Origin of the sequence: Streptomyces qaidamensis (genome assembly GCF_001611795.1) — a bacterium.
Classification (GTDB): Bacteria; Actinomycetota; Actinomycetes; order Streptomycetales; family Streptomycetaceae; genus Streptomyces; species Streptomyces qaidamensis.
This window is the reverse complement of record NZ_CP015098.1, coordinates 5,012,404-5,125,741: the sequence shown is the minus strand read 5'-3', so window position 1 is coordinate 5,125,741 and position 113,338 is coordinate 5,012,404. Positions and strand designations below refer to the sequence as shown.

The following is a 113,338-nucleotide window of genomic DNA, read 5'->3' as shown; positions in this document are numbered from 1 at the left end:
CAGGGTGGTGGTCATCGGGCGTCCCCTTCGGTGCCGTCGGTCCCGTGGGCGAGTACCCCGAGGAGGTCCTCGGCGAGTTCCGGCTTCAGCAGGCCGTGCGCCAGGGCCCGGTCGGCGGTCGCGCGGGCCATCGCCAGGTAGCCGGCGACGGTCTGCGGGGCGTGCCGGCGCAGCTCGTCGACGTGCGCGGCGACCGTGCCCGCGTCCCCGCGCGCGACCGGGCCGGTCAGGGCCGCGTCGCCGGAGCGCAGGGCGTTGTCCAGGGCCGCGCCGAGCAGCGGGCCGAGCATCCGGTCGGGGGCCGAGACGCCGGCGGCGCTCAGCAGCTCCATGGACTGGGCGACCAGCGTGACCAGGTGGTTGGCGCCCAGGGCGAGGGCCGCGTGGTAGAGCGGCCGGTTCTCCTCGGCGATCCACTCCGGCTCGCCGCCCATCTCGATGACCAGGGCCTCGGCGGCCAGGCGCAGCTCCTCGGGCGCGGTGACGCCGAAGGAGCAGCCGGCCAGGCGCTGGACGTCCACGGGGGTGCCCGTGAAGGTCATCGCGGGGTGCAGGGCGAGCGGCAGGGCGCCCGCGCGCAGGGCGGGGTCGAGGACCCGCGTGCCGTAGCGCCCGGAGGTGTGGACGAGGAGCTGGCCCGGCCGGACGGACCCGGTGTCGGCGAGGCCGGTGACCAGGCCGGGCAGGGCGTCGTCGGGAACGGTCAGCAGCACCAGGTCGGACCGCTGGAGGACCTCGGCGGGCGGCATCACCGGCACGTCGGGCAGCAGTTGCCCGGCACGGCGCCGGGAGGCCTCCGAGACGGCGGAGACGGCGACCGGGCGGTGCCCGGCGAGCTGCAGGGACGCCGCCAGCGCGGGACCCACGCGGCCGGCGCCGACGACGCCGACGGTGAGCCGCGCGGGGCGGTCCTTGGGGTCTGGCTGTGGGGTTGTGTTCACTCGACGGCGGCCTTCCCGTTCCAGTCCGCTCCGGGTACCGGACGATTTCTCGTCATGTTAACGCGATCGGTTCGGGGGGCGTTCGGTCGTCCACAGGCTGTGCATGCCCGTGCGTCGTCCCCCCGAAGGGCGTTCGGAAATGCGGATGCCCTGCCGCACGCGCGCGAGGGAGGATCCGGGGCATGACGGAGACAGCGCAGCGGGACGGACAGGTGGCGGACGAGGATCGGGGCGCGGGGCTGCGGGAGCGGCGGCTGGCCGCCCATCGCTCGGCCCGGCGCGTGTTCGCGCGCTTCGGCTTCCACCGGACCCTGCGGGAGCGCCTGGCGGTGCTGTCGGAAGCGGAGGGCGTCCACGACCTGGACCAACTGTCCGACGTGTACGGCGACGGCGTCGTCGAGGCCCTGGAGACGAAGGTCGCCGGGCTGCTCGGCACCGAGGCCGCCGCGTTCTTCCCGACGGGCACCATGGCCCAGCAGGTGGCCCTGCGCTGCTGGGCGGGCCGCACCGGGGACCCGGCCGTCGCCCTGCACGCGCTCAGCCATCCCGAGGTGCACGAGCGGAACGCGTTCAGCGAGCTCGGGGGCCTGCGCCCGCTGCGGCTGACGAGCGAGCCGCGGCTTCCCACCGCGGCCGAGGTACGCGACTTCGAGGAGCCCTTCGGGGCGCTGATGCTGGAACTTCCCCTCAGGGACGCCGGTTTCGTGCTGCCCACCTGGGAGGAGCTCACCGAGGTCGTCGAGGCCGCCCGGGACCGGGACGCGGTGGTGCACTTCGACGGGGCCCGCCTGTGGGAGTCCACCGTCCACTTCGGCCGGCCCCTGGAGGAGATCGCGGGCCTGGCCGACAGCGTCTACGTGTCGTTCTACAAGTCCCTCGAAGCGTTCGGCGGCGCGGCGCTCGCGGGCCCCAGGGAGCTCGTCGAGGAGGCGAAGGCCTGGCGGCACCGGTACGGCGGGATGGTCTTCCAGCAGTTCCCGACGGTGCTGTCGGTGCTGGTCGGGCTGGACCGGGAGCTGCCCCGGCTGCCGGAGTACGTACTCCACGCGCGCGTGGTGGCCGCCGCCCTGCGCGAGGGGTTCGCGGCGGCCGGGGTGCCGTGGGCGCGCGTGCACCCGGAGGTGCCGCACACCCACGACTTCCAGGTGTGGCTGCCCTACGAGCCGGACGTCCTCGGGGAGGCGGCGGTGCGGACGGCCGGGGAGACGGGGGTCATGCTGTTCGGCAACGCCTGGGACCGGGGCGGGCCCGGGCTGTCGCTGACGGAGGTGCATGTGCGGGCCGCCGGGACGGAGTGGACCGCCGAGGACGTGAAGGCGGCGGTGGCGGAGTTCGTGGCCCGGCTGCCGGAGCAGGTCAGGTAGGGCGCCGCCGCAACCGGCCCAGGACGTCGCGGAGCCCGTGGCGGACCGGGCGGGAGCGCCGTTCCCGCACGACCCGCCGGTCGCGCGTGCCCGGCGCGGGCGGGACGGGCTCGCCCAGGGAGCGGGCGCGGTAGGCGTCGAGGAGGTGCTGCTGCGTGCTGTTCATGGTGAATCGCCTCTGCGGGACGGGGTGATGGAGGTCCGAAGGCTCCGCGGCTGCCCCGGTGGTCCCACGGTGCGCCCGCGCCGCGCGTGGCGTCGCGTCGATTGACGAGGCCCGTCAATCGGCGGGGGCGTTGTCAGTGGCCGGGTGCACCATGAGGGCATGAGCGTGCACATCGACATCGCGGGGCTGCGGCCGGAGGGGGTCGCCGTCGTGCCCTCGCCCCTGGCCGAGCTCGGCCAGGGGCTGCACGCGCTGTCCGAACCGGCCCACCACCCGGGCCTGCAGGGCTGGGTGACGGGCGTGACGGCCCGGCTCGACCCGCATCTGGCCGACCGCATGTGCGAGGCGGACTTCCTGTGGCGGACGACGTTCTCGGACCTGTTCCTGCCCTGGGCGGGCCTGCCGGACCGGCGCACGCTCCCGGGCGCGACCCTCGCCGAGGAACTGGACCAGCTCGACAAGCTGTCCGACGAGCAGTTCGTGGACGCCGCAATGGAGTTCACCTGTGGCACCTGCTACGGCGAAACCGGGCCGACGACGCTGTCCGACCCGGAGACGCGCCGCCGGGCGCTGGAGCTGGCCGCCGCGCGCGGACCGCGGCAACTGCGCTTCGGGGAGCGGCTGCTGGCCGACCCGCCCCGGATCCGGGCCTGGCTGCGGCAGTTCCTCCGGGACTGCGACGAGGCGTTCTTCGCGGAGGCCTGGGCCCGGCTGCGCCACCAGCTCGCCGCGGACGCCCGGCACAAGACGGACCTGCTGCGGCGCAAGGGCCTGGCCGAGGCGCTGGCCGCGGTGTCCCCGGCGATCACGCTCGACGAGGAGGCCGCCCGGATCACGGTCGACAAGCTGGGCGACGGCCGTACGGCCACGGGCGACGGCGGCCTGCTGCTCGTCCCGACCAGCCTCGGCTGGCCGCATCTGATGGTCCTGCACCGGCACGGCTGGCAGCCGGTGCTGCACTACCCGGTCGGCTCCCCGGAGCTCGCCGCGCCGCAGACGCTCGAACAGCTGGCCATGCGGATGACCGCGCTGTCCCACCCGGTCCGGATGCGCATGTGCCGCCATCTGGCCCGCAGCGCGCACACCACCAGCGAGCTGGCGCAGGTGCACGGCATGACGGCCCCGGAGATATCCCGGCACCTGGCCGTGCTGAAGAAGGCGGGCCTGATCACCACCCGCCGCCGCGGCCGCTACGTCCTGCACCAGCTGGACGTGACGGTGGTGGCCCGGCTCGGCAGCGAGTTCCTGGAGGGGATCCTCAGGTAGCGGGCTCGCGCGTGCGGGTCAGCCGTGCCCGCCGGCCCGCACCAGCCCCGTCTCGTAGGCCAGCACCACGACCTGCACCCGGTCCCGGAGCCCCAGCTTGGTCAGGATGCGGCCCACGTGCGTCTTCACCGTCGCCTCCGACAGCACCAGCCGCGCCGCGATCTCGCCGTTGGACAGCCCCTGCGCGACCAGCACCATGACCTCGCGCTCCCGCTCGGTGAGCCGCTCCAGTTCCTTGTGCTGGGGCTGCTTGGTGCCGGGCAGCATCGGGGCGAAGCGGTCCAGGAGGCGCCGGGTGGTGGAGGGCGCCACGACCGCGTCACCGCTGTGCACGGCCCTGATCGCGGCCAGGAGCTCCGCCGGGGGCACGTCCTTGAGCATGAAGCCGGAGGCGCCCGCCTTCAGCCCGGAGAAGGCGTACTCGTCGAGGTCGAAGGTCGTCAGGATGAGCACCTTCGGCGGGTCGGTGTCCGCGCAGATCCGGCGGGTCGTCTCCACCCCGTCGAGCTTCGGCATGCGGACGTCCATCAGCACCACGTCGACCTCGGCCGTCCGCAGTTCCTGGAGGGCCTCGACGCCGTCGCCCGCCTCCGCCACGACCTCCATGTCCGGCTGGGCGGCGAGCACCATCCGGAACCCGGTGCGCAGCAGCACCTGGTCGTCGACGAGCATCACGCGGATCGTCATCGGGCCTCTTCCCTCTGGGGTCGTTACAGGTGTCAGTCAGGGGCGTGCGCCGGCGTCAGTGCGCGGGTTTGAGCGGCAGCAGGGCACTGATGCGGAATCCTCCGCCCGGGCGCGGGCCTGCGTCCAGGGTGCCGCCGACCATACCGACCCGCTCGCGCATGCCGATCAGACCGTGGCCCTGGCCGTCGAACCCGCCCTCCTCGTACAGCTCGTGCGGGGCGCCCTTGCCGTCGTCCTCGACGAGCAGGCCGAGGCCGTCGTCGAAGTAGACCAGGCGGACGCTCGCGCCCGCGTTGGGTCCGCCGTGCTTGCGGGTGTTGGTGAGCGCCTCCTGCACGATGCGGTAGGCGGTGAGCTCGACGCCGCTGGGCAGCGGGCGGGGCGTGCCCTCGACCTTGAAGTCGACGGGCAGTCCGGAGGTGCGGCACTGCTCGACGAGGTCCTCGATCTGCTGCACGTCGGGCTGCGGCACGTACTCGCCGGCCTCCTGGTGCTCGCCGGTGCGCAGCACGCCGAGCAGGCGGCGCATCTCGGCGAGGGCCTGGCGGCCGGTGGAGGAGATGGTCTCCAGGGCCTTCTTCGCCTGGTCGGGCGCGGCGTCGAGGACGTAGGCGGCGCCGTCGGCCTGGACCACCATCACCGAGACGTTGTGCGCGACGACGTCGTGCAACTCGCGGGCGATCCGGGCCCGTTCGGCGGCGACGGCGACCTTGGACTGCGCCTCGCGCTCCTTCTCCAGGCGGGCGGCCCGCTCCTCCAGCTGCGCGAAGTAGGCGCGGCGGGTGCGGATGGAGTCGCCGAGCACCCAGGCGAGGGCGAAGGGGACGGTCTGGAGGACCGCCAGGGCGATGTCGCCCGCGACACCCGTCTGCTCGTTCGACCAGCGCAGCTGCGCCAGGGGGGCCGCGCACAGGCCGGCGACCAGTGCGAAGCGGGAGGCCCAGCGGGCACCTTCCGCCGCGACCGTGTAGACGATCACCAGCATGGCGAAGTCGGCGGGCAGGATCGCGACGTCGGTGACCAGCTGCGCCACGCCCACCGCGGCCGCCAGCAGCAGCATCTTCTCCGGCATCCGGCGGCGCAGCGCGACCACGAGGCTCAGCAGCAGCGTGATCGGGAGGACCGCGGCCCATGGGCCGATCCGCTCGCCCGCCGCCCCGCCCAGCACCGAAATCCCGAGGAGGACCACGGCCCAGAAGCCGTCGACCCACATCGGGTGCCTGCGGAGGAAATCATAGAGGCGCTGCACGTAACCCAGCGTAGGGAAGCGCGATAGGTGCAGGGGTCAACCGGAGGACCGATCCGCATCGGGCGCACGTACTCCGCAAGGTGGAGTTGCGTTCGTTGTGTCCGCATAGCCTGGCCCGGTGACGGCACGGACGAGGGAAGAGTGGAGTGAGTGGCGCGGGTGGCGTGCGGCGGCGCAGGACGCTCTCTACGCGCCGGGGGGCTTCTACCGGCGCGCGGAGGGACCGGCCGGGCATTTCCGGACGTCCGTGCACACGTCGCCGCTGTTCGCCGGGGCTGTGGCACGGCTGCTGTGCCGGGTCGACGAGGCGCTGGGGCGGCCCGCCGCCCTGGACTTCGTCGACATGGCGGCCGGACGGGGCGAGCTGACGGGCGGCGTGCTCGCCGCGCTGCCCGCGGGCGTGGCGGCCCGCACGCGCGCGTACGCCGTCGACATCGCCGAGCGGCCGGCCGGGCTCGATCACCGGATCGAGTGGCTGGCCGAGCCCCCACGGGGGACGACCGGGCTGCTCTTCGCCAACGAGTGGCTGGACAACGTGCCCCTGGAGGTCGCGGAGGTGGACGCCTCGGGCGTCGCGCGGCTGGTGCTGGTCCGCCGGGACGGGAGCGAGCGGCTCGGGGAGCCGGTGGACGGGGAGCAGGCACGGTGGCTCCGGCGGTGGTGGCCGCTGCCCGGCGAGGAGGGACTGCGAGCCGAGATCGGTCTGCCCCGGGACGAGGCGTGGGCCGCGGCGGTCGCGACGCTCGGGCGGGGGCTCGCCGTCGCCGTGGACTACGCGCACACGGCGGACACCCGGCCCCCGTTCGGGACGCTGACCGGCTTCCGCGAGGGCCGCGAGACGACACCGGTCCCGGACGGCTCCTGCGACATCACCGCGCACGTCGCCCTGGACGCGTGCACGCTGCCCGGCGGTCGCGTCCTCCCCCAGCGCGAGGCGCTGCGCACCCTGGGCGTGACCGGCGCGCGGCCCCCGCTCACGCTGGCCTCCACCGACCCCGCCGCCTACGTACGCGCCCTCGCGAGCGCCGGTGAGGCCGCCGAGCTCACCGCGGAGGCCGGGCTGGGCGACTTCGGCTGGCTGGTCCAGCCGGTCGGGATCCCGGACCCGTTCCGGGGATGAGCCCCCGCTTGTCGGAGTCCCCTGCTTGTCGGAGTCCCCTGCTTGTCGGAGTCCGTTGCTTGTCGGAGTCCGTTGCTTGTCGGAGTCCGTTGCTTGTCGGAGTTCCTTACTTGTCGATGTCCCCGACCACGAAGAACATCGACCCCAGGATCGCCACCATGTCCGCGACCAGCGTCCCCGGCAGCAGCTCCGTCAGCGCCTGGATGTTGTTGTACGACGCCGAGCGCAGCTTCAGCCGGTACGGGGTCTTCTCGCCCTTGCTGACGAGGTAGTAGCCGTTGATGCCGAGGGGGTTCTCGGTCCACGCGTACGTGTGGCCCTCGGGTGCCTTCAGGACCTTCGGGAGCCGCTGGTTGACCGGGCCGGGCGGCAGCTCGGCGAGCCGGTCGAGGCAGGCGTCGGCCAGATCCAGCGCGTTGTGCGTCTGCTCCAGGAGGCACTCGAAGCGGGCGAGGCAGTCGCCCTCCTGCCGGGTGACCACCTTCAGCGTGTCCTGGAGGTCGCCGTAGGCGAGGTACGGCTCGTCGCGGCGCAGGTCGAAGTCGACGCCCGAGCCGCGGCCGATCGGCCCGCTGACCCCGTAGGCGTGCACGGCCTCCGGGGTGAGGACACCGACGTTCCTCGTGCGGCCGCGGAAGATCTCGTTGCCGAGCACCAGGTCGTCGAAGCGGTCCATGCGGGAGCGCACGTCGGCGACGGCGGTGCGCGCGCGGGTGGTCCACCCGGCCGGCAGGTCCTCCTTGAGGCCGCCCACCCGGTTGAACATGTAGTGCATGCGCCCGCCGGAGATCTCCTCCATGACGTGCTGGAGTTCCTCGCGCTCCCGGAAGGCGTAGAAGATCGGGGTGATCCCGCCGAGCTCCAGCGGGTACGAGCCGAGGAACATCAGGTGGTTGAGCACCCGGTTCAGCTCGGCGAGCAGCGTGCGCAGCCACACCGCGCGCTCGGGGACCTCCATGCCGAGCATGCGCTCCACGGCGAGGACCACGCCCAGCTCGTTGGAGAACGCCGACAGCCAGTCGTGGCGGTTGGCGAGCATGATGATCTGGCGGTAGTCGCGCGCCTCGAACAGCTTCTCCGCGCCGCGGTGCATGTAGCCGATCACCGGCTCCGCGTGCCTGATGCGCTCGCCGTCCAGGACGAGCTTCAGCCGCAGCACGCCGTGGGTGGACGGGTGTTGCGGCCCGATGTTGAGCACCATGTCGGTGCTCTCCGCGGCGCCGCCGATTCCGACCATGGTCTCCGTCGTAGGAGTCATGGACACAGTCTCTCCTACGTACGCTGGGCCCATGGATACGGGGAGTGCGCAGGACACGGGACCGGACGCGTCGCAGGGCACGGTCGAGGCGGCCGGGGGCGAGCCGGTGTGGATCGCGCTGCCGCCCGGCCTGCTGAAGATGCGCCGGCTGCTGCTGGTGGTGTGGCTCGGGCTGATCACCCTGGCCGCCGGGCTGGTGCCGGGGCTGCTGGCCGGGCCCGCCTGGTCCGCCTTCGCACTGCCGCCGCTGGCGCTGCTGGTCTGGGGCTGGGTGATGACCGAGCGCAACTGGCGTTCCTGGCGGTACGCCGAGCGGGCCGACGACCTGCTGATCAGCCGGGGCGTGCTGTGGCGCGAGGAGACGGTGGTGCCGTACGGGCGGATGCAGCTGGTCGAGGTCACCTCCGGGCCCGTCGAGCGGCACTTCGGGCTGGCCAGTGTGCAGCTGCACACGGCCGCGGCGGCGACCGACGCGACCATCCCCGGCCTGGACCCGGCCGAGGCGGAGCGGCTGCGCGACCGGCTCACCGAGCTGGGCGAAGCCCGGTCGGCGGGGCTGTGACGGCGCCCGGGGCCGCCGAGGCCTCCGAGGCCGCCCCAGAGGTGACCGAGCGGCGGCTGCACCCCGTCACCCCGCTGCGTCGCGCCTGGGCACCGGTCGCCGTGCTGATCGGCTGGGCCGTGCACGACCCGGACGGGGCGCAGCGCCATCTGACCCGGCTGACGACGACCACCCTGCTGATCGGCCTGGCGGTGCTCGTCCCGGCCGCAGCCCTCTACGGCTTCTGCTCCTGGTGGTTCACGCACTTCGCGGTGACCGAGACCGAACTGCGCATCCGCACCGGGCTGGTCTTCCGGCGCACCGCGCACATCCGGCTGGAGCGGATCCAGGCCATCGACGTCACCCAGCCGCTGCTGGCCCGGGTCGCGGGCGTCGCCAAGCTGAAACTCGACGTCATAGGCACCGACAAGAAGGACGAACTGGCCTTCCTCGGCGCGGACGAGGCGCGGACGCTGCGGGCCGAACTGCTCGCCCGGGCGGCCGGTTTCGCACCCGAGACCGCGCACGAGGTCGGTGAGGCCCCGTCCCGGCGGCTGTTGCGGGTGCCGCCCGGCGTTCTCGCCCTGTCGCTGGTGCTGACGGGAGCGACCTGGCTGTCGCTGGCCGCGGCGCTCGTCGTCCCGCCGGTGCTGTGGCTGGTCACCCACAGCCTGTGGACGGTCCTCGCGGTCGCCCTGCCGCTGCTGGGCGCGGCGGGCGCGAGCAGCGTCGGGCGGTTCGTCGCCGAGTACGACTGGACGCTGGGCGAGTCGCCCGACGGGCTGCGTATCGACCACGGGCTGCTGGACCGGTCGCACGAGACGGTGCCGCCGGGACGCGTCCAGACCGTGCGGATCGTGGAACCGCTGCTGTGGCGGCGGCGCGGCTGGGTCCGCGTCGAACTGGATGTCGCGGGCTCGTCCAACTCCGTGCTGGTGCCGGTCGCCCCGCGCGAGATCGCCGAGGACGTCGTCGCGCGCGTGCTGCCCGGGGTGAGCGTGCCGGGACCCGCGGACCTTTCACCGGCGCCGCGCAGCGCCCGCTGGTGCGTGCCGCTGTGGTGGCGCGGGTACGGACTCGCCGTCACGGACGCGGTGTTCGCGTCCCGGTCCGGGCTGCTGCGGCGGAGCCTGGCGCTGGTGCCGCACGCCAAGGTGCAGAGCGTGCGGATGACACAGGGGCCGTGGGAACGGGCCCGGGGCCTCGCCGACGTGTGTGTGGACACGGGCGCGAACAAGACGGTGCGGGCCCGGCTGCGGGACGCGGCCGAGGGGCGCGAGCTGCTGGCGGCACAGGCGGAACGGTCCCGCACGGGGCGCCGGGACGCGCGGCCGGACCGCTGGATGGCGTGACCGTGCACAGGCGCAGGGCCCCTCGGCCGTAGCCGAGGGGCCCTGCGTCGGATGAAGCGTCAGGACACCGCGCTGCGCAGCCCCTGTACGTCGATCTGCTCCGTCTCGTCGTGCGCCGTCAGGTCGATGACCTGGCCGATGCCGCGAGACTCCTCGTCGGCCGGCTTGTAGCGGGCCTCCGTCTCGGCCTTGTGCAGGGCGAGCGCCTCCTGGCCGACGACATCGGCGAGGTCCTCGTTCTGTACGGCTTCCAGGGCCGCCCGCGAGGTGCCCGCCTTCGTGCCGAAGAAGTCGAACCCGCCCCCGGCCTGCGGACGCCGCACCGGCGACTGCGGCGGGACGGCCACGGCGGTCGGCACGGTGTAGTGGCCGGAGCGCCGGCCCGTGGGCTGCTCGGCCCGCGCGGGCTCCGGGAGCCGGCCGCTCTCGCCGGCCGGCACGGCGGCCCCGTCGCCGGGCAGGGACGTCCCGGCGGTCGGCGCGGACGTCTCGGCGGTCGTGCGCTCGTGCCCGTCGTCCGCCTCGGACTGCCCCTGCGCCTCGTCCTCCGGCGCCTGCTCCCGCTGCTCCGCCTGCTCCTGCTCCGCCTGCTCCTGCTTCGGCTCCTGCGCGGGCTCCGCGTCCTCGCCCTTCGGGACCCCGTCGCCGTCGCCGCCGCCGTCCGGGTCCGGGACCGGCGCCGTCTCGCCGTCGAAGCGGGCGAGTGCGACCGCGGCCCGCAGGAACAGCCGGGAACCCTCGGGCGAGAACACGGGGGGAACCGCGGGCTCCTCCTCCACGGCGAGAGCGGCGGACGGCCCGTCCGTGTCCGGCGCGGTGTCCGCCGTGGCCGACGCCCCCGCCGGCAACGCGGCCCGTACCGGAGCCGTCGCCTCTATCTCGAGCATCCGGCGGTCTTCGAGGACGCTCGCGCGTTCGGCCTCCGCAGTGGCGTACCGGCGCAGCAGCGCGGCGTGTTCGTTGCGCAGACCGGCCAGTTCCGTGCGCTTGGCGCGCAGCCGCTGCTCCAGCTTCGCCCGCAGTTCGCGCGACTCGTCCAGGTCGGCCTCCAGTTCGGCGACGCGTTCCTCGAAGCGCCACTCGTCGCTCGCACGCGCGCGCGTGAGGTCGGCGACGCGCTTGCCCGCCTGGGTGTCCCAACGGCGCAGCACGACCGCGCCGATGACCGCCGTCGCCGCGGCGGCCGCGGCCAGACCGCGGAGCACCATCGGCTCCGTGAACACCCAGGGCCCCAACGCGCAGACGAGGGAGACGCCTGCGATCGCCGACGGGGGCAGCATCCTGTGAAGGGGCGGGGAATGACGGTGACGTCCACGTGGCATGGCCAGAAACTTACCGCGCGTAGGCGAATCATGGTGACCCACCCCGCAAAAACAAAACCACACCGAAACGTTCACACGGCATCAGAACCCGGGAAGAACCGGAATCGGCCGCTCTCCCCATTCCCAAGATCATTTCAATGGCTCTGTCAGCCGCTCGCTCATCCACTCCAGCGCCGCCGGAATCTCACGCCGCCAGGTGTTGAAGTTGTGCCCGCCGCTTTCCAGGACGATCGACGAGATCCCCGTCCGCCCGGTGTCCTTCACCCGCTCTATGAACCTCAGCGTGTCCCGGTAGTTGGTCTCGCCCCGCCTGCTGCTGCTGACCAGCAGCGACGTGTCCGGAGCGGGCATGTGTGCGAGGTACCACCACAGATCGGCGCGATTGCGCAGCGCCTTGTCGCCCTGGAAGAGATCGCCCGTCGTGGCGTCGATCGGCGCCTTGTAGTAAGCGGACAAGCCCGCCCCGGCGGCGTACACATCGGGATGGTGCAGCGCGATCTTCAACGCGCAGTAGCCGCCCGTGGAGTTGCCGATGATGCCCAGACCGCCCGCCTTTTCGGCCACCCTGTAGTGCGAGCGCAACGCGTCGGGGAGGTCCTTCGCGAAGAACGACTCGGTCTGCGGACCACCCGGGATGTCGACGCACTCCGTGTCCCGGGGCGGCGTCACCGTGGGCCGCATCATCACGAGGATCATCGGCTTCGCCCGGCCGTCCCGGGCAAGTTCCAGAGCCGTACGCGGATAGTGGAGCTTCTCCACCAGCGCCGACGCCGTACCCGGATAGCCGGTCAGCACGACGGCCGTCGGGAACCTGTGGGTGCGGTACCGCGGCTGGAAGTACTCCGGCGGCAGATAGACGTACGCGGGCGTGGCGATCCGCGTCGTACGGCCCACGATGCCGACCTCCTGGACCCGGCCGCCGGCCCGGGGCAGCGCACCGCCCGCCCCCGGCACCCGGCGCGAGCCGACCACCTCCAGCGGACCGCCGCCCGGCGTGTGGTCGACGACCACACCCTGGTCCTTCTCCTGCCCGAACAGGTCCGCCCAGCTCGCGTAGAAGCCGAAGGCCTGGTTGGCGGCGAGGCCCACCGCGGCGAACAGCGCCAGCTGCGTGCCCAGCAGCAGGCCGATACGCCCACCCACGGCACGCCAACTGCGCCGGGCCAGCCGTGGCCACAGCCAGACCGTGCCGGCGAACAGCAGCACCGCGGACAGCACCGCCAGCACCAGCGTTTTGTTGCTCGTCAGACCCATGGGTTGGTTACCTGTCCGCACTCTCTGCCCGGCCCGCCCCGCACACACCTTCGCAAGGGCTTGTCCCGGACTTTCCTCGGCCTTTGACACGGCTTTGACGTGGGGAGTGAACCTCTCCCCACGAGACACCGTCCTAGAGGGCGCAATGTCGCCGGATGCCCGAATCGGCACCGGATCCAAGGTCTCTCGCAGAACTACGGGATGCGATGTCTGTCAGGACAGATGAGGAAATGTCGGGCGAGGTTCCGAGCCGCGGCAGCGGCACGGCCCGTCCGGGCCGGGTGAGCCGGATACTGCGCGGGCCACGCCCCGAAGCCGTCCCCGTCCTCGTCGGCAGAGCCTGCGCCCTGGTGGGCGTCCTGGACATCGCCGCGGGCGTCTTCCCCCGCTTCCGGCACAGCCGGATGCACGCCATCGCCGAGGTCCTGCCCGGCGCGCTCGGCCCGTTCGCGGCCGCCCTGGCCCTCAGCACCGGTGTGCTGTTGCTGCTGCTCGCGCACGGCCTCAAGCGCGGCAAACGCCGGGCGTGGCGGGCCGCCGTGGCGCTCCTGCCCGCCGGTGCCGTCGCGCAGTTCACCTACCGGCACTCACTCGTGGGGATGCTGATCTCCCTGGCCCTGCTGGCACCCCTGCTGCGCCACCGGGACCAGTTCAACGCCCTGCCCGACCCGCGCAGCCGCTGGCGGGCCCTCGCCAACTTCGTCCTCATGAGCGCCGGTTCGCTCCTGCTCGGGCTGCTCATCGTCAGCGTCCACGGCGAACGCATCGTCGGCGACCCCAGCCTCGCCGACCGCATCGCCCACGTCATCTACGGCCTGTTCGGCTTCGAGGGCCCGGTCGACTACCAGGGCAACACCTCCTGGACCGTCGCCTTCTCCCTCGGCGCCCTCGGCCTGCTCACCGCCGTCACCACGATCTACCTGGCCTTCCGCCCGGAACACCCCGCCGCACGGCTCACCGAGGAGGACGAGGCCCGGCTGCGCGCCCTGCTCGACAAGCACGGGCGCCGCGACTCCCTCGGCCACTTCGCCCTGCGCCGCGACAAGGCCGTCGTCTTCTCCCCCAGCGGCAAGGCCGCCGTGACCTACCGCGTGGTCTCCGGCGTGATGCTCGCCAGCGGCGACCCGATCGGCGACGTCGAGGCCTGGCCCGGCGCCATCGAACGGTTCATGGACGAGGCCAAGGCCCACTCCTGGACCCCCGCCGTCATGGGCTGCTCCGAGACCGGCGGCGAGGTGTGGACCCGCGAGACCGGGCTCGACGCCCTCGAACTGGGCGACGAGGCGGTGGTGGACGTCGCGGATTTCTCCCTCGCCGGCCGCGCGATGCGCAACGTGCGCCAGATGGTCAAGCGCATCGAGCGCGCCGGTTACGAAACCCGGGTACGACGTGTCCGTGACCTCGGCGAAGCCGAACTGGAGCGCATCCGGCAGGCCGCCGACGACTGGCGCGGCACCGACACCGAACGCGGCTTCTCCATGGCCCTGGGCCGCGTCGGCGACCCCGCCGACGGCGACTGCCTCATCGCCACCGCCCACAAGCAGGACGACCACCCGGGCCCCTACGGCGACCTGAAGGCGATCCTGCACTTCGTGCCCTGGGGCACCGACGGCGTCTCCCTGGACCTGATGCGCCGCGACCGCTCGGCCGACCCCGGAATGAACGAACTGCTCATCGTGGCCGCCCTCCAGGCCGCCCCCAGACTGGGCGTCGCACGCGTCTCCCTCAACTTCGCCATGTTCCGCGCCGCCCTCGCACGCGGCGAGAAGATCGGCGCCGGCCCGGTACTGCGCGCCTGGCGCGGACTGCTGGTCTTCCTCTCCCGCTGGTTCCAGATCGAGTCCCTGTACAAATTCAACGCCAAGTTCCAGCCGCGCTGGGAGCCGCGCTTCGTCGTCTACCGCGCCTCCGCCGACCTGCCCCGCATCGGATTCGCCGCGATGCAGGCCGAGGGCTTCGTCACGCTCGCCCTGCCCCTGCCGCGCTTCCTGCGCCGGCGACGCCCGGCCGCCCACCGCCCGTGCGCCCACGGCACCGCGGAACGGGGTGTCCGGGCGGCGTAGCACGGCATCCCCCACGCGGCCGTCGCCCGGGCCGCAACGCCTGACGACCCCCGCCGGGGCCTACGCTGAACATATGAGCAACCAGAGCGGACGCGGGCGCGTGGCGGGCCTACCGGAACGGGACCGCTGCGCGGTCATGGGAGTCGTGAACGTCACCCCCGACTCCTTCTCCGACGGCGGCCGCTTCTTCGACACCACGGCCGCCGTCAAGCACGGCCTGGACCTGGTCGCCGAGGGCGCCGACCTGGTCGACGTCGGCGGCGAGTCCACCCGCCCCGGAGCCACCCGGGTCGACGAGGCCGAGGAACTGCGCCGCGTCGTCCCCGTCGTCCGCGGCCTGGCCTCCGAGGGCGTCACGGTCTCCGTCGACACCATGCGCGCCTCCGTCGCCGAACGGGCCCTCGCGGCCGGCGCCGCCCTCGTCAACGACGTCAGCGGCGGCCTCGCCGACCCCCGCATGATCCCGGCCGTCGCCGACGCCGGAGCCCCCTTCGTCGTCATGCACTGGCGCGGCTTCCTCCAGGGCGGCAACGTCAGGGGCGAGTACACCGACGTCGTCACCGAAGTCGTCGACGAACTGCACGCACGCGTGGAGGCCGTCCTGGCCGGAGGCATCGCGCCCGGCCGCGTCATCGTCGACCCCGGCCTCGGCTTCTCCAAGGACGCCGAGCACGACCTCGCCCTCCTCGCCGGCCTCGACCGCGTCCTCGCCCTCGGCCACCCCCTGCTCGTCGCCGCCTCCCGCAAACGCTTCCTCGGCCGGATCCTCGCCGGCCCCGACGGCCCGCCGCCGCCCGCACGCGAACGCGACGCGGCCACCGCCGCCGTCTCCGCGCTCGCCGCGCACGCCGGCGCCTGGGCCGTCCGCGTCCACGAGGTCCGCGCCACGGCCGACGCGGTCCGCGTCGCCCGCGCCATCGCGGGAGCCCGCACCGGCACAGAAGGAACCCGGTGAGCGCCCCGCACACCGACGTCGAGCAGGTCGAGGCCGCCAACACCGCCTTCTACGAGGCACTGGAACAGGGCGACTTCGAGGAACTGGCGTCGCTCTGGCTCACCCCCTCCGACCTGGGCGTCGACGAGAGCTACCACGACCCGGCCGACACCGGCGTGGTCTCCTGCGTACACCCCGGCTGGCCCGTGCTCACCGGCCGGGGGGAGGTCCTGAGGTCGTACGCGCTCATCATGGCGAACACCGACTACATCCAGTTCTTCCTCACCGACGTGCACGTCTCCGTCACCGGCGACACCGCCCTGGTCAACTGCACCGAGAACATCCTCAGCGGCGGCCCCGCCCCCGAGGGCGCCGGCGAGGAGCTCGGCCCGCTCGTCGGGCAGCTCGTGGTCGCCACCAACGTGTTCCGGCGCACGCCCCTGGGGTGGAAACTCTGGTCGCACCACGCTTCCCCCGTCCTGGCCGAAACCGACGAGGACGAACAGGACGACACCCCCGGCTGAGTGGGTAGGCGGCATGAAGTGGTTGGAATCACGGGCGCCCGGGTAGGGGCGGCTACCAACCTGTGCACCGACGGGTTCCCCAGGGGAAACGCCGGATGAATCCCGCCGGGCCCGGCCAAAGCCGCCACCCCGTGGCCCGGGCCCGCCCGTGCCCGCAGGTAGATTCGACCGAGGCCGGTGTGCCGACCGCACACGGCACCGCCCGGCCCTGACCGACGATTGCAGGAGTGATTCGCGTGGATCGTGTCGCGCTGCGCGGCCTGAAGGCCCGCGGGCACCACGGTGTGTTCCCCGAGGAACGCAGGGAGGGCCAGACCTTCATCGTGGACCTTGTCCTCGGCCTGGACACCCGACCGGCCGCGGCCGACGACGACCTGGCGAAGACCGTGCACTACGGCATCGTGGCGGAGGAGGTCGTGGCCGTCGTCCAGGGCGAGCCCGTCGACCTCATCGAGACGCTCGCCGAGCGCATCGCCCAGGCCTGTCTGAAGCACGAGGGAGTGCAGGAGGTCGAGGTCTGCGTCCACAAACCGGACGCCCCGATCACCGTCCCCTTCGACGACGTGACCGTCACCATCACCCGGAGCCGAGCATGACCGCGCCCTTCATCAAGGGTCCGACCGACCCGACCGTACAGCCGGTACCCACCTCCGTCGTCGAGAAGGTCGACGCCGCCGACACCACCCTGTCCAACCCCAAACGGGCCGTGGTCGCCCTCGGCTCCAACCTCGGCAACCGCCTGGAAACCCTCCAGGGAGCCATCGACGCCCTGGGCGACACGCCCGGCGTCCGCATCAAGGGCGTCTCCCCCGTCTACGAGACCCAGCCCTGGGGCGTGGACCCCGGCAGCCAGCCCGCCTACTTCAACGCCGTCGTGGTCCTCAAGACCACCCTCCCGCCCTCCTCGCTCCTGGAGCGTGCGCACGCGGTCGAGGAGGCCTTCCACCGCGTCCGCGACGAGCACTGGGGCCCCCGCACCCTCGACGTCGACATCGTCTCCTACGCCGACGTCGTCTCCGAGGACCCGCAGCTCACTCTCCCCCACCCCCGGGCCCACGAACGCGCCTTCGTCCTGGCTCCCTGGCACGACCTGGACCCCGAGGCACAGCTGCCCGGCCGGGGCCCGGTCGCCGGTCTGCTGGACGCCGTCACCCGAGACGGCGTGGCGCCTCGTACCGACCTGGAACTCCGGCTGCCCGAGTAGCCGTTAAGGTCAAGACGGCCGCGAACCGGGCCGGAAGCCGGGGGAACCGAAGGGACACCGTGAGAGAGCTGCGTATCCGGGTGCTGGCCGGCGTCTTCGTCGTGGCCGGAGTCCTCTCCTGGGCGGGCGCCCGCCTGTGGAACTCGGTCGGAACGCTCCCCAGCGTCCCCCTGGCCGCCCCCATCGTCCTGGCCGTGATCGCCGTGATCCTGCTGGCCACGGCGCTCTCGATCCGCGCCCGGCTCAGGGCCCAGCGCGAGCGCCGGCCCGAGGCCAAGGGCGTCGACCCCCTCATGGCGGCCCGCGCGGTCGTCTTCGGCCATGCCAGCGCCCTGGTCGCCGCCCTGGTCGCCGGCATGTACGGCGGCACCGGCGTCTTCCTCCTGGAATCCCTCGACATCCCCGCCCGCCGCGACCAGGCCGTCTACGCCGGCCTCTCCGTCCTCGCGGGCATCGGCGTCATAGTGGCCGCCCTCTTCCTGGAACGCGTCTGCAAGCTCCCGGAGGACGACGAGAACGACGGCACGGGGGTGGCCCCGACGGTGTGAGGCGAAGCGGCGTCAGCGGGCCATGATGAGGCTCATGGCCTCGTTACGGGTCGCCGGGTCGCGCAGCTGTCCCCGGACCGCCGAGGTGATCGTCTTCGCGCCCACCTTCCGGACGCCGCGCATCGACATGCACATGTGCTCGCACTCGACGACGACGATCACGCCGCGCGGCTCCAGGATCTCCATCAGGGAGTCGGCGATCTGCGTGGTGAGCCGCTCCTGCACCTGCGGGCGCCGGGCGTAGACGTCCACGAGCCGAGCGAGCTTCGACAAGCCTGTGATCTTGCCTTCGACGGACGGGATGTAGCCGACGTGGGCGACGCCGACGAACGGCACGAGATGATGTTCGCAGGAGCTCAGGACTTCGATGTCCTTCACGAGGACCATCTCGTCGTGCCCGAGGTCGAACGTCGTGGTCAGCACGTCCTCGGGCTTCTGCCACAGCCCCGCGAATATCTCCTTGTACGCCCGCGCCACCCGCGCCGGCGTCTCCCTCAGCCCCTCGCGGTCCGGGTCCTCGCCGACCGCGATCAGGAGTTCGCGTACGGCGTTCTCGGCGCGCTTCTCGTCGAACTCGCCGATCTGGCCCTCGCCGTCCAGCGTCACGGGGTCGGTCATCTGATGCCTCGTTCCTGTGTTCTTCACGGAGGGCCTGCGCATATGGCGCAAAGCCGCGCCCCCCAGGCTAAAACCTGGGGGGCGCGGCATCCATTCCAGGGCCGGTGGGCCGGCCGGGAGAGCCCGGTCAGCTCTCGGGGCGGTCCTCCGGGGTCCGCTCGGGCGCCGGGGCGGGCTCCGCCACGGTGCTCTTCGCGGTGGAGATGGCCGGCGTCGCGCCGTTCGCCCCGTTCGTCAGCGCCAGCTCCTTGGGGGAGAGGACCGGCGGACGGGTGGACGGCGTACGGCGGGAGGAACCGGTCCAGGCGGGCCGCGGCGGGCGCTTGACGATGGGGGCGAAGATCTCGGCGATCTCCTCCTTGCCCAGCGTCTCCTTCTCCAGCAGCTGCAACACCAGGTTGTCCAGAACGTCGCGGTTCTCGACCAGGATCTCCCACGCCTCGTTGTGCGCGGTCTCGATGAGCTTCTTGACCTCTTCGTCCACGAGCGCGGCGACCTCTTCCGAGTAGTCGCGCTGGTGAGACATCTCACGGCCGAGGAACGGCTCGGTGTTGTCGCCACCGAACTTGATCGCGCCGAGACGCTCGGTCATGCCGTACTGCGTGACCATGGCGCGGGCCAGACCGGTGGCCTTCTCGATGTCGTTGGCGGCACCCGTGGTCGGGTCGTGGAAGACGAGTTCCTCGGCCGCGCGGCCGCCCAGCATGTAGGCCAGCTGGTCCAGCATCTCGTTGCGCGTGGTCGAGTACTTGTCCTCGTCCGGCAGCACCATCGTGTAGCCGAGGGCCCGGCCTCTCGACAGGATCGTGATCTTGTGGACGGGATCGGAGTTCGGTGAGGCCGCCGCGACCAGGGCGTGTCCGCCCTCGTGGTACGCGGTGATCTTCTTCTCCTTGTCCGACATGATCCGGGTCCGCTTCTGCGGGCCCGCGACCACACGGTCGATCGCCTCGTCCAGCATGTGGTTGTCGATCAGCTTCTTGTCACTGCGGGCGGTCAGCAGGGCCGCCTCGTTCAGGACGTTGGCCAGATCGGCACCGGTCATGCCGGGCGTACGGCGGGCCATGGCCGACAGGTCGACGTCGGGCGCGACCGGCTTGCCCTTCTGGTGGACCTTGAGGATCTCCAGACGGCCCTGCATGTCCGGGCGGTCGACGGCGATCTGCCGGTCGAAGCGGCCGGGGCGCAGCAGCGCCGGGTCGAGGATGTCGGGCCGGTTCGTCGCGGCGATGAGGATCACGCCGCCCTTGACGTCGAAGCCGTCCATCTCGACGAGGAGCTGGTTCAGGGTCTGCTCGCGCTCGTCGTGACCGCCGCCGAGGCCGGCGCCGCGGTGGCGGCCGACCGCGTCGATCTCGTCGACGAAGACGATCGCCGGGGCGTTCGCCTTGGCCTGCTCGAACAGGTCACGGACCCGGGAGGCACCGACACCGACGAACATCTCGACGAAGTCGGAACCGGAGATCGAGTAGAAGGGGACGCCCGCCTCGCCCGCCACGGCACGCGCGAGCAGGGTCTTGCCGGTGCCGGGAGGCCCGTAGAGCAGGACGCCCTTGGGGATCTTGGCGCCGACGGCCTGGAACTTGGCCGGCTCCTGGAGGAACTCCTTGATCTCGTGGAGCTCCTCGACGGCCTCGTCGGATCCGGCGACGTCGGAGAAGGTGGTCTTGGGGGTGTCCTTGGTGATGAGCTTGGCCTTGGACTTCCCGAAGTTCATGACCCGGGAGCCGCCGCCCTGCATCTGGTTCATCAGGAACAGGAACACGACCACGATCAGTACGAAGGGCAGCAGGGAGAGCAGGATGCCCACGAACGGGTTCTGCTTGGACGGCGAAACCGTGTAGCCGTCCGGGATCTGCTTGTCCTGGTACTTGTTCTGCAGCGTATTGGCGAGGTCAACGCCTTGAGTGCCGATGTAGCTCGCCTGGATCTTCGAGCTGCCCTCGACCTTTACGCCGTCCTTGAGCGTGACCTTGATGATCGATTCGTCACCGGTGGTCAGCTTGGCCGACTCGACCTTGTTCTGGTTGATCGCCTGGACGACCTGGCCGGTGTCCACCGTCTTGTGGCCGCCGGACGAGCCGACGACCTGCATCAACACGACCACGGCGAGGACGGCCAGCACGATCCACATGACCGGCCCACGGAAGTATCGCTTCACGTCCATCCATACGGAGCGGTGCCGCCCCGTCCCTCCTGCCATAGTGAGTTTGATAAAGACTGTTCTTCGGACGGTACCCCAGCATTGTCACCTGAAGCCGCGTGGGACGGCTGGCGATCCGCCTATGCCTGCTCCAACGGCGGGAAGCCCGCTGGGGTTCCCGATCACCGGCACGGCACCGCGGCCGGGTTTTTCAGCCGCCGTACACGTGGGGCGCGAGCGTACCGACGAACGGGAGGTTGCGGTACTTCTCGGCGTAGTCGAGGCCGTATCCCACGACGAATTCGTTGGGGATGTCGAAGCCGGCCCATTCCACGTCGATGGCCACCTTCGCGGCCTCGGGCTTGCGCAGCAGCGTGCACACCTTGAGGGATGCGGGCTCGCGCGAGCCGAGGTTGGAGAGCAGCCAGGACAGGGTCAGGCCGGAGTCGATGATGTCCTCGACGATCAGGACGTGCTTGCCCTTGATGTCGGTGTCGAGGTCCTTCAGGATCCGCACCACACCGGAGGACTGGGTGCCCGCCCCGTACGAGGATACGGCCATCCAGTCCATGGTGACGGGGGTGGACAGCGCCCGGGCGAGGTCGGCCATGACCATCACCGCGCCCTTGAGAACTCCGACGATCAGCAGATCCTTGCCCGCGTACTCCGCGTCGATCTTCGCTGCCAGTTCGGCCAGCTTGGCGTCGATCTCTTCCTTGGTGATGAGCACCTTCTCGAGGTCGGCACCCATGTCTTTCGCGTCCACCCGCATCACTTTCGGTCGTCCCACCGGCCGAGCGGCCCCTCCTGGCTACTGCGGGGAGGGGTCGTGGTTCAGCCTTGCCGAATCACCAGTCTGCCACCCTGCCGCCGGGCCACGACCTTGCCGGGCAGGTTGATGGCTCCCTGACCGCGCCAGCCGGTGATCAGCCGGTCGATTTCCTCGATGTGGCGGGCGAACAGCGACCCGGCGGGTGCCCCGGCCTCGATGGCGGCACGGCGCAGGACGCGGCGGCGTACGGCGGGCGGCAGGGCGTAGAGCTTGGCGCACTCCAGGAGCCCTGCGGCGTCGCGGACGCTGGCCTCGGCCTGGCGGGCCCAGGAGTCGAGGGCGTCGGCGTCGTCGCGGGAGAGCCGGGCCGTACGGGCGAGGGCCTCGACGACGCCTTTGCCGAGGGCCTTCTCCAGGGCGGGCAGGCCCTCGTGGCGCAGCCGGGAGCGGGTGTAGGCGGGGTCGGCGTTGTGGGGGTCGTCCCAGACGGGCAGGGACTGGACCATGCAGGCCTTGCGGGCGGTCTGCCGGTCCAGTTCCAGGAAGGGGCGCCGGTAGCGGCCGCCGGCCCCCGAGACCGCGGCCATTCCGGACAGGGAGCGGATGCCGGAGCCCCGGGCGAGGCCGAGGAGGACGGTCTCGGCCTGGTCGTCGCGGGTGTGGCCGAGCAGGACCGCGGCGGCGCCGTGGCGTTCGGCGGCGGTGTCGAGTGCGGCGTAACGGGCGTCGCGGGCGGCGGCTTCGGGTCCGCCGGTGCGGCCGACGGTGACGGCGACGGAGTCGACGGGGTCGAGGCCGAGCTCTCGCAGGCGCTGGACGACTTCCGCGGCGCGGGCGTCGGATCCGGGCTGGAGGCCGTGGTCGACGGTGACGCCGCCTGCCCTGATGCCGAGCTTGGGGGATTCGAAGGCCAGGGCGGAGGCGAGGGCCATGGAGTCGGCGCCGCCGGAGCATGCCACGAGCACGAGCGGCGGGGGCGGGGATACCTCCCTGCTCGAGCGCAGCCGGGAGCTTGGGGGATGCTCGCGCGGGGAGGAGTGCGCGGGGGCGTGCGGGACCGCGGCGGGGGCGCGGTGGTGTTCGGTGAGGAGGTCGTGGAGGACGCGGCGGACCGCCAGGCGTATCGCCGCGACCGCAGGATGGGGACCCATGTCCGGTTCCCTTCATGAAGTTTTCGGGGGGTGAGCCCGCGTGTCGGTCACGCAGAGTGTGTAGATGGTGACAGAACCGGGCCGTTCCCCGAGCATCGCACGCCTACCCCTGCCTCACGGTCCCTCGGACGGGTGATTGGAGGGGCGTTCGCCTGCCGTCGGCCGGTTTCCTTTCACGACCTTCCCGCGATGTTCACTACTCGGCCCTGGGGTGCATCCGCGCGACCCAGTCCGCCGGTTTGGCGATCTCCGACTTGGTGGGGAGGGTGTTGGGCGAGGTCCACACGCGGTTGAAGCCGTCCATGCCGACCTCGTCGACGACGGCCCGCACGAAGCGTTCGCCGTCCCGGTACTGGCGGAGCTTGGCGTCCAGGCCGAGCAGCTTGCGCAGGGCCAGGTCCAGGCGGGAGGCGCCCTTGGCGCGGCGCTGCTGGAACTTCTCGCGGATCTCCCCGACGGTCGGTACGACGGCCGGGCCGACGCCGTCCATCACGAAGTCGGCGTGGCCCTCCAGCAGGGACATCACGGCCGTGAGGCGGCCGAGGATCTCGCGCTGGGCGGGGGTCTGGACGATCTCGACGAGTGAGCGCCCGCCGTCGTCCTCCTCGGCCTCGGGGCGGCCTCCGGCGAGGGTCTGGGCGGCTTCCCGGACGCGTTCCAGGACGGTCATGGGGTCGACGTCGGTCTCCTGGAGGAAGGACTGGATTTCACCCTCCAGGTGGTCCCGCAGCCAGGGCACGGCGGTGAACTGGGTACGGTGCGTCTCCTCGTGCAGGCACACCCAGAGCCTGAAGTCGTGGGGGTCCACGTCGAGTTCGCGCTCGACGTGGACGATGTTCGGGGCGACGAGGAGGAGCCGGCCGCCGCCGTTCGCGCCGGAGGGGAGTTCGCGGGTGGCCGGGGCGAAGGTCTCGTACTGGCCGAGGACGCGCGAGGCCAGGAAGGACAGCAGCATGCCGAGTTCGACGCCGGTGACCTTGCCGCCGACGGCGCTCATGACCGAGCCGCCGGGGGTGTCGCCGCGCCTTTCCTGCATCTTGTCGAGCAGGGGCTTGAGGAGTTCCCGGAACCCGGCGACGTTCGCCCGGATCCAGCCCGGGCGGTCGACGACGAGGACGGGGGTGTCGTGCCCCTCCTCGGTGCCCAGTCGGGTGAATCCGCGGACGTGTTCCTCCGAGGCCTTGGCATGCCGGCGCAGCTCCGCGACGACGGCCCGGGCCTCGTCGCGACTGACCTCAGGGCCCGGCCGTACGAGCCGGGTCGCGGTCGCGACCGCGAGATTCCAGTCGACCATGCCGGTTGAAGCACCACCGATGCTCGTCATGCGTCAACCGTACGTGAGCGCCGACCGCTGGGGCAGGGCGGCGAGGGCCGGGGGTTGATGGTGGGGCGCGGCGTGGGTGGCCGTCACCTGCAGCCGCACGCCGCCAGCGCGCTCGCGATGCGGTCCAGAGCCTGCTGGGTCAGGGCCGGTCCGCCGGGGTCCGTGTCCGTGGCCATGAACGCGAAGGCGAGCAGGCGGCCGTCCTCGTCGACGAGGGTGCCCGCGAGGGTGTGGACGCCCGAGAGGGTGCCGGTCTTGGCGCGGACGACGCCGGATGCTCCGTCCGTGTAACGGGTGGTCAGGGTGCCGGTGAAGCCGGCGACGGGGAGGCCGGTGAGGGCCGGGCGGAGCTCGGGGTGGGAGGGGTCGGCGGCCTTGGCGAGCAGGGCGGTGAGGAGGTCGGGGGTCAGCCGGTCGGCGCGGTTCAGGCCGCTGCCGTCCTTGAAGGCGGCGCCCTTCACGGGGAGGCCGAGTTTGCGCAGCTGGGAGCTGATGGCCTTGCCCGCGCCGGCGAAGTCGGCCCGGTTGCCCGTGGCGATGGCCGTCTGGCGGGCGAGGGCCTCGGCGATGTCGTTGTCGCTGTTGGTCAGCATGCGTTCGACGACGGCGGAGAGCGGGGGCGAGGAGACCGCCGCGAGGGTCTTGGCGCGGGTCGTGGCCTTGGACGGGCCGGGGGCCGTGGTCTTGATGCCGTGGGACTTCAGGAACTCCCCGAACCGGCGGGCAGCGTCCGCGGCCGGGTCCGTCACGCGCTGGGCCGGGCCGCTGACCGAGTCGTTGGTGCGGCCCTCGTCGGCCATCAGGGGAGTGACGCGGGCGAGATTGCCGTCGACCCCGATCGGGTGCATTTCGTCGCCCGCGTAGCGGGTCGTGTCGTAGGAGAGGGTCACCTCGCGCACGCCCCGGTCGGCGAGGGCGGCGGCCGTCCCGGCGGCCAGGGTGCGCAGGCTCGCCGCGCCGTCGGTGCTCTTGCGGGCGGTGAGCGTGGGGTCGCCGCCGCCGACCAGGACGACTTCCTTCGTGTCGGGTTCGAGCGCGGCGCGGGTGGTGAGGCGGTGGTCGGCGCCCATCGCGGACAGCGCGGCGACGGCGGTGGCGACCTTCGTCGTGGAGGCGGGGGTGAGCGCGGCGTCGGAGGCCTTGCCGAACAGGCGCCGGCCGGTGGTCACGTCGATGACCGCGGCGGCGGGCCGGGGGCCGAGGGCGGGGTCCTTCAGCAGGGGCGTGAGGGCGTCCGTGAGGGCCTTGCCGTCCGGGGCGGACTTGACGGTGCTGACGCCGCCGAGGCCGGTCAGCACCGGTCCGGCGCTGGGGGCGGGGCGGGGCCGGCCGGGCGCGCCGGGGGCGCTGCCGTGATCTGTGCCACCCGGGCGGCCCAGGGCCACGGCCCGGTCCCGCTCGGCCGTACGCTGACCCGAGGAGTCCCAGGGACCGGCTGCGGTCACCACACCGGCGGTCAGTGCGAGTCCGGCGGTGGCGGCGCCCGCGGTGTACTGCCAGGTCTTCGGCCGCGTACCCATCGCGACCTGCGGTTTTCCGGCTCGTGCGAGCCGCGCGAGCCGTGGTTTCGTGGCTGCTGCGGCCCGGGCCAGGCGCGGTCGTACGGCATCCGCGAGCCGCACCACGTACGGTTTCGCGGCCCGCCAAGGCCTCAGCTCTGGCACGACCACCAGCCCCTTTCGCGATCACACACCTGCGTGAGGGACACTTAACCACCAGAACTATGTGTTGATCATGGAGGAGCCACCGGTGGAGTTCGACGTCACGATCGAGATTCCGAAGGGTTCGCGCAACAAGTACGAGGTGGACCACGAGACCGGTCGTATCCGCCTGGACCGGCGACTCTTCACCTCGACCGCCTACCCGACCGACTACGGTTTCGTCGAGAACACCCTCGGCGAGGACGGCGACCCGCTGGACGCGCTGGTCATCCTCGACGAGCCGACGTTCCCGGGCTGCCTGATCCGCTGCCGGGCGATCGGCATGTTCCGCATGACGGACGAGGCGGGCGGCGACGACAAGCTGCTGTGCGTGCCGTCGACGGACCCGCGCGTGGAGCACCTGCGGGACATCCACCACGTGTCGGAGTTCGACCGTCTGGAGATCCAGCACTTCTTCGAGGTCTACAAGGACCTGGAGCCCGGCAAGTCGGTCGAGGGCGCCGACTGGGTGGGCCGCACCGACGCCGAGGCCGAGATCGAGCGGTCCTACAAGCGTTTCAAGGACCAGGGCGGTCACTGACCTCCACTGCTGTTGCCGATGGGCCGCACGCGTACGCGTGCGGCCCGTTCGTCCGTCTGTGCACATACTGAGGCTGTGGGGGGTACGAGGCTGACGTGTCGTACAGGGAGCGCCAGGCAGTGACGGACGCGGAGGACCGCAAACCGAAGTCGGACGAGGCGCGGAGCGCGTTTCTGCCTCCGGCCGGGACCGGCGTCGACGGTGACATGTCGACGACGTCGGAGTTCGCGATCCCCGAAGGCCTGGCCCTGCACAGAGCGGCCGGTGCGGAGTCCGAGACGACGTCCGAGTTCGCCCTGCCGCAGGGGCTGGACGTCCAGGCGACGCCCCCGGTGGAGCAGGAGGGGTCGGCGTTCACCCCGCCGAGCACCTACAGCGCGAAGCACCCCCCGACGGCTTTCACACCGCCGAGCGGGATCCCCGTGGTCAGCCTGACCAAGGACGTGCCCTGGCAGGACCGGATGCGCACGATGCTGCGCATGCCGGTGGCGGAGCGGCCGGCGCCGGAGGCGATCCAGCGCGGCGGCGACGAGAGCGGGCCGGCGGTGCCGCGCGTGCTCGACCTGACGTTGCGTATCGGCGAGTTGCTGCTGGCGGGCGGTGAGGGTGCCGAGGACGTGGAGGCGGCGATGTTCGCCGTCTGCCGGTCGTACGGGCTGGACCGCTGCGAGCCCAACGTCACCTTCACGCTGCTGGCGATCTCCTACCAGCCGTCCCTCGTCGAGGATCCGGTCACGGCGTCGCGGACCGTGCGCCGCCGGGGCACCGACTACACGCGGCTGGCGGCCGTGTACCAGCTGGTGGACGACCTCAGTGACGACGAGACGGCGGTCTCGCTGGAGGAGGCCTACCGGCGGCTGGCGGAGATCCGCCGCAACCGGCACCCCTACTCCGGCTGGGTGCTGACCGGTGCGAGCGGGCTGCTGGCCGGTGCGGCCTCCGTGCTCGTGGGCGGCGGCCTGACCGTGTTCGTCGCCGCGGCGCTGGGCGCGATGCTCGGTGACCGGCTGGCGTGGCTGTGCGCGGGGCGCGGACTGCCGGAGTTCTACCAGTTCACGGTGGCCGCGATGCCGCCGGCCGCGATCGGGGTCGCGCTGACGCTGGGCCACGTGGACGTGAAGGCCTCCGCGGTCATCACCGGTGGGCTGTTCGCACTGCTGCCCGGGCGGGCACTGGTGGCGGGTGTGCAGGACGGGCTGACGGGCTTCTACATCACCGCGTCCGCGCGGCTGCTGGAGGTTCTGTACTTCTTCGTGGGCATCGTCGCGGGTGTGCTGCTGGTGCTGTACTTCGGTGTGCAGCTGGGGGCGCGGCTCACCCCCGACCAGGCGCTCGGGGCCTCCGACGACCCGCTGGTGATGATCGGCGCGTCGATGCTGCTGTCCCTGGCGTTCGCGGTGCTGCTTCAGCAGGAACGATCCACCGTGCTGTGGGTGACGCTGAACGGCGGTGTCGCGTGGGTGGTGTACGGCGCGATGCACTACGTGGGGGAGATCTCGCCGGTGGCGTCCACGGCGGCGGCAGCGGGACTGGTGGGGCTGTTCGGGCAGTTGCTGTCGCGGTACCAGTTCGCGTCCGCCCTGCCCTACACGACCGCGGCGATCGGGCCCCTGCTGCCGGGTTCCGCGACGTACTTCGGGCTGCTGGCGATCGCGCAGAGCGAGATCGACGAGGGGCTGGTGTCGCTGTCGAAGGCGGTGGCGCTCGCCATGGCCATCGCCATCGGGGTGAATCTCGGGTCGGAGATCTCCCGCATGTTCCTGCGGATCGGGTCCGCGGAGAAGCGGCGGGCCGCCAAGCGGACCCGGGGTTTCTAGGGGTCCGCTTGGCGGTCGTGGGACTGCGGGGGCTTTACCGTGCCGCCCCGCCCCTGCGGGAAGGCCGGCTCAGTAGCCGTTGTTGTAGGGGCCCTGCTGGGTGCCGTAGGGCTGCTGCGGGGTGCCGTAGGGCTGCTGCTGGCCGTAGCCCGGGCTCTGCGGGTACTGGCCGTAGTACTGCTGGTCGTCGTAGCCGTTCTGGTTGCCGTACGGGGGCTGCGGCTGCTGGTGGGGCGGCTGGTCGTCCGGGGCGATGCGGCGGAGCTGGGTCGTCGCGTCGTCCATGGTGGGGGGCTGCTGCTGCCGCTCCGCGGGGACCTGCGCCGCCGCGCGCTTCTTCTTCGAGCGGTCGCGCAGGTACTCGATGATGATCGGGACGACGGAGAGCAGGACGATCAGGATGAGGATCGACTCGACGTTCTTCTTGATGAAGTCGATCTGGCCCAGCCAGTAACCCGCGAGGGTGACGCCGGTGCCCCAGGCGATGCCGCCGATGATGTTGTACGTGAGGAACGTGCGGTACTTCATGCGGCCGGCGCCCGCCACGATGGGGGCGAAGGTGCGCACGATCGGGACGAAGCGGGCCAGGACGATCGCCTTGGGGCCGTACTTCTCCATGAACTCGTGGGCCTTGTCCAGGTTCTCCTGCTTGAAGAGCTTGGAGTTGGGACGGTTGAAGAGCTTCGGGCCCAGGAACTTGCCGATCATGTAGCCCACTTGGTCGCCGATGACGGCGGCGAGCACGATCAGCGTGCAGACCAGCCACAGCGGCTGGGTGATGTAGGTGCCCTCGGCCACGAAGAGGCCCGCCGTGAACAGCAGGGAGTCACCCGGCAGGAAGGCGAAGAGACCGGACTCCGCGAAGACGATGAGCAGGATGCCGGGGAGACTGAACGTCGAGATCAGGTAGTCCGGGCTGAGCCACTCGGGGCCGAGCGCAAGCGTGGTCACGGGGATGTGGCTCCTGCTGCTGTGGGGTACGGGCTGGGGCTGGCTGCCCCAAAGTATCAACGCAGCCGTCACGACCCAGGTTCCATGGGCGTACTCAGGATGCACTGTGCGCGGTCCCGGTCAAAGCTGTGAACCATGGGCATCGATGAATACGGCGGCGGTCAGGGCCCGGAGCCCGAGGTCCTCGTCGTCACCACGAACGACGTACCCGGCTACCACGTGCGCGAGGTGATCGGCGAGGTCTTCGGCCTGACCGTGCGCTCCCGCCACGTCGGGAGCCAGATCGGCGCCGGGCTGAAGTCGATGGTCGGCGGCGAGCTGCGCGGGCTCACCAAGACGCTCGTGCAGACCCGTAACCAGGCCATGGAACGACTCATCGAACAGGCACGCACGCGTGGCGCCAACGGCGTCGTGGCGTTCCGTTTCGACGTGACGGAGGCGGCGGACGTGGGCACCGAGGTGTGCGCGTACGGCACGGCGGTGGTCCTGACCCGGGAGTGAGGCACTCCCGGGTCAGGGATCAGGAGGTGTGACGTGCCGCGTTGGCCGCGATCGCGTCCCTCAGGTGCTCGGCGAGACCGGGGCGCATCGCGTCGTAGAACGCCTTGAACCGCTCATCGGAGACGTACATCTCCCCCAGGCAGCGGTGGATCTCGTAGGAGCACTCGTAGAACCACGTGCAGATGTGCTGCCGGTGCTCCTCCGCCAGGGCCATGGCCGCCTCGCCGGAGGGCGGCTCCTGCGCCGACATCAGGGCGCCGTAGCGCTCGCCCCAGTCGGCGGCCTCGGCCTGGATGCGCTTCCAGTCCTCCTTGGTGTACCTCGCCGTGCGGCGCTGCGATTCGGCGTACTCGTCGGTGCCGCCCCAGCGCTCCTCCACTTCCTCGGCGTACTGCTCCGGGTCCTTGCCCCCGAAGACCTCGAACTTCTCCTCGGGCGTGAGGTTGAGTCCCATCTTGCGTGCCTCCATGGCGTGCTCCACGGCCGCCGCCATCTTCCGCAGCTTCTCGATCCGGGCGGTCAGCAGTTCGTGCTGCCGGCGCAGGTGTGCGCGCGGGTCCGCGTCCGGGTCGTCGAGCAGGGCGGCGACCTCGTCGAGCGGAAAGCCGAGCTGCCGGTAGAACAGGATCTGCTGCAGCCGGTCGAGGTCGGTGTCGCTGTAGCGCCGGTGACCCGCGTGGCTGCGTTCGCTCGGGACGAGCAGGCCGATGTCGTCGTAGTGGTGCAGCGTGCGCACCGTGACGCCGGCGAAGCCCGCGACCTGTCCCACGGAGTAGTTCACTTCCGCTCCCTTCTTCTTCCGTGCTCCACGGTCGGGCCTCACGCCACGTGAGGTGCAAGCGTGTTTGCGATATGTCCACTTTGAGGCGTTTATGGTGTGCGCGTGGTCCAGGATCCCGCGCAGCAGGCGCCCTCCGTCACCCCTGCGACTCCCGCCCGCACGCTCCTGCCGACGATCCTTCCCGCTCTCGCCGTGGGGATCATGTCCAGCCTGGTCCTCGTGGGGGTCGAACTCGCCGCCGAGCAGCTCCAGGACGTGCTCTGGGGGCCGCTGCCCGACGCGCTGGGGATCGGCAGGTACTCCATCGCATGGATGTTCGCGATGCTCTTCGCGACGGGGATCGCGGTCGGGCTCGTGGTGTGGAAGGCGCCGGGGCACGCCGGACCGGATCCGGCGACCCTGGGGCTCGACGCCCCCGTGCTGCCGCCCGTCGTGCTGCCGGGGCTGGTGCTGGTGACCATGCTGATGCTGGCCGGCGGGCCCAGCCTCGGCCCCGAGAACCCCGTCATCACCGTGAACGTCGCCCTGGCGGCCTGGCTGGGCGCCCGTCTCGTGCCACGGGCGCCGGGCCGGGTCTGGCCGGCGCTCGCCGAGGCGGCGACGATCGGCGCCCTGTTCGGCACGCCCGTCGCGGCGGCCCTGGTGATCTCCGAGGCGCTGGCCGTTCGCGAGACCCGCGGGCTGCTGTGGGACAACGTCTTCGCCCCGCTGACCGCCGGCACGGCCGGTGCCCTGACCGCCACCCTCATCGACCATCCGAGCTTCGACCTGAACCTGCCCTCGTTCGGCCGGCCGGGCTGGAGCGACCTGCTCGCGGCGGTCGTGGTCGCCTCGGTGGCCGCCCTGCTCGGCATGGCCACCGTGCGGGCCTTCCCCTACGTCCACGGCGCCTTCCGCCGGCTGCGCCACCCGATGCTGATGCTCCCGGCGGGCGGCCTCGTGCTGGGCGCCCTCGCGGCCCTGGGCGGCCATCTGACGCTGTTCAAGGGGCTCGACGAGATCGCCGAGCTCGCCCGGGACCCGGACAGCCGGTCGGCCGGGGAGTACGCCCTGCTGACGGTCGTGAAACTGGCCGCGCTGCTGGTCGCCGCGTCCTGCGGCTTCCGGGGCGGGCGCATCTTCCCGGCGGTGTTCGTCGGCACCGCCCTCGGCCTGGGCGCCCACGCCCTGGTGTCCGGAGTGCACCCTTCGATCGGGGTCTCCGCCGCCGTGCTCGGACTGCTGCTGGCCATCACCCGGCAGGGCTGGGTGAGCCTGTTCGTCGCCGCGGTGCTGGTCGCCTCGCCGGGGATCATCGCCGTGCTCTGCATCGCCTCGCTGCCGGCCTGGCTGCTGGTGACGGGCCGGCCGCAGATGCAGCTGCGCGCGGACGGCACGCCCGTCCGCTGACGCTCTCTCCCTCCCTCTCCCTCCCTTCTCCGAAACCACCCCTGGAGGCACCATGCCGCTCCACGAAGGTCCCCACCGGGCCGCCGGACGCCGCATGTCCGTCAACCCCTTCTACGGCCCCGCCAACCCGCTCGGCGACATGGCCGAGGCCCCGCCCACCCACCGGCTCCCGGACCAGCCCATGGCGCCGTCGACCGCCCACCAGCTGGTGCGCGACGAGCTGATGCTCGACGGCAACGCCCGGCTGAACCTCGCCACCTTCGTCACCACGTGGATGGAGCCGGAGGCCGGGGTGCTGATGGCGGAGTGCCGGGACAAGAACATGATCGACAAGGACGAGTACCCGCGCACCGCCGAGCTGGAGCGGCGCTGCGTGGCGATGCTCGCCGACCTGTGGAACGCGCCCGACCCGGCGACCGCCGTGGGGTGTTCGACGACCGGGTCGAGCGAGGCGTGCATGCTCGCCGGGATGGCGCTGAAGCGGCGCTGGGCGAAGCGCAACGCCGACCGCTACCCCGGGGCGCGGCCCAACCTGGTCATGGGCGTCAACGTGCAGGTCTGCTGGGAGAAGTTCTGCAATTTCTGGGAGGTGGAGGCCCGGCTGGTGCCCATGGAGGGCGAGCGGTTCCACCTCGACCCGCAGGCCGCGGCCGAGCTGTGCGACGAGAACACCATCGGCGTCGTCGGCATCCTCGGCTCGACCTTCGACGGGTCCTACGAGCCGGTCGCCGACCTGTGCGCGGCGCTGGACGCGTTGCGGGAGCGGACCGGGCTCGACATCCCCGTGCACGTCGACGGGGCGTCAGGTGCCATGGTCGCGCCCTTCCTCGACGAGGACCTGGTGTGGGACTTCCGGCTGCCGAGGGTGGCGTCGATCAACACCTCGGGGCACAAGTACGGGCTGGTCTACCCGGGCGTCGGCTGGGCGCTGTGGCGGGACGCGGAAGCGCTGCCGGAGGAGCTGGTGTTCCGGGTGAACTACCTGGGCGGCGACATGCCGACGTTCGCGCTGAACTTCTCCCGGCCGGGCGCGCAGGTCGTGGCGCAGTACTACACGTTCCTGCGGCTGGGCCGGGACGGCTACCGGGCCGTCCAGCAGGCCGCGCGGGATGTGGCCACGGGGCTGGCCGGGCGGGTCGAGGCGCTCGGCGACTTCCGGCTGCTGACCCGGGGCGACGAACTGCCGGTGTTCGCCTTCACGACCGCGCCCGACGTGACGGCGTACGACGTCTTCGACGTGTCCCGGCGGCTGCGCGAGAACGGCTGGCTGGTGCCCGCGTACACCTTCCCGCCGAACCGGGAGGACTTGTCCGTGCTGCGGGTGGTGTGCCGCAACGGCTTCTCCGCCGACCTCGCGGAGCTGCTCGCGCAGGACCTGGAACGGCTGCTGCCGGACCTGCGCCGGCAGCCGCGCCCACTGACGGAGGACAAGGGCGCGGCGACGAGCTTCCACCACTAATGGTCTGGCTGCGGGGCTTCGCCTGCCCGGGGCGGCGATCGGCCACGGATGCTCCGCCTGCCCGGGGCCGCGATCGGCCACAGGTGCTTCCCCTGCCCGGGACGGCCGTCGGCTGCGGGGGGGGCTTCCCCTGCCCGAGGCGGCGATCGGCCACGGATGCTCCGCCTGCCCGGGGCCGCGATCGGCCACAGGTGCTTCCCCCTGCCCGGGGCGGCCGTCGGCCGCGGTGCTTTGCCTGCCGGAGCAGGCGGGCGGACCGCCGGTACGTCGCCTGCCCGGGGCGGGGCCCGACCACTCACCCCCGCCGGCCCGGACCAGCGGCTCAGCCGACCGTCCCGCACCTGCCGGAGCCAACGGCTCAACTGCGAGTACTTCGCCTGCCGGGCCCGTCGGCCCGCACCGCCTGCTCGGGCCGACGGCTCCGCAATGCGTACCCCGCCTGCCAAGGCCACCGCGACTCAGCCATGGGCCCCCGCCTTCCGGGCCCGACGGGCCGGACCCCGTCCCCCGCCGACCGGCGCCGACGGCTCAACCGCCCATACCCACCTGCCCGAGCCAACGGCTCAGCCGCGAGTACGTCGCCCGCCCGGGCCGGACGCCTGGCTGCCCACACCCCGGCCCACCGGAACTAGCGGCTCAGGCGGCCGAATCGCCGTACCGCCAGGGGGAAGAACACCGTCAGCAGGGCCAGGGGCCAGATGATCGCCGGCCATGCGTGGCCGGACTCCGTGCCGGGTACGGTGAACAGGTCCCGTACGGCCGTGGCCGTGTGGGACATCGGGTTCCATTCGACGACCGCGCCCAGCCAGCCGGGCATGGAGCCGGGCGTGGCGAGCGCGTTGGAGAGGAAGCCGACCGGCCAGACCAGGATCTGCACGGCCTGGACCAGCTCGGGCTTGCCCGCCACCAGGGCCAGGTGGATGCCGATCCACAGCATGGCGAACCGGAACAGCAGCAGCAGGCCCACGGCTGCGAGGAGGGCCTCCGGGCCGCCGCCGGGCCGCCAGCCGAGGGCGACGCCCACGCCGATGAGCACGACCAGGGCCATCGCCGACTGGAGCATGTCGGCGGCCGAACGGCCCACCAGCACCGCCCCGTTGGCCATGGGCATCGAGCGGAAGCGGTCGATCACGCCCTTGTTCAGGTCCTGCGTGACGGCGAGCAGCGTGCCCTCCAGGCCGAAGGCCATGGTGAGCGCGAGCATGCCGGGGATCAGGTAGTCGCGGTACTCACCGCTCACCCCCCGGCCGCCGCCGATGAGGTAGCCGAACATCAGCAGCAGCATCACCGGGAAGACCAGGTTGACGACCAGCTGCACCGGCTGCCGTCCCCAGCGGGCGAGTTCGCGGCGGGTCATGGTCCAGGAGTCGGCCAGGGCATGGGCGGTCACACGGTCTCCTTCACTCGGCGGTCGTCTCCGGTGAGGTGCAGGAACACCTCGTCCAGCGTCGGGCGGCGCAGGGCGACGTCCTCCGCCTCGATGCCGGCCTCGTGGAGGGCCCGTACGACCCCGGAGAGCGCCTCCATGCGGTCGGTCACCGGGGCGCTCAGCAGTCGGCGGTCGGTGTCGACGGTGACTCCGGTGAGCGGCAACAGGGCGACCGCCTCGCCCAGTTGGGCCGCCTTTCGCAGGACCACGTCGATGCGGTCGCCGCCGGCCTCGGCCTTCAGCTCGTCCGCCGTGCCCTCGGCGATGACCCGGCCGGCGTCGACGACCGAGATGCGGTCGGCGAGCTGGTCGGCCTCCTCCAGGTACTGGGTGGTGAGCAGGACCGTCGTACCGCCGCCGACCAGAGAGCGGACGGAGGACCACACCTCGGCGCGGCCGCGCGGGTCGAGGCCGGTGGTGGGCTCGTCCAGGAAGAGCACCTGCGGCTCGGTGATCAGGGACGCGGCCAGGTCGAGGCGGCGCCGCATGCCTCCGCTGTACTGCCGGACCGCCTTGCGGCCGGTGTCGGCCAGGCCGAAGCGCTCCAGCAGTTCACCGGCACGCGCGCGTGCCCGCCGGGCGCCCAGGTGGTGCAGCCGGCCGAACAACTCCAGGTTCTGCCGGCCGCCGAGTTCCTCGTCGAGCGCGGCGTGCTGGCCGAGCAGGCCGATGCGCAGCCGCACGGCGTACGCCTCGCGCACCACGTCGTGCCCGGCCACCTCGACCCGGCCCGCGTCGGGCCGCAGCAGGGTGGACAGGACCCTCACAAGGGTGGTCTTGCCCGCGCCGTTCGGGCCGAGCACCCCGTGCACCGTGCCGCGCGCGACCGTGAGGTCGAGCGCATTCAGCGCCTTCTTGTCGCCGTACGTCTTCTCCGCGCCTTCGACGGTGATCGCCGCGTCGGCCACTGAGCCTCCCCATCTAGTCAAACTTGACTACAGGCTCGAAGGTATCCCCGCCCGAGCCATTCGTCAAACTTGATTAGTGCTCGTCCCCGGGATGCTGCTCCCCCGTCGCGTAGGGGTTCTCCTCGCCCGGGGCCAGCACTCCGACGAACGGGTCACCCTCGTCGGCGAAGGTGTACGCGCCGCCCTCGATGCGCTCGATGAGACCGCGGGTCCACTCGGCCTCGGAGTCTGCCGTGTGGACCCACATGTTCATGATCTCGCCGATGTGCCCGAGCTGTCCGGGGCCCTCCTCGGGCACGTAGTGCTCCAGGACGGAGGTCCGCCACTGCTCGATCCGCAGGGTCCGCTCCTTCAGCAGCGCGACCGCCTCCGCCCGCGGCAGGTCGACGATGAAGCCGACGGCCGCCGTCTTCACGTCCGCGCGCTGGTCGTAGGTGACCAGCGCCTCCCGCAGCAGCCGGAAGTACTCCTCGGTGCCCTGCCCGGTGATCTCGTACTCCGTGCGCGGCGGGCCGCCGGCGGTGGAGGGGGCGATCTCGTGCGCGTGCAGCAGCCCCTGCTTCGCCATCTGCTTCAGGGCGTGGTAGATCGAGCCGGGCTTGGCCGTGGACCACTCGTGCGCGCCCCAGTACTCCAGGTCGTTGCGCACTTGGTAGCCATGGGCCCGCCCGTGCATACGGACCGCGCCGAGCACGAGGAGGCGGATCGTTGACATGCGGCCAAGGTTATGCCTCGGCCACTGCCCGGTGTTCCTCGGCCACCAGATCGAAGGCGGTCCTGCCGTCCAGGGACTCGCGGATGATGTCGGCGTGACCGGCGTGCCGGGCCGTCTCGCGGATCAAGTGGAGGCAGAGCCAGCGGTGCGAGACCCGGCCGTCCGGCGGGAACCAGGGCTGGGCCGGCAGCGCGAAGGTGTCGTCGAGGCTGGGCACCGAGCGGATGTACGCCTCCGTCTCGGCGGCGACCTTCTCCCAGTACGCCAGCTGCGACTCGACCGTCTCGCCCTCGACCAGCCGGAAGCACTCGTGCCAGTTGCTCTGGTCCCGCACGACGGCCGGCGGCTCGCCCTTGGCCAGGGAGACCCACATCTGCTCGACCTCGGCGACGTGCTTGACCAGCCCGGCCAGGGACAGCTCACTGGCACTGGGGCGGGAGCCCGCCTGCTCGTCCGTCAGCCCGAGCACCGCCCGGCGGACGCCGCCGCGCTGCTCGGCGATGAAGGCCAGGAGCGCCCCGCGCTCGTCGCCGTGTGCCTCCGCCGGAACGTGAGTGACCATGACCGCTGCCCTTCGCCAGGTCCGGGGGCCTTTCCCCCTGACACCGACCAAGCTACGGACCCTTGCGGTCAGGTTCTGTCCGCAAGGGTCCGGGGTGGCAGGAGATCCAGAACAGATCTAGAACGGGAAGCCGCTGCGGCCGTGCTGCACCGAGATCCACTTGGTCGTGGTGAACGAGTCGAGCATCGTGTCGCCGTTGAGCCGGCCGATGCCCGAGTGCTTCTCGCCGCCGAACGGGACGATCGGCTCGTCGTGGACGGTGCCGTCGTTCACGTGGAACATCCCCGTGTCGATCTGCTTGGCGAAGTTCACGCCGCGCTCGATGTTCCCGGTGTGGACGGCGCCGCTCAGGCCGTACGGGGTGTCGTTGACGAGGCGGACGGCCTCCTCCTCGCCGTCGAACGGGACGAGGAACGCGACCGGCCCGAAGACCTCCTGCCGCAGCAGGGCCGAGTCGGCGGGCAGGCCGGTCAGCACGGACGGTTCGACGAGGTTGTCGGTCCGTCCGCCGCGCACCAGGGCCGTGGCGCCCTCGGCGAGGGCCTGCTCGACCACGCCGGAGACGGCGTCCGCCTGCGAGGAGTTGATGACCGGGCCGATGACGGTCTCCGGGTCGCGCGGGTCGCCCGCCTTGAGGGTCTTCACCTTGGCGACGAACTTCTCGGTGAACTCGTCCGCGACCGAACGGTCGACGAGGACGCGGTTGGCGGCCATGCAGACCTGGCCCTGGTGGACGTACCGGCTGAAGACGGCCGCGTCGACCGCGTAGTCGATGTCGGCGTCGTCGAGGACGACCAGCGCGCTGTTGCCGCCCAGTTCGAGGACGGAGCGCTTGAACAGCCGGGCGCAGACGGTCGCCACGTGCCGGCCGACGGCGTCGGAGCCGGTGAAGGAGATGACCTTGGGGACCGGGTGCTCCAGGAAGGCGTCGCCGATCTCGGCGATGTCGGTGATGAGCACGTTCAGCAGTCCGCCGGGCAGCCCCGCGTCCTCGAAGATCTTCGCGACCAGGGAGCCGCCGACGATCGGCGTGTTCTGGTGCGGCTTGAGCACCACGGCGTTGCCGAGCGCGAGCGCCGGGGCGACGGACTTGATCGACAGCAGGAAGGGGAAGTTGAAGGGGCTGATCACGCCCACGACCCCGACCGGCACGCGGTAGACGCGGTTCTCCTTGCCGTCCACCGGCGAGGGGATGATCCGGCCCTCGGGGGCCAGGGCCAGATGGACCGCCTCGCGCAGGAACTCCTTGGCGAGGTGCAGCTCGAAGGCGGCCTTCAGACGTGTGCCGCCGAGCTCGGCGATGATGGCCTCGGAGATCTCGGCCTCGCGCTCCTCGATCAGGCGCAGCGCCTTCTCGAAGACCGCCCGGCGGGCGTAGGGGTTGGTCGCGGCCCACTGCTTCTGGGCGCGGGCCGCCGCCCGGTACGCCTGATCGACCTCGTCGACCGTGGCTATGGTGATCGACGCGAGCTTCTCGTCGTCGTACGGGTTGAAGTCGATGATGTCCCAGGAGCCGGTACCCGGGCGCCACTCACCGTCGATGTACTGCTGTGCAAGGTCGGTGAAGTAGGACGACGACATGTGTGATCCCTCGATCCCTGGCAGACCTCTGATCGCGCCTTCACGATCTGATCACACGTCATCGTACTTGCGTTTCAGGAGAGTTGGAGGAGTACTTCAGGAGAGCTGGAGCAGGCCCCGCAGAAGGTCCCGGCTCTCCGAAGGGCCCGGGCTGTCGCTCTGCAGCTCCTTGAGGGCCTTCTCGTACTGGGCGACGTCCTCGGCCTTGTCGAGGTACAGCGCGCTGGTCAGCTGCTCCAGGTAGACGACGTCCGAGAGGTCGGACTCCGGGAAGCTGAGGATCGTGAACGCGCCACTTTCGCCGGAGTGGCCGCCGAGGCTGAACGGCACCACCTGAAGCCGTACGTTGGGCCGCTCGGAGATGTCGATGAGGTGCTGGAGCTGGCCCCGCATCACCGCGCGGTCGCCGTACGGGCGGCGCAGGGCGGCCTCGTCCAGGATGATGTGGAAGTCGGGCGCGCGCTCGTCGACGAGGTACTTCTGCCGCTCCAGCCGCAGCGCAACGCGGCGTTCGACGTCGGCCTCGCTCGCGCCCTGCATGCCGCGCCGGACCACCGCGTGGGCGTACGCCTCGGTCTGCAGCAGGCCGTGCACGAACTGCACCTCGTACGCCCGGATCAGCGAGGCGGCGCCCTCCAGGCCGACGTAGGTCGGGAACCAGCTGGGCAGGACGTCCGAGTAACTGTGCCACCAGCCCGCGACGTTGGCCTCTTTGGCAAGGGACAGCAGGGAGGCGCGCTCCTGCTCGTCCGTGATGCCGTACAGGGTCAGCAGGTCCTCGACGTCTCTGGTCTTGAAGCTCACCCGGCCCAGCTCCATCCGGCTGATCTTCGACTCGGAGGCGCGGATCGAGTAGCCCGCAGCCTCGCGCGTGATGCCCCGCGCCTCACGCAGTCGCCTGAGTTGTGATCCGAGCAGCATGCGCCGCACCACCGATCCCGGCTCTCCCGCGCTCACGTTCGCCAGCCTCCCCAACGTCTTCAGGGGCCGCAGTCTGCCACTAAAACACTCCGAGCAGTACTCGTCCGGTTACGGAAACGGAATCGAGACGGTCGACGCTCGCGCGCGGGAACAAGAAGAGGGCAAGTGAACGGCCAAAGAGGGACGTGAAGATGACGGAAAAATTGACCAACAAGCGGTACGGGACGACTCATTCCGGTCACCTGCACGTGCATCTGCCCTTGCATCTGCTGTACGCATCCGAAACCATGGTCCCGCACCACCGCCGCATCGCACCGACCGCGAATTCCCGGGAGTGCCTCGCATGGGGACGAATGGATCGACCATGCTCGAGCCGTTACGGCAGGGCCTTCCGCCGCTGGATCCCGCGGCCGCGTCCGACGCCGCCTCCTGCGCTCTGCCCGCCCGCTACGAAGCGGTGCGCGAGGCACGGCAGTTCACCCGCAGAACCCTCGACCAGTGGGGCCTGGGCGACCGGTTCGACGACGTCTGCCTGGTGGTCTCGGAACTCGTCACCAACGCCCTGCGGCACGGGCTGTCGGCGAACGGCGTGTGCGTCAACGGCCGTGAACCTCCCGTGCGGCTGCACCTGATGCGGTGGAGCGAACGGCTGGTGTGCGCGGTGCGCGACCCCAGCCACGACAGTCCGGTGACCCGGGAGACCGACGACTTCTCGGCCGAGTCGGGCCGCGGGCTGTTCCTCGTCGACTCCTTCAGCGACAGCTGGGGCTGGCATCCGCTCGCGGGCGCGCTCGACGGCAAGGTGGTCTGGGCGCTGTTCCGGCTGGCGCGGACCGGTTCGCGGCCGAACGGGGAATGAGAAACCGCGGCACTTCCTCGCGTCCTGATTCTACGCGCGTTACCGCGCAGGGAGTGCCGATTGCCCCGGTTTCACCGGGGGCTGTCGGATGGTCAACCGCCCACCAGGTGGTCGAACTCGCCGTCCTTCACGCCCAGCAGCATGGCCTCGATCTCCGCGCGGGTGTAGACCAGGGCGGGGCCGTCGGGGAAGCGTGAGTTGCGGACGGCGACATCTCCGCCCGGCAGCCGGGCGAACTCAACGCACGAGCCCTGCGAGTTGCTGTGCCGGCTCTTCTGCCAGGCCACGCCGTGCAGCCCGGCGGCCGCCATACCGTTGTACACGTCGTGGTCCACAGGTCGCTCCCCGGTGGTGCACTGGCTGGTGTGGCCATTGATGCAGTGGTCAACTGACCCGGATCATAGCTCTGTTCATGTGCAGATGCATGGGCAGATGCACGTGCACGCGGGGTGGTCCCGCGGTTACAGCTTCGACGACCGCTTTACCGAAGTTCTTGACTGTTTGACGGCTTGGCCCCGCCTCCCGTTCCCCCAGGCCTGCGACGAAGTCGGCGGGTTCGGCGGAGGTCCGGTGGAGGCGGAGCATCCGCTCGGCGACGGGGCGAGGGACCGCGCGGGGGCCGCACCGAAGAAGCGGGAGCTGAGGCACGGGGCCCCGGGTCGGCCGTTCGACCGGCCGACCCGCATCCGGAAGACGGCCGCGGCCTGCGAGGACGGGGAGAAATAGGCCGGTCGCAGCAGGCCGGGGTCATCCTTGTGGCCGGTGCGTCGCTCGGACCATCGCCGGATACCGCGCCCGGCTTCCGGCCCACGAGGACCCGTGCGCCGGTCACCCGGCCCACTCCGGCCCCCGGCCTCCGTGCACCCGCCCCGACCGGCGTCCGGCCCGGTCCGGGGCGCCCGGGGCGGACCACGGGGCAGGCCGGCCGACGGCGGCCGCCGACCTCGGCACGCCTTGCACAGGAGGTTCGCCACCCGTCAAGCGTGGGGAACCTCACCCGGCCACGCGCGCATGCGGGTCGGCCGCAGCCGGCTCAGCCGAACGACGCCACGAGAGATGCCGACGGCATCCGTCTCGGCCCCGACCGCCCGCCACGGGCCCGATGCACCGGTCACGGCACGAGCAGCGGTCCCCCGACCGTCACGCAGAGGCCACCCCACCCGGCCACGCGCGCATGCGCGTCGGCCCCGGTCGGCTGAACCCGGCGACCGCCACGACCGGTGCCACCAGGCATCCGCCCGGTCCCGGACGACCGTCGCCTGCCCCGGCGGCGGTGAGCCGGCAGCAGTTCCCGGGCCCGTCGCGGCACGGGCAGGGCCCCACCCGGCACACATCTCCCGCGCGTGCCGCCCGGCGCCGGGCGGCCGACAGCGGTGGGCAGGAGCCCCGCCCGTCACGCGGGGATGACCGATCCGGAGTGGGTCAGCGGCCGGCGTACGGGAGGAGTGCCATCTCGCGGGCGTTCTTGATGGCCCTGGCCAGCCGGCGTTGCTGCTGGGACGACACCCGGGTGACGCGGCGGCTGCGGATCTTGCCGCGGTCGGAGATGAACTTCCGCAGCAGGTCGGTGTCCTTGTAGTCGATGTAGGTGATCCCGGCCTGGTCCAGGGGGTTGGGCCGGTCCTTGGCGGGCTTGCGTTCGGGCTTGCGCGGCATGAGGGGTCAGACCTCCAGGAGGGTGTCGAAGGCGTGCGGCAGCCGCTGCCAGGCGTCGGGCCCGGCGGCGTACTCGGCGTCGGTCAGCAGGCAGGACTCCAGCAGCCGCTCCAGGCCGTCCCGGTCGAGGCCGGGCGAGGTGAAGACGAGGTGCTGGCAGCGGTCACCGTGCTCGGGGTGCCAGTCCAGCGCGGCGGCGGCCCGGCGCACCGGCGGGACCATGTCCCAGGCCGCGTCCGGCAGGGAGGCCAGCCACGGGCCCGTGCTCTCCACGCACAGGGCCCCGCCCGCCGCGTCCCAGTGGAACAGCGTGTCGGGCTTGTCGGCGAGCCAGAACCGGCCCCGGCTGCGGGCGGCCGCACAGGTCAGGTCCTCCAGCGCGGCGTACAGCCGCTCCGGGTGGAAGGGGCGCCGCATGCTCCACACCAGGGTGGAGACGCCGTGCGCGTCGGCCTCGGCGGGGAGCAGGGCGCAGGCCGGGTGCTGGGCGGCGGCGGCCGCCTCGACGTCGAAGCCGCCCAGGGCGGCCTGGGCCAGGGGGGAGAGCGCCCGCCGGCGCGGCGTCGGCACGGTCAGGCCGTCGTCGGCCGGTTCGGCGAGTTCGGCGAGTTCGGCGGGGAACTCCTGCCCGATGCGCACCTGGCGGGCCGTCGGGTGCAGCTGCGCGAGCAGCTCGCGGTCCTCGTCGTCGGCCTCCGGGGATTCGGCGATGGCCAGCACGGGGGCGTACTCCAGCTGGCGCGCGAAGGTGTCGGCGACCGTGCGCTGGTCGGTTGCGGCGGCGGCGAGACCGCCGTCGGCCAGGTCGTCACCGTTGCCGAGGTACGGCAGGACCAGGGCCGGGTCGACGGCGGTGATCACGCCGGTGACGGTGAGACCGCCGGCCGTGACGACCTCGGCCATGGCCTTGGGCTCGACGGAGTCCCACAGCTCGACGACGGCGAGCCGGGTGCCGCCGGCGTCCCGCAGCCGCTCCAGCTCCGGGACCAGGTCCTCGCGCAGGGCACAGCAGGCACAGTCGTTGACGAGCGGCGCCTCCCCCGCGTCGAGGATGCCGGAGGCGTCCCTGATGGTCCGTACGACCGTGCCCGCTGCGGCCGTCGCGAGGTCGTGGTGGAGGACGACGCTGCCGGGCACGTCGGCGAGCAGCCGCGCGACGGCCGCCCTGCGGGCATCGGCGTGCAGCCCGCCGACGATCACGACGGGGAGCCCAGGAGGGACAGCCATGGGTTCAGCCCTTCTTTCCGTACCGGCGCTCGAAGCGCTCCACGCGGCCCGCGGTGTCCAGGACGCGGGCCGTGCCGGTGTAGAAGGGGTGGCTGACGTCGGAGATCTCGACGTCCACGACCGGGTAGGTCCGGCCGTCCTCCCATTCGATCGTCTTCTCGCTCGTCATGGTCGAGCGGGTGAGGAAGGCGTAGTTCGCGGCACGGTCACGGAAGACGACGGGTCCGTACGCCGGGTGGATTCCCTCGCGCATGGTCAGCGCTCCTCTCGGAAGTCGACGTGGCGGCCGGCGACCGGATCGAACTTGCGCAGGGTCAGTCGATCCGGGTCGTTGCGGCGGTTCTTGCGGGTCACGTAGGTGAAGCCGGTCCCGGCGGTGGACCGGAGCTTGATGACCGGCCGGAGTTCGTTGCGTGCCATGCCGCTATGCTACTGAAAATGAATTCCATTTACATCTCCTGAGACAGAGAGGTTCGTCACCACCCATGTCCGCGCACTGCATGCTGACCGGCACACAGCCGGGCTTCGGCAACCGCATCTCGCACTCCCACCGGCGCACGTCGCGCCGGTTCGACCCCAACATCCAGTCCAAGCGCTACTGGCTGCCGAGCGAGGGCCGGTACGTCCGGCTCCGGCTCAGCACCCGGGGGATCAAGACCATCGACACGATCGGGATCGAGGCGGCCGTCGCCCGGATCCGCGCCCGGGGAGTGAGGATCTGATGGCCAAGAAGAGCAAGATCGCGAAGAACGACAGGCGGCAGGAGGTCGTCGCTCGGTACGCCGCCCGGCGGGCCGAGCTGAAGGAGATCATCCGGAGGCCGTCGTCGACGGAGGCCGAACGGCTCGCCGCGCAGGCGGAGCTGCGCAGGCAGCCGCGGGACGCGAGCGCCACACGGGTGCGCAACCGCGACCAGGTGGACGGCCGGCCGCGCGGCTACTTCCGGGCGTTCGGGCTGTCCCGGGTGAGTCTGCGGGAGCAGGCGCACGCGGGGTATCTGCCTGGAGTGCGCAAGTCGTCCTGGTAAGAGGCGTTCGAGGAGGCTCTTGACGGGCCCTGGTAGCTTGCTGCGATCGTTCCGGCCAGGAAGCCGGCCGGTGCCGTCCGGGCCGGCCGGCCGGCTACAGCTTGGGGGCTTGCAGTGACTTCGGTGATCTTCTCGCGTCGCTCCGGCGCCGTGCGCGTCGCGGCGGCGGCCGCGGGGCTGGCGGGCGTGCTCATGCTCAGCGCGTGCAGCGGCGACGGCGGCTCGGGGGACGACTCGGCGTCGACTCCGTCCCCGTCGGACTCGGCGTCCGCGACGGGCGGGGGCTCCGGATCCGGTTCCGGCTCCGACTCCGGCTCCGACGGGTCGGCCGGTGATGAGCTGGCGGGCAGCTGGCTGGCGACGACCGGCGGCAAGGCCGTGGCGCTGGTGATCACCGGCAAGCAGGCCGCGCTGTTCGCCACCGGCGGGAGCGTGTGCAGCGGCACCGCGGGCGAGGAGTCCGGGATGCGGATGATCCGCCTGAAGTGCACGGACGGCTCCAAGGACCGGGCGACCGGCATGGTCGACTCCGTGAACAAGAGCCGCCTGAAGGTCACCTGGGAGGGCGGCCTCGGCGCGGAGACCTACACGAAGGCCGAGGGCGGCAAGCTCCCCACGGGCTTCCCGACGGCCGGCCTCGGCTGACACCGGCATCCGCACGGACGGGCCACGGATCCCCTGCGGGGGCCGTGGCCCGTCCGGCGTTCGGGGCTGTGGCAGGGGGCGGGTGCCGGACGATCAGCCGGGCGCCGAAAGAGACACGGGCCGTGGCAGGCCCCGGGCTCCCGGCGAACGTCCACGAGGCAAGCGACATGGCCCGCGCCCGGCCGACAGGCCCCGGGCACCACAACGAGCGTCCGCCGGAGAAGCGACCAAGGCCCGCGCCCGGCCGGCCGGTGCGGCGCGTTGCAACCGGCCTGTGCCGGAAGGGCGGTGAGGGTGTGTGGGCGTCCGGCGTTCGGGGGAATCGCAGGGGGTGCGTGCCCGTGCGGGACCCGCGTGCGTGATGATCCAGGGGCCCGAAGCCGCTTCCGTACGACACGCCCAGAGGACCCCATGCGCACCTTCCCCCTCGCCCTGGCCGCCGCCCTCGCCACGACGCTCCTGCTGACCGGCTGCGACGACGACAAGACCGGTGGTGACGACGTCAAGAACGCGGACCGGAAGAGCGGTTCGGCGTGCGCGGTCGGCGACATGGGCGTGGAGGTCGGTGCGGGCGCCGCCCCGGCCGCCGGGGACACCGGCACCGTCACCGTCACGCTCACCAACAAGGGCGCGCAGTGCACGCTGAAGGGCTTCCCCGGCGTGGACCTGCTGGCCGACGACAAGACGACCTCCGTCTTGCCGGAGGAGGGTGCGAAGGCCCAGTCGCTGACCTTCGGGAAGGGCGGCACCACGTCCTTCACGATCACCTACGTCCGGGGCGAGGCGGGCTCCGCGGAGAGTCTCGACGTGCACAAGGCGTCCTTCACCCTGCCCGGCGACACCAGCACGGCGCACGAACTGACGTGGTCCTACGGCGAGGTCGCATGGACGGACGGCAAGAAGCCCTCGGTGAGCGGCTTCGAGACGTCGGGCGACTGACGGCACTGACGGCCCTGTCGGCGAATCACCGCAGCGGCGGCCGGTGTTGGACCTGGGCCCGGTCCGCCGCCTGCGCGCCCTCCGTCCAGCCCGCCGCGTCGCGCACCCCGCGCAGCCGGGTCGTGGTCGTCTCCGGGAACATCCGGTCCAGCCGCCCGGTCACGGCGACCTCGCGGGAGGCGAGGACCGGCAGCAGATCGTCGCTCACCCGGATCTCGGCGGCGGCTGCCAGCCGGGTGCCGATGCGGTGGGCGTAGGCCGCGAGGAAGGACTGACGGAACGTCTTGGTGCGCTTGCGGCCGCCCGCTCTCTGCGCCGCCTCCGCCTTGGTCATCGCGGTCGTGGCCTGCACGAGGAGCGAGGTGTAGAGGAGTTCGACCGCGTCCAGGTCGGTTTCGAAGCCGACGACGGTGGAGAAGCCGAGCGGCTCGTTCCACACCGCCCGGCAGTGGTTGGCGTCGGCGACGGCGTCCAGCAACACGGCCTTGGCCTGCTCGTACGGCGGCTCGACCCCGATCCGGCAGGCCCCGGGCGCGTCCGGCGACGGCGCCCGCGCCGCGAGCAGCGCCTCGTCGACACTGTGCCGGGCCATCAGCTCCTGCGCCTTGGCACTGAGCGCCTCGGCCTCCTCCGGGAACCCGGTGGCCTCCGCCTTGGCGAGCAGCGCGCGGATACGGGTGAGCATGCGGGACTCGGCCCGCGCCCCTCCGGGTACCTGCCCGGGCGCCTCGTCGAGGGCCTCCAGCGCCGGCAGCCGCAGCAGCAGGCGGTACAGCTCCAGCACGGCGGTGGCGTGCGAGAAGCGGTCCGTGCGGGGCGGGGCGTCGTCGGGGAGCTCCGCGAGCTGGGCGTTCCAGCGGCGGCCGCGGGGGCCGTCGCCGGGGGCCTGTGCGCGGATCAGCGCGGCCGCCAGCAGCACGTGCACGTCGTCCAGCTCGCGCCGCACGGTCCGCACGACGTCGGCCGGCTGCCAGCCGCGCCGCCACGCCCCGGCCACGAACTCGTGTCCCCGCCGGGCGAGTTCGGCGTCGGCCGCCGGGTCGGACGCGAGCAGGGACGCGCCGGCGTCCAGGGCCGTCTCACCGGTCTCGTAGAGGGCCGATGCGAACGCGCGATCGACGGTGCTGGACGTACTCACGGGCCGATGGTGCCATGCCGCCCCCTCGATACGACTGTCAACCCGCGGTTGACAGCCATAGGGGCGCAACCTACGGTTGACACATGACGAACCCCGACACCACGTCATCCATCCGTCTCGACGACCTCATCGCGGCCATCAAGAAGGTCCACCCCGAGCCGCTGGACCAGCTTCAGGACGCGGTGATCGCCGCGGATCACCTGGGCGACGTGGCCGACCACCTGATCGGCCACTTCGTCGACCAGGCCCGGCGGTCCGGCGCGTCCTGGACGGACATCGGCAAGAGCATGGGCGTCACCCGGCAGGCCGCGCAGAAGCGGTTCGTGCCGAAGGAGTCGAACGACCTCGACCCGAGCCAGGGCTTCGACCGGTACACGCCCCGCGCCCGCAACACGGTGATGGCGGCGCACACCGCGTCCAAGGCCGCCCGCAACGCCGAGGGCCTGCCCGAGCACCTCGTCCTCGGTCTGCTGGCCGAGCCGGACGGCCTCGCCGCGAAGGCGATCATCAAGCAGGGCGTCTCCCTCGACGCGGTCCGCGAGGCGGCGACGGCGGCTCTTCCGCCCGCCCTCGACGAGGTCCCGGAGCTCGTGCCGTACGGCCAGGCGGCCAAGAAGGTCCTGGAGCTCACCTTCCGCGAGGCCCTGCGCCTCGGTCACAACTACATCGGCACCGAGCACATCCTGCTCGCCCTGCTGGAGCACGAGAACGGCGAGGGCGTCCTCAGCGGCCTCGGCATCGACAAGGAGCGGGCCGAGCAGTACGTAGGGGCGGTGCTGGAGAAGATCATGCAGGCGCAGAAGGAGACGGACGAGGCCTGACGCGCCTCACATGGCCTACCAGGTCTTCCACCGAGGCCGGCGTCGGGGGGCGTTGTCAGACCCCCCTGTCACACTCGCGACATGGCCGACCGGTGGGCGCTCGCTCCCGCCGAGGACGGTGGCGTGGACGTCGCCCCCCTCGGTCCGGACGGGCTGCCCTCCGGCCCGGTGCGGCGGGAGGCGGACGCCGCCGAGGCCGTCCGGAGCCGTCCCGGCGTCACGCGGTGGGTGTGGCGGTCCACCGCCGAGGTCTACCCGCGCCTGCTCGCCACGGGGGTGCGAGCCGAGCGGTGCTACGACATCGAGGCCGCCGAGACCCTCCTCCTCGGCCACGAGGGGCGCTACGGGGAACCCCGCTCGGCCGCGGCCGCCCTGGCCCGGCTGCGCGGCGGCCCCGTGCCGCCCGATCCGCCGCAGCGCTCCGCCGAACCGGGCTCCCAGTCCTCGCTTTTCGAGCCGCAGGGCGTCCACCTGCCCCTGCCGGACCTCCTCGCCGTCTACGCCGAGCAGCACAGGCGGCACGAGCGGGCCGAGCATCCCGACCGGATGCGGCTGCTGACGGCCGCCGAGTCGGCGGGCATGCTGGTGGCCGCCGAGATGAACCGCGCCGGGCTGCCCTGGAGCGCCGAGGTGCACCGCGCGGTGCTGCACGACCTGCTGGGCGACCGGTACGCGGGCGGCGGCGAGCCACGCCGCCTGGCCGAGCTGGCCGACGAGGTGTCCGCCGCGTTCGGCCGCCGGGTGCGCCCCGACCTGCCCGCCGACGTGGTCAAGGCCTTCGCCCAGGCCGGGATCAGGATTTCCTCGACCCGCCGCTGGGAGATCGAGACCGTCGACCACCCCGCCGTGAAGCCCCTCATCGAGTACAAGAAGCTCTACCGCATCTGGGTCGCCCACGGCTGGTCCTGGCTCCAGGACTGGGTGCGCGGGGGCCGGTTCAGACCCGAGTTCCTCGCGGGCGGGACGGTGACCGGGCGCTGGGTCACCAACGGCGGAGGCGGGCTCCAGATCCCCAAAGTGATCCGGCGTGCCGTGGTCGCCGACCCCGGCTGGCGGCTCGTCGTCGCCGACGCCGACCAGATGGAGCCGCGCGTCCTCGCCGCGATCTCCCGCGACCCGGGCCTGATGGAGGTGGCCGGCCGGGAGACCGACCTGTACCAGTCCGTCTCCGACCGCGCCTTCTCCGGTGACCGCTCCCAGGCCAAACTCGCCGTGCTCGGCGCGGTCTACGGCCAGACCTCCGGGGACGGCCTGAAGAACCTCGCCGCGCTCAGACGCCGCTTTCCCAGGGCGGTGGCGTACGTCGACGACGCGGCCCGCGCCGGTGAGGAGGGCCGGCTCGTGCGGACCTGGCTCGGCCGGACCTGCCCGCCCGCGGTCCGGGGCACGGACGACGCGACGGAGGAGGCCGGCATCCCCACGGCTGCCGTCGGCTCCGGCTCCGGCTCCGGCTCCGGCTCCGGCTCCGGCTCCGGCTCCGGCTCCGGGGAGGACGACCAGCCGGACGGCGGGCAATGGGTGCCCGGCTACGCGTCCACGAACGCCCGCGCCCGCGGCCGCTTCGCCCGCAACTTCGTCGTCCAGGGCAGCGCCGCCGACTGGGCGTTGCTGCTGCTCGCCGCGCTGCGCAAGGCCTGCGCGGGGCTGGCGGCCGAGCTGGTCTTCTTCCAGCACGACGAGGTGATCGTGCACTGCCCCGAGGAGGAGACGGAGACGGTCGTGGCGGCGATCCGCGAGGCGGCGGCCCTGGCCGGACGACTGACCTTCGGGGAGACGCCCGTGCGGTTCCCGTTCACGACGGCGGTGGTGGAGTGCTACGCGGACGCCAAGTAGCCGGATCGGGCGGCGTGTCGTCGAGGACGCCGCGTGACCGGTCGGCGGGAGCGAGCAACGCGCGTAGCTCTGTGACGACCGTCTGCTCGTCCGTTCCCTCCAGGGCCGCGAGCGCCGCGTCCCACGCCTCGCGCGCCGCGCCGGTGTGCCCCCGCTCCCGCAGCAGCAGCCCGTGCTGGTGGCGGGCGAGACCGCCGGTGTAGCGGTCGGCGCGGGCGTCGGCCCGGCCCAGCAGCTCGGCGCACTCCCGGGCGGCCCGCGCGCTGCGGCCGAGCAGACGCAGGGCACGCACCAGACCGAGCCGCGTCCGGGACTCACCGTGCCAGTCGCCGTGGCCGCCGAGGATGCGCAGGCTCTCCTCGAAGTGCGGCAGGGCGGCGGCCGGCTGACCGAGCCGCAGATGCGCGTATCCGATGTTGCAGTGCGCGGAGTGCCGCACGATCACGGCGCCGATCTCGTTCCCGAGGGCGAGCGAACGCCGGTGTTGCTCGATGGCTGCCCGCGGGTCGGTGTGCTCGACAAGGTTGCCGAGGTGGCTGTGGGTGACGGCCTCGCCGTACGGGTCGTTCAGCTGCCGTGCGTACTGCAGGCTCCGCGCCAGGGCCTCACCCGCCTCGCTGCGCCGGCCGAGCCCGTCCAGCAGCAGGCCCCGGTTGTTGAGGCAGCGGCGGATCCAGGAGGGACGGTCCAGCCGCCGCCAGACGGCGAGTGCCCGGTCGTTGAGCGCGAGCGCGGACTTCTGCCGGCCGGTCAGGAAGTGCGACCCGGCGAGGTCGGCCAGCGCGTACGCCTCCGCCTCCGCGTCACCGAGCCGCCGGGCCACCCGGAGGCCGGCCTGCCCGAGCACCTCCATCTCGGCGACACGCCCCCGGCGATGCGCGAAGGGAAAGATGAGCCGGACGAGCGTGCAGACCAGGCCCGCGCGCTGCCCGGACGGGTCGTCCGCGTACCGCTCGACCAGGGTGACGACGTTCTCCAGCTCCCCGTCCCCCCAGGCGAAGGCCGCACCGGGGCCGGCGAAGGGAGCGACGGTGCCGACGTTTGCGGTGTGGCCGCTCGGCTGGGACGGGGTGGGCCGGCGGCGGTCGTCCAGGTCGGGGCCCGGTTGCACGATGGCGGCGAGGACGCGTTCGGCGACGGCCGCGTACCAGTGCAGCGCCGTGCCGACGGTGTCGGCGGTGTCTCGCTCTCCGGCCCGTTCGCGGGCGAAGTCACGCACCAGGTCGTGCGGTGCGTAGCGGCCGTACGCCGGCTCCTCCAGCAGGGCCACGTCGAGGAGGCGTTCCAGGGCGGCCTCGCTGCGGGGTTCGCCGGTGCCGGTGAGGCGGGCGAGCAGCGGGGCGCCGTACGTGGGCAGACCGAGCGCGCCGATACGGCACAGGGTACGGGCCGCGTCCTTGTCGGTCTCCCGCTCGGAGGCGGCGAGGGCGTCGTGCGCGACGGCCAGGGAGCGGCGGACGCTCAGGTCGTCGTACTCCAGGTGGTGCAAGCGACTATCCGCGGCGGCGAGTTGCCCGGCCAGGGCGTCGGGGGTCAGGGCCGGACGGGCGGCGAGCCGCGCGGCGACGATCCGCAGGGCCAGCGGGAGTCCGCCCGTGAGCTCGACGAGGAGCCGGGCGGCGTCCGTACCGTCCAGGCCGTCGCGGCCCGAGGCCCTGCACAGGAGTTCGGCGCTCTCCTCGTCCGACAGCGGGGCGAGCGGAAACCTGGCCGCGCCGTCGAGGGCGGTCAGCGGCGAACGGCTGGTGACGATCACCCCGCACCCGGCACCCCCCGGCAGGAGCGGCCGTACCTGCGCGGCACTCGCGGCGTCGTCCAGTACCAGGAGCGTGCGCGTCGGCGCGAGCAGCGAGCGCAGCAACGCGGCCGCGGCGTCCGGCTGTTCCGGGATACGGCAGGGTTCGGTACCGAGGTCACGCAGCAGGGCGGCGACCGCCTGAGCCGCGGTGAGAGGGGTCATGCCCGGGGTGGCGCCATGCAGGTCGAGGTGGATCTGCCCATCGGGGAAACGTTCCGCCAGCTGATGGGCGACCTGGAGTGCGAGCGCGCTCTTGCCGACGCCGGCCATGCCGCTGATGACGGCGGTGGGGTGCGGGCCGGGTGCCGTGAGCGCGCGGCGCAGGGACTCGCGCAGGGGGGTGCGGCCGATGAAATGGGCGGGTGAAGGCGGCAGCTGGGCCGGGGAGGGTACCGGCCGGTCCGCTTCGACCGGCTCCCCCGCGCCACCGTCGCCCGTGACCCCCCGCAGCACCTCGACATGCGCCTCCCGTACCCCCGGCCCCGGTTCGATGCCGAGCTGGCCCACGAGGCGGGTGCGCAGGTCGCGGTGGACGGCCAGGGCCTCGGCCTGACGGCCGGTGCGGTGCAGGGCGAGCATCAACTGCCGGTAGAACACCTCCCGCAGCGGATACTCACCGGTCAGCACCGCCAACTCCGGCACCAGCTCGTGCAGCCGTGGGCCGCCCAGTGCCAATTCGGCGTCGTAGCGCCACTCCAGGAGCAGCAGCCGGGCCTCGCACAACCGCTGCGCGAAGGCGTATCCGCCGGCCTCGGGCGGCAGTCCGGCGAGCGGCGCACCCCGCCACAGGGCGAGCGCGTCCGTGCACCCGCGCACGACCCGCTCCCAGTCCCGGCCGGTGTGCGCGGCACGCGCCTCGGCGACGTGGGCGTCGAAGAGGTGGACGTCCAGCTCGCCCTCGTCGATCCGCAGCACGTACCCGGACGGCACGGTGCGCAGCCGTCCCGGATCGTCGAGCAGCCGCCGCAACCGGGCGACGTGGTTGTGCAGCGAGGCCTGGGCGGACACGGGCGCCGCCTCGCCCCACAGCGCGTCCTTGAGCGACTCGACGGAGACGGCCCGCCCGGCGTCGAGGAGCAACGCGGTCAGCAGCACACGGGACTTGGGGCCTGCGATGGCCCGCGCCGTGCCCCGGGCGACGCCCTGGGCGTCGTAGAACAGCACCGGCGGCCCCAACAGCCCGAACCGCATCGTCACGCCACTCTCCCCCGTGCACCCGCCCTGACGAGCTCCTACCTCCGGGCGGCTGATTTCCGCCAGGTTGAACTTCGCCTGCTCCGCCGGAATCCGCCGCCGCCCCGGCCGTCGTCGACCCCGGTCCGGCGACTTCCGGCCGACCGCCGGACGACGCAACGGCGAACCGTTGGCCACATGTTAGCGATCCGTTGGCAAAGCCTGATGTGATCACTACATCGGATCTGGCCCGGCGGTGCGCGCGTCTGGACGCGCAACTCGGGGGAGTGTCGCCGCCGCGGCCGGGTCCGGGTCCCGGTCGGCGGAGGTGAACGGCCGGGGCCCACTCAACCTCTGCGGCGCCCTGCCTGCCTGTGCCGGCCGGTGTCAGATGACGGGCGGCCGCCCCAGCCGGGTGAGCCGCCACACCGTCCGCCACCGCATGGGCCGCCGCTCCCCCGCCGGCTCCCGTACGCCTTCCACGAATCCGCCGAACCACGCGCGCAGCCCGGCGCCCGACCGGTTCCGGGCGAGGGTGAGCAGCACCCACACACCCAGGTGGACGGGGACGAGCGCGAGCGGCAGCCGGCGGCGGGCCAGCCAGACCCGGTTGCGTGCGTTCACCCGGTAGTAGATGGCGTGCCGGGCGGGCGAGGTCTTCGGATGCCGGAGCAGCAGCTCCGGGGCGTACAGGATCCGCCAGCCGGCGTCCGCGGCGCGCCAGGCGAGGTCGGTCTCCTCGTGCGCGAAGAAGAACTCGGCCGGCCAGTCGCCGACCTCGTCGAGCATCGCCATCCGCAGTGCGTGCCCGCCACCGAGGAAGCCGGTGACGTAACCGCCCCGGAGGGGGTCCGAGTTGCCGATCCGGGGCACGTGCCGCTGCTGCGTCTCGCCGAGTTCGTCGGCGATGCGGAAGCCGACGATGCCGAGCCGCTCGTCGGCGGCGTACAGGTCCCGTACGCGGCGCAGCACATCGGCGTCGACGAGCAGACCGTCGTCGTCCAGATCCACCACGACGTCGATGTCGCCGAACTCCCGCAGCCGGGCCAGGGCCGCGTTGCGCCCGCCCGGGCAGCCGAGGTTCTCGTCGAGCTCGACGGCGGTGAACTCGCCGGGCAGCGACAGCCGCCGGGCGAAGTCGGGCAGCGGGCAGCCGTTGCCGACGACGACGATCCGCTCAGGCGGCACGTCCTGCTTGGCCACGGACTCCAGCAGGGCGTCGACCTCCGCGGGCCGGTTGCCCATCGTCACCACGGCGACGGCGATCCGGGGCGCCCCCATGTCCTCACCTCGTCCCGGTCGGCAGCTGACGGACTGACCGGCGATGCTAGCCGTTCACGGGGAGGACCCTTCGAGGACGCCTGCCGGACGGCGGTTCGCCTACGCCGTTCAGCGCAGGCGGCAGCCGGGCGGCACCCGACCGGAGCGGGCACAGGATGTCGGGTGCGTCGGGGCCCGCGCTGCCTAGCGTGAGAGCACGAAAAGGAAGGAGACCGGACGTGCTGGACCGGCTCAACCAGGCGATGGACCGGATCGAACAGAACCTCGGCGACGCCGTCGACGTGGCGGAGCTGGCGCGTACGGCGTGCACCTCGGAGTACCACCTGCGCCGCATGTTCTCCGCCCTGGCCGGCATGCCGCTGTCGGAGTACATCCGCCGCCGCCGGCTGACGGTCGCGGGCGCGGAGGTGCTGGCGGGGGACGCGACGCTCCTGGAGATCGCGGTCCGCTACGGCTACGGCTCCGGCGAGGCGTTCGCGCGGGCGTTCCGCACGATGCACGGCGTGGGTCCGGGCGAGGCCCGGCGCACCGGCGCCGTGCTCGTGTCCCAGCCCCGGCTGGCCTTCCGCCTCACCGTCGAAGGGAACAGCAGCATGCACTACCGCGTCGTCGACCGCCCGGCCTTCACCGTCACGGGCTTCAGGACCCGGATCCCTCTGATCCACTCCGGTCCGAACCAGGCGATCATCGATTTCGTCCGCGGCCTCGACAAGTCCGCGGTGGACCGGTTGGAGAAACTGTCCGACCAGGAACCGCAGGGCCTCGTCGCGGTCTGCGACGACCTGGACCCGAGCCGCGCGGAGGGCACGGAACTCGACTACTACCACGCCGTGATCACTCCGGCCCCGGCCTCGTCCGCGGCCCCCGAAGGCACCACCACCCTGCCGGTCCCGCCCGGCACCTGGGCGGTCTTCACCACGTCGGGCCCGGCACCCCGGGCCATCCAGGAGCTGTGGCGCGACGTGTTCACCGAGTGGTTCCCGTCCAACCCCTACCGCACCCGCCCCGGCCCGGAGATCCTCCGCACCCGTCTGTCACCCGACGGCACGGAGGCGGACGCCGAACTGTGGCTTCCGGTGGAGCGGGAGACCACCCGCTGAGACCCGCGCGGTCCCCGGGCCGGCTCCCCTCCGGCCCGGGCTTCGGTGCGGCACCTGCCCTGCGAGGGGGTCGGCAACTGCTTCCAGTTCAGGGCCGTCGCGGCGCGGTGGGGTCTGCTGACGGTACAGGCGGCCCCGACGGCCGCCGGTCCGGGTGATCTCCGCGGCACCGCGGTCTCCGCGCCGGTCGTCTCAGCGGCCCCAGTGGTCTCAGCAATCCCGGTCGGCCCGGCGGACACGGCACCCTCGGCGGCCCGGCGGACACGGCACCCCCGGCCGCCCGGCGGACACGGCACCCCCGGCGGCCCGGCGCACGCGGCACCCCCGGCCGCCCGGCGCACGCGGCACCCCCGGCGGCCCGGCGGACACGACACGGCGCACGCCCCCGGCGGCCCGGCGGACACCGGCCGCCCGGCGCACGCGGCACCCCCGGCGGCCCGGCGGACACGGCACCCCCGGCCGCCCGGCGCACGCGGCACCCCCGGCGGCCCGGCGGACACGACACCCCCGGCCGCCCGGCGCACGCGGCACCCCCGGCGGCCCGGCGGACACGACACCCCCGGCCGCCCGGCGCCCGCGGCACCCCCGGCGGCCCGGCGGACACGACACCCCCGGCCGCCCGGCGCACGCGGCACCCTCGGCGGCCCGGGCGGCCAGGCCCAGGCGGTCCGCGCGGTCCCGGCAGGCTAGGCGGTATCCACTCCGGGCCGGCCGCGCAGATACGCGAGGACCGCGAGGACCCGGCGGTTGGTCGTGTCGTCGAGGGAGAGGTCGAGCTTGGTGAGGATGGAGCCGAAGTGCTTGCTGACCGTGCCCTCGCTCACCACCATGGCCGCGGCGATCGACGCGTTGGACTTGCCCTCCGCCATCAGCGCGAGCACCTCCTGCTCCCGCGCGGTGAGCCGGGCCAGCGGGTCGCGCCGGTGCCTGATCAGCTGGCGCACCACCTCGGGGTCGACGACGGTGCCGCCTTCCGCGACCCGGTGCACCGCGTCGACGAACTCCTCGACGTGGCCGATCCGTTCCTTGAGGAGATAGCCCACCCCGGTGCCGTCGGAGGAGTCGAGCAGGTCCTCGGCGTAGGACCGCTGGATGTACTGGCTGAGGACGAGGATCGGCAGTCCGGGCCGGCAGCGGCGCAGGGCGATGGCGGCACGCAGGCCCTCGTCGGAGAAGCCGGGTGGCATCCGTACGTCGGTCACCACGATGTCGGGTCCGTGCGCGGCGACCGCCTCGGTGAGCTCGTCCGCGGAACCGACCGCGGCGACCACCCGGTGCCCGAAGCGCTCCATGAGGCCGACGAGTCCTTCGCGGAGCAGGACACTGTCCTCGGCCAGCACGATGCGCAGCATCAGTTCCTCAATCATGCGGTCGTATCAGGGGGTTGAGCACGGTACCAGCAGGCGGAACAGGGTGGGCCCGCCGGGCGGACTGGACACCAGCAGGCGGCCGTCGAGGACCGAGACGCGATCGGCGACGCCCTGCAGGCCCGTCCCCCGCCCCGTGTCCGCGCCCCCGTGACCGTCGTCCTCGACCTCCACGGCCAGTTGCCCGTTCTCCAGGCCGCCCCGCACCACGGCCCTGCTCGCGCCGCTGTGCTTGGCGACGTTGGCGAGGGCCTCGCTGACCGCGAAGTACACAGCCGTCTCGATCGCCTCCGCGGGCCGGACCGGCAGGTCGAGGTCCACGTCGACGGGGATCGTCGAGCGGTCCGCGAGATCCTCCACGGCCGCCACCAGGCCCCGGTCGGTGAGGACTTGGGGGTGGATGCCGCGGATCAGCTCCCTGATCTCGACGAGGGCGGTGGCCGCCTCGTCCTGCGCCTTGGCGAGCAGCGGGCCGAGCGGGCCGTCCGCCGCGTCGAGGCGGGCCAGGCCGAGCGTCATGGACAGGGCGACGAGCCGCTGCTGCGCCCCGTCGTGCAGATCGCGCTCGATGCGGCGCCGCTCCGCCTCGAAGGCGTCCACGAGCCGGACCCGGGAGCGGCCCAGCTCCTTGATCTTCGAGTTCAGTTCGCCGGTCGGCGAGGCCAGCAGGAAACGGGTCAGGGCGGCCCGGCCCGCGGCGATCGCGCCGAGCGGGTAGGCGAGGACGGGCATCAGCAGCAGCCCGGCGAGCGCCGCCGAGAGCGCCCCGGGCCAGCTGTCCACGATCCACATCTTGAGGACCCGCGCCTCCTCGCCGTCGACCGCCAGCATCACCGGTGTCGCGAGCAGCCCGCCGCACACGAGGAGGACGGAGCCCACCACCAGCGCTTCGAGGGGCCACAGCAGGAAGCCGAAGAGCACCGCGTAGCCCAGCTCGCGCCAGGTGGCGCGTTCCTGGAGCCGGGTGCGCAGCCAGGCGGTGAGGCCGGTGCGGTCGGGTTCGCGGTGCGGATCGGTGAGCGGTTCGCTGTCGATCAGACGCAGCCGGCTGCGCTCGACCGAGGCCAGCGGCACCCCGGTGAGGACGAGGACGAGCAGCAACGGAAGGCCGACGACGACCACGGTGAGCACGCTGCCCGCGACCGCGAGCAGCACGAGCGTGAGCAGGGTGATCAGGCCGAGGACCGCACTGCTGAGCAGGTACAGCGCAGCGCGCCAGGGCCAGCCGCTGCGTACGTAGCGGCGCAGGTGGAGCCGGGTCCAGATCGTCGGGGGATGCATGCGCCGCACGCTATGAGACCTCTCCGGCCCGGACCACCCAGCCAGCTCCACCATCGGGGTGGGCACCGGCTACCGGGCAGGACTGGGCCCAGCTGCGATGTGCCGGGGCGCCCAGCGCGGTCTGCGGCCTTGCGCCCTGCCCTATCCGCGCCGGGTGCAGACATCGTGCACAGGAGGGTGGAGCTACCTCCACCCCCAAGACTCCGTCCCGCTGCGATGTCACCGTCGGGCGGGCCCGATTGAGTGGACACCATGAATCAAGCAGCCGTCCGGCTCCGCTCCGTGACCCGGTCCTACGGGACAGGCGACAACGCGGTCACCGCCCTCGACCAGGTCAGCCTCGACATCCCGCGCGGTACCTTCACCGCCGTCATGGGCCCCTCGGGCTCCGGCAAGTCGACCCTGTTGCAGTGCACGGCGGGGCTCGACCGGCCGACCGGGGGCCAGGTCTTCCTCGGGGAGACCGATCTGACCCGGCTGAGCGAGAAGAAGCTGACGCTGCTGCGCCGGCGGCGCATCGGGTTCGTCTTCCAGGCCTTCAACCTGCTGCCCGCGCTGACCGCCGAGCAGAACGTCGGGCTGCCGCTGCGGCTCGCGGGCCGCCGCCCCAGGCGGTCCGAGGTCCTGAACGTCCTGGAGCAGGTCGGCCTGCGCGAGCGCGCCGGGCACCGGCCCAGCGAGATGTCGGGCGGCCAGCAGCAGCGCGTGGCGCTCGCCCGCGCCCTGGTCACCAAGCCGGAGGTGCTGTTCGGCGACGAGCCGACGGGCGCCCTGGACTCCACCACGAGCCGCGAGGTGCTGACGCTGCTGCGGACGATGGTCGACCGCGGCCAGACGGTGATCATGGTGACGCACGACCCGGTCGCCGCCTCCTACGCGGACCGGGTGCTCTTCCTCGCCGACGGCAAGGCCCAGGGCGAGCTGTACGCGCCGACGGCGGAGCAGGTCGCCCAGCGGATGACCGCCCTGAGCGCCATCCCCTCGAAGACCTCGGCGGTGGCGTCGTGCTGAGTCTCGCGCTGCGCGGGATGCGCACCCGCTGGGTCACGTTCGTCGGTTCGTTCGTCGCGCTCGCGCTCGGGGTCGGCCTCATCGCCACCACGGGCCTCGCGCTCGCGGCGACGTTCGACGCGCCGGAGCGGGGCACCGAACGGTTCGCCGAGGCGCGGGTCGTGGTGCAGGGCACGGACGAGGTGAAGGCGGACACCCCGATCGGGGTGCGGACGTCGACGCTGACCAACCCCCGTGCGGTGCCGCAGAAGCTGGCCGCCGAGCTGGCCACGTTGGGCCCCGTCGCCGAGGACCGTACGTTCCCGGTCTCGGTGCCGGACGCGGACCGGCGGGTCGGTGCGGACACCACGCTCGTGGGCCACTCGTGGGCCATCGCCGCGGCCACGCCGTACCGCCTCGCCTCCGGACGCGCCCCCACATCGCCCGGCGAGGTCGTCGTCACCACCGGGCCCGGCGCGCGGGTTCGCGCCGGGGACCGGATCCAGGTCGTCACGCCCGAGGGCGCCGGCACCCGCACCGTGGTCGGCACGGTGCCGGCGGCCGGCTTCGAGTCGGCGGTGTTCTTCACCGCCGCCGAGGCCGCGCGCCTGTCCCCGCGTATCGACCGGGTGACGGTGGACGCCGACCCGGCCGCCGTCCGCGCGGCGCTCGGCACCGGCTCGGGCATGACCGTCCTCGCCGGCGACGACCGGCGGCGCGCCGACCCCGACCCGGACCGCGACAAGGAGGCCCTGGTCTCCGTGAACGCCCTGCTCGGCACCGCGGCCGGCATCACCGCGTTCGTGTCGGTGTTCGTGGTCGCCTCGACGTTCACCTTCGCGGTGGCGCAGCGCAGGCGGGAGTTCGGACTCCTGCGGATGGCGGGCGCGACACCCGGTCAGGTGCGGCGCATGGTCTACGCGGAGGCCCTGGTGATCGGGGTGCTCGCATCGGGCGCGGGGTGCCGGCTGGGCCGGTGGGCCGCGCCGCGGCTCGCCTCGTGGATGTCCGGAGAGGGCCTCGCCCCGACCTGGTTCCGGATCGGTGAGCAGGCCTGGCCGCTCCACGTCGCCTTCTGGACCGGCCTGACGGTGGCCCTGTGCGGCGTCGTCGTGGCGTCCTTCCGCGCGGGCCGGACCGGCCCGACGGCGGCGCTGCGGGAGTCCGCCGTCGACAGCGGCACCATGCCGTGGAGCCGCCTCCTGGTGGCCGCCGCCGTGCTGCTCACCGGCCTCGGCCTGCTGGTGACGGCACTGGTGGACAACCCCGGCGACGTGCTGAAGCGCAAGACGTACATCACCCAGCCGATGCTGCTCATCGTGGCGATGGCCCTGCTCGCGCCGCTGCTGGTGCGGCCGCTGACCCGGCTGCTGACCTGGCTGCCCGCCCGACTTCCGGGCGCCGTGGGCATGCTGGCGCGGGAGAACGCGGCGGCGGGGGTGCGCCGGACGGCGGCCGTGGCCGCGCCGGTCATCATCACCGTGGCGCTCGCCTGCTCCCTGATGGGCACGACCGCCACCATCAACGAGGCCAAGGCCGCCGAGGCCCGCACCCAGATGCGGGCCGACTACGTGGTCTCGTCGGGCGACGCGGGCCGGGCACTGCCCGACGGGTTCGTCCGGGCGGCCCGTGACGTCCCCGGCGTCACCGTCAGCACGTCCCGCTCGACCGGGGTCACCGTCCTGGAGGAGGGCACCGCCCTCGTCCGCTCCGAGGCCCGCGCCGTCGACAGCGGCACGGACCTGTCCGCGGTGTCCCGACTCCCCGTCGTGGCAGGCAGACTGGCCGACCTCGACGACGACAGCATCGTCGTCAACGAGGAATGGCTGACCACCCGCGTCGGCGATCGGGTGCCCGTATGGCTGGGCGACGGCCGCAAGGCGAACCTCAGGATCGCGGCGGTCCTCGGGATTGGCACCGGCAACAACGGCGTGTACCTCACGGCGCGCAACGCCGCCGGCACGGGCGTAGACCGCGTCGACATCAAGGTCGCCGCCGGCGCGGACCGGGCCGCCGTCGACCGGCGGCTGCGCGCGGCGGCCGGGGCGAGCGGCGTCGAGGTGCTCGGCGCCGGGCAGTGGATCGAGGCGCACTACCCGCGCTCCAGCGAGTCCACCCGGCTCGGCCTGCTGATGATCCTGGCCATCGCCTTGGTCTACACGGGCATCGCGCTGGCCAACACGCTGGTCATGGCCACCACGGACCGGGTCCGCGACCTCGCCGCGCTGCGCCTGACGGGCGCGACGAAGACCCAGGTGCTGCGCCTGGTCGCCGTCGAGTCGGTGATGGTCGTGGTGGCCGGCGCGGTGCTCGGCGCCGCCGTCTCGGCGGTGAACCTGCTCGGTGTCCGCACCGCTCTCGGCCTGCTGGACGTGCACTCCACGATCGTGGTGCCCTGGCCCACGGTGGGTGCGGTGATCGCCGCGAGCGCCTTCCTCGCGGTCCTCGCGGCCACCCTGCCCGCGTCGCTCGCCCTGCGCACCCGGCCGGTGGAGCTGGCGGGCATGCGCGCATGAGAAAACCCCAGGACGGAAAGCATCCGGCCTGGGGTTTCAGTGGAGCCGCCTTCGGGATTCGAACCCGAGACCTACGCATTACGAGTGCGTTGCTCTGGCCATCTGAGCTAAGGCGGCGCGCTGTCCGCACTATGGTGCGATCAGCAACGACGGTAAGTCTACACAGTTTCCGAGGGTGCTCCGTACCGGCCCCGGAGGCGGGCCCTCCGGGGCCGGGGCAAGGCTATGAGCAGCGCTTTCCGTCCGTGGGCGGGGTGCCGCGCAGAAGGTAGGCGTTGATCGTCCGGTCGATGCAGGAGCTGCCGCGGCCGTAGGCCGTGTGGCCGTCGCCCTCGTAGGTGAGCAGGCGCGCCGAGGAGAGCTGGCCGGCCAGGGCCTGCGCCCAGCGGTACGGGGTCGCCGGGTCCCGGGTCGTGCCGACCACGACGATGGGCGCCGCGCCCTTCGCCTCGATGCGGTGCGGCTCACCCGTGGCGTGCACAGGCCAGTACGCGCAGTTCAGGGCCGCCCACGCCAGGCCCTCACCGAAGACCGGCGACGCCTTCTCGAACTCGGACAGCGACCCCCGGACCTCGTCGGGGGTGTCGAAGGAAGGCGGCAGGTCCAGGCAGTTCACCGCCGCGTTGGCGAACATCAGGTTGCTGTAGGCGCCGTCGGCGTCCCGCTCGTAGTAGCCGTCGGAGAGGACCAGGAGTCCGGAGCCGTCGTTCTCCTTCATCGCGGCCGTCAGGGCCTCGCGCAGCTGCTCCCAGGAGCCCTCGTCGTACATGGCCGCGATCACACCGGTCGTGGCGAGGGACTCGGTGAGCTTGCGGCCGTCGCCGTCGGCGGTGGGGACGGGCCGCGTGTCGAGCTTCTCGAAGAACGCCTTGAGGTTCTCGCCGACCCGCTCGGGCGTGGTGCCCTTGCCGCCCAGCGGGCAGTCGGCCTGCCGTACGCAGTCCTTCGCGAAGGACCGGAACGCCGTCTCGAAGCCCGCCGTCTGCTCCAGGTTCAGCCGCCGGGCCGGCAGCGACGGGTCCATCGCGCCGTCCAGCACCAGCCGGCCCGCCCGGTCCGGGAAGAGCCCGGCGTACGTCGCCCCGAGGAAGGTGCCGTAGGAGGCGCCGACGAAGTTCAGCTTCTCGTCGCCGAGCACCGCCCGCACGATGTCCATGTCCCGGGCCGCCTCCACCGTGGACACATGGCGCAGCAGCCGGGGCGCGTCCGCGCCGCAGCCCTCGGCGAACGTCCGGTACGCCGCGACCAGCCCGTCCGTCTCCTTGCCGTCGTCGGGCGTGGCGTCCGTCTGCGTGTACCTGTCCATGCGCGGCCCGTCCAGACACTCGACGGGTTCGCTGCGGGCCACGCCGCGCGGGTCGACCGCCACCATGTCGTAGCGGGCCCGCACCTCGGCCGGGTAGCCGATGCCCGCGTACGCCTGGACGTAGCCGATCGCCGAGCCGCCCGGCCCGCCGGGGTTCACGAGCAGCGAGCCCAGCCGCTTACCCGGGCCCGTGGCCTTCTTACGGGTGACGGCCAGCCGGATGTCGCCGGAGGACGGCTCGGCGTAGTCGAGCGGCGCCTTGAGGGTGGCGCACTCGAAGCCGGGGGCACCGCAGCCGCGCCAGGCCGGCTTCTGCCCGTAGTACGACGAGAGCGCCGCGGGCGTGGCCTGCGGCAGCGCGACCAGTGCCGCCTCCGCCGCCGCTGAGGCGGCGGACGTCGTCGCGCTGCCGGAGGAGCAGGCGGAGACGAGCAGCGCGGCCGTGGCGAGGAGACCTGCGGCGGTCTTGGCCCGGTTTCGTGTCCTGCGGTGGAGACCGCTGGAGCCGGAGGCGGAGCGGGGGGTGCGCCGTGTGTACATCCAGCGAGCGTAACTCTGGGCGACGGAATGAGTGCCGTGCGTGCGTGTCGTGCCTCGTACGAGTTACGGCGTCAACCGCACGTCCGCCCCATGGTCCCTGCCGGTCCCTCAGCCCGCTCTGAGCGCCATCGTCATCGCCTCCACCGCGAGCAGCGGCGCCACATTGCGGTCGAGGGCGTCCTGGCAGGCGGCGATCGCCTCGATGCGGCGGAGGGTGGACTCCGGGGAGCTGCCCCGGGCGAGGCGCTCCAGGGCGTCCTCGGCGTCCGCGTTGGCGATGGCCACGCGCGAGCCGAGCTGGAGGGCGAGGACGTCACGGTAGAAGGCCGTGAGGTCGGTCAGGGCGAGGTCGAGGCTGTCACGCTGCGTGCGCGTTCTGCGGCGCTTCTGCTTGTCCTCCAGGTCCTTCATCACGCCCGCGGTGCCCCGGGGCATGCGGCCGCCCTGGGCGGCGCCGAGCGCGGCCTTCAGCTCCTCGGTCTCCTTGGAGTCCGTCTCCTCCGCGAGCTGCTTGGCGTCCTCGGCAGCCGCGTCGACGAGCTCCTGGGCGGCCTTGAGCGCGCCGCCGATGTCCTCGACGCGCAGCGGCAGCCTCAGCACGGCGGCCCGGCGTGCGCGCGCGGCCGGGTCGGTGGCCAGGCGTCGCGCCCGGTCGACGTGGCCCTGGGTCGCCCGGGCCGCGGCGGCGGCGACGTCCGGCTCGATGCCCTCGCGGCGGACGAGCATGTCGGCGATGGCGTCGACCCTCGGTGTGCTCAGGTTCAGGTGGCGGCAGCGGGAGCGGATGGTCGGCAGGACGTCCTCGATGGAGGGGGCGCACAGCATCCACACCGTGCGGGGGGCGGGTTCCTCCACGGCCTTGAGGACGGCGTTGGCCGACTTCTCGTTCAGCCGTTCGGCGTCCTCGACGAGGATGATCTGCCAGCGGCCGGTCGCCGGCGAGGTGAACGACTTGCGGACGGTGTCGCGCATGTCGTCGGCGAGGATCTGCGTGCCGACCGCGGCGACGGTGGTGACGTCGGCGTGTGTGCCGATCAGTGCCGTGTGGCAGCCGTCGCAGAAGCCGCAGCCCGGGGAGCCGCCGAGGGCGCGGTCGGGGCTGACGCACTGCAGCGCCGCCGCGAACGCCCGCGCGGCCTGGTTCCGCCCGGCGCCGGGCGGACCCGTGAACAGCCACGCGTGCGTCATCTTCGACGCCTCGGGCGGCGGGGTGCCGGTGGTGGCCGCGGTGACCAGGGCGTCGGCATCCCGGGCGGCAGCGGCCAGCTGCTCGCTCACCCTCTCCTGCCCGACGAGGTCGTCCCACACGGTCATGGGTCACGCCGCCCTTCCGTCACGTGCTGTGTTGCGAGATCCATTGTGGGGGCGACCACTGACATCGCCTGCCGCCCCCACCCGGCTCGCAGAGCGGAGGCCGGGCTTCCGCGGCGGTCCGCTCCCGCGGCGGTCGGCCGGAGGCGTCAGCGCCCGCGGTCGCCCCTGCCCCGGCGTCCGCGCCTGTCGTCCGGCTCGTCGTCGTGCGGTCCGAGCAGCTCGTCCGCCAGCGAGGGCAGGTCGTCCAGAGGCGTCTCCTCGGCCCAGTCGGACCGGCGGCGGCGCGGCGTCCCGTCGGGGTCGACCTGAGGCATCTCCCGCGTACGGTCCTCGGTGCCGTCGGGCCGGGCGGCCGGGGCATCCTTCCGGAAGTACCCGGGCGGAACCCGGTCCGCCGGTTCGTCCCCGCGCACCGGCGGGAGCACGGCCGTCTCCTCGGCGTCCCCCGGCCGGACCGGAGGCAGCACCGCCGTCTCCTCGGCGTCCCCCGGCCGGACCGGAGGCAGCACCGCCGTCTCGTCGGCCGCACCGGAGGCGTCCCGGTCGCGCACCGGCGGCAGGACCTCGGTCTCGTCCCCGCCGCGAGACGGGACCGGCGGCAGGACCTCCGTCTGCTCCCCGGCCGCCGGCGGCATCGGCAGCTCCGCCGTCACCTCGGCTTCGGACTCTCCGGAGGAGCGGCCCGCACCACGCTCGTCGTCCCGCACCGGGCGCAGCACGGTCGTGTCGTCCCCCGCACCGCCCGGTGTCACCACCGGGGTGGGCACAGTCGCCGCGTCCTGAGCGGCCGCGGCAGGCGCGGCGCCCTGCGCGGGTGAGCTCTTCGAGGCGGAGCCCGTGGAGGCGGAGCTCGTGGAGGCCGAGCTCTTCGGCCCGGCCTCGGCCGCGGCGGCAGCCGCCTCCGCGAGCCGGCGTGCCTCCTCGGCCCGCAGCAGCGCCGCCTCGGCCTTGCGCTGCTTCTCCAGGCGGAGCGCCTCGGCCTCGGCACGCAGGCGCGCCTCCTCCTCGGCCTGCTTGCGGCGCTGTTCCTCCTCGGCCTTGCGGCGGGCCTCCTCCTCGGCGCGGGCCTTCTCCTCCGCGAGGAGCCGTGCCCGCTCCTCCTCGGCCTTCCTGCGCGCTTCCTCGGCCCGGCGCCGGGCCTCCTCCGCCTGCCGTTCGGCCTCGCGGCGCTGCGCCTCCTCCAGCTCGCGGCGCTTACGCTCCTCCTCCTCGGCGCGCAGCTTGGCGAGCTGCTCCTGGCGCTCGCGCTCCAGGCGCTCCTCCTCGGCCTTGCGGGCGGCCTCTTCCTCGGCCTTGCGGCGGGCTTCCTCCTCGGCCTTCTTCCGCGCCTCTTCCCGGGCCTTGATCTCGGCCTCGGACAGCGGCAGCACCTGATCGAGCCGGTGCCGGATGACCGTCGTGACGGCCTCGGGCTCCTGGCCGGCGTCCACCACCAGGTACCGTCCGGCGTCGGCCGCGGCCAGGGTGAGGAAACCGGCCCGCACGCGCGCGTGGAACTCGGCGGGCTCCGACTCCAGCCGGTCCGGCGCCTCGGTGAACCGCTCGCGCGCGGTCTCCGGCGCGACGTCCAGCAGCACGCTCAGATGCGGCACCAGTCCGTCCGTCGCCCAGCGGTTGATCCGGGCGATCTCGGTCGGCGAGAGATCACGGCCGGCGCCCTGGTAAGCGACGGACGAGTCGATGTACCGGTCGGAGATGACGACCGCGCCACGCTCCAGGGCGGGCCGAACGACGGTGTCGATGTGCTCGGCCCGGTCGGCCGCGTACAGCAGCGCCTCCGCGCGGTGCGACAGGCCCGCGCTCGACACGTCCAGCAGGATCGACCGCAGCCGCTTGCCCACGGGCGTCGCACCGGGCTCGCGCGTCAGCACGACCTCGTGGCCCTTGGCGCGGATCCACTCGGCGAGCGCCTCGGCCTGCGTGGACTTGCCGGCGCCGTCGCCGCCCTCCAGGGCGATGAAGAAGCCGGTGGCCGCGGTCCCCTGCCGGGGGTCGTCACCGCCGAGCAGCGCGTCCTTCAAGTCCTGCCGCAGCGGCACACCGGAGCGGTCGTCGACCTTGGCCAGCACCAGCGCGGCGACGGGCAGCAGCAGGGCGCCGGTCAGCATGAGCGTGAAGGCCGCGCCGCCGTGCGCGAAGACGAACTTGCCGCTCTCCAGCCGGTGCGGCCCGATCGCCGCCGCCACCAGCGGGGCGATCACCGCGCCGAGCGCCACGCAGACCCGGACGACCGCGTGCAGGTGCTCCGTCGTGCGGGGGCGCCGGTACTCCTCGGTCTCCTGGTCGAGCAGGGTGTGCCCGATGTTGGCGGACAGGCCCGCGCCGACGCCGGCCAGCGCGAGGATGAGCAGCACGGTGGTGACGTCCGGGACCAGCCCGGCGGCCAGCAGGGCGACACCGGTGAAGGCGATCGTCAGCGCGAGCAGCCGGCGGCGCGACAGGGCGGGCACGAGGGCGGGCGCCGTACGGATGCCGACGACCACGCCGCCGGTCAGCGCGGCCACGAACAGGCCGTAGAGGACCGGGCCGCCGCCCAGGTCCTTGGCGTGCAGCACGGCGACGGCGACGGCGGCCGACACCGCGGCGGCGACGGCCGCGCAGGACAGGACCAGCAGCGGCATCGCGCCGGTGCGGCCCTTGTCGGCGCCGCTGCCGGTCTTCGGGCGGCGCAGCCCCTCCAGCGGCGACCGCGCGCGCGGGGTGCGCGTGCCGGGCAGCTCCAGGAAGGTCAGCACGGACAGGGACGCGGCGAACAGGCCTGCGGCCACGTAGGAGGCGAGGGCCGCCTGGTGCTGACCGAACCAGTCGATGCCGGTGCCCAGGAGGTTGTTGAACAGGGCCGCGACGACCAGTGTCACGGCGGCGAGGGGGATCGCCACGAAGCCGGTGCGCAGCGACAGGCGGCGCAGGGCGTCCATGTGGTCGGGCAGCGGCCGGACCGTCGCGCCCTCCGGCGGCGGGGCGGGGAGCAGGGCGGGGGCCGCGCTCTCCCGGCACACCGTCCAGAACCGCTCGGCGACCCCCATCACGAAGGCCGTGACGAGGAGGACGGCCAAGGCGTTCTCGGGCGTCCAGTCGATCCACAGGGGCGCGACGATGAGCAGCGCGGCGCGCAGCCCGTCGGCGCCCACCATGGTCCAGCGGCGGTCGAGCGGGCCGTCCTGCGAGGTGAGCGCGGTGAGCGGGCCGAGCAGAACGGCGCCGAACAGGAGCGTCGCGAGGACGCGCACCCCGAAAACGGTCGCCACTGCGAACGCCACGCCCCGGTAGCCACCCCCGAACGAGCCTTCGGCGATGGCCGCCTGGAGCGCGAGGACGACCAGCACGAGAAGGGCGAGGGTGTCCCCCACGCCGCCCACGAGTTGTGCGCTCCACAACCGCTTCAGCTGCGGTCGTCGCAGCAGGGCGCGGACGGCACGCTCGCGGGAGTCCGCGACCAGGGCGTCGTCGGGGGCGGGCTGAGGGGCCGTTGGGTCGTCGGCTCGCGTCATGCGTTCAGCCTATCGGGAGCCACCGACACCCTGGAGGGCGCGGCCTGGCATGCGCACGCCCCGACACCGAAGTGTTGCCGGGGCGTTCGCTTTCCGAACCCCGGGCGAAGATCCGAACACGGAGGTCCGGCTTCGCACAGGGCTCGAACGGCCTCAGTCCTCCGCGGACTTGGCGGCGGTCGCCGTCTTGGCGGCCGTCTTCTTCGCGGTGGTCTTCTTCGCCGTCGTCTTCTTCGCGGTCGTGGTCTTCTTCGCCGCGGTCTTCTTGGCCGTCGTCGTCTTCTTCGCCGGCGCCTTCTTGGCCGCCTTCTTCGCGGTCTTCTTCGCCGGCGCCTTGGCCCGCTTCTCGGCGAGCAGCTCGTAACCGCGCTCCGGGGTGATGTCCTCGACGCTGTCGCCGGAGCGCAGGGTCGCGTTGGTCTCCCCGTCGGTGACGTACGGGCCGAAGCGGCCGTCCTTGACCACGACCGGCTTCTCGCTGACCGGGTCGGTGCCCAGCTCCTTCAGCGGCGGCTTGGCCGCGGCCCGGCCACGCTGCTTGGGCTGGGCGTAGATCGCCAGCGCCTCCTCCAGCGTGATCGTGAAGAGCTGCTCCTCGGCCTGGAGCGAGCGCGAGTCCGTGCCCTTCTTCAGGTACGGGCCGTAGCGGCCGTTCTGCGCGGTGATCTCCTGGCCCTCGGCGTCCGCGCCGACGACACGCGGCAACGACATCAGCTTGAGGGCCTCGTCGAGGGTCACCGTGTCCAGGGACATCGTCTTGAACAGGGACGCCGTGCGCGGCTTGACCGCGTTCTTGCCCGTCTTCGGGGTGCCCTCGGGAAGGATCTCCGTCACGTACGGGCCGTAGCGGCCGTCCTTGGCGACGATCGTGTGGCCGGTGGCCGGGTCCGTGCCCAGCTCGTAGTCGCCGCTCGGCTTGGCGAGCAGCTCCTCCGCGAGGTCGACGGTCAGCTCGTCGGGCGCCAGGTCGTCGGGGATGTCGGCGCGCTGGTGCTGCTCGGTGTCCTTCTCGCCGCGCTCGATGTACGGCCCGTAGCGGCCGACCCGCAGCACGATGTCGTTGGCCACCGGGAACGACGACACCTCGCGGGCGTCGATCGCGCCCAGGTCCGTCACCAGCTCCTTGAGGCCGCCGAGGTGGTCCCCGTCGCCGTTGCCGGCGTCGGCCGCGCCGCCGCTGGCGGTGCCCTCGCCGAAGTAGAACCGCTTCAGCCACGGCACGGACTGGGCCTCGCCGCGGGCGATGCGGTCGAGGTCGTCCTCCATCTTGGCGGTGAAGCCGTAGTCGACGAGCCGCCCGAAGTGCTTCTCCAGGAGGTTGACGACGGCGAAGGACAGGAACGACGGCACCAGGGCCGTGCCCTTCTTGAACACGTAGCCGCGGTCCAGGATCGTGCCGATGATCGACGCGTACGTCGACGGGCGGCCGATCTCGCGCTCTTCCAGCTCCTTGACCAGGGAGGCCTCGGTGTAGCGGGCCGGGGGCTTGGTGGCGTGCCCGTCGACCGTGAGCTCCTGGGCGCTCAGGGCGTCGCCCTCGGAGACCTGCGGCAGCCGGCGCTCGCGGTCGTCGAGCTCCGCGTTCGGGTCGTCGGCGCCCTCCACGTAGGCCTTCAGGAAGCCGTGGAAGGTGATCGTCTTGCCGGACGCGCTGAACTCGACGTCCCGGCCGTCGGCCGCCGTGCCGCCGATCTTCACCGTGACGCTGTTGCCGGTGGCGTCCTTCATCTGGGAGGCGACGGTCCGCTTCCAGATCAGCTCGTACAGCTTGAACTGGTCACCGGTCAGTCCCGTCTCGGCGGGAGTGCGGAAACGATCACCCGAGGGGCGGATCGCCTCGTGGGCCTCCTGCGCGTTCTTGACCTTCCCGGCGTACGTCCTCGGCTGCGGCGGCAGGTAGTCGGCGCCGTACAGCTGCGTGACCTGGGCGCGGGCGGCGGCGACCGCCGTGTCGCTCAGGGTCGTGGAGTCCGTACGCATGTAGGTGATGTAGCCGTTCTCGTACAGCTTCTGCGCGACCTGCATGGTGGCCTTCGCGCCGAAGCCGAGCTTGCGGCTGGCTTCCTGCTGCAGCGTCGTCGTACGGAACGGGGCGTACGGCGAGCGGCGGTACGGCTTGGACTCGACGGAGCGGACGGCGAACCGCGTCTGCTCCAGGGCGGCGGCCAGGGCGCGTGCGTTCGCCTCGTCGAGGTGGAGGGTGTTCGCGCTCTTCAGTTGTCCCAGGGAGTCGAAGTCGCGGCCCTGCGCGACCCGCCTGCCGTCGACGGTCTGCAGGCGCGCGACCAGCGACGACGGGTCCGACGAGTCTCCGGCGCGGCCGGTCGCGAAGGTACCCGTCAGGTCCCAGTACTCAGCCGAACGAAAGGCGATGCGCTCGCGTTCCCGCTCCACCACGAGACGTGTGGCGACCGACTGGACACGGCCGGCCGACAGGCGCGGCATGACCTTCTTCCACAGGACCGGCGAGACCTCGTAGCCGTAGAGACGGTCGAGGATGCGGCGGGTTTCCTGGGCGTCGACGAGCTTCTGGTTGAGCTGGCGCGGGTTGGCCACGGCGGCCTGGATCGCGGCCTTGGTGATCTCGTGGAAGACCATCCGCTTGACCGGGACCTTGGGCTTGAGAACTTCCTGGAGGTGCCAGGCGATGGCCTCGCCCTCGCGGTCCTCATCGGTGGCGAGGAAGAGTTCGTCGGACTCCTTCAGCAGGTCCTTGAGCTTCTTGACCTGCGCCTTCTTGTCGGCGTTGACCACATAGATCGGCTGGAAGTCGTGTTCGACGTCCACACCGAGGCGGCGGACCTCGCCGGTGTACTTCTCGGGCACCTCGGCGGCGCCGTTGGGAAGGTCGCGGATGTGCCCGACGCTCGCCTCGACGATGTAGCCGGGGCCGAGATAGCCCTTGATCGTCTTCGCCTTGGCAGGCGACTCGACGATGACGAGTCGGCGGCCGCCCTTCGCGGTCTCGCTGGTCGGGGACAACTTCGCTCTTCTCTCCGGTCGACGCTGGGGCCTCCCCGGAGTCGTTTACCGGGGCTGGGTACGTGGTGACGCTGCGGAGTGTGACGGTACATCCCGCCCCCGTGTCAAACGGGAAAAGCCCGCAACGGCCACTCGAACGGTAACCCGACTACCACCAATCCTGCCGCCCGGCGTAGCGGGAGCCGGCCCGCCCCCGTACGCAGTGCGACGCCCCGGTCACGCGCGGGAACGTCGCCGGAGGGGGTCTCAGAGGCGTGTGAAGCACCAGGTTCCGGCCGCCAGAGCGAGCACCGCGACGAGGCCTGCGAAGGTCGCCGACGCGACCGGACTCACGCCCTCGGCGACGGGCCGGTCCTGACGCACGCGCGTCACCGTCCACGCCAGCAGCCCGCCTCCGAACAGGGAGAACACCGCTCCCGCGAAGATCGCCGGTTCACTCTCCATGCCCCGCCGCGCCCCATTTCCCCTGTCCGCGCATTCCCAGCCACGGGAGGCTGACACGGGCGGGCGGCGGGCAGGCGAACCCGAGGTGAACGCCGGGGCGACAGGGTGGCGGATCAAGGTCGTCCGGTTCCTCACGAACCGTCTCGGACGAGGTGTTCAAATCGACTCGAATTTGTTGGCGAGCCGCTTCGCCGGCCCCCCGAGGTCGCCCCTCGGCAGTCCGTTCAGCGGACCGGCTCCAGGAATCCCTGCTCGACCAGCAGCCGGATCTGGGCCGGCGTACGGTCGCGCAGCAGCACCGGGTCCTCACCGATCAGCTGGGCGATGGCGTCGAGGATGCGGCCCGCGCTCATCGTGCCGTCGCACACACCCGCGAAACCCGCACCGACCGTGTCCACCCGGGTCGCCCGGCGCATGCCGCGATTCTGGCGCAGCACGACGTGCTCCGGATCCTCCGCGCCGGGCAGTCCGACCTGCTCCTGCACGATCTCGGCGGCGAGCCGGAAATGCCCTTCGAGCAGCGCGGCGTCGTCGTGGTCGCGCAGGTGGTCGAGCCGGTCGAAGTGGGCCCGGATCGTGTCACCGAGCGGCTGCTCGACCGGGTGCGGCCACTCCTCCACCGTGATCGAGGGCACGGCGGCACTCGTCCTGCGCAGGGTGATCCAGCCGAAGCCGACGGCCTTCACCTTGCGCGCCTCGAACTCGTCGAGCCATGCGTCGTACCGCGCCTGGTACTCCGCCGCGTCGCCCTGGTGGTCGCCCGCGTCACGGAGCCACAGCTCGGCGTACTGGTTGACGTCCTGTACCTCGCGCTGCACGATCCACGCGTCACAGCCCCGGGGCACCCATGACCTGAGCCTGTCCTGCCAGTCCTCCCCTTCCACGTGCTGCCAGTTCGCGAGGAACTGCGCGAACCCGCCCTCGTTCAGGCGGCCGCCCGCCTGTTGAACGAGCGTGCGGCACAGATCGTCCCCGCCCATCCCGCCGTCGCGGTAGGTCAGCCGGGCGCCGGGCGAGATCACGAAGGGCGGGTTGGAGACGATCAGGTCGTACGTCTCGTCGCTCCGTACGGGCTCGAAGAGGGAGCCCTCGCGCAGGTCGGCGGCCGCGGCGCCGGACAGCGCCAGCGTGAGGGCGGTGATGTGCACGGCACGCGGGTTGAGATCGGTGGCCACCACGCGCGTGGCGTGCTGCGCGGCGTGCAGGGCCTGGATGCCGGAGCCGGTGCCGAGGTCGAGCGCGGCGGCGACGGGCGTACGCACGGTGATGCCGGCGAGGGTCATCGAGGCACCGCCGACTCCGAGGACGACGCCCTCCTCGCGTCGGCCGATCCCACCGGCGCCGCCGACCGCGCAGCCGAGGTCCGACACGATGAACCAGTCCTCACCGCCGGGACCGCCGTAGGGCCGAACGTCCACCGTCGCGGCGAGTTCGTCCCCGCCGGCCCGGGCCAGCCAGCCGCTCTCCAGGCAGGCGTCCACGGGCAGGACCTCCGCAACGCGCGCGTGCGGCACGGGCTGCTGGAGCAGGAACAGCCGGACGAGCATCTCCAGGGGCGTGTCCCCGCGGGTCGCCCGGAGCGCGGGGACGGTCTCGCTGCGGGCCAGTGCCGCGTACGCGGGGGCACCGAGCAGTTCGAGCAGTCCGTCGGCGGTGAAGGAGGCCGCGAGCAGGGCGTCCCGGAGCCGGGCGGCGGCTTCGGGACGGTCGGAGGCGGGCAGCGGGGGCAGGGGTGACTGACTGGCGTTACTCACGCCCCCATTGTGGCCGCCGGTGCGGGTGCCGCACGTGCCCGTGCCGGGGTTCGCATGAGCTTCGGGCGCTCGTCACGAGAGGGGCACTGGACACAACGGGGTCAGTCAGTCACCTTCAGCTCAGCCGTCACGTTTGGCTCAGCAGTCACGTTTGCCGCCTGCTGCCCGGCCCCGCTGCTCAGCTCTGCGTGGCCCCCGCCGACGCCGTGGCCGCCTTGCAGCTGGACTGCTTGGCCATCGCCTGGCCGACCTCGCCCTCCTCCAGGTTCCTGAGGGCGTCGTTCCCGCTCTGGCTCAGCTTGTCCAGCTCGGTGGCGATGTCCTTCAGGCCGTCGGCGAACTTGCCCTGGTCCTTGGTGTCGAGCCCGTCGACCTGCTTCTTCAGCGAGGCGTACGAGGCGGAGATCGAGTTGAGCTCCTTGACCGCGTCCTGCTGCTTCTTCTCGCCGTTCTCGACGTCCGGGGCCCCGGCCTTGTTCACGGCGGTCCCGATCGCCTTGTAGGCGTCGGACATGTCCTGGAAGGCCTGTGCGTCGGTCTTCTGGACGTCCTCCGGCGTGCTGTTGTCGGAGGTCTCCTTCTGGATCGCGGCATTGGCCGACTCGATCTTCTTGGCCTGCGGCTGTACGGCGTCACAGACCTGCTTGGCCCAGGAGTCCAGCTTCTCGTTGCTGTCGTCGCCGCCGCAGCCCGACAGCGCCAGTACCAGTACCGCACCGCCGGACAGTGCGGCCGCGAGCTTCTTGTTCACCGGTTTGGTCCCTTCCATGGCTCTCGGCCCCGGAACATACACGCCAGATGCACGGCAACCGCACGCCGAGCGTCTATTAAGACCTTTTTGTAACCTTTTGCACCAAGCGAGATAAGGCTCACGCGTGATCGTGTACCCACACAGCGCGGGCGGGCGGCACGTCAACGCGCGCCGCCCGCCCGCACCTTGAGCTGGGGCTCGGAAACCTCCCTACGAAACCACTGCCGGATCGGCCGACTTGGGTGCGGTCCCGGCGTTGTCTTCGTCACCCATGGCGATGCCGCGCCGCTTTGACACGTACACCGCCCCTGCGATCACGAGGAACGCGAGGACGGCGATCAGAATCCGCACTCCGATGCTCTTGTCCGGGCCGTAGGAGAACTTGATCACCGCCGGCGCGATGAGCAGCGACACCAGGTTCATGACCTTCAGCAGCGGGTTGATGGCGGGACCCGCGGTGTCCTTGAAGGGGTCGCCGACCGTGTCTCCGATCACGGTCGCCGCGTGGGCCTCACTGCCCTTGCCGCCGTGGTGGCCGTCCTCGACGAGTTTCTTGGCGTTGTCCCAGGCGCCACCGGAGTTGGCGAGGAACACCGCCATCAGCGTGCCCGCGCCGATCGCGCCCGCCAGGAACGCGCCGAGCGCTCCGACGCCGAGCGTGAACCCGATGAAGATGGGCGCCAACACGGCCAGCAGACCAGGCGTGGCGAGCTCGCGCAGGGCGTCCTTGGTACAGATGTCGACGACCTTGCCGTACTCCGGTTTCTCGGTGTAGTCCATGATCCCGGGCCTCTCGCGGAACTGCCGCCGCACCTCGTAGACCACGGAACCCGCCGACCGCGACACGGCGTTGATCGCCAGCCCCGAGAAGAGGAAGACGACCGCCGCGCCGGCGATGAGACCCACGAGGTTGTTGGGCTGCGAGATGTCCATCATCAGGCTCATCGGGGCGCCCTCCCCGCTGAGTTTCTCGCCGACGTCCCGGGCGCCGGTGATGATCGCGTCGCGGTACGACCCGAACAGCGCCGCCGCCGCGAGCACGGCCGTGGCGATCGCGATGCCCTTGGTGATCGCCTTGGTGGTGTTGCCGACCGCGTCCAGATTGGTGAGCACCTGCGCGCCCGCGCCCTCGACGTCGCCGGACATCTCCGCGATGCCCTGCGCGTTGTCGGAGACCGGCCCGAAGGTGTCCATCGCGACGATCACACCGACCGTGGTGAGCAGGCCGGTGCCGGCCAGCGCCACCGCGAACAGGGCCAACATGATCGACGTACCACCGAGCAGGAACGCCCCGTACACACCGAGGCCGATCAACAGGGCGGTGTAGACGGCGGATTCGAGACCCACGGAGATGCCGGCGAGGACGACGGTGGCCGGGCCGGTGAGCGAACTCTTGCCGATGTCCCGCACAGGCCTGCGGGTGGTCTCGGTGAAGTAGCCGGTCAGTTGCTGGATCACGGCGGCGAGCAGGATGCCGATCGCCACCGCGACGAGCGCGAGGACCCGCGGGTCGCCGTCCTTGCCCAGGATCGCGGCGTCGGTGACCCCGTCGAGCTCGGAGTACTTCCCCGGCAGGTAGACGAAGACGGCCACCGCCACCAGCACCAGCGAGATCACCGCGGAGATGAAGAATCCGCGGTTGATGGCGCTCATGCCGCTGCGGTCGGCGCGCCTGGGCGCGACCGCGAAGATGCCGATCATGGCGGTGATCACACCGATCGCCGGCACGAGCAGCGGGAAGCCGAGCCCGGCGTCGCCGAAGGCCGCCGATCCGAGGATCAGCGCGGCGACCAGGGTCACGGCGTACGACTCGAAGAGGTCGGCCGCCATGCCCGCGCAGTCTCCGACGTTGTCGCCCACGTTGTCGGCGATGGTCGCGGCATTGCGCGGGTCGTCCTCCGGAATGCCCTGTTCGACCTTGCCGACCAGGTCGGCGCCGACGTCGGCCGCCTTGGTGAAGATGCCACCGCCGACACGCATGAACATCGCGATCAGCGCGGCCCCGAGGCCGAAACCTTCGAGCACCTTCGGCGCGTCGGCCGCGTAGACGAGCACCACGCAGGAGGCGCCGAGCAGGCCGAGGCCCACCGTGAACATGCCGACCACGCCGCCCGTGCGAAAGGCGATCTTCATCGCCTTGTGCGAAACGGTGGTCAGATCCTTTTCCGGCTCGCCATCCGCCGGGGTGGCTTCACGCGCCGCCGCGGCGACACGCACATTGCTGCGTACGGCGAGCCACATGCCGATATAGCCGGTGGCCGCCGAGAACGCCGCTCCGATCAGAAAGAACACCGAACGTCCGGCACGCTGACTCCAGTCGTCCGCGGGCAGCAGCATGAGCAGGAAGAACACGACCACGGCGAATACGCCGAGCGTGCGCAGCTGACGTGCCAGATAGGCGTTGGCGCCTTCCTGGATCGCCACCGCGATCTTCTTCATGCTGTCGGTGCCCTCGCCGGCCGCGAGTACCTGGCGCACCAGGACCCCCGCGAGCACCAGGGCCGCCAGTGCGACGACCGCGATGACCACGATGAGGACGCGGTTGCCATCGGTCAGTACGGCGGCTGCGAGGTCGGTGGGATGGCCCGACTGTTGTGAGAGGGAAAGCCCCGCCATTCGTCCTCCTTGACGCTTGGGCTGAGCTCAAGATGTGGACGGGATTGTAGGTACCGGAACCTGATCAAAACAGAGCGCGATAAACGGAATTGGACTTCCGGGGTAATGCCCTGAAAGCATTCCGAGACTGCCGGAGAGCGCGCGAATGATCGTGAACGAATTCACGCGATGAACGGCACAGGAACTACTGTAAAGGCGAGCACTGACACCCGCACATGACGAAGGGCCCCACGGGTGGCGGGGCCCTTCGGACGAACGGTGTGCGGTGGCGGGGTCAGACCAGGATCGTCGGCGGCGGCGTGGTCGGCCAGGTCATCTTGATCAGCCCGCCGTGCTCTCCCGCGCTGACCTCGACGTCGTCGACGAGTCCGCTGATGACCGCGAGGCCCATTTCGTCCTCGTCGGTCTCAGCGTCGGGGTCGCCGGGACCGGCGCCACCCTCGCCGGCCACCGCGTGCGGGACCTCGTCGCCGACCTCGATGGAGAACTGCTTCTCCTCCTCGATCAGCAGCACCTTCACCGGTGCCGAGATCCCGCCGGTCTGGTGCAGCCCGACGGCCCGGCTGCATGCCTCGCCGACGGCGAGCCTGACCTCGTCGAGGACGGCCTCGTCCACTCCGGCCCTGCGCGCCACCGCTGCCGCCACCAGCCGGGCGGTCCTGACGTGCTCGGGCAGCGCGCTGAAGCGGAGCTCAACGGTGGCCATGCATCCCCCTCGCAACTACGGGCGTGCTGTCGGGAGGCTCCGGGCCGCCGAAAGCCCGGGCCCCCTCGGTCTTCACTTCTGCCGAACGACGGCCGGCCCGGGCGCATGGCCCGGGTCCGGTGTCAGTCGGTGGCCGCAACCGCTTCCTCGACCGAGGTGTGAATCGGGAACACCTTGGTGAGGCCTGTGATACGGAAAATCTTCAGAATGCGCTCCTGGTTGCAGACCAGGCGCAGGGAGCCCTCATGGGCACGCACGCGCTTCAGGCCGCCGACCAGTACGCCGAGTCCGGTGGAGTCGAGGAAGTCCACGCCCTCCATGTCGACGACAAGGTGGAAACTGCCGTCGTTCACCAGCTCGACCAACTGCTCGCGCAGCTTGGGCGCGGTATATACGTCGATTTCGCCACCGACCCTGACGATCGTGCGATCGCCCATGGTCTCGGTCGACAGGGACAGGTCCACGGATCCTCCAGCACCTTGCTATCGAGCGGTCGCCCTAGGGGCATTCGGCTTCAGCCCCTGGACGCTTCGCCAGCCGCGATGGCATTCAATCACTTACCGGCAGGCGTGCACGACGCCTTGGCTCCATTGTCCGTCACGCCAGTGACACACTCGGTGCCGATGGCCAAGAATCACCGATCCGATCGAACCCGGACGGACCCCGCCCCCCGACCCGCGCCGGATGCGGTCCTGGACCGGCTCGCGTCCGGTCCGGGCAGGGCTTCGCGCATTACTCATACGGAGCACTTGCCCCCACGTGAGGGTCGGCATGCCGTCTGGCCGGACCGGATCCGCGCGGAGGTCGTCGCGGCCGTGCGAGCCGCGGGCATCGAGCATCCCTGGGCCCACCAGGCACGCGCCGCCGAGCACGCCCTGGACGGCGATTCGGTCGTCGTCGCCACCGGCACGGCCTCCGGCAAGTCCCTGGCCTACCTCGTGCCGGTCCTGTCCGCCCTCGTGGAGGGCGCGGAGGCTCCGAACGGCCGCGGCGCGACCACCCTCTACCTGGCTCCCACCAAGGCTCTCGCGGCGGACCAGTGCCGTTCCGTGAAGGAACTTTCACATCCGCTGGGTCATTCCGTCCGCGCTGCCGTGTACGACGGCGATACTCCGTTCGAGGAACGCGAGTGGATCCGCCAGTACGGCAACTACGTCCTGACCAACCCGGACATGCTGCACCGCGGCATCCTGCCGTCCCACCCCCGCTGGTCCTCCTTCCTGAAGTCGCTGAAGTACGTCGTCATCGACGAGTGCCACACCTACCGGGGTGTCTTCGGCTCGCACGTGGCACAGGTGCTGCGCAGGCTGCGCCGGCTGTGCGCCCGCTACGGCGCGTCGCCCGTGTTCCTGCTGGCCTCCGCGACCGCCGCCGAGCCCGCGGTGGCAGCCCGCCGGCTGACGGGTGTGCCGGTGCTGGAGGTGTCCGACGACGCCTCCCCGCGCGGCGAACTGGTCTTCGCCCTCTGGGAACCGCCGCTGACCGAGCTGCACGGCGAGAAGGGCGCCCCCGTTCGCCGCACGGCCACCGCCGAGGCCGCCGACCTGCTCACCGACCTCACCGTGCAGGGCGTGCGCTCGGTCGCCTTCGTCCGCTCCCGGCGCGGCGCCGAACTGATCTCGGTCATCTCCCAGGAGCGTCTGGCCGAGGTCGACCGGTCGCTGGCCGGGCGTGTCGCGGCGTACCGGGGCGGCTATCTCCCCGAGGAGCGCCGCGCTCTCGAACAGGCCCTCCATTCGGGTGAACTCCTGGGCCTCGCCGCGACGAACGCCCTCGAACTCGGCATCGACATCTCCGGCCTCGACGCGGTCGTCATCGCCGGCTACCCGGGCACACGCGCCTCCCTGTGGCAGCAGGCGGGCCGGGCCGGACGGTCCGGGCAGGGCGCCCTGGCCGTCCTGGTGGCCCGCGACGACCCGCTGGACACCTTCCTCGTCCACCACCCCGAGGCCCTGTTCGACCAGCCCGTCGAATCGACCGTCCTCGACCCGGACAACCCCTACGTGCTGGCCCCGCACCTGTGCGCGGCCGCCGCCGAGCTGCCCCTGACGGACGAGGACCTCGACCTGTTCGGCCCGGCGGGCGAGGGCCTCCTGCCACAGCTGGAGGCAGCGAAGCTGCTGCGCCGCCGCACCCGGGCCTGGCACTGGACCCGCCGCGAACGCGCCGCCGACCTGACCGACATCCGCGGTGAGGGGGGACGCCCGGTCCAGGTCGTCGAGACCGGCACGGGCCGGCTGCTCGGCACGGTCGACGCCGGCGCCGCGCACTCGACGGTGCACGAGGGGGCGGTCCACCTCCACCAGGGCCGCACGTACCTGGTGCGGTCGCTGGACCTGGAGGACTCCGTCGCCCTCGTCGAGGAGGCCGCGCCGCCCTACTCCACGGTCGCCCGCGACACGACGTCGATCTCCGTCCTGGAGACGGACGTCGAGATCCCCTGGGGTGACGGCCGCCTCTGCTTCGGCTCCGTCGAGGTCACCAACCAGGTCGTCTCCTACCTCCGCAGACGGCTCATCACCGGTGAAGTGCTCGGTGAGACCAAACTCGACCTCCCTCCCCGTACACTGCGCACCCGCGCCGTGTGGTGGACCGTCACCGAGGACCAGCTGGACCGGGCCCGGATCAACCCGGAGATCCTCGGCGGCTCCCTGCACGCCGCCGAACACGCGTCGATCGGTCTGCTGCCCCTCTTCGCGACCTGCGACCGCTGGGACATCGGCGGCGTGTCGATCCCGCTCCACCCCGACACGCTCCTGCCCACGGTCTTCGTCTACGACGGCCATCCGGGTGGCGCGGGCTTCGCGGAGCGTGCCTTCCACACCGCCCGCACCTGGCTGACCGCCACCCGCCAGGCCATCGCCTCCTGTGAGTGCGATGCCGGCTGCCCGTCCTGCATCCAGTCCCCCAAGTGCGGCAACGGCAACGACCCGCTGCACAAGAGGGGGGCCGTGCGGCTCCTCACGGTGCTGCTGGAGGGGGCTCCCGAGGAGAAGGAGACGGCGGACGAGGCACCTGAGCAGGCTCCGGAGGATCCAGCAGACCCGTCGGAGGCCCCGCCCGGGCCCTGACCTCCGCGGTGAAGGGCCCGCGACCCGACGCCGCCGTCACGTCCGAGATCTCCCCGGCGACCTCACACCGCACGAGCCGCACGCCCTGTGCCCGGGCCACCCGGCCGGCCCGGGCACAGGCAGCCGTGCCACCCTCCGCCCAGTGGTCCGCCGCGGCGAGCGCCGCGAGATCCGCACCGCCCGCCGCACGATGGCGGATGACGACGGCCTGGCCGAGCGCGAGAACGACACCGAACACCACGCACAGGACGGCGATCACCCCGACACTCCAGACGCTGGCGGACCCTCGGTCCGGGCGGACGCTCCGGATGGCTGTGGACCCACGGCCCGAGCCGACCCTCCGGACGCCGACGGGCCCCCGGCCCGGGACGAACCCCCGAACGCCCTGCTCGGCGTCGACGGAACCCCGGCCCGAGCCGGCGCACCGGACAGCGGCCGATGCCCGGCCCCCCTCGGCATTCCTTCGGCCCCGTCTCACGGCCCCACCGCCTCCTCGGCCGACGCCACGGCCTCCTCACGCACGGCGAAGGACAGACCGCGCAGCACCGGCGGCTCGGCCACGACAACCACCCGGACGTGCTCCGCGTCCCGGCTGACGGTCACCTTCGCGCCCGGCGGCGCCGCCTCGCGGGTCAGCTTCACGACCGCCCCGGGCGGGTCCTGCCGGGCCGCCGCACGCGCGCCCGTCCGCGCCGCGTCCACGCACTGGATCTGCGCGGCCACGACCAGCAGCCCCCACACCAGCGCCATCGCGAACATCACCAGAACGGGCAGCACCACGGCCGACTCCGCCGTGACGAACCCCCGGTCCGCGCCCCGCTCACATCCGCGCATTGAGGGCTTCCTTCACGATGTTCTGCAGCTCCGCGCTGACCGGGCCGCTCGTGACGACCTTGTAGAGCACCACCGCGAACGCCACCGCCGCGACGATTCCCATCGCGTACTCGGAGGTCACCATCCCCGCGTCCCTCCGCGCCGCACGCATCCCGCACACCAGGGCACACAGCCGTGCCCGTACCGTCTGATACATCTCAACCCCCGTGGGAAAGAGTCCGAACTCCTGTTGCTCACTGCTCACTGCTTCCGGTCGGTCGCCGCGTCATCCACCACCCCCTCCGAGCACGCCGCCCGCGAGGCCGATCACCACGGGCAGCACGCCGACCGCGATGAACGCGGGCAGGAAGCACAGCCCGACCGGCGCACTGACCATCACGCCCGCCCGCCGGGCCCGAGCCGTCGCGGCACGGCCCCAGTCGGCCCGGGCCTCCGCGGCGAGCCGCGCGACCGGTACCGCGGCGGGCAGTCCGGACACATCGGCCCGTTCCAGCAGCCGGGCCAGACCTCCGGCACCCGGGACGGCAGCCAACGTCCGCCAGGCCGAGCCCGGTTCGCCGCCCAGCCGTACCTCCGCCGAACCCCGGGCGAGCGCATCGCCGACAGGGCCGCCCAAGGCCTCACCCACCGCCTGCGCGGCGATCACCGGGCCGGCGCCCGCCGCGATGCAGGCGGCCAGCAGGTCGGCGGCCAAGGGCAGTTGGCGCGCAGCCTCGGCGAGGTCGGGTGCCCCAGGGTCCGCGCCGGCCGTCTCCTGCCTGAGCCGCCACCGCCACAAGCCCACCGCGCCCACCAGTCCCACCGCAGCGCCGGTGAGGCCTCCGGCAAGCACCCATCCGGCGCAGGCCACGCCCACAGGGGCCAGCCACGTCCGCACGGCCCCGCGCCATGCCCGCCGTGGGACGGGAACAGCCGCTTCCCGAACCCCCGGCAGCCCGGCCAGGCGCCGGCGCATCCTCCGGCGGCGTCGCGCCTCCACCACCCACCGTGCCGGCCATCCGCAGGCCAGCACGATCCCCAAGGCCACCCCCAGCCTGTGGACAACTTCTCCGCTGCTCATGGCGCCTCCTCCGCGCCCCGCACGATCCGCTGCACCCACCACAGCCCCAGGCCCTCCAGCACCCCGCCTGCCGCCAGGCAGCCCAGCCCCGCCCCGGTGTGCAGCAGGACGTGCAGGGGATCGGCCCCGAGGGCGGTGCCGATGAGCAGCCCCAGGGCGGGCAGCCCGGCGAGCATCACCGCCGTGGCCCGTGCCCCCGCCAACTGGGCCCGCAGATCGGACCGCTGGTCCCGTTCGGCGCGCAGAGCGGCGGCCAGCCGGTCGAGTCCGGCGGCGAGCCCGGCACCCTGGTCCACGGCGACCCGCCAGCACGCCGCCAGTCCCCGCAGCCCCTCGGCACCCGGCTGCCGGGCCGCCGCAGCGAGCGCGTCCGGCACGTCACCGCCGAACCGGGCCGCCGCCAGCACCGTCGCCTGCGCGTCCGCGAGTCCGCCGCAGTCCCGGGCGGCCCGCAACAGCGCCTCACCCGGCTGGCGTCCGGCCCGCACCTCACCGGCGAGCGCTCCGCACAAGGCGACCACCGCGTCGGCCCGGCGCTCCCTGTCCCGCCGCGCCCGGCCGGCCAGCCGGACCCGCCGCAGCAACGGCACCCCGGCCGCACCCAGGACGGCCGGCAGGACCGACGCGCCGAGCACCGCCAGGACCAGCCCGGCCACCGGTGACCACCACTCGGGCCGCAGCCGCCCACGGACGTGCCGCAGTTCACCGGCCGTCCGCCGCCACCCGGGCGGCCCGCTCCCCGCGGCTTCGCCGCTCGCGAGCAGCAGCCGCGCCCGCCGCGCAGCCTCCTGACGCTCACCCAGCAGCCAGACAGCCGCCCCCACGCACGCCACGGCCGCACCCATCGACATCTCAGGCACCCCCGTCATGACCCGCCCCCTCCACGCCGGCCTCACCCGGTCCGCTCCCGCTCGCCCCGCCCCGAAGCAGCCCCCGCAGCCGCTCCCACCCCCGCTCACGCACGAAGGCCTCCGCTCCCCACCGCAGCGCCGGCACCGTCCGCACCAGGCCCGAGGGGTCCCGCTCCAGCACGTGCACCTCGGCGATCCGCCGCCGCCCGGCCCGGTCGCGCACCAGGTGCAGCACCACGGAGAGGGCGGCCGCCAACTGGCTGTGCAGCGCGGCCCGGTCGAGCCCGGCTGCCGTGCCGAGCGCCTCCAGCCGGGCCGGTACATCGGCGGCGGCGTTGGCGTGCACCGTTCCGCAGCCGCCCTCGTGGCCGGTGTTCAACGCGGCCAGCAGATGCACCACTTCGGGCCCGCGCACCTCGCCCACGACCAGTCGGTCCGGCCGCATCCGCAGGGCCTGGCGCACCAGGTCCTCCAGCGTCACGAGGCCCGCGCCCTCCTGGTTGGCGGGTCTGGTCTCCAGCCGCACGACGTGCGGATGGTCGGGCCGCAGTTCCGCCGAGTCCTCGGCGAGGACGATCCGTTCGTCCGGTCCCACCAGCCCCAGCAGGGCACTCAGCAGCGTGGTCTTGCCCGTGCCCGTGCCTCCGCTGACGAGGAAGGACAGCCGCGCGTCGAGCAGGGCGCGCAGTATGCGGTCCCCGCCCGGCGGCACCGTGCCCGCCGCGACCAGCTCGCCGAGCGTGAAGGCACGCGGTCGTACGACCCGCAGTGACAGGCAGGCGCAGCCCACGGCCACCGGCGGCAGCACCGCGTGCAGCCGGGTCCCGTCGGGCAGCCGGGCGTCGGCCCAGGGCCGGGCGTCGTCCAGGCGGCGTCCGGCCACCGCTGCGAGGCGCTGGGCGAGCCGTCGTACCGCCGCCGCGTCCGCGAAGCGCACCGGCGTCAGCTCCAGTCCCCCACCCCGGTCCACCCAGACCCGGTCGGGGGCCGACACCAGCACGTCCGTCACCGACGGATCGGCGAGGAGCGGCTCCAGCGGCCCGCTGCCGACCAGCTCCGACCGCAACTGTGCGGCCGCTCCCAGGACTTCGGCGTCCCCGAGGACCCGCCCCTGCTCCCGCAGAGCCTGCGCCACGCGCGCGGGGGTCGGATCGGCCCCGCTCTCGGCCAGCCACCGCCGCACCCCGTCGAGCAGCGCGGCGCCCTCGATTCCGGCCAGGGTGCTCATGCCGTACCCGCCTCGACGAGCGCCCGCTCCCAGAACTCCTTGCAGAACCGGGCGAGCGGTCCGCGGGGAGCCGCGCCCGGTGGCGCCGGGGCGGCGTCCGGGCGCGACAGACCCGGCTCTGCCGGTACCTCGCCGACCAGGGGCAGTCCGAGCAGCCGGGCCACCTCACGGTCGTCGAGCCCCGGTGGGTAGGGCCCGCGGACGGCCACCCGCAGGTCCCGCAGGACCATGCCGACCGCGGAGGCCACCCGGCCCGCGGCCGCGACGGCCCGCAGCTCGGCGGGCACCACCACTACGCCCACGTCCAACTGGGTGAGGACCTCGGCGACGCCGTCGTCGATCCGGCGCGGCAGGTCGACCACGACGGTGCCGCCCCGGCGCCGGGCCGCCGCGAGCACCGCCCGCACCGCCTGCGGCGGGACCGCGATCCGGTCGCCGCGGTCCCAGCTGAGCACGCGCAGCGCATGCAGTTCGGGCAGCGACTCCTCCAGGGCGGCCCCGCCGACCCGGCCGCGCGAGGAGGCGAACGCGGGCCAGCGCAGTCCTTCGGCCGTCTCACCGCCGAGGAGTACGTCAAGTCCGCCACCCAGTGGATCGGCGTCCACGAGGAGGGTGCGCAGTCCCTCCCGCGCGGAGGTGACGGCGAGGGCACACGCGAGCGTGGACGCTCCGGCCCCGCCCCGGCCGCCGATGACGCCCACGGTGAGGGCTGGCCGGCCGACGCCCTCGGCCACGTCGGCGATCCGGTCGACCAGCCACTGCTCGCCGTCGGGCAGCATCAGGACGTGCTCGGCACCGATCTCGACGGCCCGCCGCCACACCCCGGAGTCGTCCTGGTCCCGGCCGACGAGCACCACGCCCCTTCTGCGGACGGCCCCGCGCACCCGCCGCGCGGCGTCGTCGCCGACCAGGACGAGCGGTGCGGCCTCCCAGCTGCCCCTGCGCTCCGGCACTCCGTGGTGCACCTCGGGTGTGGCGCCCGCTGCCGCGCACAGGCGCAGCAGGTCGTCGAGGAGTTCGGTGTCCTCGGTGACGATCAGCGGGCCGCCCTGCCGCCCTCCGGCGCCCGGCGGCGGGTCGTGTGTGACGGTTCCGGCCACGGTTTCCATCCCCCTTCGCTGCATGGCTCGCGCGGCCCCTGCGGCCCCGCGATTCCCAAACGTGGGAAGAACCGGCGAGCGGCCTCCCTGTGAACGGCCGACAGAAACCGGCCAAACGCCCCGGGTACTCGGAACCGGCGATGAACTCGCCGCGAGCGGGGCGCGCTGGAATCACGGTGCAGCGATCCCGGAAATCGTGTGGATCTTGGTGGATAACCGTGGACGCCTCGGGGGTTGTGAATATCGCCGTCACCCATACCGGTGAGTCGCTCCGGCCCTCTGTGCGGCTGCCACAGAGCAGCCCGGCAACTACCCAACGTAACAAATCATGGGCATGACAAGACCTGGGTCGGAGCCGCAGCCGAGCGGCATCCAGGCCGCGAGAAGGGGGAGAAAACCCACCCGGACATGCGACGACCCCCGCCGGGGGGGAGAGCGGGGGTCGTCCCCACGGCCGACTCGGGGGGGGGAGGAGTCGGGCCGGGTTAGCACGGTCGCGAACGATCCGTGACTTCCATGGTGTACCCGAGAGCCTTCTCAGGCAAACCCACGCGCCCCACCTTACGCCGAATGGGCTGCCCCTATGCTCTGGGGCGTGGAAAACCACTCGTTGCCCCGCACAGCTGCCTTCTTTGACCTGGACAAGACGGTCATTGCGAAGTCGAGCACGCTCACGTTCAGCAAGTCGTTCTACCAAGGCGGTCTGATCAACCGCAGGGCCGTCTTGCGCACCGCATATGCCCAGTTCGTCTTCCTGGCCGGCGGCGCCGACCACGACCAGATGGAGCGCATGCGCGCATATCTGTCCGCCCTGTGCCGCGGCTGGAACGTGGAACAGGTCAAGGAGATCGTCGCCGAGACGCTGCACGACCTGATCGACCCGATCATCTACGACGAGGCCGCCTCCCTCATCGAGGAGCACCACACCGCCGGCCGCGACGTCGTGATCGTCTCCACATCCGGCGCCGAGGTGGTCGAGCCGATCGGCGAGCTGCTGGGGGCGGACCGCGTGGTCGCCACCCGCATGGTCGTGGGCGACGACGGCTGCTTCACCGGTGAGGTGGAGTACTACGCGTACGGCCCCACCAAGGCCGAGGCCGTGAGGGAACTGGCCGAGTCAGAGGGTTACGACCTCAGCCGCTGTTACGCCTACAGCGACTCGGCGACCGATGTGCCGATGCTGGAATCCGTCGGGAACCCGCATGCCGTGAACCCGGACAGGGCACTGCGCCGCGAGGCCCTCGCGCGCGGATGGCCTGTCCTGGACTTCCACCGCCCGGTCCGACTCAAGCAGCGCATCCCCGCGTTCTCCGTGCCGCCGCGCCCGGCGCTCGTCGCGGTCGCCGCGATAGGCGCCGCCGCGGCCACCGCGGGACTCGTCTGGTACGCGAACAGGCGCCGTACGACGGTCGCTTGACCTGCGGCGACAAGCCGCCCTAATTGAACCCAAAAGTAAAGAAGTGCAGCCTGGACTTCCGCTTGCTCCGGGGCAGGAGTACAAAGGACTCAACGGCCCGCGAGACCAAGGACATCCGAGAGGATCACCTTTTCACGCATTTGGCCCCACGGACCGAGCATGAACACCGGGCACCCACGCGACGTCGACCCGTCGAATACGGGCCAGCCGCACCAGGTCACGGGCAAAGTTCCCGGCCTGATGGGCATATATCGAGGACGCTTGGTAACCCGATGCTCATGCCAGCGGCGGTACGAGAAATCGTGCCGCCGCATCATTTTCCCGGCCGGGTGATGTCACGCCGCTCCGCGCTGCAGCGCCTCGCACACCGCCATCGACTCGCGCGCCCCCAGTTCGAGCGCCCTGCCGCAGTGTGCGATCCAGGCGGCGACGCCTTCCGGGGTACCTGAGACGTACCCGCCGAGGGCTTCCAGGTAGGCGTCGCGCCCCAGCTCGGCGTGACCTACCTCGGCCGCACAGACCGACTTCGGGTCCAGGCCGCTGCCGACCAGGACGACGCGTTCGGCCGTGCGGGCGACCAGGCCGTTGTGGGAGGTGAAGGGGCGCAGCGCCAGAAGTTCGCCATGTACGACGGCGGCCGTCACCAGCGCCGGTGCGGAGCCGCCCGCGATGATCAGGCCGGCCAGTCCGTCCAGTCTGCCGTGCGTCTCGGTGGCGCTCGGCAGCGGCAGTGCGACGAGCGGCTCGTCGACCTGCTCGCCGTCCTTGCGAGGCCTGCCCACCTGGTCGCCCTGGTCCGCGGCCGCCACCAGGTGCAGCCGGGCCAGCACCCGCAGGGGCGACTGCCGCCAGATCGACAGCAACTGGCCCGCCTCCGCGGTGAGCCGCAGCGCGGCGCCCACGGTGCGGGCCTCGTCGTCGCCGCTGAAGTCCGTACGACGGCGCACCTCCTCGAGGGCCCAGTCGGCGCCGGACAGCGCGGCCGAGCCGCGGGCGCCGCGCAGGGCTGCCTCGGAGGTGATCGCGTTGCTGCGCCGCCGCATGACCCGGTGCCCGTAGACCCGGTCCACGGCCTTGCGTACGGACTCCACGGAATCGGCCACTCCGGGCAGCGCCCCCAGGGCCGCGAGGGGATCGGCGGTCGAGCCTGCTGTACTCATGAGTACGACCCTACGCATCCCTGGGCCCGGCCCCACGGCGGAGTGGCCTTCTTCACGCGCCGTGCGCCTGACGGCGTCACTCCGGAGAGCTACCCCCTGGCCGCCGGAGGCCCCGGGACGCCCTTGGGAGCCGGGGCGGGCCGGCCCGACAGGAAGGACGCCCAGCCCTCCTTGGGCGCCTGGCCGACCTGCAGGGTGCGCAGCTTCTCCAGCGTCTTCGGGTCCTGCGCGTCCAGCCAGTCCACGAGCTGCCGGAACGAGACGCAGCGCACCTCCTCCTTGGTGCACACCGTCTCGATGACCTCCTCGACGGCCCGCATGTAGGTACCGCCGTTCCAGGACTCGAAGTGGTTGCCGATGATCAGGGGCGCTCGGTTGCCGTGGTAGGCCCGTGAGAAGCCCTTGAGCAGGCCGTCGCGCATCTGGTCGCCCCAGAAGTCGTGCATGGCGGGGTTGCCCTGGGTCTTGGTGCCCGACTGGTTGACCATGAAGTTGTAGTCCATGGTGAGCTGCTCGAAGGAGTGGCCGGGGAACGGCACGAGCTGCATGGACACGTCCCACAGACCCTGCTTCTTCTTCGGCCAGACCTGGTCGTTCACGCCGCTGGTGTCATAGCGGAAGCCCAGGTCGCGGGCCGCCTTCATGAAGTTGCGCTGGCCTTCGAGGCAGGGGGTGCGGGCGCCGATGAGCTCCTTGTCGTAGTCGAAGGGCAGCGGGGACGCGTCCCTCAGGCCGGTGTTGGTCTTCCAGGTCTTCACGAACTGCTTGGCCTGGGAGATCTCGTCCTTCCAGTCCTCGACCGACCACTCGCCCACACCGCCGCCGCTGCCGCAGAAGTGGCCGTTGAAGTGGGTGCCGATTTCGTTGCCCTCCAGCCACGCCAGGCGCAGCTGCTTCGCGGTGGCGGCGATGCCGCGGCGGTCGTTGAAGCCGATGTCGGAGCGCCCCGGGGAGTGCTGCGGCGGCCGGTACCGGTCGCGCTTGTCGTCGGGCAGCATGTACACGCCGCTGAGGAAGTACGTCATGGTCGCGTTGTTGTCCTTGGCGACCTTGCGGAAGTGGGAGAACAGCTTCTGGCTGTCCTCGCCCGCGCCGTCCCAGGAGAAGACAACGAACTGCGGGGGCTTCTGGCCGGGCCGCAGGCGTTCGGGTCTGGGCAGGTGCGGCTGGGCGCCGGTGTAGGCGGTGGAGCCGTCTCCGATCAGCCGGACCGCGCTCTTCGGCGCCTGCGCCGGCGTCGGCTTCTGCGGGTCGGGGGCCTCCTGCCGGGGGGTGCCGGTCGCGCAACCGGCGAGCGATGCGGCGCAGACCGCGGCGATCACGGAACTCGCGGCGATCCTGTGGGTGGCGGTCATGTTCCGCCCACCTTCTTCCTTCTCTCGGGTGCGGACAGCGCCGCCAAATTCGCACGAGATCGAGAAGGAATTAGTACGACAAGCCGATCAAATAGCCACTTCACTCTTCAGAGTGATCCATTAGCCCATTTGCCCGTAAAGTCTATGCTCGTCCTTTACTCTGCATTACGATCCGTTTACCGAGCGTTGATTCATCCCGCCGATCTACACCGTGACCGCCGCGACCGAACCCCGCCCCGAGCGGGGACCCCACAGTTACGCGACCGCGCAGCCCCGGAGGAGACGGGAAGCCATGTCAGCCTGCGTCCCCACACGCGCCACCGACCCGAACCAAACCGAACGCACCCATCCGCCCCACAGTCCGCCGCCGCCCGGGCCCCGCCGATTCCGGATCGCGGGTGCCGATGTGTCGGCCTCGATCGCGGTCTTCCTGATCGCCCTGCCCCTGTCCCTGGGCATCGCCCTCGCCACCGGCGCCCCCCTCCAGGCCGGCCTCGTCGCCGCGGCCGTGGGCGGACTGGTCGCCGGGCGGCTCGGCGGCTCCCCGCTCCAGGTGAGCGGACCGGCCGCCGGACTCACCGTCGTCACCGCCGACCTCATCCAGCGTTACGGCTGGCGGACGACGTGCGCCATCACCGTCCTCGCCGGCCTCGCCCAACTCGGCCTGGGCTGCCTGCGCGTGGCCCGTGGCGCACTCGCCGTCAGCCCCGCCATCGTGCACGGCATGCTCGCCGGGATCGGCGTCACCATCGCCGTCGCCCAGCTGCACATCGTGCTCGGCGGCACACCCCAGAGTTCCGTCCCGGACAACCTCCGCGCGCTGCCCGCACAGCTGGCGGACATGCGTCTCGCGTCGGTCTCCGTGAGCGTGCTGACCCTGGCGCTGCTGCTGCTCTGGCCGAGACTGCCCGGCCGGGCCGGACGCCTGCTGCGCAAGGTGCCGGCCGCGCTCGTCGCCGTCGCCGGAGCCACCGCGGCCGCCGCCCTCGCCGGGCTCCGCCTGCCCAAGGTCGACCTGCCGTCCTGGAGCAACCACGCACTGGCCGGACTGCCCGAGGGCCCCGTGCTCGGCCTGGTCGCCGCCGTGCTCACCACCACCCTGGTGTGCAGCGTGCAATCGCTGCTCGGCGCCGTCGCCGTGGACAAGCTGGTGGCCGCCCGCCCGGGCCTGCCCACCCGGGTCGGGCGCTCCCGCCTCGACCGTGAGCTGCTCGGGCAGGGCGCCGCCAACATCGTCTCCGGCTCGCTCGGCGGACTGCCCATCGCCGGTGTGGCCGTGCGGAGTTCGGCGAATGTGCACGCGGGTGCCGTCAGCAGGAACTCCACGATGCTGCACGGCGTTTTCGTAGTGATCGCCGCGCTGCTGATGGTCCCGATCCTGGAGTTCATCCCGCTCGCCTCGCTCGCCGCCCTGGTGATGGCCGTCGGCATCCAGATGGTCTCCCTGAACCACATCCGCACGGTGACCCGCCACCGGGAAGTCTGGGTCTACGCCGTCACCACCCTCGGCGTGGTCTCCCTCGGCGTCCTGGAGGGCGTGGCGCTCGGCATCGCCATGGCCGTCGGCGTCGCCCTGCACCGCCTCACCCGCACCCGCATCAGGCACGAGGAGAAGGAAGGAGTCCATCACGTACACGTCAGAGGGCAGTTGACGTTCCTCGCGGTGCCACGGCTCAGCCGGACCCTGCATCTCGTGCCCCACGGTGCCGACACCGTCGTCGAGCTGGACGGGTCGTTCATGGACCACGCGGCGTACGAAACGTTGCAGGACTGGCAGAAGACGCACACCGCGCAGGGCGGCACCGTCGAGATCACCGGCCGGCATCCCGGCACCCGCATCTCCGAGCCCCAGTCCGGCAGCGCCTGCCGCTGCCGGCCCTGGACGCCCTGGCGCAACCACCAGTGCGACGGCCCTCAGTCCACATCCCCCACCGAGAAGAACCCGGACGGGTCGGACCGCGCCGAGCCGGACCCGACGGGCACCGGTGGAGCAAGCGGGCACGAACTGGCGCGTGGCATCAGCGCGTTCCAGCGCAACACCGCGCCGCTGGTGCGCAGCGAGCTGGCCCGGCTGGCACGCGAAGGGCAGCGGCCTTCGCAGCTCTTCCTGACCTGCGCGGACTCCCGGCTGGTCACGTCGATGATCACCTCCAGCGGTCCGGGCGACCTGTTCGTCGTGCGCAACGTGGGGAACCTCGTGCCACGGCCGGGCGAGGAGAGCGGCGACGACTCGGTGTCCGCCGCCATCGAGTACGCCGTGGACGTGCTCCGGGTGCGGTCCATCACGGTGTGCGGGCACTCGGGCTGCGGCGCCATGCAGGCGCTGCTCAACTCCGAGCTTGGCGGCGCCCGGACCCCGCTGAAGCGGTGGCTGCGGCACGGGCTGCCCAGCCTGGAGCGCATGGCCGACGCGAGTCTGCCCTGGGACAGGCTGGCCGGGCGCTCCGCCGACGACGCGGTCGAGCAGCTCTGCCTGACGAACGTCGTCCAGCAGCTGGAGCACCTGCGCGCCCACGACTCGGTCGCCCGGGCCCTCGACGAGGGCACCTTGGAGCTGCACGGCATGTACTTCCACGTGGGCGAGGCCGAGGCGTATCTGCTCACCGAGACGGAGGCCGGTGGGGTCTTCGACCGCGTACGGGAGCCGGACCTGACGGCGTGAGCCGGACGCCGGACCAGGGCGGTCTCCGGCTCGGCACCGGTTGGGGTGTGCCCCGGTCGAGCCCCGGGGCACACCCGGTGGCCTCGGGTGAGGCGGGTGATCGGCAGCCGACCTGGGCGTGCTCCGGGGGGCGGGAGCCCGGCAATTTGCCGGTGGTGGTCCGATCGGGAGCCCGGCAAGTGCGGTGGTGGTCCGGTGAAGCGGGCGGGCGGCAGTCGGCCAGGACCGTCCGGTGCGGCGACCACCCCGGCAGGCTGCCGGGCCTCGCCTTACCGGACCGCCGCAGCCGTCTGCCGACCGCCCGCCAACCGCACGCCTCCCGCAGGCTTTCGACGGTCGCTGCGCCGGGGCCGGGCGGCCCCGTGACGGACGTCACCCGACCACCCGCCACCCCGCCCCGCCCCGGGCCGGCCCGGCCGCACGCCGACCACCCACCCCCCGTCACCCCGTCACCCCGTCACCCCGTCACCCCATCACCCCGTCACCCCGTCACCCCGTCACCCCGTCACCAACCTCACGCGAACACGCCACGACTCCCCTCCGCCCCTCCGAGTCCAGGTGACGGGCAGCAGACGCAGTGAACTTTCCCTGGTCGGCGTCCGTGGGTACGGATGACCCCGCTCCCCGACAGCACCGCCCGACAGGTCTAAACCAATCGGCGGTCGGCCCTTGTCATCGCACCCCCGGGTCTGATGAGCTGTGGCTTGGGACACAACGGACACCCTGGGAAAGGCAGATGCCGTGAGCAACGAAAGCCTGGCCAACCTGCTCAAGGAAGAGCGCAGGTTCGCACCCCCCGCCGACCTGGCCGCGAACGCCAACGTCACGGCGGAGGCGTATGAACAGGCCAAGGCTGACAGGCTCGGCTTCTGGGCCGAGCAGGCCCGTCGGCTGACCTGGGCCAAGGAGCCCACCGAGACGCTCGACTGGTCGAACCCGCCGTTCGCCAAGTGGTTCAAGGACGGCGAGCTCAACGTCGCCTACAACTGCGTCGACCGGCACGTCGAGGCCGGGCACGGCGACCGGGTCGCCATCCACTTCGAGGGCGAGCCCGGCGACAGCCGTGCCGTCACCTACGCAGAGCTCAAGGACGAGGTCTCCAAGGCCGCCAACGCGCTGCTGGAGCTGGGAGTCCAGGCGGGCGACCGGGTCGCCGTCTACATGCCGATGATCCCCGAGACGGCGATCGCGATGCTGGCCTGCGCCCGGATCGGCGCCGCCCACTCGGTCGTCTTCGGCGGCTTCTCCTCGGACGCGCTCGCCACCCGCATCCAGGATGCCGACGCGCGCGTGATCATCACTTCCGACGGCGGCTACCGTCGCGGCAAGCCGTCCGCGCTCAAGCCGGCCGTGGACGAGGCCGTCGAGAAGGCGGGCATCGTCGAGCACGTCCTGGTCGTGCGCCGCACGGGCCAGGAGGTCGCCTTCACCGAGGGCCGCGACGTGTGGTGGCACGACCTGGTCGGACGGCAGAGCACCGAGCACACCCCGCAGGCCTTCAACGCCGAGCACCCGCTGTTCATCCTCTACACCTCGGGCACCACGGGTAAGCCGAAGGGCATCCTGCACACCTCCGGCGGCTACCTCACGCAGACCGCCTACACGCACCACGCCGTCTTCGACCTCAAGCCGGAGACGGACGTGTACTGGTGCACGGCCGACGTCGGCTGGGTCACCGGCCACTCGTACATCGTCTACGGCCCGCTCGCCAACGGCGCGACGCAGGTCATGTACGAGGGCACGCCCGACACCCCGCACCAGGGCCGCTTCTGGGAGATCGTGCAGAAGTACGGCGTGACGATCCTCTACACCGCGCCGACGGCGATCCGTACGTTCATGAAGTGGGGCGACGACATCCCCGCCAAGTTCGACCTGTCCAGCCTGCGTGTGCTGGGCTCGGTGGGCGAGCCGATCAACCCCGAGGCGTGGATCTGGTACCGCAAGAACATCGGCGGCGACCGCACCCCGGTCGTCGACACCTGGTGGCAGACCGAGACCGGCTCGATGATGATCACCCCGCTGCCGGGCGTGACCGCGACCAAGCCCGGCTCCGCGCAGACACCGCTGCCCGGCATCGCCGCGACGGTCGTCGACGACGAGGCGGGCGAGGTGCCCAACGGCGGTGGCGGCTACCTGGTGCTGACCGAGCCGTGGCCGTCGATGCTGCGCACCATCTGGGGCGACGACCAGCGGTTCATCGACACGTACTGGTCGCGTTTCGAGGGCAAGTACTTCGCCGGTGACGGCGCCAAGAAGGACGACGACGGCGACATCTGGCTGCTCGGCCGGGTCGACGACGTCATGCTCGTCTCCGGGCACAACATCTCCACCACCGAGGTGGAGTCGGCCCTGGTCTCCCACCCCTCGGTCGCCGAGGCGGCCGTGGTCGGCGCGGCGGACGAGACGACCGGGCAGGCGATCGTCGCGTTCGTGATCCTGCGCGGTACGGCCTCCGAGACCGAGACGCTGGTCGGCGAGCTGCGTGCCCACGTCGGCAACACCCTCGGCCCGATCGCCAAGCCCAAGCGGATCCTGCCGGTGGCCGAGCTGCCCAAGACCCGCTCCGGCAAGATCATGCGCCGGCTGCTGCGGGACGTCGCCGAGAACCGCCAGCTCGGTGACGTCACCACGCTGACCGACTCCACGGTCATGGACCTCATTCAGGCCAAGCTGCCCGCCGCGCCCAGCGAGGACTGATCGCGGCACCGGCATGACGGAGCTGACCGAGGGCACCCCTCAGCGGGTGCGCTCGGTCAGGGCACACAGGCCGCCCTCCGTCAGCTCGCCCCGGCGGTGAGGACCACCGGGTGCGCCCGGCCGTACGGTTACCTAAACTAAGCAAAACAAGTACTCCATGGTGCGCCGGGAAGTCTGGTCGGCAGGTGCTTCCCCCTGCCCATCGACCGGAGGTCTCCCCTGTGACCGCGCCCCGCCCCACCACCGCCCGCAAGGTCCTCGGCCGGCTGTCGCTTCCCGAGCGGACCTATGTGGCCAACGCGCTGCGCACCGAGACCGTCGGCGGGGTGCTGCTGCTCGTCGCCGCGGTCACCGCGCTGCTCTGGGCGAACATCCCCGCGCTGCGCGACAGCTACGAGAGCGTCTCCCACTTCCACATCGGCCCCGCCGCCCTCGGCCTCGACCTGTCCGTCGCGCACTGGGCCGCCGACGGGCTGCTGGCGATCTTCTTCTTCGTCGCCGGGATCGAACTCAAGCGGGAACTCGTGGCGGGCGACCTGCGCGACCCGAAGGCCGCCGCGCTGCCGGTCGTCGCCGCCCTGTGCGGCATGGTCGTACCGGCGCTCGTCTACACCGTCACCGCCGTCGCCGGTGGTGGCTCCCTGGTCGGCTGGGCCGTGCCGACCGCCACCGACATCGCCTTCGCGCTCGCCGTGCTCGCCGTCATCGGCACCTCCCTGCCCAGCGCACTGCGGGCCTTCCTGCTCACGCTCGCCGTCGTCGACGACCTCTTCGCGATCCTGATCATCGCCGTCTTCTTCACCGCCGACCTGAACTTCGCCGCGCTCGGCGGCTCCGTCGCCGGGCTGCTGCTCTTCTGGCTGCTGCTGCGCGCGGGCGTCCGCGGGTGGTACGTGTACGTGCCGCTCGCCCTCGTCGTCTGGGCGCTGATGTACAACAGCGGCATCCACGCCACCGTCGCCGGTGTCGCCATGGGCCTGATGCTGCGCTGCCACCGCCGCGAGGGGGAGGACCGCTCCCCCGGCGAGCGCATCGAGCACCTCGTGCGGCCGCTGTCGGCGGGGCTGGCGGTGCCGTTGTTCGCCTTGTTCAGCGCGGGTGTCGTGGTGTCGGGCGGGGCGCTCGCCGACGTGTTCACCCGGCCCGAGACCCTCGGCGTCGTCCTCGGTCTCGTCGTCGGCAAGACGGTCGGCATCTTCGGCGGGACGTGGCTGGCGGCCCGTTTCACCCGCGCCTCGCTCAGCGACGACCTCGCCTGGGCGGACGTGCTCGCGGTGGCCAGTCTCGCCGGCATCGGCTTCACCGTGTCGCTGCTCATCGGTGAACTCGCCTTCGAGGGCGATCAGGCGATGACCAACGAGGTCAAGGCCGCAGTCCTGCTGGGCTCGCTCATCGCCGCGACACTCGCGACCGTTCTGCTGAAGTTGCGGAACGCCAAGTACCGCCGGCTGTGGGCGGACGAGGAGCGCGACGAGGACGCCGACGGCGTCCCGGACGTCTACGAGGAGGACGATCCCGCCTACCACTTGCGGCTCGCCACCATCTACGAGCGCAAGGCCGCCGAGCACCGCCGGATCGCCCGGGAGAAGGAGGCCGCGCGCCACGGGCTTGCCGAAGTACCGGGCGGGGCAGGCGAGGACCACGACCGTCCGGCATGATCTGACGAGACGGTACAAAAGACGGGACCGTACGCAGTCGGACCGTGCCCGGCCGGACGACTGTGGCGGGTCAGGACAAGACGCGGACAACGGACCGTACGCAGAAGAGGGAGACCGCGATGAGCGCACCCGACGGCAGCCCGGTCGGCGCCGAACGCAGCATCGGCCAGCTGTTCGCCTCGGCGACAGCGGAAATGTCGGCGCTGGTGCACGACGAGATCGCCCTGGCGAAGGCGCAGCTCAGGCAGGACGTGAAGCGGGGCGCGACCAGCGGCGGTGCCTTCTCGGCGGCCGGCGCGGTGCTGATCTTCTCCCTGCCGATGCTGAACTTCGCGCTGGCGTACGGCATCCGCACCTGGAGCGACTGGAACCTCGCGGTCTGCTTCCTGCTGTCGTTCGCGGCGAACGTGCTGGTCGCGCTCGTCCTCGCGCTGGTCGGCATCGTCTTCGCGAAGAAGGCCAAGAAGAGCAAGGGCCCGCAGAAGGTCGCCGCCTCGATGAAGGAGAGCGCGGTCGTGCTGCAGAAGGCCAAGCCGCACCCGCGTCCGGAGCTCCCGCAGGACCGGGTCCCGGAGGCCATCGAGGCTGTGGCACGCTCGTCCTCATGACGGACCCCGACACACCCTCGGCACCACCGGCTCCGGCCGTCCTGCTCGACGGCCCCTGGAGCCACCGCGACGTCGCCGCCAACGGCGCCCGCTTCCACATCGCCGAGCTGGGCGACGGGCCGCTGGTGCTGCTGCTGCACGGCTTCCCGCAGTTCTGGTGGACATGGCGGCACCAGCTGGTGGCGCTCGCCGACGCGGGTTTCCGGGCCGTCGCCATGGACCTGCGGGGCGTCGGCGGCAGCGACCGCACGCCGCGGGGCTACGACCCCGCCAACCTCGCGCTCGACGTCACCGGCGTCATCCGCTCCCTCGGCGAGCCGGATGCCGCGCTGGTCGGCCACGACCTGGGCGGATACCTCGCGTGGACGGCGGCGGCGATGCGCCCCAAGCTGGTGCGTCGGCTGGCGGTCTCGTCCATGCCGCACCCGCGGCGCTGGCGCTCGGCCATGCTGAGAGACGTCAAGCAGAGCCGCGCCGGTTCACACATCTGGGGGTTTCAGCGGCCCTGGATCCCTGAGCGGCAGCTGACCGCCGACGACGGGGCGCTCGTGGCGGAGCTGATCCAGGAGTGGTCCGGGCCGCGCCCGCCCGAGGACGAGGCGCTGGAGACGTACCGCCGTGCCATGTGCATCCCCTCGGCGGCGCACTGCGCGGTCGAGCCGTACCGCTGGATGGTGCGCTCCCTGGCCCGCCCGGACGGCATCCAGTTCAACCGGCGGATGAAGCGGCCGGTGCGCGTGCCGACCCTCCATCTGCACGGCTCCCTCGACCCCGTGATGCGCACGCGCAGCGCCGCCGGGTCCGGCGAGTACGTCGAAGCCCCCTACCGCTGGCGTCTGTTCGACGGCCTGGGCCACTTCCCGCACGAGGAGGACCCGGTCGCGTTCTCCTCGGAGCTCATCAACTGGCTGCGGGATCCCGAACCCGACCGGTGACCGGCCGGCCCCGCCCCGCCCCGCCACCGGCACGTGAACGCCTGTCCTACGAACGGCCACTTGCCCGGCGCATAGGCCAATTGGACGCTCCGGGCGCGGTTATCGACCATGGGGCGGGGGCACACGTCGGGGTATGGGCTGGACGCACGACTACAGTGACGCAACCCGCAATCGCCGCTCGGCGAGCGGTACGAACCCCCACCAGCGAAGCGGCGCACCGCAGATGGTGACCGCGGATCCCAGGGTGGGGATCCCGCGCATCCTCCGCCGCCGGGCCCGCTGGGTCTCCGTACGTCTGCGCCACACACGCGACTGAGGCGTCACTCGCGCGAGTGACGCCCCGACACCTGCCGCCCCGGCACCGCGCCTAGAGCGCGCAGCTGTCGCTTCCCACCTGCTGGTTGGCGGTGCGCCCCTTGGTGATGTCCTCCTGGATCTCGTCCACGGTCAGCGCGTACCCGGTCTCGGCGTCGTCGAGGGACTTGGCGAACACCACGCCGTAGACCTTGCCGTCGGGGGTGAGCAGCGGGCCGCCGGAGTTGCCCTGGCGGACGGTCGCGAAGAGGGAGTAGACGTCGCGGCGGACGGTGCCGCGGTGGTAGATGTCCGGGCCGTTGGCCGAGATGCGGCCCCGCACGCGGGCGGCCCGCACGTCGTAGGCCCCGTTCTCCGGGAAGCCCGCGACGATCGCGCTGTCGCCGCTGACCGCGTCCTTATCGGTGAACCGCAGCACGGGCGCCTTGAGGTTCGGCACGTCGAGGACGGCGATGTCGCGCCGCCAGTCGTAGAGCACGACCTTGGCGTCGTACTTCCTGCCCTCGCCGCCTATCTGCACGGTCGGCTCGTCGACTCCGCCCACCACGTGCGCGTTGGTCATGACGCGGCGGTCGGAGAAGACGAAGCCGGTGCCCTCCAGGACCTTGCCGCAGCTCGGGGCCGTACCCATGACCTTGACGATGGAACGCTGGGCGCGGGTCGCCACCGGGCTGTTCGCCAGGGCCGGGTCGGGCGGCCGGACGTCGGTGATCGGCTCGTTCGAGAAGGGGCTGAAGACCTGCGGGAAGCCGTTCTGCGCGAGGACGGACGAGAAGTCCGCGAACCAGGTGGCCGCTTGGTCCGGCAGGGCCTGCGAGACGCCCAGCAGCACCTTGGAGTTGCGGACCTCCTTGCCGAGCGTGGGCAGGGTCGTGCCCGCGAGGGCCGAGCCGATCAGCCAGGCGACCAGGAGCATCGCCACGACGTTGACCAGGGCGCCGCCGGTGGCGTCGAGGGCACGGGCCGGGGACCAGGTGATGTGCCGGCGCAGCTTGTTGCCGAGGTGGGTGGTGAGGGCCTGGCCGACGGAGGCGCAGACGATGACGACGACGACCGCGACGACGGCGGCGGTCGTGTTCACCTCCGCGTTGTCCGTCAGCGCGTCCCAGATGACGGGCAGCACGTACACCGCGACGAGGCCGCCGCCCAGGAAGCCGATCACCGACAGGATGCCGACGACGAACCCCTGGCGGTACCCCACGACCGCGAACCACACGGCGGCGACCAGCAACAAGATGTCCAGCACGTTCACGGAGGCCACCCTGTCATGCGCGCCAGTCGAGCGGGACCTGCTTCTCCCGGTCCCAGGGCCGCTCCCAGCCCGCGAAGTGCAGCAGCCGGTCGATGATTCCGGCCGTGAAACCCCAGACAAGGGCTGATTCGACCAGAAATGCCGGACCTCGGTGGCCACTGGGGTGGACGGTGGTCGCCCGGTTCGCGGGATCCGTGAGATCCACCACGGGCACGGTGAAGACCCTGGCGGTCTCGTTGGGATCGACCACCCCGACCGGGCTCGGCTCCCGCCACCAGCCCAGCACGGGTGTGACCACGAAGCTGCTGACCGGGATGTAGAGCCGGGGCAGGACGCCGAAGAGCTGGACGCCGGAGGGATCGAGGCCGGTCTCCTCCTCCGCCTCGCGCAGGGCGGCCCGCAGCGGGCCGTCACCGGACGGGTCGCCGTCCTCAGGGTCGAGGGCGCCGCCCGGGAAGGAGGGCTGGCCGGCGTGCGAGCGCAGGGAGGTCGCACGCTCCATGAGCAGCAGCTCCGGCCCACGCGTGCCCTCGCCGAACAGGACCAGCACGGCGGACTGCCGCCCGCCGCCGTCCTCCGGCGGCAGGAAGCGGCTCAGCTGCGTCGGCCGGACGGTCTCCACGGCGTGCACCACCGGGTCCAGCCAGCCGGGCAGCCCTTCCTTGCTCAGCACCACCGGGCCGTCCTGTGTGTCGCTCGCGCGCGTCATCGCCACCCCCGTCGTCCTGCCGCATCCAACGCGCGACGGCCCCGAGATCGTTCCGCGAGCGCCCGGGGTCCCCTGAACGGGCGGCGCGTCAGGCTCTCAGGGGGGCGCGTCGGGCCGCTCGGGCGGCGGACCGGATGTTTCGGGCGAGCCGGGCGGCTCATCCGGCCCCCAGCGGCGGCGCCGGTGTGCCGCCCGCGTCCAGGTAGGCCTGCGGCGGCTTCAGGCGCTGGCCGGGGAAGCCGCCCTTCTCGTACTTGAGGAGCTTCTTCGCCTTCTCCGGGTCGGTCTCGCCCTCGCCGTACGCCGGGCAGAGCGGGGCGATCGGGCAGGCGCCGCACGCGGGCTTGCGGGCGTGGCAGATGCGGCGGCCGTGCCAGATCACGTGGTGCGAGAGGTCCGTCCAGTCGCTCTTCGGGAAGAGCGCGCCGACGGCGGCCTCGATCTTGTCCGGGTCGCTCTCGCCGGTCCACCGCCAGCGGCGCACCAGGCGCTGGAAGTGCGTGTCCACGGTGATGCCGGGGCGGCCGAAGGCGTTGCCCAGCACGACGAACGCGGTCTTGCGGCCGACGCCGGGCAGCTTGACGAGGTCCTCAAGACGGCCGGGCACCTCACCGCCGAAGTCCTCGACCAAGGCCTTCGACAGTCCTATGACCGACTTCGTCTTGGCCCGGAAGAAGCCGCACGGGCGGAGGATCTCCTCCACCTCCTCGGGGTTGGCGGCGGCCAGGTCCTCCGGGGTCGGGTACTTCGCGAAGAGGGAGGGTGTCGTCTGGTTGACGCGCAGGTCGGTCGTCTGGGCGGACAGGACCGTGGCGACGACGAGTTGGAACGGGTTCTCGAAGTCCAGCTCGGGGTGCGCGTACGGAAAGACCTCGGCGAGCTCGCGGTTGATACGGCGGGCCCGGCGGACCAAGGCGGTGGGCGACTCGTCGCCCGGCGGGTGGACGACGGCCTTGGCGGGGGCGGTGCCCTTGAGGCGGGCGGTGGCCTTCTTGGGCGCGACCGCGACCTTCTTGGCCGCGGGCGCCTTCTTCACGGCAGCGCCCTTCGCGGCCTTCTTGGAAGCGGACGTCTTCGAGGCGGACGTCTTCGAGCCACTCGCCTTCGAAGCACTCACCTTCGAAGCAGTCGCCTTCGAGGCGGACGTCTTCGAGCCACTCGCCTTCGAGGCACTCGCCTTCGAAGCAGTCGCCTTCGAAGCAGCCCTCTTCGTGGACGCGGCCTGCTTAACGGGCGCGGCCTGCTTAACGGGCGCGGCCTTCTTAACGGGCGCGGCCTCCTTCGCGGACGCGGCCCTCACCGGCTCCGTCTTGTTCTGTTTCGCCGTTTTCCTACCGCCATCGGGGCTCTGTTCGCCCATAGCGGAATCGTGACGTACAACCACCCGCGCAGCCCCCTCGGCCTGTGCTCTCACCGGCGATTTGGACACCCGGCCAGCCTAAGGCCCGGCACAGACATCCGCCCCGGCCCCTGAAGATCGGCGCCCAATTGGACCCCTGCCGCGTACCCCGGGACACGTGTGCGGCATCCTTGTGACAGATCACACTGTTTGGACCGCCCGACAAAATGGGCACCACGGTCCCTCGGTACACGGGGGAGCAAGACCCCCTGAGCAGGTCGACAAGGAGAGAACTCGTGGACGACGTTCTGCGGCGCAATCCGCTCTTCGCGGCGCTCGATGACGAGCAGGCCGCGGAGCTCCGCGCCTCCATGAGTGAGGTGACCCTCGCCCGCGGTGACTCGCTGTTCCATGAGGGCGACCCCGGAGACCGCCTGTACGTGGTCACGGAGGGCAAGGTGAAGCTCCACCGCACCTCCCCCGACGGCCGCGAGAACATGCTGGCCGTGGTCGGCCCCAGCGAGCTCATCGGCGAGCTGTCGCTGTTCGACCCGGGCCCGCGCACCGCGACCGCCACGGCACTGACCGAGGTCAAGCTGCTCGGCCTCGGCCACGGCGACCTCCAGCCCTGGCTGAACGCCCGCCCGGAGGTGGCCACGGCGCTCCTGCGTGCCGTCGCGCGCCGGCTGCGCAAGACCAACGACGCGATGTCCGACCTCGTCTTCTCGGACGTCCCGGGCCGCGTCGCCCGCGCCCTGCTCGACCTGTCGCGCCGGTTCGGCGTGCAGTCCGAGGAGGGCATCCACGTCGTGCACGACCTCACGCAGGAAGAGCTGGCCCAGCTGGTCGGCGCGTCCCGCGAGACGGTCAACAAGGCCCTCGCGGACTTCGCCCAGCGCGGCTGGCTCCGCCTGGAGGCCCGCGCGGTGATCCTCCTGGACGTGGAACGCCTCGCCAAGCGCTCACGCTGACCCGCGCCTGACCGCACAGCTGGCCGTACGTCATCGGGCCCCGTCTCCTCACGAGACGGGGCCCGACGTCGTCAAGAGAATCGTCAAGAAAGTCGTCAACGAAGTCGTCAAGGAAGCGGAAAGCGCGCCCCCGGCGGCCCTGCGCGCGGCACCGTGAGCGCATGACCGGCAACACCGTCCGCCGCCCCGGACTCGACGCGCGGGGCTTCCTCACCCGGGAGGGCTCCCTCGCGCGCGTGTCCCCGGCCTTCCGTCCGGTCGTCACCGCGACGCGCGAACGGCTGACCGACGTGTTCGGGCACCGGCTGCACAGCGCCTACCTCTACGGGTCGATACCGCGCGGCACCGCGCGCGTGGGCCGCAGCGACCTCGACCTGCTGCTCGCCCTGCACCAGGAGCCGACCGGGGCGGACCGGTACGACGCCCGGGCGCTCGGCGTCGCCCTGGACGAGGAGTTCGGGCAGATCGACGGGCACGGCACCCTGCTGTTCAGCCGGGCGCGGCTGCTGAGCGACCTGGAGAGGTACGACCTGGGGTGGTTCGTCGCCTGCCTGTGCACACCGCTGTTGGGCGAGGACCTGGCCGCGTACCTGCCGCGCTACCGCCCCGACTCGTTGCTCGCCCGCGAGACCAACGGCGATCTGACCCTCCTCCTGCCGCGCTGGCGCCGGCGGATCGCCGAGGCGGGCGACACGGAGGAGGCCCTCCGGCCCCTGGTGCGCTTCATGTCCCGGCACCTGGTCCGTACGGGCTTCACGCTCGTCATGCCCCGCTGGCACGGCTGGACCAGCGACCTGCACGAGATGGCCGAGGTCTTCGCCGGGTTCTACCCCGAGCGTGGCGAGCAGCTGCGGGCCGCGGCCGCCCTGGGGCTGGAGCCGGCCGGGGACGCCGCCGTGCTCGCGGCGTACGTCGGCGATCTCGGACCCTGGCTCGCCGGGGAGTACGCGCGCGTGCACGGCGTCAAGACGCCCCGCCCCTGAGGGCCCCGGCCGCGTCCGCGGCGGGCCTAGATGAGCCCGTGTTCCTCCAGATAGTCCATCTGCGCCCGCACCGACAGTTCCGCAGCCGGCCACAGGGAGCGGTCCACGTCCGCGTAGACGTGCGCCACGACCGCGGGCGGGGTGCGGTAGCCGTCCTCGACGGCCGTCTCCACCTGGGCGAGGCGGGTGGCGCGGTGGGCGAGGTAGTACTCGACGACGCCCTGGGCGTCGTCCAGGACGGGGCCGTGGCCCGGCAGGACCGTGTGGACGCCGTCGTCGACCGTGAGGGAGCGCAGGCGGCGCAGGGAGTCCAGGTAGTCACCGAGACGCCCGTCGGGGTGGGCCACGACCGTCGTGCCGCGGCCGAGGACCGTGTCGCCGGTGAGGACCGCCCGGTCGGCCGGGAGGTGGAAGCAGAGGGAGTCGGAGGTGTGGCCGGGGGTGGGTACGACGCGCAGCTCCAGACCGCCGGTGGTGATGACGTCCCCGGCGGCCAGGCCCTCCTCGCCCAGCCGCAGTGCCGGGTCGAGGGCACGCACGCGCGTGCCGGTCAGTTCGGCGAACCGGGCGGCGCCCTCCGCGTGGTCGGGGTGGCCGTGGGTCAGCAGGGTCAGCGCGACACGCTTGCCCGCCTGCTCGGCCGTGGCGACGACCCGGCGCAGGTGCCCGTCGTCCAGCGGACCCGGGTCGACCACCACGGCCAGGTCCGAGCCGGGCTCGGAGAGGATCCAGGTGTTCGTGCCGTCCAGGGTCATCGCCGAGGCGTTGGGGGCCAGGACGTTCACGGCCCGCGCGGTGGCGGGCCCCGAGAGGACCCCTCCGCGGGGCTGGCCGGGAAGGGCGGCTGCGTCCGTCATGCGGTGGCTCCACCGGTCGCGATGTGCTTGGTGAACTCGTCGTGGCCCGGCCAGGAGAGCACGATCTCCCCGTCCACCAGGCGGGCGGTGGCCAGGACGGGCGTGAGGTCACGCCCCGGGGCGGCTTCGAGTGCCCCCGCGGCCGTCCCGTATGCCGTCAGCTGGCGCAGGGTCGCGATCGTCGGCGGCATCATCAGCAGCTCGCCCTGGTCGTACCCGGCCGCTGCCTCGCTCGGGGCGATCCACACCGTACGGTCCGCCTCCGTGGAGGCGTTGCGGGTGCGCTGTCCCTCGGGGAGCGCGGCCACGAAGAACCAGGTGTCGTAGCGGCGGGACTCGAACTCCGGGGTGATCCAGCGGGTCCAGGCACCGAGCAGGTCGGAGCGCAGGACCAGGCCGCGGCGGTCCAGGAACTCCGCGAAGGACAGGTCCCGGGCGACCAGCGCGGCCCGGTCGGCCTCCCAGTCGGCTCCCGTGGTGTCACCGACGACCGCGTCGGCGGCCGGCCCGGCGAGCAGCACGCCCGCCTCCTCGTACGTCTCACGTACGGCCGCGCAGACGATCGCCTGGGCCGCCGTCTCGTCGACGCCGAGCCGGTCCGCCCACCACGCGCGCGTGGGGCCCGCCCAGCGGACGTGGTGGTCGTCGTCACGCGGATCGACACCGCCGCCCGGATACGCGTACGCGCCTCCGGCGAAGGCCATGGAGGCGCGTCTGCGCAGCATGTGGACGGCCGTGCCACTGCCGGTGTCCTTCAGGAGCATGACGGTGGCCGCGCGCTTCGGGGTCACCGGGGTGAGGGTGCCGGCCGCGAGTGCGCGGATGCGGTCCGGCCACTCCGGGGGATACCACTGACCGTTCGCCATGGGCGCGAGGCTATCCCGTGACGGGTGGATGTTCGAGTGGCCCCGGGGACGGAATCCGCAGCTGGGGCCATCGAAGAGGGCGGGGTACGGGGTGCGCGGCCGGGTGCTACGCGAGCTCCACCTGGATCTCGACCTCGACCGGTGCGTCCAGCGGCAGCACCGCCACGCCCACCGCGCTGCGCGCGTGCACGCCCTTGTCGCCGAGGACCTCGCCGAGCAGCTCGCTCGCGCCGTTCAGCACCGCGGGCTGGCCCGTGAAGTCCGAGGCCGAGGCCACGAAGCCGACGACCTTCACCACGCGCGCGATGCGGTCCAGGTCACCGGCGACGGATTTCACGGCGGCCAGGGCGTTCAGCGCACACGTGCGTGCCAGCTCCTTGGCCTCCTCCGGGGTGACCTCGGCGCCGACCTTGCCGGTGACGGGAAGCTTGCCGTCCACCATCGGGAGCTGCCCGGCGGTGTAGACGTACGGGCCGGACTGCACGGCCGGCTGGTACGCGGCGAGCGGCGGGACCACGTCGGGCAGGCTCAGGCCGAGCTCGGCCAGCTTGGCCTCCACGGCGCCCACTACTGCTTCTCCCGCTTCAGGTAGGCGACGAGCTGCTCGGGGTTGTTCGGCCCGGGCACGACCTGGACGAGCTCCCAGCCGTCCTCGCCCCAGGTGTCCAGAATCTGCTTCGTGGCGTGGACGAGCAGCGGCACGGTTGAGTATTCCCACTTGGTCATGCGGCCGACTCTAGCCGCTGGCGGGCAGGGGCTACGCGGCCCACCACCGCACCGGTTATCCACAGCCTCCCGCGTAGCCCGGGCACGAACTGGTTAGGCTCGAATACGTGAGCAGGCTCCAGGTCGTCAGCGGCAAGGGCGGTACCGGCAAGACCACGGTGGCCGCGGCCCTAGCGCTGGCCCTGGCCACGGAGGGGAAGCGGACGCTTCTCGTCGAGGTCGAGGGCCGTCAGGGCATCGCGCAGCTCTTCGAAACGGAAGCGCTGCCTTATGAGGAACGGAAAATCGCGGTAGCACCCGGGGGCGGGGAGGTGTACGCACTCGCCATCGACCCCGAACTGGCCCTTCTGGACTACCTCCAGATGTTCTACAAGCTGGGCAGCGCCGGACGGGCCCTGAAGAAGCTCGGCGCGATCGACTTCGCCACCACCATCGCGCCCGGCCTCAGGGACGTCCTCCTGACCGGCAAGGCGTGCGAGGCCGTGCGCCGCAAGGAGCGCAGCGGGCGGTTCGTCTACGACTACGTCGTCATGGACGCCCCGCCGACCGGGCGGATCACGCGCTTCCTGAACGTGAACGACGAGGTCGCGGGTCTCGCGAAGATCGGCCCGATACACAATCAGGCGCAGGCCGTGATGCGGGTGCTGAAGTCGCCCGAGACGGCCGTGCACCTGGTGACGCTGCTGGAGGAGATGCCCGTCCAGGAGACCGTGGACGGCATCGCCGAGCTGCGTTCGGCCCGGCTGCCGGTGGGGCGGATCATCGTGAACATGGTCCGGCCGGAGGTGTTGGACGAGACCGACCTGGAACTCCTGCGGACGGTCCCGCGTTCCACTGTCGCGCGGTCCCTGTCGTCCGCGGGGCTCGGCGGGGCGCGGCGCGGCGGGCACGCCGAGCGGCTGGTGGACCCGCTGCTCACGCAGGCCGAGGAGTACGCCGAGCGGTACACGCTGGAGCACGAGCAGCGCGCGGTCCTGGCCGAGCTGGGCCTGCCGCTGCACGAACTGCCGCTGTTCGCCGAGGGCATGGACCTGGCGGGGCTGTACGAGCTGGCCCGTGAGCTGCGCGAGCAGGGCGTGTCATGAGCCAGGACGGACAGGCAAGGCCCGCAAGGCCCGTCATGATGAGTCGGAAGCAGGGGATGTCATGAGTCGTCCGGACCCGGCCCACCACCGTCTGTCGCCGGCGCGTCTGCTCGACGTCGATCCGCTGCTGGAGGATCCGAAGACCAGGATCGTGGTCTGCTGCGGCTCGGGCGGGGTCGGCAAGACCACGACCGCGGCGGCCCTGGGCCTGCGCGCCGCCGAGCGGGGCCGCAAGGTGGTCGTCCTGACCATCGACCCGGCTCGCCGGCTCGCCCAGTCCATGGGCATCGACTCGCTGGACAACACCCCGCGCCGGGTGAAGGGCATCGACGACTCCGCGGGCGGCGAGCTGCACGCGATGATGCTCGACATGAAGCGCACCTTCGACGAGATCGTCGAGGCGCACGCGGACCGCGAGCGGGCGGCCGCCATCCTGGGCAACCCCTTCTACCAGTCGCTCTCGGCGGGCTTCGCGGGCACGCAGGAGTACATGGCGATGGAGAAGCTCGGGCAGCTGCGCGCCCGGGACGAGTGGGACCTGATCGTCGTGGACACGCCGCCGTCCCGCTCGGCGCTGGACTTCCTGGACGCGCCCAAGCGGCTCGGCTCGTTCCTGGACGGCCGGCTGATCCGGCTGCTGACGGCACCGGCGAAGCTGGGCGGCCGGGCCGGGATGAAGTTCCTGAACGTCGGGATGTCGATGATGACCGGCACCCTCGGCAAGCTGCTCGGCGGTCAGCTCCTCAAGGACGTCCAGACGTTCGTGTCCGCGATGGACACGACCTTCGGCGGCTTTCGCACCCGCGCGGACGCGACGTACAAGCTGCTCCAGGCGCCCGGCACGGCGTTCCTCGTGGTCGCGGCGCCGGAGCGGGACGCACTGCGCGAGGCCGCGTACTTCGTGGAACGCCTGGCAGCCGAGAACATGCCGCTCGCCGGTCTGGTGCTCAACCGGGTGCACGGCAGCGGCGCCGGCCGGCTGTCGGCCGAGCGGGCGCTCGCCGCCGCGGAAAATCTTGAAGAGCCCCGCATTGTGGATCAGGAGGGCGGGAAAGCAGTACTTCGTAACTCCCCCGACGCACAGGACAGTTCAGACTCTCCCACGCCCGGAACACCAGCTGGGGCTCCGGCATCGGCTCCCGAGGGTGGCTCCCCCACCGAAGACGCCGAGGACACCGAGCGGTCCGTCGACCAGCTCACGGCAGGCCTGCTGAGGTTGCACGCCGATCGTATGCAGCTGCTCTCCCGTGAGCAGCGCACGCGTGACCGCTTCACCGCGCTGCACCCCGAGGTGGCCGTGACGGAAGTGGCCGCACTGCCCGGCGACGTGCACGACCTCACGGGACTGCGCACCATCGGCGACCGGCTCGCGGCCGACGAGCGCGAGCTGCCCGACCCCGCCGACCGGCCGGAACCGCCCGAGGCGACTGCCTGAGGGCAACCCGGCGAGGGCGCAGGGCGCCTGAGCCACGGCCACGCACTCGCTGGTGATGGCGAAGGGCCCGGAAGGGGCCCTCAGAGACCTGGGGAGCTCCCGAGAGGGACTCCTCAGCTCACCGCCGCGTAGTTCTCGTAGATCTCGTCGTCGTCGAGGGGCAGTACACCGCACCCCCGCTCGTACTCCGTGCGCGCCGTCTCCAGCAGCCGGCGCCAGGAGGTCACCGTGGGACGCCTGCGCAGCAGTGCGCGGCGCTCCCGCTCCGTCATGCCTCCCCACACACCGAACTCGACGCGGTTGTCGAGCGCGTCGGCCAGGCACTCCGTGCGCACCGGGCAACCGGTGCACACCGCCTTGGCCCTGTTCTGCGCTGCTCCTTGAACGAACAGTTCATCCGGATCGGTAGTGCGGCAGGCCGCCTGCGCACTCCAGTCGACTACCCAGCCCATACCGGCGCCGTCCTCTCCCGAATCGAGGCTCCCCCACGGCGGCAGCGGCATATTCACCGCCGCCAGTTGAGGACGTTACGGAAGGTGGGCACAGCGCAACACCCCCTTCGGGCCCAATCTTGAATGGCCCGAACGGACTATGGGTAAGCGGCAGATCACCCGGGGGAGTGAGCGGGCGGCATACGTAACTTTCCCGGCAAACCGGGACAGTTCAGCTGCGTCACAACGGACGCCGCATGACACACAAGGCGGATTCGGACACGGCCCCACCAAAAAAGTTGGGGAACACCCAGAACGATTCGGGGTCGCCGGACGTATTGATACGTGACCTCACTGCTGTGACAGTTGAGAGCAGCTTAGGCCAAGGCCTATACGCCTGTCCGGCGAATGAGAACGTAGGCTGCCCTCATGCCAAACAAGCGCTCGGGCGGTGGTCTGTCTCCCACGCAGCAGGCCGCCAAGTTCCTCGGTGTCAGTGTCCTCGCGGGAGCCGTGCTGGCCGGCATCGCGCTCCCGGCGGTGGGCGCGCTGGGACTCGCGGCCAAGGGATCGGTCGAGAGCTTCGACGAGCTCCCGGCCAACATGAAGACCCCGCCGCTGAGTCAGCGCACCACGATCCTCGACGCCGACGGCGGCCAGATCGCCACGGTCTACTCGCGCGACCGCACGGTGGTCCCCCTCAAGGACATCTCGCCCTACATGCAGAAGGCGATCGTCGCGATCGAGGACTCGCGCTTCTACCAGCACGGCGCGGTCGACCTGAAGGGCGTCCTGCGCGCCCTCAACAAGAACGCGCAGACCGGCGGGGTCTCCGAGGGCGCCTCCACCCTGACGCAGCAGTACGTGAAGAACGTCTTCGTCGAGGAGGCGGGCAACGACCCGACCAAGGTCGCGCAGGCCACGCAGCAGACCATCGGCCGCAAGATCCGCGAGCTCAAGTACGCGATCCAGGTCGAGGAGGAGCTGGGCAAGAAGAAGATCCTCGAGAACTACCTGAACATCACGTTCTTCGGCCAGCAGGCCTACGGCGTCGAGGCCGCGGCCCGGCGCTACTTCTCCAAGTCCGCCAAGGACCTCAGCCTGGAGCAGGCGGCCCTGCTCGCCGGCATCGTCCAGTCGCCCAGCCGGTACGACCCGGTCAACGACGAGACGGAGGCCACCAAGCGCCGCAACACCGTGCTGCAGCGCATGGCCGCCGTCGGCGACATCTCCAGGGCGCAGGCCGCCGACGCGATGAAGGCGCCGCTCGGCCTGAAGGTCAGCAAGCCCAAGAACGGCTGCATCACGGCGGTCAAGGGCGCGGGCTTCTTCTGCGACTACGTGCGCGAGGTCTTCCTGACCGACCCGGTCTTCGGCAAGACCAAGGAGCAGCGCGCGAAGATCTGGAACCGAGGCGGTCTCACCATCCGCACCACCTTGGACCCGCAGGCCCAGAAGGCGGCGCAGGCCTCCATCAAGGACCACGTCTACCAGAGTGACGACGTGGCCACCGCCGCCACCCTCGTCCAGCCCGGCACCGGCAAGATTGTCGCCATGGGCCAGTCGCGTCCCTACGGCGTGAACACCAAGAAGGGCGAGACGACCCTCAACCTGTCCGTCGACGGCGACATGGGCGGCGGCATGGGTTACCAGCCCGGTTCGACGTTCAAGCCGATCGTGGCCGCCGCCGCCATCGAGGACGGCATGCCGGCGAACAAGGTGTACTCGTCGCCGTACCAGATGCCGTACCCGAGCCCGGTCTCGGCCTGTGACGGCAAGCGGTGGGTGAACGACCGCAACAAGCCGGCCAAGCTGGAGAACGAGAACTCCTCCGAGGTCGGCCCGTACGACATGCGGGAGGCGACCGCCAAGTCGGTCAACACCTACTACGTGCAGATGATCAGCGATATCGGCATCTGCCCGGTGACGACGATGGCGAAGAAGATGGGCGTCGTGCGGGCCGACGGCGACAAGATGCCCCAGGTGCCCTCCATCGCCCTCGGCACCCAGGAGATGTCCCCGCTGACCATGGCGAACGCGTACGCGACCTTCGCCTCGCGCGGGATGTACTGCACGCCGGTCGCCATCGAGTCGGTCAGCCGGCGGGTCGGTGCCAAGACCTCGTCGCTGGAGGTGCCGAAGTCGACCTGCTCGCGCGCCATGTCGGAGAACACCGCCGACACGATCAACACGCTGCTGAAGGGCGTCGTCGAGGACGGTACGGGTAAGAAGGCCGGCCTCGGCAGCCGTCCCAGCGCCGGCAAGACCGGTACGACGGACGAGCGCTACGCGGCCTGGTTCGTGGGCTACACGCCGAACATGGCCGGCGCGGTCTGGGTCGGCGACCCCGCGCACAAGCGCAAGATGGTCGGCATCACCATCGGCGGCCGGTCGTACGGCAAGGTCTTCGGTGGCGAGGTCCCCGGCCCGATCTGGGGCGACATGATGTCCGGCGCGCTGGAGGGCAAGCCCGTCGAGAACTTCAACACCGTCCACATCCCCGACAGCAAGCCGCGGGACCGCGGTGACGGGGACGAGGACGGCGGCGGCGGCCGCGACGACGGTGGCAACGGCGACGACGTCATCGGCGGCCTGGTCGGCGGAAACAACAACGGCGGAGGCGGCGGCGAGCCCTTCCCGACACCCTCGTTCTCCATCCCGGAGGGGTTCTTCCGGGGCCAGAGCAATGGCGGCGGCAACGGCAACGGCGGCCGGTTCGGCTGAGCCGCCGGTGTTCCGTCACACCGCCGGTTCGGCTGAATCGGCGGTGTGACGGAACGGAGACGGCCCCTTCCTACCCGCGTGGGTGGGAAGGGGCCGTCGTCGTCCGGTTGAACGGTCAGCCGGTCGGCAGCACGTTCGGGCCGACCACCAGGTCAGCCGGCCAGCAGCTTCTTCACCGCGGCGGCGACGCGGCCGCCCTCGGCCTGCCCGGCCACCTTCGGGTTCACGATCTTCATGACCGCGCCCATGGCCCGCGGCCCCTCGGCACCGGCCGCCTTCGCCTCCTCGACGGCCTGGGCGACGATCTCCTGAAGCTGCTCGTCCGACAGCTGCTGCGGCAGGTACGCGGCGAGGATCTCGCCCTCCGCCTTCTCCCGCTCGGCCTGCTCGGTACGGCCACCCTGCGCGAAGGCGTCGGCCGCCTCACGCCGCTTCTTCGCCTCCCGGGTGATCACCTTCTGCACCTCGTCGTCGGAGAGCACGCGCTTCTCCTTGCCCGCGACCTCCTCCTTGGTGATCGCGGCGAGCGTCAGCCGGAGCGTCGAGGAGCGCAGCTCGTCGCGCTCCTTGATCGCAACGTTGAGGTCATCCTGCAGCTTCGACTTGAGCGTGGTCATGGGGCCGATTGTCGCAGGTGCGGGAGGAAGAGCGCCCCTTCATTTAAGGGGGCACGGCCGAAGGGCCGGTGCGCTCAGGGGATTTCGGGCGCCGGCCGGGCACGGGCGACGCCCGGGGTCTGACACGATGGTCGTATGCGCGCGCGATACGGAGTCCCCCTGGGAATCGCGGCGGCTGGCGCCGCCGGTCTGTTGTACGCGGCGGGCTTCGAGGCCCGCTCCTTCCGCCTGCGCCGGGTCACCGTCCCGGTCCTGCCCCCGGGAATGCGCCCCCTGCGTGTGCTGCAGGTCTCCGACATCCACATGGTCGGGGGCCAGCGCAAGAAGCAGCGCTGGCTGCGGTCGCTGGCGGGCCTGCGCCCCGACTTCGTGATCAACACGGGCGACAACCTGTCCGACCCGGAGGGCGTCCCCGAGGTCCTGGATGCACTCGGCCCCCTGATGGAGTTCCCGGGCGCGTACGTCTTCGGCTCCAACGACTACTACGGCCCCAAGCTGCGCAACCCCGCCCGCTACCTGTTCGAGAAGGCCCAGGGCCGCCACGGGCTCAACGGCAACGCGCCGGCCGAGGGCGTGGTGCACAACCCGTGGGAGGACCTGCGGGACGGCTTCGACGCGGCGGGCTGGCTCAACCTGACCAACTCGCGTGGCGAGCTCAAGCTCGAGGGCGTCTCGGTGGAGCTCACGGGCCTGGACGATCCGCACATCAAGCGGGACCGCTACGCGCAGGTGGCCGGCGGCCCGTCCGAGGCGGCGGACTTCTCCATGGGCGTCGTACACGCCCCCTACCTGCGCACCCTGGACGCCTTCACGGCCGACGCCTACCCCCTGATCCTGGCCGGCCACACCCACGGCGGCCAGCTGTGCATCCCCTTCTACGGCGCCCTGGTCACCAACTGCGACCTGGACACGGACCGGGTGAAGGGTCTGTCCCAGCACCGGGCGGAGGGCAATACGTCGTACCTGCACGTGTCGGCGGGCTGCGGCACGAACCGCTACACGCCGGTACGGTTCGCGTGCCCGCCGGAGGCCACGTTGCTGACGTTGGTCGGGCGCGACGAGGACCCGCGAGGGTAACGCAGAGGGCCCGGGCGGGACTGGTCGGGCTGGTCGGGACCGGGCGGGACTGGTCGGGCTGGTCGGGACCGAGGGCTGGGGACCGAGGGGGAGCCGAGGGCTGGGAGCCGAGGGCTGAGGGCCGGAGGCTGGGAGCCGGAGGCTGAGGACTGGTCGGGACCGGGTAACCCACACAGCCCTGCCCGCATCGCCCCCTATGTCCGTTTCTGCCAGCGTGGGGGCATGACCGCCCCGATACCCCGGGACATCCCGGACCTCCCAGCGATCCCGTCCCCGCCGGCACTGAAGCCCTCCCCTGTGCCCGCCACGGCCGTCGTCACCCCGGTCCGCCGCCCCGCGGCCGCGGCCTTCCGCCTGCTGATCGCCCTCGCGGCGGCCGTGGGCGTGACGCTCGCACTGCTCCTCGGCGACCCGTCCCGGGTCCTGAGCCACTTCACAATCCAGAGCAACATGCTGCTGGCGCTGGTCATGGCCCTCTCGGCCCGCCGCGCATCGTCGGCCGGCCGGCCCCTTCCGGGCGCCGTACTGGGGGCGACGCTGCTCTACGTCGTCATCGCGGCCCTGGTGCACCACCTGCTCCTGGCGAACGAGGCGAGCCCCTTCTCCCTCACGGGCGAGGCCGCCGCCCCGACGGGCTTGCAGGCCCTCTCCCACGCGGTACTGCACACCGTGACCCCGATCGCGGCGGTACTGGACTGGCTCCT

General features: G+C 72.2%; 102 protein-coding genes and 1 tRNA gene (2 of these 103 running past the window's edge). 42 read left to right on the top strand and 61 right to left on the bottom strand.

Annotation, left to right across the window (positions count from 1 at the left end; all coding sequences use genetic code 11):
• Together panC and A4E84_RS22775 are read right to left on the bottom strand one after the other, a co-directional pair.
• A protein-coding gene (gene panC, locus A4E84_RS22780; protein ID WP_062928364.1) for a pantoate--beta-alanine ligase crosses the window boundary here: on the bottom strand, positions 1-15 show its 5' portion. The gene continues 987 nt to the left of window position 1, outside the view; 15 of the gene's 1,002 nt are visible here — the first part of the coding sequence; its start codon is at positions 13-15; the stop codon falls past the left edge of the window.
• Positions 12-941 carry a Rossmann-like and DUF2520 domain-containing protein gene (locus tag A4E84_RS22775; protein ID WP_062928363.1) on the bottom strand — a complete coding sequence of 310 codons (930 nt, stop codon included), beginning with the start codon at positions 939-941 and terminating at the stop codon, positions 12-14. Before A4E84_RS22775 ends, panC begins: the two co-directional genes overlap by 4 nt.
• Positions 942-1,123: 182 nt before the next feature.
• Between A4E84_RS22775 and A4E84_RS22770 the strand changes: the two genes are divergently transcribed.
• Positions 1,124-2,305 carry a threonine aldolase family protein gene (locus A4E84_RS22770; protein ID WP_062928362.1) on the top strand — a complete coding sequence of 394 codons (1,182 nt, stop codon included), beginning with the start codon at positions 1,124-1,126 and terminating at the stop codon, positions 2,303-2,305.
• On the opposite strand, the gene A4E84_RS43495 is transcribed toward A4E84_RS22770, so the two are convergent.
• Complete coding sequence (locus A4E84_RS43495; RefSeq protein WP_167455414.1) at positions 2,298-2,471, bottom strand: hypothetical protein; 174 nt, start codon at positions 2,469-2,471, stop codon at positions 2,298-2,300. The two genes, A4E84_RS22770 and A4E84_RS43495, sit on opposite strands and share 8 nt — an antisense overlap.
• Positions 2,472-2,630: 159 nt before the next feature.
• Here A4E84_RS43495 and A4E84_RS22765 point away from each other — a divergent pair, with 159 nt between their 5' ends.
• The gene (locus A4E84_RS22765; RefSeq protein WP_062928361.1) at positions 2,631-3,737 is read left to right on the top strand and encodes a DUF5937 family protein; all 1,107 of its coding nucleotides are present in this window, start codon (positions 2,631-2,633) and stop codon (positions 3,735-3,737) included.
• An 18-nt stretch (positions 3,738-3,755) separates the two neighbouring features.
• On the opposite strand, the gene A4E84_RS22760 is transcribed toward A4E84_RS22765, so the two are convergent.
• Together A4E84_RS22760 and A4E84_RS22755 are read right to left on the bottom strand one after the other, a co-directional pair.
• The gene (locus A4E84_RS22760; RefSeq protein WP_062928360.1) at positions 3,756-4,424 is read right to left on the bottom strand and encodes a response regulator; all 669 of its coding nucleotides are present in this window, start codon (positions 4,422-4,424) and stop codon (positions 3,756-3,758) included.
• A gap of 55 nt (positions 4,425-4,479) precedes the next feature.
• Positions 4,480-5,673: a sensor histidine kinase gene (locus A4E84_RS22755; RefSeq protein WP_062928359.1), complete on the bottom strand. Its 1,194-nt coding sequence runs from the start codon at positions 5,671-5,673 to the stop codon at positions 4,480-4,482.
• A 118-nt stretch (positions 5,674-5,791) separates the two neighbouring features.
• On the opposite strand from A4E84_RS22755, the gene A4E84_RS22750 reads away from it, so the two are divergent.
• Positions 5,792-6,793, top strand: coding sequence for an SAM-dependent methyltransferase (locus A4E84_RS22750; RefSeq protein ID WP_062928358.1), 1,002 nt, complete (start codon positions 5,792-5,794; stop codon positions 6,791-6,793).
• Between the two features lie 106 nt (positions 6,794-6,899).
• Here A4E84_RS22750 and A4E84_RS22745 read toward each other — a convergent pair whose 3' ends face one another.
• Complete coding sequence (locus tag A4E84_RS22745) at positions 6,900-8,051, bottom strand: NADH-quinone oxidoreductase subunit D (RefSeq protein WP_062928357.1); 1,152 nt, start codon at positions 8,049-8,051, stop codon at positions 6,900-6,902.
• A 31-nt stretch (positions 8,052-8,082) separates the two neighbouring features.
• On the opposite strand from A4E84_RS22745, the gene A4E84_RS22740 reads away from it, so the two are divergent.
• Both A4E84_RS22740 and A4E84_RS22735 read left to right on the top strand, forming a co-directional pair.
• A complete protein-coding gene (locus tag A4E84_RS22740; protein WP_062928356.1) occupies positions 8,083-8,613 on the top strand; it encodes a PH domain-containing protein in 531 nt (176 codons plus the stop codon).
• Positions 8,610-9,944, top strand: a complete 1,335-nt coding sequence (locus A4E84_RS22735; protein ID WP_062928355.1) for a PH domain-containing protein — start codon at positions 8,610-8,612, stop codon at positions 9,942-9,944. The genes A4E84_RS22740 and A4E84_RS22735 overlap by 4 nt, the downstream gene beginning before the upstream one ends.
• Positions 9,945-10,003: 59 nt before the next feature.
• Here A4E84_RS22735 and A4E84_RS22730 read toward each other — a convergent pair whose 3' ends face one another.
• Positions 10,004-11,224: a hypothetical protein gene (locus tag A4E84_RS22730; protein ID WP_079129078.1), complete on the bottom strand. Its 1,221-nt coding sequence runs from the start codon at positions 11,222-11,224 to the stop codon at positions 10,004-10,006.
• Between the two features lie 171 nt (positions 11,225-11,395).
• Positions 11,396-12,520, bottom strand: a complete 1,125-nt coding sequence (locus A4E84_RS22725; protein WP_062928353.1) for an alpha/beta hydrolase — start codon at positions 12,518-12,520, stop codon at positions 11,396-11,398.
• 230 nt (positions 12,521-12,750) lie between these two features.
• Between A4E84_RS22725 and A4E84_RS22720 the strand changes: the two genes are divergently transcribed.
• The 6 genes from A4E84_RS22720 to A4E84_RS22695 all read left to right on the top strand — a co-directional run bounded on the left by A4E84_RS22720 (position 12,751) and on the right by A4E84_RS22695 (position 17,793).
• Positions 12,751-14,583, top strand: a complete 1,833-nt coding sequence (locus tag A4E84_RS22720; protein ID WP_062928352.1) for a phosphatidylglycerol lysyltransferase domain-containing protein — start codon at positions 12,751-12,753, stop codon at positions 14,581-14,583.
• A gap of 73 nt (positions 14,584-14,656) precedes the next feature.
• A complete protein-coding gene (folP, locus tag A4E84_RS22715; protein WP_079129077.1) occupies positions 14,657-15,538 on the top strand; it encodes a dihydropteroate synthase in 882 nt (293 codons plus the stop codon).
• Positions 15,535-16,041 (top strand): nuclear transport factor 2 family protein, encoded by a 507-nt coding sequence (locus A4E84_RS22710; protein ID WP_062928350.1) that lies wholly within the window; start codon positions 15,535-15,537, stop codon positions 16,039-16,041. Before folP ends, A4E84_RS22710 begins: the two co-directional genes overlap by 4 nt.
• Before the next feature lie 236 nt (positions 16,042-16,277).
• The gene (gene folB / locus A4E84_RS22705) at positions 16,278-16,637 is read left to right on the top strand and encodes a dihydroneopterin aldolase (protein WP_062928349.1); all 360 of its coding nucleotides are present in this window, start codon (positions 16,278-16,280) and stop codon (positions 16,635-16,637) included.
• On the top strand, positions 16,634-17,245 hold the full coding sequence (folK, locus tag A4E84_RS22700) for a 2-amino-4-hydroxy-6-hydroxymethyldihydropteridine diphosphokinase (RefSeq protein WP_062928348.1): 612 nt from the start codon (positions 16,634-16,636) through the stop codon (positions 17,243-17,245). Before folB ends, folK begins: the two co-directional genes overlap by 4 nt.
• A gap of 59 nt (positions 17,246-17,304) precedes the next feature.
• On the top strand, positions 17,305-17,793 hold the full coding sequence (locus tag A4E84_RS22695; RefSeq protein ID WP_062928347.1) for a DUF3180 domain-containing protein: 489 nt from the start codon (positions 17,305-17,307) through the stop codon (positions 17,791-17,793).
• A 12-nt stretch (positions 17,794-17,805) separates the two neighbouring features.
• On the opposite strand, the gene folE is transcribed toward A4E84_RS22695, so the two are convergent.
• From folE to dacB, 6 genes are all read right to left on the bottom strand, one after another.
• Entirely contained in the window at positions 17,806-18,411 is a 606-nt protein-coding gene (gene folE / locus A4E84_RS22690; protein ID WP_062928346.1) for a GTP cyclohydrolase I FolE, read from the bottom strand.
• Positions 18,412-18,538: 127 nt separating this feature from the next.
• Entirely contained in the window at positions 18,539-20,578 is a 2,040-nt protein-coding gene (ftsH, locus tag A4E84_RS22685) for an ATP-dependent zinc metalloprotease FtsH (RefSeq protein ID WP_062928345.1), read from the bottom strand.
• Between the two features lie 187 nt (positions 20,579-20,765).
• Entirely contained in the window at positions 20,766-21,305 is a 540-nt protein-coding gene (gene hpt / locus A4E84_RS22680; RefSeq protein WP_237304982.1) for a hypoxanthine phosphoribosyltransferase, read from the bottom strand.
• Between the two features lie 83 nt (positions 21,306-21,388).
• Positions 21,389-22,477, bottom strand: coding sequence for a tRNA lysidine(34) synthetase TilS (tilS, locus tag A4E84_RS22675; RefSeq protein ID WP_062928344.1), 1,089 nt, complete (start codon positions 22,475-22,477; stop codon positions 21,389-21,391).
• A 196-nt stretch (positions 22,478-22,673) separates the two neighbouring features.
• Positions 22,674-23,801 (bottom strand): zinc-dependent metalloprotease, encoded by a 1,128-nt coding sequence (locus A4E84_RS22670; protein WP_062928343.1) that lies wholly within the window; start codon positions 23,799-23,801, stop codon positions 22,674-22,676.
• Positions 23,802-23,884: 83 nt separating this feature from the next.
• A complete protein-coding gene (gene dacB / locus A4E84_RS22665; RefSeq protein WP_062928342.1) occupies positions 23,885-25,471 on the bottom strand; it encodes a D-alanyl-D-alanine carboxypeptidase/D-alanyl-D-alanine endopeptidase in 1,587 nt (528 codons plus the stop codon).
• A gap of 79 nt (positions 25,472-25,550) precedes the next feature.
• On the opposite strand from dacB, the gene A4E84_RS22660 reads away from it, so the two are divergent.
• On the top strand, positions 25,551-26,042 hold the full coding sequence (locus tag A4E84_RS22660) for an inorganic diphosphatase (RefSeq protein WP_007452023.1): 492 nt from the start codon (positions 25,551-25,553) through the stop codon (positions 26,040-26,042).
• Between the two features lie 119 nt (positions 26,043-26,161).
• Positions 26,162-27,859 (top strand): threonine/serine exporter family protein, encoded by a 1,698-nt coding sequence (locus A4E84_RS22655; RefSeq protein WP_062928341.1) that lies wholly within the window; start codon positions 26,162-26,164, stop codon positions 27,857-27,859.
• A gap of 69 nt (positions 27,860-27,928) precedes the next feature.
• Here the strand turns inward: A4E84_RS22655 and A4E84_RS22650 are convergent, their stop codons facing one another.
• The gene (locus tag A4E84_RS22650) at positions 27,929-28,810 is read right to left on the bottom strand and encodes a DedA family protein (protein ID WP_062928340.1); all 882 of its coding nucleotides are present in this window, start codon (positions 28,808-28,810) and stop codon (positions 27,929-27,931) included.
• Between the two features lie 135 nt (positions 28,811-28,945).
• Between A4E84_RS22650 and A4E84_RS22645 the strand changes: the two genes are divergently transcribed.
• A complete protein-coding gene (locus A4E84_RS22645; RefSeq protein WP_062928339.1) occupies positions 28,946-29,311 on the top strand; it encodes a YbjQ family protein in 366 nt (121 codons plus the stop codon).
• A 19-nt stretch (positions 29,312-29,330) separates the two neighbouring features.
• On the opposite strand, the gene A4E84_RS22640 is transcribed toward A4E84_RS22645, so the two are convergent.
• Positions 29,331-30,092 carry a MerR family transcriptional regulator gene (locus A4E84_RS22640; protein WP_062928338.1) on the bottom strand — a complete coding sequence of 254 codons (762 nt, stop codon included), beginning with the start codon at positions 30,090-30,092 and terminating at the stop codon, positions 29,331-29,333.
• A 102-nt stretch (positions 30,093-30,194) separates the two neighbouring features.
• Between A4E84_RS22640 and A4E84_RS22635 the strand changes: the two genes are divergently transcribed.
• Together A4E84_RS22635 and A4E84_RS22630 are read left to right on the top strand one after the other, a co-directional pair.
• Positions 30,195-31,481: an ion channel protein gene (locus A4E84_RS22635; protein WP_062928337.1), complete on the top strand. Its 1,287-nt coding sequence runs from the start codon at positions 30,195-30,197 to the stop codon at positions 31,479-31,481.
• A gap of 52 nt (positions 31,482-31,533) precedes the next feature.
• Entirely contained in the window at positions 31,534-32,940 is a 1,407-nt protein-coding gene (locus A4E84_RS22630; RefSeq protein WP_062928336.1) for a glutamate decarboxylase, read from the top strand.
• Between the two features lie 628 nt (positions 32,941-33,568).
• On the opposite strand, the gene A4E84_RS22625 is transcribed toward A4E84_RS22630, so the two are convergent.
• The 6 genes from A4E84_RS22625 to A4E84_RS22600 all read right to left on the bottom strand — a co-directional run bounded on the left by A4E84_RS22625 (position 33,569) and on the right by A4E84_RS22600 (position 39,056).
• Complete coding sequence (locus A4E84_RS22625) at positions 33,569-34,330, bottom strand: ABC transporter permease (RefSeq protein ID WP_062928335.1); 762 nt, start codon at positions 34,328-34,330, stop codon at positions 33,569-33,571.
• Complete coding sequence (locus A4E84_RS22620; RefSeq protein WP_062928334.1) at positions 34,327-35,277, bottom strand: ATP-binding cassette domain-containing protein; 951 nt, start codon at positions 35,275-35,277, stop codon at positions 34,327-34,329. Before A4E84_RS22620 ends, A4E84_RS22625 begins: the two co-directional genes overlap by 4 nt.
• A 73-nt stretch (positions 35,278-35,350) precedes the next feature.
• On the bottom strand, positions 35,351-35,992 hold the full coding sequence (locus A4E84_RS22615; RefSeq protein WP_062928333.1) for a PadR family transcriptional regulator: 642 nt from the start codon (positions 35,990-35,992) through the stop codon (positions 35,351-35,353).
• A 10-nt stretch (positions 35,993-36,002) separates the two neighbouring features.
• Positions 36,003-36,554 (bottom strand): DinB family protein, encoded by a 552-nt coding sequence (locus tag A4E84_RS22610; RefSeq protein ID WP_062928332.1) that lies wholly within the window; start codon positions 36,552-36,554, stop codon positions 36,003-36,005.
• Between the two features lie 117 nt (positions 36,555-36,671).
• Positions 36,672-38,135 carry an aldehyde dehydrogenase family protein gene (locus A4E84_RS22605; RefSeq protein ID WP_062928331.1) on the bottom strand — a complete coding sequence of 488 codons (1,464 nt, stop codon included), beginning with the start codon at positions 38,133-38,135 and terminating at the stop codon, positions 36,672-36,674.
• A gap of 96 nt (positions 38,136-38,231) precedes the next feature.
• Positions 38,232-39,056, bottom strand: a complete 825-nt coding sequence (locus A4E84_RS22600) for a helix-turn-helix domain-containing protein (protein WP_051814774.1) — start codon at positions 39,054-39,056, stop codon at positions 38,232-38,234.
• A 364-nt stretch (positions 39,057-39,420) separates the two neighbouring features.
• Here A4E84_RS22600 and A4E84_RS22595 point away from each other — a divergent pair, with 364 nt between their 5' ends.
• Complete coding sequence (locus tag A4E84_RS22595; RefSeq protein WP_062928330.1) at positions 39,421-39,915, top strand: ATP-binding protein; 495 nt, start codon at positions 39,421-39,423, stop codon at positions 39,913-39,915.
• A 92-nt stretch (positions 39,916-40,007) separates the two neighbouring features.
• Here A4E84_RS22595 and A4E84_RS22590 read toward each other — a convergent pair whose 3' ends face one another.
• From A4E84_RS22590 to rpmG, 5 genes are all read right to left on the bottom strand, one after another.
• Complete coding sequence (locus A4E84_RS22590) at positions 40,008-40,226, bottom strand: DUF397 domain-containing protein (protein WP_045296613.1); 219 nt, start codon at positions 40,224-40,226, stop codon at positions 40,008-40,010.
• A 1,111-nt stretch (positions 40,227-41,337) separates the two neighbouring features.
• Positions 41,338-41,571 carry a 30S ribosomal protein S18 gene (rpsR, locus tag A4E84_RS22580; RefSeq protein WP_062928328.1) on the bottom strand — a complete coding sequence of 78 codons (234 nt, stop codon included), beginning with the start codon at positions 41,569-41,571 and terminating at the stop codon, positions 41,338-41,340.
• A 6-nt stretch (positions 41,572-41,577) separates the two neighbouring features.
• Complete coding sequence (locus A4E84_RS22575) at positions 41,578-42,798, bottom strand: CobW family GTP-binding protein (protein ID WP_062928327.1); 1,221 nt, start codon at positions 42,796-42,798, stop codon at positions 41,578-41,580.
• Between the two features lie 4 nt (positions 42,799-42,802).
• A complete protein-coding gene (locus tag A4E84_RS22570; protein ID WP_033310254.1) occupies positions 42,803-43,051 on the bottom strand; it encodes a type B 50S ribosomal protein L31 in 249 nt (82 codons plus the stop codon).
• A gap of 2 nt (positions 43,052-43,053) precedes the next feature.
• Positions 43,054-43,218, bottom strand: a complete 165-nt coding sequence (gene rpmG, locus A4E84_RS22565; RefSeq protein ID WP_003991959.1) for a 50S ribosomal protein L33 — start codon at positions 43,216-43,218, stop codon at positions 43,054-43,056.
• A 65-nt stretch (positions 43,219-43,283) separates the two neighbouring features.
• Between rpmG and rpmB the strand changes: the two genes are divergently transcribed.
• From rpmB to A4E84_RS22545, 4 genes are all read left to right on the top strand, one after another.
• Complete coding sequence (gene rpmB, locus A4E84_RS22560; protein WP_062928326.1) at positions 43,284-43,520, top strand: 50S ribosomal protein L28; 237 nt, start codon at positions 43,284-43,286, stop codon at positions 43,518-43,520.
• Complete coding sequence (gene rpsN / locus A4E84_RS22555) at positions 43,520-43,825, top strand: 30S ribosomal protein S14 (RefSeq protein WP_062928325.1); 306 nt, start codon at positions 43,520-43,522, stop codon at positions 43,823-43,825. The genes rpmB and rpsN overlap by 1 nt, the downstream gene beginning before the upstream one ends.
• 114 nt (positions 43,826-43,939) lie before the next feature.
• Positions 43,940-44,470, top strand: a complete 531-nt coding sequence (locus tag A4E84_RS22550; RefSeq protein ID WP_418082219.1) for a hypothetical protein — start codon at positions 43,940-43,942, stop codon at positions 44,468-44,470.
• 411 nt (positions 44,471-44,881) lie between these two features.
• Complete coding sequence (locus tag A4E84_RS22545) at positions 44,882-45,409, top strand: DUF4232 domain-containing protein (protein ID WP_062928324.1); 528 nt, start codon at positions 44,882-44,884, stop codon at positions 45,407-45,409.
• Positions 45,410-45,434: 25 nt separating this feature from the next.
• Here the strand turns inward: A4E84_RS22545 and A4E84_RS22540 are convergent, their stop codons facing one another.
• Complete coding sequence (locus tag A4E84_RS22540) at positions 45,435-46,547, bottom strand: DUF2786 domain-containing protein (RefSeq protein ID WP_062928323.1); 1,113 nt, start codon at positions 46,545-46,547, stop codon at positions 45,435-45,437.
• A gap of 83 nt (positions 46,548-46,630) precedes the next feature.
• Between A4E84_RS22540 and A4E84_RS22535 the strand changes: the two genes are divergently transcribed.
• Positions 46,631-47,368 (top strand): Clp protease N-terminal domain-containing protein, encoded by a 738-nt coding sequence (locus tag A4E84_RS22535; RefSeq protein ID WP_062928322.1) that lies wholly within the window; start codon positions 46,631-46,633, stop codon positions 47,366-47,368.
• 81 nt (positions 47,369-47,449) lie between these two features.
• Entirely contained in the window at positions 47,450-49,201 is a 1,752-nt protein-coding gene (locus A4E84_RS22530; RefSeq protein ID WP_062928321.1) for a bifunctional 3'-5' exonuclease/DNA polymerase, read from the top strand.
• Here the strand turns inward: A4E84_RS22530 and A4E84_RS22525 are convergent.
• On the bottom strand, positions 49,161-52,190 hold the full coding sequence (locus A4E84_RS22525; RefSeq protein ID WP_079129391.1) for an AfsR/SARP family transcriptional regulator: 3,030 nt from the start codon (positions 52,188-52,190) through the stop codon (positions 49,161-49,163). The two genes, A4E84_RS22530 and A4E84_RS22525, sit on opposite strands and share 41 nt — an antisense overlap.
• 369 nt (positions 52,191-52,559) lie before the next feature.
• On the bottom strand, positions 52,560-53,453 hold the full coding sequence (locus A4E84_RS22520) for a glycosyltransferase family 2 protein (protein WP_062928320.1): 894 nt from the start codon (positions 53,451-53,453) through the stop codon (positions 52,560-52,562).
• A gap of 218 nt (positions 53,454-53,671) precedes the next feature.
• On the opposite strand from A4E84_RS22520, the gene A4E84_RS22515 reads away from it, so the two are divergent.
• Entirely contained in the window at positions 53,672-54,553 is an 882-nt protein-coding gene (locus A4E84_RS22515) for an AraC family transcriptional regulator (RefSeq protein ID WP_062928319.1), read from the top strand.
• A 686-nt stretch (positions 54,554-55,239) separates the two neighbouring features.
• Here the strand turns inward: A4E84_RS22515 and A4E84_RS22505 are convergent.
• Positions 55,240-55,905: a LuxR C-terminal-related transcriptional regulator gene (locus tag A4E84_RS22505; protein ID WP_062928317.1), complete on the bottom strand. Its 666-nt coding sequence runs from the start codon at positions 55,903-55,905 to the stop codon at positions 55,240-55,242.
• 24 nt (positions 55,906-55,929) lie between these two features.
• Positions 55,930-57,201 (bottom strand): sensor histidine kinase, encoded by a 1,272-nt coding sequence (locus A4E84_RS22500; protein ID WP_062928316.1) that lies wholly within the window; start codon positions 57,199-57,201, stop codon positions 55,930-55,932.
• Between the two features lie 252 nt (positions 57,202-57,453).
• On the opposite strand from A4E84_RS22500, the gene A4E84_RS22495 reads away from it, so the two are divergent.
• Together A4E84_RS22495 and A4E84_RS22490 are read left to right on the top strand one after the other, a co-directional pair.
• The gene (locus tag A4E84_RS22495; RefSeq protein WP_062928315.1) at positions 57,454-58,212 is read left to right on the top strand and encodes an ABC transporter ATP-binding protein; all 759 of its coding nucleotides are present in this window, start codon (positions 57,454-57,456) and stop codon (positions 58,210-58,212) included.
• Complete coding sequence (locus tag A4E84_RS22490; RefSeq protein ID WP_062928314.1) at positions 58,206-60,707, top strand: FtsX-like permease family protein; 2,502 nt, start codon at positions 58,206-58,208, stop codon at positions 60,705-60,707. Before A4E84_RS22495 ends, A4E84_RS22490 begins: the two co-directional genes overlap by 7 nt.
• A gap of 40 nt (positions 60,708-60,747) precedes the next feature.
• Here the strand turns inward: A4E84_RS22490 and A4E84_RS22485 are convergent.
• The 11 genes from A4E84_RS22485 to bldG all read right to left on the bottom strand — a co-directional run bounded on the left by A4E84_RS22485 (position 60,748) and on the right by bldG (position 77,075).
• Positions 60,748-60,824, bottom strand: a tRNA-Thr gene (locus A4E84_RS22485).
• Positions 60,825-60,930: 106 nt separating this feature from the next.
• Entirely contained in the window at positions 60,931-62,553 is a 1,623-nt protein-coding gene (locus A4E84_RS22480; protein WP_062928313.1) for an alpha/beta hydrolase, read from the bottom strand.
• A gap of 108 nt (positions 62,554-62,661) precedes the next feature.
• Positions 62,662-63,867 carry a DNA polymerase III subunit delta' gene (locus A4E84_RS22475; RefSeq protein ID WP_062928312.1) on the bottom strand — a complete coding sequence of 402 codons (1,206 nt, stop codon included), beginning with the start codon at positions 63,865-63,867 and terminating at the stop codon, positions 62,662-62,664.
• A gap of 146 nt (positions 63,868-64,013) precedes the next feature.
• On the bottom strand, positions 64,014-67,358 hold the full coding sequence (gene tmk, locus A4E84_RS22470; protein WP_062928311.1) for a dTMP kinase: 3,345 nt from the start codon (positions 67,356-67,358) through the stop codon (positions 64,014-64,016).
• A gap of 153 nt (positions 67,359-67,511) precedes the next feature.
• Complete coding sequence (gene topA / locus A4E84_RS22465) at positions 67,512-70,340, bottom strand: type I DNA topoisomerase (protein ID WP_062928310.1); 2,829 nt, start codon at positions 70,338-70,340, stop codon at positions 67,512-67,514.
• A 246-nt stretch (positions 70,341-70,586) separates the two neighbouring features.
• Positions 70,587-70,784: a hypothetical protein gene (locus A4E84_RS22460; protein ID WP_062928309.1), complete on the bottom strand. Its 198-nt coding sequence runs from the start codon at positions 70,782-70,784 to the stop codon at positions 70,587-70,589.
• Positions 70,785-71,008: 224 nt separating this feature from the next.
• Complete coding sequence (locus A4E84_RS22455) at positions 71,009-72,538, bottom strand: DUF7059 domain-containing protein (RefSeq protein ID WP_062928308.1); 1,530 nt, start codon at positions 72,536-72,538, stop codon at positions 71,009-71,011.
• Between the two features lie 178 nt (positions 72,539-72,716).
• Entirely contained in the window at positions 72,717-73,307 is a 591-nt protein-coding gene (locus tag A4E84_RS22450) for a small secreted protein (RefSeq protein ID WP_174569450.1), read from the bottom strand.
• A 192-nt stretch (positions 73,308-73,499) separates the two neighbouring features.
• Positions 73,500-75,905 carry a sodium-translocating pyrophosphatase gene (locus tag A4E84_RS22445; RefSeq protein ID WP_062928307.1) on the bottom strand — a complete coding sequence of 802 codons (2,406 nt, stop codon included), beginning with the start codon at positions 75,903-75,905 and terminating at the stop codon, positions 73,500-73,502.
• 274 nt (positions 75,906-76,179) lie between these two features.
• A complete protein-coding gene (locus tag A4E84_RS22440; protein ID WP_062928306.1) occupies positions 76,180-76,611 on the bottom strand; it encodes an ATP-binding protein in 432 nt (143 codons plus the stop codon).
• 122 nt (positions 76,612-76,733) lie between these two features.
• Entirely contained in the window at positions 76,734-77,075 is a 342-nt protein-coding gene (bldG, locus tag A4E84_RS22435; protein ID WP_003991900.1) for an anti-sigma factor antagonist BldG, read from the bottom strand.
• Between the two features lie 78 nt (positions 77,076-77,153).
• Between bldG and A4E84_RS22430 the strand changes: the two genes are divergently transcribed.
• Positions 77,154-79,682, top strand: a complete 2,529-nt coding sequence (locus A4E84_RS22430) for a DEAD/DEAH box helicase (protein WP_079129074.1) — start codon at positions 77,154-77,156, stop codon at positions 79,680-79,682.
• Here A4E84_RS22430 and A4E84_RS41080 read toward each other — a convergent pair.
• The 7 genes from A4E84_RS41080 to ssd all read right to left on the bottom strand — a co-directional run bounded on the left by A4E84_RS41080 (position 79,573) and on the right by ssd (position 84,764).
• Positions 79,573-79,992: an Rv3654c family TadE-like protein gene (locus A4E84_RS41080; RefSeq protein ID WP_079129390.1), complete on the bottom strand. Its 420-nt coding sequence runs from the start codon at positions 79,990-79,992 to the stop codon at positions 79,573-79,575. The genes A4E84_RS22430 and A4E84_RS41080 overlap by 110 nt on opposite strands.
• Positions 79,993-80,156: 164 nt before the next feature.
• Positions 80,157-80,516, bottom strand: coding sequence for a TadE family type IV pilus minor pilin (locus A4E84_RS22425; RefSeq protein ID WP_062928304.1), 360 nt, complete (start codon positions 80,514-80,516; stop codon positions 80,157-80,159).
• Positions 80,503-80,712 carry a DUF4244 domain-containing protein gene (locus A4E84_RS22420; RefSeq protein WP_062931560.1) on the bottom strand — a complete coding sequence of 70 codons (210 nt, stop codon included), beginning with the start codon at positions 80,710-80,712 and terminating at the stop codon, positions 80,503-80,505. Before A4E84_RS22420 ends, A4E84_RS22425 begins: the two co-directional genes overlap by 14 nt.
• Positions 80,713-80,781: 69 nt before the next feature.
• Positions 80,782-81,576, bottom strand: coding sequence for a type II secretion system F family protein (locus tag A4E84_RS22415; RefSeq protein WP_062928303.1), 795 nt, complete (start codon positions 81,574-81,576; stop codon positions 80,782-80,784).
• A complete protein-coding gene (locus tag A4E84_RS22410; RefSeq protein WP_062928302.1) occupies positions 81,573-82,445 on the bottom strand; it encodes a type II secretion system F family protein in 873 nt (290 codons plus the stop codon). The genes A4E84_RS22415 and A4E84_RS22410 overlap by 4 nt, the downstream gene beginning before the upstream one ends.
• Positions 82,429-83,655, bottom strand: a complete 1,227-nt coding sequence (locus A4E84_RS22405; protein ID WP_062928301.1) for a TadA family conjugal transfer-associated ATPase — start codon at positions 83,653-83,655, stop codon at positions 82,429-82,431. Before A4E84_RS22405 ends, A4E84_RS22410 begins: the two co-directional genes overlap by 17 nt.
• Complete coding sequence (ssd, locus tag A4E84_RS22400; protein WP_062928300.1) at positions 83,652-84,764, bottom strand: septum site-determining protein Ssd; 1,113 nt, start codon at positions 84,762-84,764, stop codon at positions 83,652-83,654. Before ssd ends, A4E84_RS22405 begins: the two co-directional genes overlap by 4 nt.
• A gap of 574 nt (positions 84,765-85,338) precedes the next feature.
• On the opposite strand from ssd, the gene A4E84_RS22395 reads away from it, so the two are divergent.
• Positions 85,339-86,172, top strand: a complete 834-nt coding sequence (locus tag A4E84_RS22395) for an HAD family hydrolase (protein ID WP_062928299.1) — start codon at positions 85,339-85,341, stop codon at positions 86,170-86,172.
• Positions 86,173-86,507: 335 nt separating this feature from the next.
• On the opposite strand, the gene A4E84_RS22390 is transcribed toward A4E84_RS22395, so the two are convergent.
• On the bottom strand, positions 86,508-87,332 hold the full coding sequence (locus A4E84_RS22390; protein WP_062928298.1) for a Fic family protein: 825 nt from the start codon (positions 87,330-87,332) through the stop codon (positions 86,508-86,510).
• A gap of 89 nt (positions 87,333-87,421) precedes the next feature.
• Positions 87,422-88,687 (bottom strand): polysaccharide deacetylase family protein, encoded by a 1,266-nt coding sequence (locus tag A4E84_RS22385; protein WP_062928297.1) that lies wholly within the window; start codon positions 88,685-88,687, stop codon positions 87,422-87,424.
• Positions 88,688-88,979: 292 nt separating this feature from the next.
• Between A4E84_RS22385 and A4E84_RS22380 the strand changes: the two genes are divergently transcribed.
• The 6 genes from A4E84_RS22380 (at position 88,980) to A4E84_RS44675 (ending at position 97,563) form a co-directional block, all read left to right on the top strand.
• Positions 88,980-91,349, top strand: coding sequence for a bifunctional SulP family inorganic anion transporter/carbonic anhydrase (locus A4E84_RS22380; RefSeq protein ID WP_062928296.1), 2,370 nt, complete (start codon positions 88,980-88,982; stop codon positions 91,347-91,349).
• 741 nt (positions 91,350-92,090) lie between these two features.
• Positions 92,091-94,046 carry an acetate--CoA ligase gene (gene acs, locus A4E84_RS22375; protein WP_062928295.1) on the top strand — a complete coding sequence of 652 codons (1,956 nt, stop codon included), beginning with the start codon at positions 92,091-92,093 and terminating at the stop codon, positions 94,044-94,046.
• Between the two features lie 221 nt (positions 94,047-94,267).
• Positions 94,268-95,704 carry a Na+/H+ antiporter NhaA gene (gene nhaA, locus A4E84_RS22370; protein ID WP_062928294.1) on the top strand — a complete coding sequence of 479 codons (1,437 nt, stop codon included), beginning with the start codon at positions 94,268-94,270 and terminating at the stop codon, positions 95,702-95,704.
• A gap of 119 nt (positions 95,705-95,823) precedes the next feature.
• Positions 95,824-96,312, top strand: coding sequence for a phage holin family protein (locus A4E84_RS22365; RefSeq protein ID WP_062928293.1), 489 nt, complete (start codon positions 95,824-95,826; stop codon positions 96,310-96,312).
• Entirely contained in the window at positions 96,309-97,247 is a 939-nt protein-coding gene (locus A4E84_RS22360) for an alpha/beta fold hydrolase (RefSeq protein ID WP_062928292.1), read from the top strand. Before A4E84_RS22365 ends, A4E84_RS22360 begins: the two co-directional genes overlap by 4 nt.
• Positions 97,248-97,380: 133 nt before the next feature.
• Positions 97,381-97,563, top strand: a complete 183-nt coding sequence (locus A4E84_RS44675) for a hypothetical protein (RefSeq protein WP_079129072.1) — start codon at positions 97,381-97,383, stop codon at positions 97,561-97,563.
• 51 nt (positions 97,564-97,614) lie between these two features.
• On the opposite strand, the gene A4E84_RS22355 is transcribed toward A4E84_RS44675, so the two are convergent.
• The 3 genes from A4E84_RS22355 to nth all read right to left on the bottom strand — a co-directional run bounded on the left by A4E84_RS22355 (position 97,615) and on the right by nth (position 100,559).
• A complete protein-coding gene (locus A4E84_RS22355) occupies positions 97,615-98,814 on the bottom strand; it encodes a MarP family serine protease (RefSeq protein WP_062931559.1) in 1,200 nt (399 codons plus the stop codon).
• 13 nt (positions 98,815-98,827) lie between these two features.
• On the bottom strand, positions 98,828-99,523 hold the full coding sequence (locus A4E84_RS22350; RefSeq protein WP_062931558.1) for an NUDIX hydrolase: 696 nt from the start codon (positions 99,521-99,523) through the stop codon (positions 98,828-98,830).
• Between the two features lie 157 nt (positions 99,524-99,680).
• Positions 99,681-100,559: an endonuclease III gene (gene nth / locus A4E84_RS22345; RefSeq protein WP_062928291.1), complete on the bottom strand. Its 879-nt coding sequence runs from the start codon at positions 100,557-100,559 to the stop codon at positions 99,681-99,683.
• On the opposite strand from nth, the gene A4E84_RS22340 reads away from it, so the two are divergent.
• The 3 genes from A4E84_RS22340 to A4E84_RS22330 all read left to right on the top strand — a co-directional run bounded on the left by A4E84_RS22340 (position 100,537) and on the right by A4E84_RS22330 (position 102,816).
• Complete coding sequence (locus tag A4E84_RS22340) at positions 100,537-100,896, top strand: hypothetical protein (protein ID WP_062928290.1); 360 nt, start codon at positions 100,537-100,539, stop codon at positions 100,894-100,896. The two genes, nth and A4E84_RS22340, sit on opposite strands and share 23 nt — an antisense overlap.
• A 262-nt stretch (positions 100,897-101,158) precedes the next feature.
• A complete protein-coding gene (locus A4E84_RS22335; RefSeq protein WP_020129286.1) occupies positions 101,159-101,833 on the top strand; it encodes a Crp/Fnr family transcriptional regulator in 675 nt (224 codons plus the stop codon).
• Positions 101,834-101,994: 161 nt separating this feature from the next.
• Positions 101,995-102,816 (top strand): nucleotidyltransferase domain-containing protein, encoded by an 822-nt coding sequence (locus A4E84_RS22330; protein WP_062928289.1) that lies wholly within the window; start codon positions 101,995-101,997, stop codon positions 102,814-102,816.
• Between the two features lie 26 nt (positions 102,817-102,842).
• Here A4E84_RS22330 and A4E84_RS22325 read toward each other — a convergent pair whose 3' ends face one another.
• The 4 genes from A4E84_RS22325 to A4E84_RS42365 form a co-directional block, all read right to left on the bottom strand.
• Positions 102,843-103,673: an MBL fold metallo-hydrolase gene (locus A4E84_RS22325; protein WP_062928288.1), complete on the bottom strand. Its 831-nt coding sequence runs from the start codon at positions 103,671-103,673 to the stop codon at positions 102,843-102,845.
• Positions 103,670-104,539, bottom strand: coding sequence for an NUDIX hydrolase (locus A4E84_RS22320; RefSeq protein ID WP_062928287.1), 870 nt, complete (start codon positions 104,537-104,539; stop codon positions 103,670-103,672). Before A4E84_RS22320 ends, A4E84_RS22325 begins: the two co-directional genes overlap by 4 nt.
• A 106-nt stretch (positions 104,540-104,645) precedes the next feature.
• A complete protein-coding gene (locus A4E84_RS22315) occupies positions 104,646-105,107 on the bottom strand; it encodes a RidA family protein (RefSeq protein WP_031115991.1) in 462 nt (153 codons plus the stop codon).
• Entirely contained in the window at positions 105,107-105,265 is a 159-nt protein-coding gene (locus A4E84_RS42365) for a DUF4177 domain-containing protein (RefSeq protein ID WP_097218487.1), read from the bottom strand. Before A4E84_RS42365 ends, A4E84_RS22315 begins: the two co-directional genes overlap by 1 nt.
• A 107-nt stretch (positions 105,266-105,372) precedes the next feature.
• Here A4E84_RS42365 and bagA point away from each other — a divergent pair, with 107 nt between their 5' ends.
• Both bagA and bagB read left to right on the top strand, forming a co-directional pair.
• Positions 105,373-106,350, top strand: a complete 978-nt coding sequence (gene bagA / locus A4E84_RS22310; RefSeq protein WP_062928286.1) for an ATPase BagA — start codon at positions 105,373-105,375, stop codon at positions 106,348-106,350.
• A 61-nt stretch (positions 106,351-106,411) separates the two neighbouring features.
• Positions 106,412-107,785, top strand: coding sequence for an ATPase BagB (gene bagB / locus A4E84_RS22305; RefSeq protein ID WP_062928285.1), 1,374 nt, complete (start codon positions 106,412-106,414; stop codon positions 107,783-107,785).
• A 113-nt stretch (positions 107,786-107,898) separates the two neighbouring features.
• Here the strand turns inward: bagB and wblA are convergent, their stop codons facing one another.
• Positions 107,899-108,237: a transcriptional regulator WblA gene (wblA, locus tag A4E84_RS22300; protein ID WP_030846174.1), complete on the bottom strand. Its 339-nt coding sequence runs from the start codon at positions 108,235-108,237 to the stop codon at positions 107,899-107,901.
• A gap of 408 nt (positions 108,238-108,645) precedes the next feature.
• On the opposite strand from wblA, the gene A4E84_RS22295 reads away from it, so the two are divergent.
• A complete protein-coding gene (locus A4E84_RS22295) occupies positions 108,646-110,940 on the top strand; it encodes a transglycosylase domain-containing protein (RefSeq protein ID WP_062928284.1) in 2,295 nt (764 codons plus the stop codon).
• A gap of 152 nt (positions 110,941-111,092) precedes the next feature.
• Here A4E84_RS22295 and A4E84_RS22290 read toward each other — a convergent pair whose 3' ends face one another.
• The gene (locus tag A4E84_RS22290; protein WP_062928283.1) at positions 111,093-111,557 is read right to left on the bottom strand and encodes a GatB/YqeY domain-containing protein; all 465 of its coding nucleotides are present in this window, start codon (positions 111,555-111,557) and stop codon (positions 111,093-111,095) included.
• A gap of 135 nt (positions 111,558-111,692) precedes the next feature.
• On the opposite strand from A4E84_RS22290, the gene A4E84_RS22285 reads away from it, so the two are divergent.
• Positions 111,693-112,634 (top strand): metallophosphoesterase, encoded by a 942-nt coding sequence (locus A4E84_RS22285; protein ID WP_062928282.1) that lies wholly within the window; start codon positions 111,693-111,695, stop codon positions 112,632-112,634.
• Positions 112,635-112,856: 222 nt separating this feature from the next.
• A protein-coding gene (locus A4E84_RS22280; RefSeq protein WP_062928281.1) for a Pr6Pr family membrane protein crosses the window boundary here: on the top strand, positions 112,857-113,338 show its 5' portion. The gene runs 289 nt beyond the window's last position; the window shows 482 of its 771 coding nt (coding positions 1-482); it begins with the start codon at positions 112,857-112,859; its stop codon lies beyond the right edge, outside the window.

What these genes read in the sequence shown, in the direction of transcription:
- A4E84_RS22770 (WP_062928362.1), top strand. Translation starts at nt 1,124, where the DNA reads ATGACGGAGACAGCGCAGCGGGACGGACAGGTGGCGGACGAGGATCGG.
- A4E84_RS43495 (WP_167455414.1), bottom strand. Translation starts at nt 2,471, where the DNA reads ATGAACAGCACGCAGCAGCACCTCCTCGACGCCTACCGCGCCCGCTCC.
- A4E84_RS22765 (WP_062928361.1), top strand. Translation starts at nt 2,631, where the DNA reads ATGAGCGTGCACATCGACATCGCGGGGCTGCGGCCGGAGGGGGTCGCC.
- A4E84_RS22760 (WP_062928360.1), bottom strand. Translation starts at nt 4,424, where the DNA reads ATGACGATCCGCGTGATGCTCGTCGACGACCAGGTGCTGCTGCGCACC.
- A4E84_RS22745 (WP_062928357.1), bottom strand. Translation starts at nt 8,051, where the DNA reads ATGACTCCTACGACGGAGACCATGGTCGGAATCGGCGGCGCCGCGGAG.
- A4E84_RS22740 (WP_062928356.1), top strand. Translation starts at nt 8,083, where the DNA reads ATGGATACGGGGAGTGCGCAGGACACGGGACCGGACGCGTCGCAGGGC.
- A4E84_RS22730 (WP_079129078.1), bottom strand. Translation starts at nt 11,224, where the DNA reads ATGCTGCCCCCGTCGGCGATCGCAGGCGTCTCCCTCGTCTGCGCGTTG.
- A4E84_RS22725 (WP_062928353.1), bottom strand. Translation starts at nt 12,520, where the DNA reads ATGGGTCTGACGAGCAACAAAACGCTGGTGCTGGCGGTGCTGTCCGCG.
- A4E84_RS22720 (WP_062928352.1), top strand. Translation starts at nt 12,751, where the DNA reads ATGTCGGGCGAGGTTCCGAGCCGCGGCAGCGGCACGGCCCGTCCGGGC.
- folP (WP_079129077.1), top strand. Translation starts at nt 14,657, where the DNA reads ATGAGCAACCAGAGCGGACGCGGGCGCGTGGCGGGCCTACCGGAACGG.
- folK (WP_062928348.1), top strand. Translation starts at nt 16,634, where the DNA reads ATGACCGCGCCCTTCATCAAGGGTCCGACCGACCCGACCGTACAGCCG.
- folE (WP_062928346.1), bottom strand. Translation starts at nt 18,411, where the DNA reads ATGACCGACCCCGTGACGCTGGACGGCGAGGGCCAGATCGGCGAGTTC.
- ftsH (WP_062928345.1), bottom strand. Translation starts at nt 20,578, where the DNA reads ATGGACGTGAAGCGATACTTCCGTGGGCCGGTCATGTGGATCGTGCTG.
- hpt (WP_237304982.1), bottom strand. Translation starts at nt 21,305, where the DNA reads ATGGGTGCCGACCTCGAGAAGGTGCTCATCACCAAGGAAGAGATCGAC.
- tilS (WP_062928344.1), bottom strand. Translation starts at nt 22,477, where the DNA reads ATGGGTCCCCATCCTGCGGTCGCGGCGATACGCCTGGCGGTCCGCCGC.
- A4E84_RS22670 (WP_062928343.1), bottom strand. Translation starts at nt 23,801, where the DNA reads ATGACGAGCATCGGTGGTGCTTCAACCGGCATGGTCGACTGGAATCTC.
- A4E84_RS22645 (WP_062928339.1), top strand. Translation starts at nt 28,946, where the DNA reads ATGGGCATCGATGAATACGGCGGCGGTCAGGGCCCGGAGCCCGAGGTC.
- A4E84_RS22630 (WP_062928336.1), top strand. Translation starts at nt 31,534, where the DNA reads ATGCCGCTCCACGAAGGTCCCCACCGGGCCGCCGGACGCCGCATGTCC.
- A4E84_RS22615 (WP_062928333.1), bottom strand. Translation starts at nt 35,992, where the DNA reads ATGTCAACGATCCGCCTCCTCGTGCTCGGCGCGGTCCGTATGCACGGG.
- A4E84_RS22610 (WP_062928332.1), bottom strand. Translation starts at nt 36,554, where the DNA reads ATGGTCACTCACGTTCCGGCGGAGGCACACGGCGACGAGCGCGGGGCG.
- A4E84_RS22605 (WP_062928331.1), bottom strand. Translation starts at nt 38,135, where the DNA reads ATGTCGTCGTCCTACTTCACCGACCTTGCACAGCAGTACATCGACGGT.
- A4E84_RS22600 (WP_051814774.1), bottom strand. Translation starts at nt 39,056, where the DNA reads ATGCTGCTCGGATCACAACTCAGGCGACTGCGTGAGGCGCGGGGCATC.
- A4E84_RS22595 (WP_062928330.1), top strand. Translation starts at nt 39,421, where the DNA reads ATGCTCGAGCCGTTACGGCAGGGCCTTCCGCCGCTGGATCCCGCGGCC.
- A4E84_RS22590 (WP_045296613.1), bottom strand. Translation starts at nt 40,226, where the DNA reads ATGGCGGCCGCCGGGCTGCACGGCGTGGCCTGGCAGAAGAGCCGGCAC.
- rpsR (WP_062928328.1), bottom strand. Translation starts at nt 41,571, where the DNA reads ATGCCGCGCAAGCCCGAACGCAAGCCCGCCAAGGACCGGCCCAACCCC.
- A4E84_RS22575 (WP_062928327.1), bottom strand. Translation starts at nt 42,798, where the DNA reads ATGGCTGTCCCTCCTGGGCTCCCCGTCGTGATCGTCGGCGGGCTGCAC.
- A4E84_RS22570 (WP_033310254.1), bottom strand. Translation starts at nt 43,051, where the DNA reads ATGCGCGAGGGAATCCACCCGGCGTACGGACCCGTCGTCTTCCGTGAC.
- rpmG (WP_003991959.1), bottom strand. Translation starts at nt 43,218, where the DNA reads ATGGCACGCAACGAACTCCGGCCGGTCATCAAGCTCCGGTCCACCGCC.
- rpmB (WP_062928326.1), top strand. Translation starts at nt 43,284, where the DNA reads ATGTCCGCGCACTGCATGCTGACCGGCACACAGCCGGGCTTCGGCAAC.
- rpsN (WP_062928325.1), top strand. Translation starts at nt 43,520, where the DNA reads ATGGCCAAGAAGAGCAAGATCGCGAAGAACGACAGGCGGCAGGAGGTC.
- A4E84_RS22545 (WP_062928324.1), top strand. Translation starts at nt 44,882, where the DNA reads ATGCGCACCTTCCCCCTCGCCCTGGCCGCCGCCCTCGCCACGACGCTC.
- A4E84_RS22535 (WP_062928322.1), top strand. Translation starts at nt 46,631, where the DNA reads ATGACGAACCCCGACACCACGTCATCCATCCGTCTCGACGACCTCATC.
- A4E84_RS22530 (WP_062928321.1), top strand. Translation starts at nt 47,450, where the DNA reads ATGGCCGACCGGTGGGCGCTCGCTCCCGCCGAGGACGGTGGCGTGGAC.
- A4E84_RS22525 (WP_079129391.1), bottom strand. Translation starts at nt 52,190, where the DNA reads ATGCGGTTCGGGCTGTTGGGGCCGCCGGTGCTGTTCTACGACGCCCAG.
- A4E84_RS22520 (WP_062928320.1), bottom strand. Translation starts at nt 53,453, where the DNA reads ATGGGGGCGCCCCGGATCGCCGTCGCCGTGGTGACGATGGGCAACCGG.
- A4E84_RS22505 (WP_062928317.1), bottom strand. Translation starts at nt 55,905, where the DNA reads ATGCTGCGCATCGTGCTGGCCGAGGACAGTGTCCTGCTCCGCGAAGGA.
- A4E84_RS22500 (WP_062928316.1), bottom strand. Translation starts at nt 57,201, where the DNA reads ATGCATCCCCCGACGATCTGGACCCGGCTCCACCTGCGCCGCTACGTA.
- A4E84_RS22495 (WP_062928315.1), top strand. Translation starts at nt 57,454, where the DNA reads ATGAATCAAGCAGCCGTCCGGCTCCGCTCCGTGACCCGGTCCTACGGG.
- A4E84_RS22480 (WP_062928313.1), bottom strand. Translation starts at nt 62,553, where the DNA reads ATGTACACACGGCGCACCCCCCGCTCCGCCTCCGGCTCCAGCGGTCTC.
- A4E84_RS22475 (WP_062928312.1), bottom strand. Translation starts at nt 63,867, where the DNA reads ATGACCGTGTGGGACGACCTCGTCGGGCAGGAGAGGGTGAGCGAGCAG.
- tmk (WP_062928311.1), bottom strand. Translation starts at nt 67,358, where the DNA reads ATGACGCGAGCCGACGACCCAACGGCCCCTCAGCCCGCCCCCGACGAC.
- A4E84_RS22460 (WP_062928309.1), bottom strand. Translation starts at nt 70,784, where the DNA reads ATGGAGAGTGAACCGGCGATCTTCGCGGGAGCGGTGTTCTCCCTGTTC.
- A4E84_RS22450 (WP_174569450.1), bottom strand. Translation starts at nt 73,307, where the DNA reads ATGGAAGGGACCAAACCGGTGAACAAGAAGCTCGCGGCCGCACTGTCC.
- A4E84_RS22445 (WP_062928307.1), bottom strand. Translation starts at nt 75,905, where the DNA reads ATGGCGGGGCTTTCCCTCTCACAACAGTCGGGCCATCCCACCGACCTC.
- A4E84_RS22440 (WP_062928306.1), bottom strand. Translation starts at nt 76,611, where the DNA reads ATGGCCACCGTTGAGCTCCGCTTCAGCGCGCTGCCCGAGCACGTCAGG.
- A4E84_RS22430 (WP_079129074.1), top strand. Translation starts at nt 77,154, where the DNA reads ATGGCATTCAATCACTTACCGGCAGGCGTGCACGACGCCTTGGCTCCA.
- A4E84_RS22425 (WP_062928304.1), bottom strand. Translation starts at nt 80,516, where the DNA reads ATGCGCGGATGTGAGCGGGGCGCGGACCGGGGGTTCGTCACGGCGGAG.
- A4E84_RS22420 (WP_062931560.1), bottom strand. Translation starts at nt 80,712, where the DNA reads ATGTATCAGACGGTACGGGCACGGCTGTGTGCCCTGGTGTGCGGGATG.
- A4E84_RS22415 (WP_062928303.1), bottom strand. Translation starts at nt 81,576, where the DNA reads ATGAGCAGCGGAGAAGTTGTCCACAGGCTGGGGGTGGCCTTGGGGATC.
- A4E84_RS22410 (WP_062928302.1), bottom strand. Translation starts at nt 82,445, where the DNA reads ATGACGGGGGTGCCTGAGATGTCGATGGGTGCGGCCGTGGCGTGCGTG.
- A4E84_RS22405 (WP_062928301.1), bottom strand. Translation starts at nt 83,655, where the DNA reads ATGAGCACCCTGGCCGGAATCGAGGGCGCCGCGCTGCTCGACGGGGTG.
- ssd (WP_062928300.1), bottom strand. Translation starts at nt 84,764, where the DNA reads ATGGAAACCGTGGCCGGAACCGTCACACACGACCCGCCGCCGGGCGCC.
- A4E84_RS22395 (WP_062928299.1), top strand. Translation starts at nt 85,339, where the DNA reads ATGCTCTGGGGCGTGGAAAACCACTCGTTGCCCCGCACAGCTGCCTTC.
- A4E84_RS22390 (WP_062928298.1), bottom strand. Translation starts at nt 87,332, where the DNA reads ATGAGTACAGCAGGCTCGACCGCCGATCCCCTCGCGGCCCTGGGGGCG.
- A4E84_RS22385 (WP_062928297.1), bottom strand. Translation starts at nt 88,687, where the DNA reads ATGACCGCCACCCACAGGATCGCCGCGAGTTCCGTGATCGCCGCGGTC.
- A4E84_RS22380 (WP_062928296.1), top strand. Translation starts at nt 88,980, where the DNA reads ATGTCAGCCTGCGTCCCCACACGCGCCACCGACCCGAACCAAACCGAA.
- A4E84_RS22365 (WP_062928293.1), top strand. Translation starts at nt 95,824, where the DNA reads ATGAGCGCACCCGACGGCAGCCCGGTCGGCGCCGAACGCAGCATCGGC.
- A4E84_RS22360 (WP_062928292.1), top strand. Translation starts at nt 96,309, where the DNA reads ATGACGGACCCCGACACACCCTCGGCACCACCGGCTCCGGCCGTCCTG.
- A4E84_RS44675 (WP_079129072.1), top strand. Translation starts at nt 97,381, where the DNA reads ATGGGCTGGACGCACGACTACAGTGACGCAACCCGCAATCGCCGCTCG.
- A4E84_RS22350 (WP_062931558.1), bottom strand. Translation starts at nt 99,523, where the DNA reads ATGACGCGCGCGAGCGACACACAGGACGGCCCGGTGGTGCTGAGCAAG.
- A4E84_RS22330 (WP_062928289.1), top strand. Translation starts at nt 101,995, where the DNA reads ATGACCGGCAACACCGTCCGCCGCCCCGGACTCGACGCGCGGGGCTTC.
- A4E84_RS22325 (WP_062928288.1), bottom strand. Translation starts at nt 103,673, where the DNA reads ATGACGGACGCAGCCGCCCTTCCCGGCCAGCCCCGCGGAGGGGTCCTC.
- A4E84_RS22320 (WP_062928287.1), bottom strand. Translation starts at nt 104,539, where the DNA reads ATGGCGAACGGTCAGTGGTATCCCCCGGAGTGGCCGGACCGCATCCGC.
- A4E84_RS42365 (WP_097218487.1), bottom strand. Translation starts at nt 105,265, where the DNA reads ATGACCAAGTGGGAATACTCAACCGTGCCGCTGCTCGTCCACGCCACG.
- bagB (WP_062928285.1), top strand. Translation starts at nt 106,412, where the DNA reads ATGAGTCGTCCGGACCCGGCCCACCACCGTCTGTCGCCGGCGCGTCTG.
- wblA (WP_030846174.1), bottom strand. Translation starts at nt 108,237, where the DNA reads ATGGGCTGGGTAGTCGACTGGAGTGCGCAGGCGGCCTGCCGCACTACC.
- A4E84_RS22295 (WP_062928284.1), top strand. Translation starts at nt 108,646, where the DNA reads ATGCCAAACAAGCGCTCGGGCGGTGGTCTGTCTCCCACGCAGCAGGCC.
- A4E84_RS22290 (WP_062928283.1), bottom strand. Translation starts at nt 111,557, where the DNA reads ATGACCACGCTCAAGTCGAAGCTGCAGGATGACCTCAACGTTGCGATC.
- A4E84_RS22285 (WP_062928282.1), top strand. Translation starts at nt 111,693, where the DNA reads ATGCGCGCGCGATACGGAGTCCCCCTGGGAATCGCGGCGGCTGGCGCC.